We start from the raw sequence: 115,343 nt of genomic DNA, 5'->3' as shown, positions 1-115,343 counted from the left end.
AGGCGCCGGCGTTGGCTTTGAAAGATCGTCAATGTTCTTTTGAATGCTTTGCTTAACAGCCGGATCAGCGGAAGCATTCATCATTATCTTCAAATAATCTATTGCTTTTGCTTTATCTCCTTTTTCCAGGTGATAAGTCGCAAGGAAATAAGAAGAGCTTGAAATTTGTTTGGCATACTTCACCGAATCCTTCTGGGCAAATGCGAGCAATTTTTCAGCCGCTGGGACGCCAATGCTATCTTTCTTTACCGAATCAAGCACATTGGCATTGTTGAACATCCATTCCCAGCCAAACGGCTGATCAGGGAATTTTTCTGAAACTACCTTAAATATGTCGTATGATTTCGCATACTGCTGAGCACGATAATTAGCAAGACCAGCGGCAAAATAGTCGTTGATCGTAAGGTTAGGCTTTGTAGCTAATATTAATTGTTGAAGTTGTGACTCGCTTACATAGTCTTTTTTGCCAGCAAAAAAAACAGTACCTTTTTTCAACAGGTCAATTTTATTTTCCAAAACTGTATCTGCTTTTATGCCTTCTTTATAGCTTTCCAGCACCACAGCCTCCTGGCCAGGAATGGTTGAATAAACATCTGCCTTCATTTTGAAATCATTTGGGGAAACTTCATCAGGTTTTGCTTTGGCAAAGTACTGGTCAATATATTCCTTAGCTGAGGCAGTATCTTTCTTCTGCAAGTAACTGTCAACAATTAATTTGTAGTTGTTGGCTTTTGCCTTAGTCCCTGATTGAGCGATAATGTTTTTTGCGCCGGCTATAGCCCCATCAAAATCTTTTTTGGCCCAAAGTGTCTGAACTCTTAAGTAATCATTTTGAGGATCAGGGTCTGTGTTCTGAATATATTTTTTTGCATATTCCTCCGCGCCATTAAAATCTTGCCTCAATAATTTAAAATAATAAAGATCATAATAAGCAGGAGCAAACCGTGAATCCGCATTGATGGCATCATTCAGATATTTTTCATACAGATCCCAGTTACGCTGGCTGTTGAAAAGCTGTGCCATGCGATGATAAGCCGGCGCAAATTTTGGATTTGCTTCAGTAGCTTTCTGGTAATTCTGAAAAGCCGCTCCACCAGCTTCTCCTGGTTTTGCTTTACGAATAGCATTTCCCAGGTTTAAAAATATATCAGCATTTTTGGGATCTCTCTGTGCAGCAGCTTCCAGCTTTTCTACAGCATAGTTGATATCGCCCCCTTTTTTCTCCTTTACATTATACGTATTTGTGATGGCCCGGCCCACTGCATTCAAAATAACAGGGTCATCACCTTTCTTCCCACGTGTCATGGTAATAGCAGCTTCAAAACGCTGACGGGCTTCGCTGGTTTTATTCTCCATTAACTCCAACTGCCCCATACCCACTATTACCAAAGGAGCATTAGCACTACTTAACAGGGCCTTACTATAAAGATTTTTAGCACCGGCTATATCGTCCATTTCAACTAAAGTCTGGCCCAGCCAATAAGTAGCATCAATATTATTAGGATTAGAAGCTAATAATTTTTCGAATGTTGCTTTTGCACTTTTGTAACGTTCCGCGTAAAGGTCATTTACACCATCCTGCAGCGATTGTGCCTTAACAGCACTTACAAACAGTAGGCTCGTGACCAAAAATGTAATAGAGATTTTCTTCATTTTTCTTTCACTTTTTAAGAGTTGTAAATATAACCACTTTGTTTTATTCGCTTACGCGAACCGGCCTGAAGGTAAAATCTTTCTGCGCCGGCATCAGGTAAGCCCTTTTAAAAATTAATTGTCCTATCTCGCCGCTCATAAAATCTGCAAATCCTTTCCCCAATCCACGGTGCTTCTCTTTCAATATGTATACCAAATCACGTACCATGGGGTATCTGCGCAGGTAAATATTGGCCTGCACGGGCAATATATACTTGCCTTTCAGATCCATGCTTTCTAATTGCACCATCTTTACCTTTTCCAAAAAACTGATTTGTTTCTCGTCTTCTCTATTACCAATCCAGCTTACGCCAATAAACCCGATTGCCTGTGGGTTTTTCGCTACATAGTCAATAACAGCTTCGCTTGTTCTTGCAGCCACTGCTGCGGGAGTGAGAGAATCGCTTTTTAATACAGAATCGACGATAAAACGTACCGTACTGGTTGCCTGTACTCCGTCAAATACCGGGATTAATTTTTTCTTAAAGTTTCCGGTAAGTATTTCCTTGATCTCCGCCATGGTAAATAGTGAATCCTCAGCCTCAGGGCTTACAATAACAGCGACCGCATCGCGGGCAATCACCATTTTTTTGGGAGAAATCCTGAAAGAATCAACGATAAATTTTTTCTCCTGATCGCTAAACCCTCTTGTAGCAATGATCATCCGGATGCTGTCTACGGCCATATCTTTCAAACATTCTGCTTCCGGCTTGTAAGTAACATTTATTTGTGTGCCGGGGTGGTTGGCTTCGTACACTTTTACCTGTTCATCGATGATGGGTTTGAAAGATTCGTCCGCACTCACATGTATAAGGCCCCGGTCAGGCGTGTCCAATAACGTTTTTTCTTTTTCTTTAAATGACTGACAACCGTTCAGTAGAAAAAAAGCACAAGAAAGTATAAAAACCAGGTATTTCTTGCTAATAAATGCTTGCATCAGGGCCTTTTTTTTCATTTATCACCTTTCATCGCTTACTTAAAATAATTCTTTTTGTATCCCCGGTACATGCGCCATACACCATATAAAATGCAGATAAATCCAAAAATCTTATCAATATCATTAGGGGGAAAGTTTTCATTGAACTGCAAAGTGAGCCTGTCCCTGATCATAAAAAAAATGCCGACGCAGGTAATCAGACCACCGATTGCGTAATCCATTATTGCTTTTCGCAGCGCAATCTGTTTTCTTTTTTGTTTTTCATATTCCTCAATCATGAATAGTGACTTTCGTGGTGGGCAAATTATTACATTTTTATTGATTGCCCTGATAAAAAGTTGTTGACCATCAGACTCAATGCGCAAGTTGGGTGGTTTAACCAGCATTTCCATGCAGGTGTATTCTATTTAAATAAGCATAAGTGAGATGCATTCTGTTATCTAAATCCATAAACTCGTGGAAGGTTGGTAAAGAAATGGCGACCTGATAAGCTGTGGTTATATTTGCAGGATGAAAATCTTAATGGTCTGTTTAGGTAATATTTGCCGGAGTCCGTTGGCCGAAGGTATTTTACAGCAAAAGGCGTTTGAGGCCGGATTAAACTGGAGCGTTGAAAGTGCCGGAACAAATAGTTATCATATTGGCGAAGGTCCGCATCATTTATCGCAAAAGGTTGCAAAGCTGAATGGGCTTGACATTAGCAGGCAACGTGCCCGCCGGTTTGTGCCGGCTGATTTCGAGATGTATGATAAAATTTATGCCCTGGCAGGTGATGTACTGGATGATATTCAACGCATAGCCAAAAACAAGTACGACCCGAAAAAAGTGGATTTGCTGATGAATGAAATTTTCCCCGGCAAAAACCTGGATGTACCCGACCCCTGGTATGGGCCGGAACCTGGTTATCATGAAGTGTACAAAATGATCAATGAAGTATGCACCTGCATCATCGAAAAATATACCCCAACCCTGCCTACCGGACAGGCAGGCCCTAAAGGGGCTTTAGAAACACCTTTCAAATTGAAATAATCTTATTAATGGCAAAAGTTACAGTTGGTTTACCACAGGGCACCCGGGATTTTGGACCCGAGGTCGTACGTAAACGCAATTATATTCTCAATACGATAAAAAATGTTTTTGAACTCTACGGTTTCCAGCCACTGGAAACACCGGCGATGGAAAACCTGGAAACACTGATGGGAAAATATGGAGAAGAAGGCGATAAACTTATTTTTAGAATTCTTGATTCAGGTGATCCGTTTTCAAATGACTTTATAAAAGCTTTTTCCCTATGGATGGGAGATAGGGAAGAGAAACTATCTTCTGAGAGAGAACTTGAAGCTTCTAAAAGGGGATATGTAGCGACGTTTAAAAATCAAATCTCTAGCAAAGCTCTTAAGTATGATCTCACAATTCCATTTGCTCGATACGTAGCAATGAATCATGGGAAATTAAGCTTTCCTTTCAAACGCTACCAAATTCAGCCAGTTTGGAGAGCTGATCGTCCGCAAAAAGGAAGATACCGTGAGTTCTACCAATGTGATGCAGACATTGTCGGCAGCCACTCCTTGTTGAATGAAGTAGAGCTGACAAATATTTATGCCACCGTTTTTCAACAACTCGGTATACCGGTAGAAATAAAAATTAATAGTCGTAAAATATTGGCGGCACTGGCTGAGCAATGTGGTGGCACTGATAAATTGGTTGATATTACCATTGCTATTGACAAACTCGATAAGATCGGCTTGGAAAAAGTAAAAGAAGAATTGATCCAACGTGGATTAAACGACGAGCAAATTGATTTCATTGAGCACTACCTCCGTATTGAGGGAAACAATGAAGAAAAATCAGTGCAGATAAAAAATTTGATGGGTGACAGTCTGCTGGGAAAAAAAGGGATTGAAGAACTTGAATTTGTATTACAATATTCAACCAATAAAGACTTACCAATCGTATTAGATTTTACCCTTGCACGGGGACTGAATTATTATACCGGAATTATTTTCGAAATAAAAGCGAATAACGTGCAAATGGGAAGCATCGGCGGTGGCGGAAGATATGATGATCTTACCGGCTTGTTTGGCGTTCCCAATATTCCCGGCGTAGGTATCTCATTTGGCGTCGACCGTATTTATGATGTAATGGAAGAGTTGAATCTTTTTCCAACGGAAGTGCACACAGGCACACAGGTTTTATTTTTTAACCTGGGCGAAGCAGAAAGCAGGAAAGCATTTGAACTGATGCAACGGCTGAGAAATAATAACACCCGATGTGAGCTATTTCATGAAACGGCTAAATTTGACAAGCAGTTTAAATATGCGGAAAAGAAAAATATTCCATATATAATTATCATTGGCAGTAAAGAGCTTGTAGAAGGTAATTGCAATATAAAAGACCTTAGAAGTGGCGGGCAAACAACAGTGCCTGTTGCCGATCTTATTAATTTTTCCTTTATTTGACCTCCTATAAAATCAAAACAATCAAAAGCAAATGAGACAAAAACCATTATTCCTTGTATTATCTTTTTCCGCCTTATTATTTGCAGCATCCTGTAAAAAAGGCGGTAAAACCGGTTTGCTGGTTCCAAAAGACGCAGCTCTCGTGGTACATATCAACAGTGCTTCACTTTCTTCCAAACTTAGCTGGGATGAGATCAGCCAGACAGATTGGTTCAAAGAAATGTCAAAAGAAGCAACTGATAGTACTGCACAAAAATTATTGAAAGATCCCGGTCAGTCAGGCATTGATACAAAAGCTGACCTTGTTTTTTATATGAAACGACAGGGACGTGGAGGCTATATCGTTTTTGAAGGAGCCGTAAAAGATGCAGCAGCATTCGAGGCATTTAATAAAGAAATCAGCAAAGGAAAAGCTACACGCACCAAGGATGGCGACATTAATTATATGGTGTCGGATAAATCAGGTCTCCTGGCATGGAACAGCACCAAATTTGCTTACCTGGCAGATTCACCTTTGCCGGACATGCAACAGGGCTTTAACAGCCAAAGCAGGTTTGAAATGTATAAATTTCCTGAAGACAGTCTCAAACTTTTTGCAAAAACCGCATTGACGCTAAAGTCCGACGATAACCTCGACAATGATTCCCGTTTTGCGTCTATGATCGGGGATGGCAGCGATATGCATTTATGGATGAATGCGTCTGGACTATACGGCAACACATTAAGTGGTATGCTGTCCTTGATGAAATTCAACTCGCTGTTGGAAAATAATGTGTCGGCTATGTCACTGAATTTCGACAACGGCAAAATTGCGATGAAATCGAAGAGTTATTATGGTAAAGAGATCAGTAAACTGATGTCGGACTACCCCTCCAAGCCTCTTAGCGGGGATGTATTAAATCGCATCCCTTCACAAAATGTGGTGGGTGTTTTTGCGATGAACTATCAGCCTGCCGCTTTAAAAGAATTTTTAAGAATAACTGGTTTCGATGGTGTCGTTAATGGCTTTCTGGGCCGTGCCGGCTATAGCGTAGAAGAATTTATCAAAGCAAACAAAGGCGAGGTCCTGCTGGCTGTTTCCGACCTGGAAATGAAAACAAAAGAAGTTTCAATGGAAATGGGCGAAGGACAAGAGCCTTATAAATACACCAAAACCGAACCTGACATGAAAGTTTTGTTTGCTACTTCTGTCAATGATAAAGCCGCTTTTGATAAACTGATCGGTGTGGTAGTAGAGCAAACCAAGGGAATGAAATCAGCTAATTCCCCGGAAATTCACTACAAACTTGACAATAATTGGTTTGCTGCCAGCAACTCCCCTGAACACATGAACACATTCCTGGGTGGCACTACTAACAAAAATGTAGTAGCAGAGAAGATCGGTGGTCATCCATTTGGTTTTTATGTCGACATTCAAAAAATAATAAAAACAGGCGAAACTTCGGTATCAGATAGCAGCGCTAAATCGGCCATGACAACGTCTTACAATATGTGGCAGGATATCATTGCTACGGGAGGCGAATACAAAAGCGATGCTTTGGAATTTGAGATGACGGTAAATCTTGTTGATAAAAACGTTAACAGTCTGAAGCAGCTGAACCAGTATATCAATACCATGTATAAGATCAGCGAAGAAAAAAAGAACAGGTATAAAGACATTATGATGGATGCACCTGCTGTGGTGGACACAACCATCCAGGTCAATCCTTAGTCAATTTCTTTAAAATGCATTACAAGGTTACAGCAATGACATACTGTAACCTTTATTATTTGGAGCAATATCTTTTATGGAGTTACGAATCAGCAACCTGCTTCCGACATACTTTGATCAAAGCAGAACTCAATCATCTGACGTTTGGGGCAAAGAACTTTTGTTTGAAAAAGGCGAATGGATCAAGATCGTGGCGCCATCGGGAAGTGGGAAATCGTCACTCATGAATTTCCTCTATGGCATCCGAAATGATTATAACGGTACGATCAGCTACGATAATAAATCAATCCGTGACTTCTCAGCAGAAGATTCGGCTCATCACCGAAAAGATCATCTCAGTATTGTTTTCCAGGATTTACGTCTCTTTCCGGCACAAACTGTACTGGAAAATCTGGAAATAAAACGACAGCTAAATCCATTTCATCCACCTGAGAAGATAAAAGAAATGGCGAACAGGTTGGGCATAGGAGATAAGCTGAGCAGCACCTGTAACACCTGCTCTTATGGCGAACAGCAGCGGATTGCTATTATCCGTTCATTATTGCAGCCCTTTGAGTTTTTATTGCTGGATGAACCATTTAGTCACCTGGATGATAACAATGCGCAAAAAGCGATGGTGCTGATGCTGGAAGAAGCAAGAGCAAGAAATGCTGCCATTATTTTTGCAGATTTGGAAAGAATTGATTTTTATCCCTACACGAGGTTGCTTCATTTATAAGAGGTCGGCCCCCTCTAAATCTCTCCGCCGCGGCGGAAGACTTGCAATGCACAACCCTCGCTTTTCGACGACTCAAAATTTTATCAGACTCTTCGAAAATGCAGAGTAGAGATATGTTGGTGATGTGGTAGATATATAGTTGATTAAAGATATACAGCGCCGCTCCCTCTCCAAAGGAGAGGGAGATGGAGGGTGAGGTTAAAAACAAACAAATGAATTTATCGTTCAAACCTATACGGCCACTTTTACAAACTGGAACTAATGCCTTATCCCGTTGGTTCTCTTACATTGGATTGGGCATCGGTGTATTGCTTTTGCTGTGTTCCATTCAAATGTATATCAACATTCAGCAGATGCTGAAAGAAGGCTCGATCCGCAAAGATGGCTTCGATTTTATTTCCATTACCAAAACAGTCACCAATGAAACGATGGGACAGGCTGAAAAAAATCTTTTCCAGGCAGCCGATATTGCTGAATTAAAATCAAAACCATTTTTGGAAGATGTGGCTCCGCTTGAGGCCAACCAGTTCCAGGTAGAATTAAGCGCTGCCGGCGTATTACCGTTTAGAACCAATCTTTTTTTAGAAACCATCGAAAATAGTTTTCTTGACACTGTCCCACCCTCCTTTCAATGGCAGCCGGGTCAAACAAAAATTCCTATTATCATTTCCTCCGATTTCCTGGAAATATTTAATGTATTCGGTCCAAGCTATAACCTACCGCAGGTATCACAGGAAACCGCAACAGGTATTCCTGTTTATATCACCTGCCATGGCGATGGTAACCTTGAACAAACTTTCCAGGGACAGGTAGTGGCATTCAGCGATAGGATCAACTCGGTATTAGTTCCTAAAAGTTTTTTGGACTGGGCCAACCTAACTTTCAAAGGCAAAAAGTCAGATCATGCGTCGAGGCTTTATATAAAAACAAAAGATGCAAATAGTGCGGAGCTCTTAAATTTTTTGGATCAAAAAAATTATAAGATAAATAAGGATAAAACAAAATTCGGCCGCATGAAACAAGTTTTCCAGGGCATCTTCAGTGGTCTTGCTGTATTTGGCTTGCTGGTAGTTGTACTAGCCCTGATGCTCTTTTCATTCTATCTGCAATTGGTGATTGCCCGCAGCAAGGACAGTTTGCAACTATTGCTGACATTAGGATATTCACCGGGGTGGTTGAGTAAAAACGTGGCCCGCCAGTTTATACCAGTTTACATTCTGATCGTATTGATGGCCTTAGGTGTTACACAACTAATGCAATGGGCCTTTCACCAATTGGTGATGTATAACCGGCCGGAGCTTTCTACGCCATTGCATTGGACGGTATTGTTTACCGCCCTGGTATTGATCCTTCTCTCGCTGATAACCAATTACAGGCTGGTAAAACGACTTTTGTATAAACTTTATTGATGAAATCAACTATGCTTTTATCTGCGCTAAATGATGCTCCAGGTGAGCCACGTAGTCACAAATGATCCAACCTAATGTTTTGAGTTCTTTATTGTCATACTGCGGATCAACAGCGTAGTTTAATTTTTCGGCGGGAATATTTTGAACAACATATATGATCTGTTGATTCAATGCCTTCCACAGCTCAAGCAGATGCTGCAAAGGAAGCTGTTGATAAGCATTCACGGCTACCAATTCGTTTTGCCGGTAAGAAACAACCTGGTACGGCTGTGGCAAAAACTGGATCTCAGTAAATCGCTTCAGGTTGTTGATGGCAGAATCAACCAGGTGGCCTAGTATTTCCTGCTTCGACCACTTACCCGGTGCCGGTTTCTGTAACAATTGTTCAGGAGAAAATGTCGCATAGATACTCTCCATGCCTTCAATGTGATGACTAAGCCGGTTCATGGCTTCACCAATATTCGTTTCTTCCGCAAAAAATCCATCGGTCTGCCAATTCGTTTTAAAACTCATACGACAAAATTAACTTGCCGGATCAAGAAAAGCCAACCAAAAAAGGGTGAACGGTCCACCCTTTATCATTCGATATACAAAATGTTTCTGCCCTGTTACTTTCCCGGAGAAGGGGCTTCTTCCTCTGATTTTTTCCCATCAAGGATCAAGTTGCCGACTTCTACATAAAGACCGTTTATTTTTCCTTTTTCATCCCGTTTAAAAGTGGCCATTCCTGAATAGGCTACCACTTCAAAGACGTCTTTTTCTATCCGCTTCAATTCCGAACTACCCTGTGATGAACTCCCCATTAAAACACCGTTTTCCAAAGCGACTTTTATTTCCGGCACTTCGCTTCCCTCCGGAAAAACATATTTGCCGATATATTCTTTTAATGAATCTGTAGCAGGAATTGTTGGAGCTTGCTGTGCATTTGTGATAATTGAACCTGAGATTACAAGAAGTAAAAAAAGAAATTTCCGCATAGTTTTTAAGTTTAAGTGGTGCAACGAATATAGCTTACAAAAGTTACTAATCCTTAATCCACTCTTTCATAAATTATTGCTGCTCCCTGCCCTACTCCAATACACATCGTAGCCAATCCGTATTTGGAATTTCTTCTTTTCATTTCATGTAATAAGGTAGCAGAAATACGTACACCACTACATCCTAATGGATGACCGATAGCAATGGCGCCGCCATTTACATTTACTTTTTCATTATCCAATCCAAGCTCACGGATACAGGCGATGGATTGCGAGGCAAACGCCTCATTCAATTCAACAAGGTCAAGATCATCTATTCTTAAACCGGCCCGCTGCAATGCTTTTCTTGTTGCCGGTACCGGGCCAATGCCCATGATAGCGGGATCTACTCCTGCTGCCGCCATCGACACAATTTTGGCCATCGGCCGCAGCTCATATTTCTTCACAGCCTCTTCGCTGGCGAGCAACATCGCGGCCGCACCGTCATTAATACCGGACGAATTACCGGCGGTGACTGTCCCTTCTTTCATAAAAGCCGGCTTTAATGTCGCCAACTTCTCCAGCGATGTTTGCCGGGGTGCTTCATCGTCCACCATCCAGCTCACCAATCCATTATTATACAATTCTACTGCTGCCAGTTCATCATCCCACTTTTTTGCTTCCCGTGCGGCAAAATATTTTTCCTGTGATTGCAGAGCAAACATGTCCTGTTCCTGCCGTGAAATGTTCCACTGTTTTGCCACATTCTCCGCCGTTTCACCCATGCTGTAAGGATGATACATTCCCGCCAGCTTCTTATTGACAAAGCGCCACCCCAATGTGGTATCATACATTTCATGACTTCTTGAAAAAGGCGCTGCCGATTTTGCCATTACGAAAGGCGCTCTCGTCATGCTTTCCACGCCACCGGCAATGATCAGTTCGGCATCACCACACATCACCTGCCTTGATGCATCCATGATAGCCTGCAAACCTGAAGCACACAAACGATTTACCGTTGAACCAGCTACACTCACTGGCAGCCCTGCCAGCAGCGCCGCCATTCTCGCTACATTGCGATTGTCTTCACCAGCCTGGTTGGCCGCACCGGCAATCACTTCCTCTATTGCACTCACATCAAGCGACTCGTGTCGTTGCAGCAACGCAATGATAACATTAGCCAGCAGGTCATCGGGCCTGGAATTGGCTAATGCCCCACCATATTTTCCGATTGGTGTTCTTATAGCATCAATAACAAATGCCGTTTTCATAAACTGATCCAAATTGGCAATTAAAAAATGTAAACTAAGTGAAATGTAAAATTACTTCAGGAATTTTCGAACTAATGACCTCACCTTAACACGGCAAATATTAAACAAAAATGTTTTATACAAAATTGTTTAATACAGGAATGCTTCTTTTGATACGCAGACCGGTCTCTTTTGCTATTTCCTTGTGACTATCTTTGCAACATGTTAAAAGCAGCGCAACGCAACATCCGCCATTTAAGCCTGAAAGATATAGAAGAGTATTTCGCCTCATTTGGCGAAAAGAAATTCAGGGCCAGGCAGGTGTATGACTGGCTTTGGTTAAAACCGGTTCGCAGTTTTGATGAAATGACCAATCTTTCTAAAGATTTACGGCAAAAGCTGGCTACGGAGTTTAGCCTGCCCGCCTTACAAATTGATCACACGCAACATTCTGAAGACGGTACTTTCAAACTTCGCTTCAAAACGCATGATGGTCATTTTGTAGAAGGTGTGTTAATCCCAACCGTGTCTGGCCGATACACAGCCTGTGTATCATCCCAAATCGGTTGTAGCCTTAGTTGTAAGTTTTGCGCTACGGGTTATATGGATCGCAAACGCAACCTTGAATTTGACGAGATATATGATGAAGTAGCCTTACTAAATCAACTATGTGAGAAAGAATATGGCAAAAAGCTCAGCAATATTGTCTACATGGGCATGGGTGAGCCTTTATTAAATTATAAAAATGTATTAAGATCAATTGAACGCATCACCGCGGCAGACGGCTTGGCCATGAGTCCCAAACGAATCACTGTTTCAACAGCCGGTGTGGCAAAAATGATAAAGCAATTAGGTGATGATAAAGTAAAATTCAAACTTGCTTTATCCCTGCATGCTGCTACTGATGAAAAACGCCATGAAATCATGCCGATCAACGATACCAATAATATCAAATCGCTGATTGAGGCGCTCAACTATTTTTATAAGCAAACTAAAAACGAGATCACCTTCGAATACATTCTTTTCAAAGATTTAAATGACTCGCTGAAAGATGCCGATGAACTGATCAGGATCTATCGCCAGGTTCCCGCCGATCTTGTCAACCTGATTGAATACAATCCAATTGATGCGGCAAAATTTGAAAAGCCGGAAGAAGATAAGGTTGAGGCATTTATGTATTACCTTGGCAAACATGGAGTCAATGCCCGTCTCCGCCGCAGCCGCGGAAAAGATATTGACGCAGCTTGTGGTCAGTTGGCCAACAAAGAAGAAGCCCCAAACCCCTAAAGGGGCTTTACAAATTTCCACAATCCGAATTGGTTGGTATCACAGCCGTTTATCAGTGTTATCAACCATCTACGAATCATTTCCTACTTCGGTTAAACCCCGGTAGTCAACAATGGTCTGTTAATTGCAAAAAATCTTTAACAAACCCGGCCGGAAGTTTATGCACTCAACCGGCATCTAAAACAAAAAGAAAATCATGAAGAAGATACTATTAAGTGTAATGGCCGCCGCATTGGTTGTAGCAGTGTCGCAGGCGCAGGAGATCAAAGACCGTGAGCCGGCAAAACAACATATGATGAAAAGACATCATCACGGTGATGAGTTTAAAAACCTGAATCTTACGGAAGATCAAAAAGAAAAATTTAAAGCCCTGCGTGAAGAGAACCGCAAGCAAATGGAAGGGCTGAAGAAAAACGATAATATCACGGTAAAGGATTGGAAAGCCAAAATGGAGGCACAACGCAAAGACTACCGGGCAAAAATGCAAAACATTCTCACCGATGATCAAAAAGCACAATTGGAAAAATCAAGGCAAGAAAGAAAAGCAAAATTTCAAGAGCGGGCAAAAGAGAGAGGTGAGAAAATGAAAGCTGAACTTGGCCTGACTGATGAACAATCAGCCAAATTAAAAAGCAATCGTGAAACCATGACCTCTCAATTGAAAGCAATCCGTGAAAACAGTGCCTTATCTGATGATGCTAAAAAAGAACAGGCAAAAGAATTGATAAAAAAGCAACGGGAAGAAATGAAATCTATATTGACAGAGGAGCAGTTGAAAAAATGGGAAGAGCAAAAGAAACAAAGACCCCATCGCAGAAAGATCGTTTAAGGACGGTGTGATGAGTGAACTGGAAGCCCGCTGATTATCGGCGGGCTTTTTAGTTATCTTTGCGATTCATCTACTGTTGCAAAACAGCAAATTACTCTCAACATGAAAAAAAAATCAACCCCGTTTGACAAGTTTGCGAAAAAGAAAAGCAATGCTGCCATTAAAGAGCAGTTTAAACAAGAAAAAAGAAAAATAAAAAAAGAAAGAGAAGAGTATTTTGAACAGAAAAGAGCTGAGGCAAGGAAACAGAAGTTGGAAGCTGGAAGTCAGAGATCGGAAGTGACTGGTCAAAAGTCAAAAGTGAGAGGTCAAAAGGAAGAAGTGAGAAGTCAAAAAACGGAAGTCAGAAGTCAGAGATCGGAAGTAGCAAGCAGGAATCAATTGGCAACAGGCGACCAGCAACCTGTAACAAGCAACCGGCAACTGACAACACTTATGCCGCTCAACAAATTCCTTGCCCACAGTGGCGTGGCTGCACGAAGAGAGGCGGCGGAAATTGTGAAGCAGGGGAGAGTAAAAGTGAATAAAATCGTCATTACAGAACCTGGACACAAGGTGTCAGCGCAAGACGATATCAGGATAAATGGTAAAAGAGTATTTGTTTCAAAAAATCTCGTTTATATTTTATTGAATAAACCCAAAGATTATATCACTACCACTGATGACCCACAAGGGAGAAAAACAGTGCTCGATATTATTGGCAATGCCACAACTGAAAGAATTTATCCTGTAGGTCGGCTCGACAGAAATACCTCAGGCGTTCTGTTGCTGACCAATGATGGCGAATTGTCGCAAAAGCTTACCCATCCCAGCAACCAGATAAAAAAGGTTTATCACGTTACGCTTGACAAACCGCTTGAGAAAAAAGATTTCGAAAAGATCCTGAGCGGCGTTACACTGGAAGATGGTCCTGCCAGTGTGGATGTGCTGGCTTATGCCGATATAAAAGATAAAACACAAATCGGTGTTGAAATACATAGCGGCCGCAACCGCATTGTTCGACGCATCTTTGAATCATTAGGTTATGATGTAAAAAATCTTGACAGGGTAATATTTGCCGGTCTCACCAAGAAAAATGTGGAGCGGGGCAAATGGCGCTTCCTGACGGAAAAAGAAGTGAGGGACCTAAAACATTTTGGGAAAGGCAAATAATCACTACCTCTTCTATTTAGCTCACACTACAACAAACACCTGTATAACGAATCTATTTACATGAAACTGGCCGATCTACTGATATTTGAGGACGATGATGTTATTGCATTGAATAAACCTTCAGGATTGTTATCTATTCCCGACCGGGAAAGAAAAGAACCTTCTTTAAAAGATATCCTGCAGGAGAAATATGAAAAAGTGTTCACCGTTCACCGGCTTGATAAAGACACCAGCGGTCTGATTGTGTTTGCAAAAAATGAAGTTGCACACCGACACCTTTCAATGCAATTTGAAGAACGGCAAACAGAAAAAATATATGTTGGCTTAGTGATCGGACACCCTGCCAATGAAAAAGGAACAATCGATCTGCCCATTGCTGAAAATATGGTAACCCGCGGAGTCATGCTTATTAACCGCAGGGGAAAACCCTCTGTTACCGACTACGAAGTGTTGGAAAATTTTGGCAGTTACTCATGGATGCAGTTCCGGATACATACGGGCCGGACACACCAGATAAGAGTGCATATGAAAGACCTGGGTCACCCGATTGTTTGCGATGAGTTATATGGCGATGGCAAACCTTTGTTATTATCCTCCCTAAAAAGCAAATTCAAACTTTCAAAGAATGAACTGGAAGAAAGACCGCTTTTAAACCGCCTTGCGCTTCATGCCAGCCGCTTAAGCTTTTCTAAACCCAATGGTGCGCCAATAAAATTGGAAGCCGAACTGCATAAGGATATGCGGGCAACCTTACAACAGCTTGGTAAATGGAAAAAGGGCAAACAAAAATAGATTTCACATCTCCCTAATCTGACGATCTCCCTTTGCAATTCAGGTATTGCTATCTTTGAACAGCATATTTTATGTTTAAAGTAGTCTCTTACCAGGTTGCCGACAGCATTGACTTAAAAAGTCTGAAAACGGCTTTTAGTGAGGAACTGGGATACAGCGATGCGGATGAACTTTTTTATCGCATCAACCAGGAACAGTACGTCGCTATTTTTAAATACGGGGTAATTAGTTTTTTAAACTACGATGCTAATGCTACCAGTTCCTTTCTGGCGTTTATAGAACCTTTTTGTAAGAACCGGTTTACCGAATTCCTCAGTGATGAATTCATCGTGGAGACCGGTGTAAAAGAGAGAAAGATTGGCCACAATAAAATTGAAATAGTATCCACCGATCCTGAAACACTTCGCATGATCATGCTGACAGTGGCACAATCCGTAGCCCTTGACTACTACTCGCAACAAACGGACACATTATTGGAGGATACTAATTATCACACACAATTGCTCGAAAAAAGGGGACGGCTTGCTATTTCTGGACGCAACCTGAAAAAGTATATAGGCAAAACATTGTTGCTTAAAAACAGGATCTCTCAACATCTCTACATTTTCGATTCCCCGCCGGAAACCTGGGAAGATGAGCGGCTGGATAAATTACACATCGAATTGAAGCGCAACTTTGACCTTACTGAAAGGTTTCGTGGTGTGTCAGACAGCTTAGAAATAGTAAAAGATAACCTGGAATTATTTAAGGACATATTGCAATATCGTAATAGTGTTTTTCTTGAATGGATCATTATTGTACTCATCGCTATCGAAGTTGCCCATTTTTTCTTTGAAAAAATATTGCCATAAAAAAGCTCAACCGAAGTTGAGCCTGAATAAAAACAAAACGGCTTTGTTTATCTAACCACCAGGTTTCTTTTTGTCACGGTATTGATCTCAATATTTTTGGTGAGACGTTGCTTGCCGCTGATCAGCGCTATTTCGTAACGACCATCTGCAACCTGGTCAAAATTGTACCGGCATTTGTAATCTATAGTTTCAAAGACAGTATCTACCAGCAAGCCATATTCCTGGTGACTTATTTTTAACTGCACCTTCCTGCCATCCTCATTTTGAACAAACAGGTTAAATGCAGTGGTCACCTGGTCAGGAATAATTGACACATTAAGAGTTGCTTCTTTCCCGGGCAACTTTTCGTCATTGGTAGTAACTGAGTAATACGATTGCTGAGAAAAAGCCGATACTGAAAAAAATAAGGCGATAATAAAAATGAACTTTGTTCGCATAGTTGAGGTTTTTGATTAATGATGACGCAAAACTAAATGCGGCATATTATCTCAACATGATGCGAAGAATAAGTTTAGTTTACAAAAGAGAAAGGAAAAATTAACGCAATGAATTATGAATAATGAGTTGTGAATTAAGAACTATCAAATTCACTTTCACTACTCACCATTCACACTAACACTTCTCCAATGCCTGCAAAATATCGTTCAAGATATCATCAGGATGTTCTAATCCTACAGAAATACGAATGAGGCCGGGGGTAATGCCCACAGTATTTCTCTCTTCTTCAGTTAATTTTGAATGGGTAGTGGAAGCCGGATGCGACGCAATACTCCTGCTATCGCCGAGATTGTTGGTCATTGAAAGCATTTGCAAAGCGTTTAAAAATTTTCTTCCGCTTTCCACACCGCCTTTTATTTCAAAGGTGAGAATGCCACCACCATTGGCCATTTGCTTTTTGGCAATTTCATATTGTGGATGGTCGGGCAGAAAAGGATATTTGACCCAACTAAGCTTTACATGATTTTGCAAAGCCCTGGCAAGATACAGTGCGTTGGAAGCATGCTTTTCCATTCGTATAAATAATGTCTCCAGGCTTTTGGTCAATACCCAGGCATTGAAAGGACTCATAGATGGTCCTGTATTACGAATGAATAAATACAATTGCTTGATCAACTCTTTTGTACCCACTACAACACCGCCTAATACCCTTCCTTGTCCATCTATAAATTTGGTAGCGGAATGCAGCACAAGATCAGCGCCATATTGAATTGGCTGCTGTACAGCAGGAGTAGCAAAACAGTTATCTACCACGAACAAGATATTATGTTGTTTGCATAGGCCAGCCACTTTCGCAATATCGATAATATCAAGCCCGGGATTGGAAGGAGTTTCGACATACAACATTTTTGTTGTTGGCTTTATCAACTCTTCGATAGTGTCCGGTTTCGTCATATCAAAATAGGAATAGTCAATTCCCCATTTTGGCAAATATTTGGTAAGTATGGTATGCGTGGAGCCAAACACAGCCGATGCAGAAATGATATGATCACCTTTTGACAGGAAGGTCATGAAAGTGGAGAAGATCGCAGCCATACCTGTACCGGTAGCCACGCCATCTTCTGCGCCTTCCAATGCTGCTACCTTAGCAATGAATTCATCAACCGTAGGGTTTGAAAAACGGGAATAGATATTTACATCTAATGTATCATCTGCAAAAGCAGCACCCATTTCTTCCGCTGAATCATAAGTAAAACTGCTGGTCAGAAACAAAGGAGTAGCATGCTCCTTCTGGTTAGTTCGTTCGGTTTGAAGTCGGATGGCTCTTGTTTCCGGATGTTGTGACATAAGCTACTAATCATTTAAAATTGGAGTGCAAAGATAAGTGCCAAATCCAAAATGACCGCTGTAGTACTAGCTTATGACAATATAATTACCGGTTTACTCTGCAAATTCTACTTTATGTATTTCTTCCCTGGAAGTATTATAGAGATCGTACCAATCCTGCTGGTCCAGGTCGATATCAAAAGCATTGACGATATTCCGGATGCGTTGCTCATTGAGTGTGCCGATCAATGGCAAAGCGCCCAATTTTATTAACCACGCTACCGCAATTGATTCAACATTGGCATTGTATTTTTTGCCGATTTCTCCCAGCTTATAATGCACCCTAACGGCCAATGGATCCGTACCATTCTCAATTCTGCCGCCAGCCAACGGTGCGGCCGCCAGGGGACGCATGTATCGTTGTTTGATATAATCGATCTGGCCATTATCCAATGCGGTTGTGTTGAGCAGGTTTAATTCGATATGGTTTGTTACAATCGGTGCTCTTAAATAAGAAGCTAAAAGCTGGTGTTGGAAAACAGAAAAATTGGCTACCCCGATATTCCTGATTTTACCTGAAGTTCTTAATCTCTCCAAAGTCAGGGCAGTTTCTTCCAGGTTGGACAAGGGATCCAGTTGATCAAGCAGGAAAATATCGATATACTCCGTCTTTAATTTTTGCAGTGAGTTCTCCACGCTTTTAAGAATATGTGCCGCCGAAGTATCATAATACTTTACTCTTACTTCGGGCCGATTGGGATGCGGGATATTTACTCCGCACTTGGTAAACAACACGACATCTTCCCGTTTGAAAGATTTTTGCCTCATTACATTGCCAAACAATTCTTCACACTGGTAACCGCCATATGTATCTGCATGATCAAATGTATTGATACCAAGTTCCAGGCACAGGTTAACGATCTTTTCCATTGTATGGACCCCGGTAGCGCTGGTATCTTCCCAGCGCCAAAAGCCATAAACGGCCGGTGAAACTTTAGGACCTGAATCGCTGAGATAAATCTTTTCCATAATTGCTATTTGTAGCAATAAAATTATTGCAATTAAACCATATTGAAGTAACAAGACTGAAAGTCTCTTATCGCAAGTTGAGGCTATGAAAATAAAACAGCCTTCCCACATGATTACTGCGATAGCGATTACCGGCAGCCACTTGCTGAAAGATGTTCATATAACTCAACCGGAAGTTATCATCCCCGTTTACATGATAAGTAAGGCCTGCAAAAAACGATTTTGACCAAAACAATTATTGGCTATTTGTTTTCCGAAATTGAGCGCTTTCCTCTTATTATTGATGATAAAACCAGTGATGAATATAAAAAAGAGTCTATGCCTGGGTTCATTAATACAATTCATTGATGAAAAAATTTTCCGGCACAAGTTGTGGAGCGAACTGAACCCTGAACGTTGCGACGCATGAAACGATAAAGTAGCACTGCAGCCGGCATAGTCATTTACTTAAAGTGTTTGTAAACTCAAGAGCACAATCCCTTCACCAGGTTCAGTTTAATCGACGCCGGCGGTCGGATTCGTCCGCCAAAGGCGGATTGCAGACATATACCTAACCATTAGTCCGCCAGTTGGCGGATGATCTAAAATGGCATCCCGAAGAATCGGGACGCCTTCTCTAGTTAATGCTTGCTATAGAAAGAAGAAATACACAAGGAATATTGTTTTTCCGGCTCCGCCGTTTTTGCTACTGATTAGCTATCATTAAGAAAAATTAGTCTCCATTAAAATTATATCGCAGTGTGAGGCCATAAGTTCTTGGATCGCCTAGCACACCGGCGTAGTGACCGGCATTACCACCTGCTGGTAATAATTGCTCATAATAATCTTTATCAAATAAGTTGCGGCCCCATACAAAAAGGGAAAGACCATTTGTGCTCCTGAAGCCGAGCCTTCCATTTACAAGCGTATAGCCCTCGATATTCAGATATGCCGAAGGTGACGGGCTGGAAGAAAAAGAAGACCGATAGTAATTATCCAATGCTAAAAAGAATTTTCCGGCCTTACCCAAAAAGGCAGCTGGAGTGTTGAACTCACCGCCTAATGATCCTGCCCATTTAGAAATGCCGGGAAGCTTGCCACCTGAAATGTCTTTGAATGCTACCTGTACGCCATCCTTCGATGCCCCTGTTTCTTCAAGTGGTAATGGTGCATTGGGGAAAGAAACATATTTAGCGTCTGTATAAGCAGCAGCTCCGTAAAACGAAAAATGATCATTGGCTTTGATATTAGCATCCAGTTCAGCGCCCCGCACTCTTACCTTCTCCGCATTTGCAATGTAGCCGCGGTTGACACCTAACTCGGGTGACTGAACATTGGTCTGGTAATTCTTTATGTCCGTATTATGCAATGTCAGGTTTAGTGTGAAATTATCAGCCGGCGTAGTTTTAATACCCATTTCAAAATGCGTTACATCTTCAGGTTTTATAACTGCCAGCTCAATGGCCGGCTTACCGCTAATGGTAGGCAAACCGGCCACATTAACACCAACCGGTTTAAAGCTTGTTGAATAGGTTACGAAAGAATTAATCCGTTTATTAGATTTATAGGAGAGTGTAACCTGGTAAGTAAGGTTTCTTTCATGTGCATCCGCAACGTAGGACTGACTGGTGTAAACCAAACGCTTTAAAGCCAGTAATGTTGAATCAGTTGTTTCCAAACCGCCTGATGCAACGCGGTTATAAACTACATCCTTCTCATCGTAATTGAAACGAATACCAGGTAAAAGATGCAAGCCATTAGCAATTTCCCATTCAATATTTGCAAATGCTGCTGCACTTAATGATTTGATGGATGCGTTGGTTTTAATACCATATCCTTCAAAGAGGCCCGGCGTTGCCCATTTGTCACTTGATGTACTTTTTGAAAAACGCCATTGAGCCGAACCGGACTCTTCAGTACCAGTAATTTTTACTTCCTGGTCAATGAGGAATAAACCTATCACGCCACTCAGGCGGGAAGAAAAATCACCGGCATAGCGAACTTCCTGCGACCAGTTATGGTGTTTGGAAGGATTTTGTGATTTAGCCAATGCCTGCAAACCGGTGAAATCTCTGTCATTGGAAGGATCCCAATCCCAATAGCGCCATGCGGTGGTAGAGGTTAATGTGCCAGGTCCTATTTTCGTATCAGCATTGAGCGATACACCACCAAGATCATTACCTGATCGCCAGGGAGTATCATGATCAATTTTCCTGTCGAAAGCATTCAGGCCTGGCAATGCATAACCAAGATCTGAAATGATCGCATTGAATTGCCGGTATGCTGCACGTTTTGTTTCTACAACTCCAGCAACAACTTGTGCATAACCATCGGGACGCTGGCGTGAAGCATCAGCAGCCAGGGTAATGGAGGTGTTATCGGAAGGTTTGTACAACAACTGGGTACGAAGGCCAAGGTTATTGATATCATTTGTATATTTTTCGGTAATGATGTTTTCAATCACACCATCACGTTGTGTTCCGGAAAAAGAAAGACGTGCTGCAAATTTCTTGCTTAAAGGTCCTGTAATGGAAGCTTTGGCCTGCACATATCCATAATTTCCAAAACTCACTTCAAAATTGCCACCCGGTTTAAAGTTTGGCTTACGTGTAGTAATGTTGAACGCTCCTGAAGTTGTGTTTTTACCAAACAATGTCCCCTGCGGGCCACGCAATACTTCAATGCGCTCAACATCTATGAAATCAAAGGTGGCTGCCGCCGGACGGGCATAATAAACACCATCTACATAGAAACCTACACCAGAATCAAGCCCATCATTGGTGAGGCCAAATGGAGAACCAAGCCCCCGAATATTGATACCCGTGTTACGGGGATTAGATGTATAAAGCTGAACCGATGGAACAAACTCCTTGACCCGGTTGACATTGAAAGCGCCGGCATTTTCCACCTGTGATCCGCTTATTACAGAAATGGGAATGGGAACATCCTGCAGCACTTCTCTGCGACGACGGGAAGTGACAACAACAGTATCTCTTTGATACAATGCCTGCAACTTTACAACGATATTGTTCACATCACTGCTTCTGACAACCTTCTGCCGCGGTTCAAACCCTGCATAGGAAATGATCAGTGTGAAAGGAAATTTTTGAATCACAGCGAAAGTAAAAAGACCAGTAGAGTCAGTAGTGGTACCAGTGCTGGTATTTTTTATCAGTACACTGGCATAGGGAATCCCCTCATTATTATCATTGACGACACGACCGGTAAACTGCGCAAACGCCAGTACCGGCAGCAAAAATCCTGAAAGTAAAATAATACGTTTCATGTATTCAGTTGGATGGTTTACAAAAACAAAATATAATAACAGTCTACAATTTTTGTAGACTAAAAAGACAAAAAAAATATTTATTGCAATTACCCGTAGATCATGGCGGCACAACATCGGAAAATGGCCAATGGAAGCAATCGGTTAGAATATGATATAATTAGACTCATTCGAAATACTCTGCAAACATAAAAGTATTTTTATTAGTCCACCAAATTTATGGACTACTTTTTCCGAATCTTCTTTAGAAAATTTTAACCAATATTTTCAGGCTCCAGAAAATAACCAGTGCACCCAATAAAATAAAAGATGTTTTACGGGGCAGTCTGCCTGCCAGCTTTGCGGCGATTGGAGCAGCAATCAATCCGCCTACCACCAGTCCCAGTATGGTTTGCCAATGGCTAACGCCAAGCAATGTAAAAAATGTAAAGGCACTTGCGAGTGTTACAAAAAATTCTGTAAGACTCACTGATCCTATAACATATTTGGGGCTTCTTCCTTTTGTTATTAATGTGGTGGTAACGATAGGTCCCCATCCGCCGCCGCCAAATGAATCCAAAAATCCACCGGCGCCAGCTAATAAGCCGTATCGTTTAAACTTTTGTTGTTGTTGTTGTTTACGAAAAGCAGTTAGAAGAATGCGTACACCCAGGAACATTGTGTAGGCCGCCATAATAGGACGCAGGTATTCCATATGCGTTTGACCAAGCTGTGTCAGCAAGATCGCTCCTAAGATTGCCCCGATTACTCCCGGTATCAATAATGCTTTGAATAATTTTTTATTGACGTTGCCGAATTTATAGTGACTATAACCAGAAGCTCCGCTGGCAAACATTTCCGCTGTGTGGATGCTGCCACTAATAGCCGCAGGATTTACGCCTGCCGACAGCATGATCGTGGCACTGGTAACACCATAACCCATACCCAGCGCTCCATCCACCAATTGCGCCAGAAAGCCGGCTAATAACATTAACGGAAAGTTTTTATCCAATGTATTATACCAGGCTACTGTATCATCTGCTATAGTCTGAAAAGGTAAGTATGAAAAAATAAAGTGACCCACCAGCATTAACGCAAAACCCAGCAATGAATAAGTAGCAATTTTTCTCCACCTCCGCTCCTTATACGCATTGTCCTTTTCAACCAACACCCTCGTAAGTGAATTCAGCTTTTTTACTTTATACTCAAAATTGCCGTTTAGCTTGTTGCGAACCTTATGAATATTCTCAATAGCTTCATCGAGTTCAGCGGGTATTGCGTCATGCAAAACTTCTTTTACCCGTTTAGCAATAGTTGGCGACTTACCATTTGTCGATATAGCTATTTTCAGATTTCCTTTTTGTACGATACTGCTTAAATAAAAATCGCATTGCTCAGGGGTATCGGCAACATTAACGAGTAATTTTTTTTCCTTTGCGAGCTGCCGGATACGTAAACTTTCCTCTTTATCGTTGATGGCAATAATGACCAGGTCTTTTTCAACAAGGTCAACCGGGTGAAAACTTCTTTTTTCAATCACTACGTTGCTATGTGATGCAGCCAGTTTCTTTACGGCCTCTGAAACTTCTGTAGCCACGATATGTACCGAAGTTGAAGGAGAATTCGTTAATAAGCTTGTCAGTTTTTCTAATCCCACTTTGCCTGCGCCAACCAGCAACACCTTCAGATCTTCCAGCTTCAGAAAAACCGGGAACAAATGATTAGTGGTAGATTCTGATGAATCATGCTTTTCCATGGTTGTTGCTTTTATATTTTCCAACGACTCACTCATAAAACCCGATTAATTGTTTGTACAAAATTGATCCTGACAACGGGTTGCCAGGTATGGGTACTGAACTGCCGCCAACTCATCAATAATAATTGAACCTGGTTTTTTAGATTAAAGGCATACTCACCTCCCACCCAAATCCGATATTGATCCCAATCGTCTTTCGTCTTACTGCTTTGCCACATCAATTCATTTCCAAGTAACCCCTTCCATTTCTCCGTAAATATATGATCTGCTGCTAACCGGTATCGAAACCGAAAGGCCACTCCGTCCCGATTTGTCCAATGCCGTTGTTCAGTTCTGAACTGATTAGCCAATTGCCACTTATTAAGTTTAGCTTCATGGCGTATCTCTTCCCATAGTCTTAGTTCATCACTCACCGTTTCTTTGCCAATGGTTTCAATTTGCTTTTGATGAAACCAGGCAACACCTCCTCCAACTATCCATTGGTTATTCAGCCGGTAATGTACTCCTGTCCGAACAGCAACCAGGCTCACCAATGGTTGGTTTGCAAAATTTCTCGCCTGTACATCAGTGTTCAGCTGCCACCTTTTGCTGATGGAATATTTCAAATAATAAGCAGGCCACCAACTTATATGTTTATTAAACCCTGATTGAGCCTTCGCACCAGTCACTATCAGTAAAAACGAAACCGATATGGTCAATTTACTAATTGGCATGTATCCACTTGCGGTATGAAAAATCACCAAATGTTTCCCCATTCTTTCTTTCGGCCGCGTATACTCCTAATAACTCATCCAATGTCTCCAGTATTTGTCCTTCATTCAAATGATCTTTATATACCTTGTTCAATCTTTCACCCAACCTGTCACCACCAATGTGCAAATTATAATGCCCATACGCTGTTCCAACAAATCCTATCTCGGCGGCAGGAGAACGTCCGCAGCCATTTGGACATCCCGTCATTCGCAAAACAATTTCTTCGTTTTGCAAAGAATATTTTTCGAGTAGCGGCTCAATTTTGTCAATCAATGTTGGTAAATAACGTTGAGCCTCTGCCAATGCCAGTGGACAGGTATTAAAAGCCACACAGGCAATTGCATTTTTTCTTAACACACCGGCCTTATCAGTATGTTCAATGATTCCGAAATTGTTCAAAATATCTTCAATTGCCTGTTTATCTTTTTCGGCTACGTCACTGATGATCACATTTTGATTGCCGGTAAACCGGAAGTTTGCTTTTCCGATTTTTGCCACTTCAAGCAACGCAGTCTTCAGCGGCGCCTTTTCATCGTCTAATACTCTTCCATTTTCTACAAATACAGTATAGAACCAATTTCCTTCATGATTTTGACGCCAGCCATAATGATCTTTTCTAGAAGTAAACTCGTAAGGCTTTGTCGGCTCCAGCTTAAACCCACAGCGTTTTTCCAACTCTTCCCTGAATCCGTCCACTCCACATCTGTCAATAGTATACTTCAAGCGGGCCAGTTTTCGATCACTCCTGTTGCCATGATCTCTTTGTATAGTCATGACCTCATACACCGCCTTCAACACTTTTTCTGTATCAACAAAACCTAATACAGAAGCCAGCCTGGGATAAGTATGCGGATTGCCGTGTGTAGCACTAAGGCCACCGCCGGCAGCAATATTGAACCCAATGAGTTTATTATTTTCTATGATGGCGATCAGGCCAAGGTCATTGGTCAATACATCGACATCATTATTGGGCGGGATAGCGATCCCTATCTTAAATTTCCGCGGTAAATATCTTTCCTGGTATAGCGGATCCTCTTCGTTTTTGTCGGCTATTTTTTCTTCGCCCAGCCATACTTCATAATAAGCTCTTGTTTTCGGAAGAGCCAATGTGCTGATTTTATCTGCATATTTAAACACTTCCTCATGAATAGCTGATTCTTTCGGATGCGCACTGCAGGTTACATTGCGGTTGACATCGCCGCAGGCAGCAATAGAATCGAGATGCAGTGTATTAAACGATTGTATTGTAGGCCTGATATGGGATTTCAGGATGCCGTGTAATTGGACCGTTTGTCTTGTCGTAATTTTTATGGTACCGGTTGAATGTTCGCCGGCGATATGATGCAAGCCAATCCACTGCTCAGGAGTCAAAAATCCACCGGGCAAACGCAGCCTGATCATATACGAATAGAGCCATTCCAGCTTTTTCGCACTTCTCTCCTCCCTTCTGTCACGGTCGTCCTGCTGGTACATCCCGTGAAATTTAATCAGTGACTGATCATCTTCACGCAAGGCACCGGTTATAGCATCGGTAAGGCTTTCCTTCAATGTACCACGAAGGCCTTTACTTGCTGTCTTTATTCTTTCAACTGGTGATAAGTTAGTTTTATCGCTCATAAACCCCATACCCCTAAAGGGGCTTTTAGACTCTGAATTTTGCAACTACTTTTCCTAATCGGAAATCTAAAACCCAGAAATAATTAAAAAATATTTGACACCTTCAAATTATTAATACTCACATTTTATATCCCATCACCCTCTCAGAAGAGTAAGGGCTGCGTATTGGTGGCCCCGACATTTCATCGGGATCGGGAGGGTCTAATACACATCTTTTTCAAATCTTCCTTCCTTCTTCAATTGCTCTAAATACTTCTTGGCTTCGTCCCCACTTTTCTTGCCCTGCTCGCCTATTATCTGTAATAAAGTATGTTCAACATCTTTACTCATCGGGTCTTTTGTACCACTGATATAAACAGACGCTCCATTGTCAATCCATTGATAAAGCTCCTGAGCCTTTTCTAACATGCGATGTTGTACATAAATTTTTTCCTGCTGATCTCTCGAAAAAGCAAGGTCTAAATTGTGCAACACTCCGGTCTCCACATAATTCTGAATTTCGGTCTGGTATAAAAAGTCTGTGATAAAGTGCTGCTCCCCGAAGAAAAACCAGTTTCTTCCGGATGCGCCTGTTGCATCCCGCTCAGCTAAAAATGCTCTGAACGGAGCCGCACCCGTACCAGGCCCAATCATAATAATATCCTTATCAGGTGCCGGTAATTTGAAATTCTTATCCTTGTGTACATAAAAAGTCAGGGATGAATTAACAGGCTGGTCGCCGAGAAACTCGCTGCATAATCCGTACCGTTGCTCATCCAATGCCAGGAAACGATCTCTCGCTACCGTAATGTGCACTTCGGTATTGCCATGTCCATTTGGTGAGGAAGCAATCGAATACAATCTTGGCGCAATCGGCATTAATATCTTTATCACTTCCAGGAATTGCGTTGCATCTTTTACCGGGTAAATGCGCAACAGGTCAACAAGGTCCATTCTTGTATCTGGAATTTCTTGTTGTATAATGGCTGCATATTTTTTTATCGTAGATGTAAGCAGGTAACAGATATTGAGATGCTGAGAGAGCAATTCTTTTACCGTTGCTTTTACCTTGGTTGTTTCAACGACAAGGGTTTCATCTATGCCTGTCAATGAAATGATCCTGTTTACAACATCCTCCCTGTTGCGGGGAATGATACCGATGGTATCACCCGGCTCATATTCGATAGGTTCATCGGTTCCTATTTCGATATGATAAGTTTTCTTATTGGAACCCTGGTCGTTTAGGTTGATGTTTGCCAGGATGGTTCCGTTATAATATTTTTTTCCGGCTGGTTTTTTTGCAGCAGCGGGCGCAACCACTGGCGCAGGCGCAGCTGCCGGTTGTTCATCTAAAATTGCCAACACTTTATCGAACCATTGTTGAGCATCTTCTTCATAGTCCACATCACATTTCTGTAGCGGCACTACTCTTTTAGCTCCAAACTTGCTGAACTGCGCATCCACATCTTCACCGGTTTTGCAGAACATTGGGTAAGATGTATCACCTAAAGCCAATACGCTGAACTTAAGATGGGAGAGATCCAGCGCCGACTCATGAATATGATCATAGAATTTCTTTGCAGGGATTGGCGGTTCACCTTCGCCCTGTGTACTGATCACTACAAAAAAATAATCTTCTTTTGGCAAATCTGTAAGGCGGTATTGATCCAGTCCAATCAGTTTTGCATTTACTCCTTTTTTCTTGGCTACGGCTGCCAAATGTGTCGACAACCTTTTTGCATTGCCTGTTTCGGTACCAAAAGCAAGGGTGACTTTTTTTGTAGTGACAGGTTTCGCTTCATGCCCATTTACCTGAGGCGTAGCATGTGCCTTGCCATTGGCTACGATGCCAGACAAATATCCATTGATCCAGATAAGCTCTTCCTTTGAATAGCTATCAATCAGTTCGTGTAGTTGTTTTAGTTTTACTTCTCCCAGCATAGCAGCTTATCATTTTACGGTAACCAATTGATTAAAAACAGATCCTTCTTTACCTGCTGCAAACCACTTATAATCGTTGTGCAACATCACCACATCACCGACAATTACCAGTGAAGGTGAACTGAATTTTTTATTGGCAAAATCTATTACACAGTTTGTTAAAGTTGAAATATGAACACGTTGATGCTCGGTCGTCGCCTGCTCGATCACTGCTAATGGCGTAAATGGTTTTTTTGAATAACGCAACAATAGTTCGGATAAATTAGAAAGATTCCTGGCTCCCATGTAGAATACTAATGTATCCTGGGTGTTAGCCCATGTTTTCCATTTCTCAGGACTATAATGGCTGCAGGGATTGAAGGTGATGAACTGCACAGCCTTTGCATAACCTCTTGCGGTAAGCGGAATTCCCGCATAAGCAGAAACACCCGAAGCCGCAGTGATGCCAGGGATAATTTCGTAGGGCACATCATTCTCTTGCAAGGCCATCAGTTCATCCAGCACATTACTGAAAAAAGCTACATCGCCACCCTTCAACCGCAATACGGTTTTACCATTTTTGGCGTGATTGACCAACAACTTATTAATATCTTCCTGCGCCACTGACCCATCATGATAACCCTGTTTTCCTGTCATCAACGCCAATACATCTTTGCGGGCATATAAATCAATGATCTCAGGATTTACCAGCCTGTCAGCCAATATTACATCAGCTTCAGCCAGTTTTTTCTGAAGCTTAACGGTAATCAACTCCGCATCACCAGGACCGGCGCCTGCGATGATCACTTTTCCAGTTGATTGTTCCTTGTTCATAATCTCACTTTGTTTTTTATACTCACTTCAATAAAACCGCCGCCACAGTACTATTGCCTGTTTCGTCAATTAATATAGCACTGCCGTTTACATTGAGCTTATCATATGCATCATAAACAAGCGCAGATGCTGTTTTGATAGTCGCCTTCACTACTTCGTTCAGCTTCACGTTACCTTCAACAGGCTGCTGTTGTAGCGTATTTACGTCGAGCTTGTAATCAATTTTCTTCACCACCGCCTTTACAAGACGACTATTATGTTGTAAGTAATATTTATTTCCGCTTTGCAAAGGCTTATCATCCATCCAACACAATAACACCTCCAGTTCGTTGCTCACCTGTGGCAGGTTATCAACTTTTGCAATAGCATCGCCACGGCTGATATCAATGTCATCAGCCAGTTGAATAGTGACGCTTTGCGGAGCAAACACTTCACTTACTTCTTCTCCTCCCACTTCTAATTTGCTGATTGTTGTCTCGATGCCGGCAGGCAGTACTTTTACTTTATCACCTGTTCTGTAAACACCACTAGTCACTTTTCCGGCATAACCTCTGTAATCATGCAACTCTTCTGTTTGCGGCCTGATTACAAATTGCACCTGGAAACGGGCATCTTCCAAATTAATATCATGATTGATTTCGATATTTTCTAAAAATTCCAGTAACGGCTTGCCTTCATACCAGTCGATGCGTTCAGACCTGTCCACTATGTTATCACCATTCAACGCACTGATAGGTATATAAGTAATATCTGTTAAGCCAAGTTGTTTGGCTACATCGGCATAATCAATGACGATGTTGTTAAAAACATCCTGCGAATATTCTACCAGGTCCATCTTGTTGATAGCAATAACCACATGGGGAATTTTCAACAGAGACGCAATGATAGAATGGCGACGGGTTTGCTCTACCACACCTTGCCTTGCATCGATCAAAATAATGATCAGGTTAGCATTGGAAGCGCCGGTGATCATATTACGAGTGTACTGTACGTGACCCGGTGCATCGGCTATAATAAATTTTCTTTTAGGTGTAGTAAAATAGCGATAGGCAACATCGATCGTAATACCCTGCTCTCTTTCTGCACGAAGACCATCTGTCAATAAGGCCAAATCAACCGAACCGTCTGTTCTGTTCTTTGTTGATTTCTCCAAAGCTTCCAGTTGATCAACCAAAATATTTTTACTGTCGTACAGCAAACGACCAATCAATGTACTCTTGCCATCATCAACACTTCCTGCTGTTATAAATCTAAGTAAGTCCATTACCGTAGTTTTTGTTTAGAATTTTGCTTGTGAGCAACGTGATTAAAAATATCCGTTTTTCTTCCTGTCTTCCATGGCAGCTTCTGTCACTTTATCGTCGATCCTGGTTTCACCCCTTTCGCTGATACGTGTTGAGATAATCTCATTGATCACTTCATCCAGCGTTGTGGCTTTCGATTCCACGGCGGCCGTACAAGTCATGTCACCAACAGTACGATAACGAACCTGTTTTTTGAGGATCACATCCGATTCTTCAATTTCAATGAAGTCAGAAACAGCTACCAGCTGTCCTTCATGTTCTATCACTTCTCTTTCGTGAGCAAAATAAATAGATGGCAAAGCGATGTTTTCTTTGCGGATATAATTCCAGATATCTAATTCTGTCCAATTGCTGATTGGGAACACCCGTACATTCTCGCCTTTATGTATGCGACCATTATAAATGTTCCAGAGCTCAGGTCTTTGCAGTTTTGGATCCCATTGTCCAAATTCATCACGGACAGAAAAGATCCTTTCTTTAGCCCTTGCTTTTTCTTCATCACGACGGGCACCACCGATACAAGCATCGAATTTAAATTCCTCGATTGTATCCAGTAATGTATGTGTCTGTAACCAATTACGGCTGGCAAATTTTCCTTTAGGCTCAGTAAGATTTTTCTGTTTGATTGTGTCTTCCACTTTTCTTACCACGAGAGTGGCATTTACCTCTTTGGCCAGCTCATCCCGAAACTCCAGGGCTTCCGGAAAGTTGTGACCGGTATCGATATGCACCAAAGGAAAAGGAATTTTTCCGGGGGCAAAGGCTTTTTTAGCCAGGTGCACTAGCGTGATCGAATCTTTTCCACCACTAAAAAGCAGCGCAGGCCTTTCAAATTGCGCAACAACTTCACGGAAAATATGGATGCTCTCCGCTTCCAGCTGTTGCAGGTAATCCAATTGATAATTATTCATACTTCTTTCTTTAATGTCTACTCATTCAGTAGACTTCTATAGCAAAAAAAATTAACTAGCTTTCACTATGTTTGCATGCAAACCACATTCTTTCTGTGATGTTTCCCACCACCAGCGTCCTGCTCTTGCATCTTCACCCGGCTCGATTGCTCTTGTGCAAGGTGCGCAACCAATACTGATAAATCCTTTATCATGTAATGTATTATAAGGCACATAGTGCTCTTTGATATAAGCCATTACGTCATCATAAGTCCAATTGATCAACGGATTGAACTTATACAATTGTTTTTCTTCCGACCATTCTATCATTGGCATATCCTTCCTGTTATTGGACTGGTCGGCACGAAGTCCAGTGATCCAGACCTTAGCTCCTTTCAAAGCCCGGTTCAATGGGATCACTTTCCGGATATGACAACATTCTTTCCTGTTTTCCACCGACTCATAAAAGCTATTGATCCCTTTTGTAACAACAAATTCCTCTACATCACTTGCCTCCGGAAAATAAACTTTTATCGGCTTTTTGTACCGGGCGGTTGTTTTATCCAATAGCTCATACGTTTCATTGAAGAGACGACCAGTATCAATCGTAAATACTTCAACCGGTATATTATTTTTAAAAATAACATCCGTCAATACCTGGTCCTCCTGCCCGAGGGACGACGAAAAGACCACTTTGCCAGGAAACAAGTCAGCGACCAGGCCTATTGCTTCCGGCAAAGAGCTCTTCTCAATCTCCGATATTTGTTCGGGGGTTAGCATTCTTTCCAATTATAAATTTGGCTGCGGTGTATAACGCAGGTAGGGTTTTACAATCTTCACTCCTTTAGGGAATTTCTTTATAGCATCTTCTGTAGATACAGCCGGCACTACAATTACATCTTCACCACCGTTCCAATCAGCTGGAGTAGCTACACTATAACCAGCTGTCAACTGCAAGGAGTCAACCACACGAAGCACTTCATTGAAGTTTCTTCCTGTAGAAGCGGGATAAGTGATCATCAGCTTTACCAGCTTATCCGGGCCAATAACAAACAGGGAACGAACAGTGGCCGTTGCTGAAGCATTGGGATGAATCATATCATACAAAGTAGCAACAGTTCTGTCTTCGTCAGCAATGATTGGAAAACCAACAGAGCAATTCTGTGTTTCGTTAATATCATTTCTCCACTCGAAATGCTTATCCAATGGATCTACGCTTACTGCCAATACTTTTACATTACGCTTAGCAAACTCTTCCTGCAACAACGCTGTCTTTCCAAGTTCAGTCGTGCAAACGGGAGTGAAATCAGCCGGGTGTGAAAATAAAATACCCCATCCATTACCGAGATACTCATAGAAATCAATTTCTCCTTCTGTCGTTTGTGCTTTAAAGTTGGGAGCAACATCCCCTAAACGTAATGACATAAAATAAAAAATTTAGTGAAAACAAAAATAAGGACAAATACAAAGCCCACCAAGTTTGTAGACTAAAAATACGCAAACGATCCTGCTAACTATCGTTTGTCAAAAAAGAATTGATTATTTAGACCACGAGGTCACTCAAAGTGCGATTTTCCAGGATATTTAATGTTGCGTCCCGAACCTCTATCATCATGTCGTGAAGCCCACAACTTGTCTCATTGCAATTTTTACAACGCTCATAGAAATAAAGACTTACGCATGGTAACATAGCGATGGGACCATTGATAAGCCGGACCACAGTAGCTACCTTTACTTTGGAAGGATGTGTCTTTAGAAAATACCCCCCACCCTTTCCTTTTTTGCTGTCCAGTATATCAGCTTTCTTCAGTTCCAGCAGGATGTTTTCCAGGAATTTTAACGGAATCTTTTTCTTTTTAGCAATTTCGGAAATGAGCACAGGCCCTTTATCAAATCGCTCTGCTAAGTAGGTTAGGGCCTTAAAGGCATACTGTGATTTTTTGGATAACATAATTCTAGTTCAATAACTCCAATTTATAATGAATTGGCGAATTTTTCTTCAACATGGCTGACACACCACAATATTTTTCCAACGACAGGTCTATTGCTTTCTTCACTTTATCTTCATTTTTTTCTGCTGTTTTTATTTTATAAGTCACCCAAATATCTTTGAATACCCTCGGGTGCTCGGTGGTTTGTTCCGTTTCCACATCAATGGTAAGATCTGAAAATTCTACTCTCATTTTTTCCAAAATATCAACAACATCTATACCTGAACAGGCGGCTATTGCCGATAAAAGCAAGGCCTTGGGATTGGGCCCTTCCTTCCTGTTTCCATCAATACTAAATACGTTTTGTTCCAGCTTGCTTTCAAATGCATGGTCATGTTTCCAGGTTGTCGATGTTTTCATGTTTATACTCCTTTAACTGATGTTTTTTATTCTGAGATATATTTTCCAGTGTCCACTCAATGCTTTTTTCAAACCGATGTTGCCTCACCTGGCAATCAGTTTTATTACAAATATGGCATTGAAACGATAAACAATCATCCGCATGGACCATTAATTCAACAGATTCGCCAAATTTTTGTTTCACAAGTTCTGACAATTTATCAATTTCCAGATGTGCCTCGTGTACATTCAGATACCAGGGAACGGTAAGATGGCAATCAATATGCAGTACAGCTCCATATTTTATTACACGAAGATTATGAAGATCGATCCAGTTTTTCTGCCGGTTACTATTCAGCAATTCGACCATTTCCGATAAGAGTTTCTCATCCGCCTCATCCATGATGCCGGCAATGGACCGGCGGATGATACCGTAGCCGGTAACGATAATAAAAATCGCAATGCCGATGGCGACCACGCTATCTATCCATAGCAAGCCGGTAAAATGCATGATAATGAGTGCAGCAACAATCCCGGCTGTCGACCACGCGTCACTCTGTAAATGCTTTCCGCTCGCTATTAATGCCAGGGAGTTATTGGCCCTGCCGATGCGGAGACAGACAAAAGCAGTTATGAAATTAATAACAGCCGTAGCTGCTACCAGCCCGATGCCCAGGTCCAGTTTATGCAAGACAACCGGATAAATAAGCTGTTTGATTGCCTGGTAAATGATCACAACACCGGCTATCAATATCATGGTTCCCTCAATAGCGGCTGACAAAAACTCTGCTTTACCATGTCCGTAAGGATGATCCCTGTCCCTGGGCTTCGCTGCCACAAACAGACTATACAGCCCAATAAAACCTGCGGCTACATTTACAATACTCTCCATTGCATCGGTAAGAATAGAAACAGAATTTGTAAAGTACCAGGCAACAAATTTTGCCAGCAGCAGCAATACTGAAATAGCAGCTACCCATTTTTGAACCCGCAAATTTTGATTAGCTGTTTTCAAGAGGAGAAATTATTCAAAACGTTCTTTCACATGGCTCAACCAATGTCGCCTTGCAAAGATTAAAAACTCTTTCGGTGCAAACATAAAATCTTTTCTGCCAGGTAGTAAACGCATGTTCATGATGGACACCTTTCTACAAGCAAATAATACTTATGCTTCCCTCACCTTTTTTTTCGCAGCCGACTGAATACGTCCGATAAATCCACGAAACGATTTAGCCATCCGGTAATACCACTCTTTATTGAATAATTGGGAATCTCTCATGGCTTTGTAAGTAAGAAATACACCGATAGGCACTAAAATAAAAGCCGCCAGCCACATGCCCGCAAATGGTGTAAGTGAGTCTTCCTTAGCAAACTTTTCACCTACTGTGGTGGAGAAATAAAACACCATGAAAAAACTAATCGCTGCAATCAATGGCGTACCTAACCCACCCTTGCGAATAATGGATCCCAGCGGTGCGCCAATCAAAAAAAGTATTATGCAGGCCATCGATAAAACAATTTTACGATGCCATTCAATCTTATGCTTTCGTAAAACCTTTTCTTTATCGTTCATTATCAATTTTCGATTGGCGATACTTGAGTTTAGGGAAGTTACCTGGTTAATAGCTCCCTGGTGCACTGCATAATTGGCTGAGTCGGGAATCAGGTCATCAAATGTTTTTGCAACTCTAAAAAGACTGTCTGGCTCTTTTGACTTTTTAGTACTCGTGCTATCAAGGTATTTTGAAAACTTTAATGCAGACAGTACGATAGACTCGTCCAGTTGTTTTCTTATCTTTTTATTTTCCTTCGTTAGTGAGTCGATGGCAATATTCAATTGCCGCATGCTGTAAACCCTTTCGTTGTTTTTATTGACGCTGTCATTGGTTTGTACAAATTGAAATGAACTTAAATCAAATTGCTTTTTAAATTCTTTAAATCCCAGCCTGATATAATCGCTCTTTGCGTTGTAGTTATTACCTCTTTCCTCATAACGCCAGCCATCCTTAAGGTTGAATTCCAGGTAACGTTTATCTTCTGTTACCCGCATTACACCACTTTTGGCAATAATAAAATTATCCTGTACCGGATTTCCCTGTTCGTAAACGATTACATCACGGATGATGCTGTCATTGGCTTCCTTTTTCCCAATCTTTATAGCAAAGCCATTGATCCGGTCATAAAAGACACCCTCCTTTAAATCAAAAGCAGGTTTGGCATATACAATGTCAGTCAATAATGTTCGTGATTTGAGAAAGGCTACCGGGATCACATAGTTGGAAAATAGAAAAGCGATGCCACTTACAAACAGTGAAATAATAAATAAGGGGCGCATAAACCGCAACAGCGAAATACCGGCGGATTTGATCGCCACCAGTTCAAAACTTTCGCCAAGGCTGCCGAATGTCATTAAAGAAGAAAGTAATATGGCCAGAGGCAAAGCAAGTGGAATGAGTACGGCGCTTTGATACCAGATAAACTTTAAAACGATGTCAATGCCTAAGCCCTTTCCGACAAAGTCATCAATGTATAGCCAAAAGAACTGCATGACCAACACCAGCAGGGTAATAAAAAAGGTGGCGATAAATGGACCGATGAAGGCTTTGACAATAAGCTTATCTAACTTTTTGAACACTTAACTTTAAGTTATGGATACGGCAAAAATAAGGCTTTCAACAGAGGAGGAGGCATTGGTATGCAGGACTGATTGGATTTTAACAAAGAACCGCGTTATCGAAAAAATAAAGATCATGTTAGCATCCCTGCAAACCCAACAACAGCACACGTTTGATCAATTTCAACATCGCTTTCCTCAGGAAATAAATACTACTCCTAAAATATCAAAAGGCGAAAATTATAAGGGCCTGCCTTATCTCATTTTAGATTATCCAAGATTTTTTAACAGGGAAAACGTTTTTGCAATCCGCTCATTTTTTTGGTGGGGTAATTTTTTTAGCACTACCCTTCAATTGTCCGGAACTTATAAAACGGAGTTTGAAAAGCAAATCATCGAGTCATTTGAAGAACTTCAAGCCCGGAATTTTTTTACCTGTATAAACGCTGATCCCTGGGAGCATCATTTTGATCCGGACAATTACTTATCGCTTAATGATCTAAACAAAACGGGGTTCGAAGCCCTGATCCGGCAAAGCTCGTTCATTAAATTATCGAAGAAACTCCCGGTAGAGCAATCGAATGATGCAGAAAAAAACCTGGCGCAAACCTTCGACCAGTTAATTACTATGCTGGCGGCCGGTTAGTTACCAAGACGATGGAACAGGTCTTTCACCTGGTGATCCCATAAAAGGCTTTGGTCCTTGATATCTTTTTTCTCAGCAAAATCTTTAACCACCAAAATGGTTTGATTGGTTATTTCCGATTTTTCTATACTGAATTCAAAAAATTCATTTTTGGGAGCATCCAGCCAGCGAAAACGAATATGCTTTTCCTCCTCGCTTTCCAGCACTTCAGCCTTTTCAAAATTTCCATTCCAGCCAAAATAAAAAATATTGTCCCGCTCATCTACTTTGTCCGCGAACCACTCTCCAAGACCTGCAGGTGTTGAAAGAAATTCATAAAGTATAGTCGGTGAACACCTAACCGGGAACTCTAACGTATATAATTGCTTGCTCATTTTTTCAAAAAATAATATCTGTGGCTGCAATAATAAATAATAAATCGTCGCATTAAACTAATTTCTTTTTAATTTTTTTGGCGAATCAAAGGCCGGAGATTTTTATATGTAAAATAAAAGGAATGAAAAACCGTTAAAAGGAAGGTAATTTTTTTGGAGTATATTAAGTTAATTCTTAAATTGCTCTGACATCCAATGTTTTCTGAAGATCAGAAAGATCATTGAGATGGGTATTTTTAGAGGCTAAAAACCAAAACAAGATCAATAACCCTTAAAATAACCCACTAAAACCCAATACCTATGAGTATGCGCCAATTGAAGATCACGAAGTCTATCACGAATCGTGAGTCTCAAAGTCTGGAAAAGTACCTCCAGGAGATAGGCAAGGTCGAATTAATCTCCTCCGATGAAGAAGTAAGGCTTGCCGCTCTTATCCGCCAGGGATGCCAAAAATCACTCGATCGTCTTACAAAAGCTAATCTTCGTTTCGTGGTATCTGTTGCAAAACAGTATCAAAATCAGGGCTTGTCTTTGCCTGACCTGATCAACGAAGGAAATCTCGGGCTTATCAAGGCTGCACAAAGGTTTGATGAAACCCGCGGTTTTAAATTTATCTCGTATGCGGTTTGGTGGATCCGTCAAAGCATTTTACAGGCTTTGGCCGAGCAATCCCGGATCGTTCGCCTGCCGCTTAATAAAGTGGGCCTTACCAACAAGGTTCAGAAAGCTTTTTCCCAGTTGGAACAACAATTTGAAAGAGAGCCATCAGCAGAAGAGCTGGCCGAATTGCTTGAAATGGACCTCGACGAAGTATCAGCTTCACTCAGCATCTCATCCCGTCATGTGAGTATGGATACGCCAATTTCTGAAGGCGAAGATGGCACTTTGCTGGACGTACTGGAAAATCCCAATGCGGAAAAAACCGATAGCGACCTGGATCATACCCAATCGTTAAAAACCGAGATAGACCGCTCCCTTAAAACCCTTACGGAGAGACAAAAAGAAGTGATTTGCTATTTCTTTGGAATTGGAGTAGATCACCCGATGAGCCTGGAGGATATCGGTGAAAGATTTAACCTGACAAGGGAAAGGGTCCGCCAGATTAAAGACAAGGCAATCACCAAACTCAGAACCACCAATCGAATTAATCTTTTAAGAACTTATTTAGGCGTATGATATAACTTTTACACTACTTATCTTTGCAATTCTTTAAAAAGTGAACATGATGTTCACTTTTTGTTTTATTGGGCTGAGCTCACCGAAGCCTGATTAAATAAAATAATGCTCCCTTCGTCAAGCTCAGGGTGGCAGAGAAAATGAAATAGCGACAATGTTTAATAATCTGCAGGATAAATTAGAAAGCGCCTTTAAAAACCTGAAAGGCCAGGCCCGGATCACCGAGCTAAACGTGGCTACAACTGTAAAAGAAATCCGCCGTGCATTGGTGGATGCTGATGTCAACTACAAAATAGCCAAAGAATTTACAGATAAGATAAAGGACAAAGCCATTGGGGAAAAGGTTATAAATGCCATTAGCCCGGGCCAGTTGATGACGAAAATCGTGAAAGATGAATTGGCGGAACTGATGGGTGGACAGGAAGCCGTGTTTAACGCAAAAGGCAATCCTGCCGTAATCCTGATTGCAGGTCTCCAGGGTAGTGGTAAAACCACTTTCAGCGGTAAGCTGGCCAATTATCTTAAAACCAGGAAAGGCTTGTCACCACTTCTTGTTGCCGCCGATATCTATCGCCCCGCCGCGATGGAGCAATTGAGAGTGTTGGGTGAACAGATCAAAGTGGATGTGCATGTAGAGCTGGAAAACAAAGACGCGGTTGCCATTGCACAGAATGCAGTCAAAGAAGCAAAGAGTAAAAATAAAAACGTAGTTATCATAGATACGGCCGGTCGTTTAGCCATTGACGAAGTCATGATGACTGAAGTTGCCAATATCCGCAATGCTGTAAACCCACAGGAAATTTTATTTGTGGTGGATAGTATGACAGGGCAGGATGCTGTTAACACTGCTAAGGCTTTTAATGACCGACTTGACTTCACTGGTGTAGTATTGACAAAGCTGGACGGTGACACCCGTGGTGGTGCAGCCATCTCAATCAAATACACGGTTAATAAGCCCATCAAATTCACGAGTGCCGGTGAAAAAATGGATACCCTGGACGTGTTCTATCCCGAAAGGATGGCACAGCGTATCCTGGGCATGGGCGATATTACCAGCCTTGTCGAAAAAGCGCAGGAGCAGTTTGACGAAGAACAGGCTAAAAAGTTGGAAAGTAAGATCCGCAAAAACAAGTTTGACTTTGCCGACTTTAAAATGCAACTCGAACAGATCAAAAAAATGGGAAACATGAAAGATCTGTTGGGCATGGTGCCTGGCGTCGGCAGCAAAATAAAAGATATCGATATCAATAACGACTCTTTCAAAGGCATTGAGGCTATGATCAACTCGATGACTCCCGCCGAAAGAGCTGACCCGGACCTAATTGATGGAAGCCGCCGCAAACGCATTGCAAAAGGCGCCGGCAAGGATATCAGCGAAGTAAATGCCTTTATGAAGCAGTTTGAACAAATGCGGGATATGATGAAGGGAATGAATAAGATGGGGATGTTTGGAAAGATGATGCCGGGTATGAGGAGGTGATTCACGATCGATTGTTCGTTGTCAATAGTTGTAAACCAAGTTTCCCGAAGATTATAAATGCATGGCAGTATCCCACTTGAAAGGAAATCTTTACTATAGTTAACGAGCTAAGAGCCGCCCATGTAATAGTGTACTTTCTTTTGCCATTTTCCCTCTGCCTTCTTATCTTCGCTGCTCCGGTTAACTGAGCACTTGTCGAAGTGCCGGTTTTAACAATTATTATTTAACGCCTATAAATTTCTATTTAAAATGGCAGCCAAAATCCGTCTTCAAAGACACGGGTCAAAAAAGAGACCCTTCTATTTCATCGTTGTTGCTGACTCACGCAGCCCCCGTGATGGTAAATTCATCCAAAAATTAGGTACTTACAATCCCCTGACTGTTCCTGCTACTATCCAGCTGGATCGTCAAAAAGCATTGGAGTGGTTGAACAAAGGTGCTACACCTACTGATACTGTTCGCCGTATCCTTAGCTTTAAAGGCGTATTGTATTTGAAACACCTTCTTCGCGGAGTAAGCCTGGGATTGTTTGATGATGCTACAGCCATGCAAAAATTCACAACCTGGAGCACAGAGCATGATGCACAGGTAAAAAAACGCCAGGAAGAAGCTGCACGCAGCAGAAGAACCCGCCGTCCTATGCCAGGTCGCAGACCTGAAAGAAAGACACAGGGTGAGAGCGGCAGTGAAGGATAAATAATCCGTCAATCGACGGGACAAATCCGTCCTGAAAGTTCATGAATCCCGTCCGCCAGTTGGCGGACGGGATTTTTTTACCGCCCATGAATTGCACGAATCACACTAATTTGTTTTAATTAATTCATGCAGTTCGTGGCAAAATCTATTTGTATTAATTCGTGTAATTCGTGACAGAATACTTTAAAATAGGAAAACTGGTTGCCGCTTTTGGGGTAAATGGCCAGCTTATACTTCAGCATGAGCTGGGCAAAAAAACAGCATTGAAAGATCTGCAAGCAATCTTCATTGAGGAGAAAAAAAAATCATTTCTTCCCTGGTTCGTTACCGCTACCAAAATAAAAAGCGAAAATGAAATTTATCTCTCCCTTGAGGGAATAACGACCCGTGAAGCGGCGTTGAACCTTGTACAAAAAGAAGCATGGCTAACAGAAGCTGATTTTAAAAAATTCGCTGCCAAATCTGCTCCTGCCAGTTTACTGGGCTACACCGTTATTGATGACGGAAATGAACTCGGAACTATTCTTGAAGTGATAGAACAACCGCACCAGCTAATTTGCCGCATCGAAATAGAATCCAAAGAGGTATTGATACCCTTGAATGATGCTTTTCTTGAAAAAATAGACCATCGCAAAAAACAAGTGCTGGTCACATTACCGGAAGGATTGCTGGACATTTATTTGAGCTAACCTGCTTTAAAGCCTCCAGGTTATTTTCTATTTGGACAAAATGCCGTTGCTCATGGGCTATTAAAAACCGGAATGTATCCCCGAGTTTCAGCTTAATAAATTTTGAAATGGTTATTGAAATACGAATACTCCCGATATTTTTTGATTTGGCCTGCTCCAGCAACTCCAGCAGATAGTGCTGATGCTCTAAAAAAGAATTCAATACCGGGAATGCGTCGAGGAATTTTGGCGGCCGGTGATCTTTGGGCGATTTCATTTTATTCGCAACTGTTCCGTCTTCGTTTGGCTTCATCAACTTAGTAAAATAATCGCCCAGCCAACCGGGTTTAAACAGTTCAGTTGCGGGCTTATCCGCCAGCAACGATTTTTCAATCGCCAATAAGTAATAGCGGCTGTAGCTGTTAAGATGCTCCAGCACCTCGATGATGCTCCATTTACCCGGCAAAGGTTGTTGCAATAAAACGGCAGGATCAATTGTCTTGAAATAAGTTGCTGTTAATATCAGTTTGCGAACATCAGCCTGCAGCTGATCCAACAATTCTGTACTCTTGTACTTTTGCATGTCTGTAAATTTTACTCAAACCTACTACGAGCCTTCCCGAAAAATCTTGGTATTTCCAAAGATTTTTTATCCTTCGATTTACGCTCAGAATCACAGTTTCACAAACGTACAGAACTCATCAGCTTACTAAAGGTAGTGGCATCAATACCAAGATAGGATGCAAGGTACTTATGGGGTATGATCTGTAATACATGCGGACTTCTTTTTAACAAGCTTCTAAATTTTTCTTCGGCACTGAAACACTGCAGCTCGATCTGTCTTTCCAGCACTCCTTTCAAAACAAAGCCTGTCAGATACAATATCATTTTCTGGATGTTCGGGTATTGGTTCATCAACTCTTCCATTTGCTTATAGGTTATCCGCAGAAACTTACTGGCCGTCAACGTTTCCATAAAATATTTGGATGGCGTTTGAGTAAGAAAGGAGTCTGCCAACCCGGAGAAAGAAGGGGGATAAGTAAACACCACGGTTGCTTCCTGGTTGTCGTTGCCAATATAAAATCCCCGCTGGATGCCCTCTACTACAAAATAAAGATAACGTTCCGTTTCCCCCGCAGCCGTTAAAATCGTTTTACGTTTGCATTCAAAGGGCTGCCAGCCGGTTAAAAGTTTTTCCAACTCTTCTCCTTTTAGTGGATAAGCCGCTGTAATAAATTGCCTGAGCACACCGGTATCGATAATTTTATTTGACATCTGAACGGATAAAATCTGCCAGTAGCTTCATCCTGTAATAAAGATTGCTTAGCATCAGGGAAATATTGTTCTTCACATTCGCTACACTCCCGTTATTCATCTTCTTTATATTTTTCAGCTCCTCTATTTTCTCGTCAATTTTATCGACCAGTTTATCGGCTTCCCAACCAGTGTATTTTTTATTTCTTTCGTCAAAAACATGATATGGCTCGATGCGACCGGGTTTTAATTTTTTAAACTTGAAATTATCCTTAATAGCATCTTTGATCGAATCGTTGCTCAGCATATCGATCATTGTATCCTGTGACACATTATTCAAAAATCCATTATGGAAAATATTGAGATTGTTGCGAAGTTCGCGGATAACCTGCCGTTTTAATATATCAGTGGTCTTACCTTCTTTATTCAGAAAAGCAATTAGTTCTTTCAGCGGGCCAATACCTGTTTTAAGCCATTCAAGGGTCATAGAAAGATTTTGAAATTTTGGAATTGGGAAATTTCTTTTTATTGATCAAACTTCCCTGATCCGAAAACCAAAATAGTTTAAAAATTGTTAACTGCCTTCATCTTCAAAATTTTCCAATTTCCCCATTGACCTTTTTCCAATTAACTAACTTTGAAAAATGCCGGAACAGCTTCGTCATATTGCCCATTTTGATCTGGACTCGTTTTTTGTGGCGGTGGAGGTCATCAACAATCCTTCCTTAAAAGGAAAGCCAATCATTGTAGGTGGTACCAGTGATCGCGGCGTTGTATCGACCTGCAGTTACGAAGCAAGGAAATATGGTGTGCATTCAGCTATGCCTATGCGTACAGCCATGAAGCTCTGCCCGCATGCCATTTTGCTTCAAGGAACGAGAGGACAATACAGTAAATATTCCCGCTGGGTTACCGACATTATAGCGTCAAAAGTCCCTTTGTTTGAAAAAGCATCCATCGATGAGTTTTACTGTGATCTTACAGGGATGGATAAATTTTTTAATGTCAGTAAATACACCCGCGAATTGCGGGATCTGGTGATTAAAGAAACAGGGCTTCCCATTTCCTGCGGTTTATCCTCGGCAAAATTTATCAGCAAGATCGCTACCAATGAAGCCAAACCCAATGGGTTCCTGGAAGTACCGCATGGAAAAGAAAAAGAATTTCTGTGGCCTTTAAAAATTGAAAAAATCAATGGTGTCGGGAAACAGACAGAACAACAGCTTAAAAATTTCGGCATCTATACCATTGAAGATATTGCAAGGACACCTGTCGAATTACTGGAAAAATATGTTGGCAGCTGGGGGCATTCGCTTTGGCAAAAAGCCCATGGCATCGGCTCTGCTGAAATTGAAACAGATTGGGAGCAAAAAAGTATGAGCCGGGAAAATACCTTTCATGAAAATATAACGGATATACCGGCATTGCATAGTGAACTGGTGCGATTGACAGAGCAAAACGCCTATGATCTTCGGAGTGATGAAAAATTAACCGGTTGTGTCACGGTGAAGATCCGCTACCCTGATTTTGAAACGGTATCGAGACAAGAGACCATTGATTATACTTCCCTGGATGATCTATTAATTGCGAAAGTAAAAGACCTGTTTACCAAACTTTATCGCAAAGGTGAGCCTGTTCGTTTGCTGGGAGTTCGCTTCAGCCAGCTGATTCCGTTTACCATGCAAATGAATTTATTTAACAACAACGAGGAAAAGCTCAACCTGTATAAAGCTGTTGATAATATCAAAGACCGGTTTGGTAATAAGGCCGTGACAAAAGCAGCCACATCTTCTCTTAACGAAGGAAATAATAGAAATACTATCAAGAACAACAAAAAGAAGTCGGCGGACTAGTACACTCCCACCAGCAGCCCGACTTATTCCTTAGCAAGACAGCTATTATTTCCATCCTCCTTATCTTCGCCCCTATTGCCCGCCACCGGGTGGGTGGCCTTTTTCAAAATATTCAAATTTGTTTGTCATGCAAGCATGGAAAGATTACCAGGAAAAAAATAAAGACCGTTTTTTAAATGAAATGCTAGAACTGCTCCGAATACCCTCTGTAAGCGCCAAAAGCGAACACAAAGCTGATATGGAAAAATGTGCTGAAGCGGTAAAGCAAAATTTACTGGCCGCAGGCTGTGACAAGGCTGAGGTAATGGCGACCGACGGACATCCTGTTGTATTTGGTGAAAAAATCATTGATGCCGGCAAACCAACTGTTTTGGTATATGGACATTATGATGTGCAACCAGCCGAACCATTAGAGCTTTGGCATAGTGGGCCCTTTGATCCTGTAATCAAAGATGGAAAAGTATTTGCCCGTGGATCGGCGGATGATAAGGGCCAGTTTTTTATGCATGTAAAAGCATTGGAAACGATGGTGAAAACAAACACCATGTCCACCAATATTAAATTCCTGATTGAAGGTGAGGAAGAAGTGGGCTCGCCCAACCTGGGAAAGTTTGTTGCAGCGAATAAAGAATTACTTAAGGCCGATGTGATATTGATCAGCGACAGTGCTATGTTAAGTATGGAAAATCCTTCGCTGGATACGGGGGTACGTGGCTTAAGCTATATACAGGTAGAAGTAACCGGAGCTAACCGTGATCTGCATAGTGGCACGTACGGAGGTGCTGTTGCGAACCCGATCACTATTTTAGCGAAAATGATCGCCAGTTGCCATGATGAAAACAATCATGTAACCATACCCGGCTTTTATGATGATGTAGTTGTCGCAAGTGCTGAAGAAAGAGCTTTAATCAATAAAGCTCCCTTTGATGAAAAAGAATATAAACAGGAACTAGGGATAAAAGAATTGTGGGGCGAAAAAGGTTATACCACGTATGAAAGAACCGGCATTCGCCCGACACTGGAAATAAACGGCATCTGGGGTGGATACACTGGTGAAGGAGCTAAAACAGTGTTGCCTTCCAAAGCCTATGCAAAAATTTCTGCACGGTTGGTGCCTAACCAATCTTCAGATAAAATGACAGAAAAACTATTAAGTTATTTTAAATCCATTGCTCCCAAATCGGTGGAAGTAAAAGCTGAGTTGCATCACGGCGGAGAACCTTATATGACACCGATCGATAGTAAAGGTTATAAAGCAGCATCGAAAGCTGTAGAAACCACTTTTGGAAAAACTCCAATTCCTGTTCGCGGAGGAGGCAGTATTCCTATTTGCTCTATTCTCGAAAAAGAATTGGGTATAAAAATCGTTTTTATGGGCTTTGGCCTGGACAATGACAACCTGCATAGCCCGAATGAAAAATATAATATTGAAAACTACTATAAAGGGATAGAGACAATACCCTATTTCCATAAGTATTTTTCGGAAACCCTCTAAATCTCCCTAAGGAGAGACTTTAGAATCCGACAGTATCAACCTCACTTCTTTGAGTGAGGTTTTTTAATTTTGAGAAGATTCATCTTTTTTTATGCAAGTTTCAAAACCATATTTTAATTTTCCCGTCATTGATAACACCGATGAACTCTCCTTTGAGAAGTTGACCCCTGAGAACTTTCAGCAGCTATACCTTCTGTTTGAAAATGATGATTCTTTATTTACCGATGAAAAGTTCAAACATTATGAAACGGCAAAGCAATATGCGAATGATTTGGAAAAATATGGAAGGTTTTCTCCCAAACATGGATCGCAGGATTGGCTTTTTAAATGGCATGATGCGTATGCAGGAATACTTCATCTCTACGATTTAAGTTTGGAAACTTTTGCTGAAAACAATAAACGATGCTGGATTGGATTTGCAACAAAACCTTCCCTTCGGAAAAAGGGGATTACAAAAAAAGTAGTATCGCACTTCACAACTTATATTTTACAGAATTACCCTGAGATTAAGTATATCCATAGTATGTCCTTGAAAGGAAATGCATCGGCTGAAGCTTTGCTTTATTCTGTCGGTTTTAGAAAAGATGAAACGGAACGACTCTCAAAAAAGCATAATTTCTTTTTAAAAGAAAAAAATTAGCAGATGCCGGAAAAGGAAAAACTCCGCCTCGATAAATACCTCTGGGCCATCCGGCTTTTTAAAACAAGAACCATGGCTGCTGTGGCATGCGATACGGGCAAAGTAAAATTTGAAGGTATGGCTGTAAAAGCGGCCAGGCATGTAAAGATCGGCGACGAATATGAAGTAAAAACCGACGCTAAACGCTGGCGAATAAAAGTCACGGGCTTGTTGGAAAAAAGAGCTGCTCACAGTGAGGCCATAAAAAACTACATTGACGTTACACCACCGGAAGAATTGGAACGGATAAAATTCCAGGCGGCCAGTTTTCATACCGGCAAGCGTCAAAGTAAAATTGGAAGGCCTACCAAAAAAGAAAGAAGGGACCTTGATGAGTTTTTAGAAGATTAATTACGGCTTTGGAGTTTGCCCCTTTATTTCTATTTTTAGAGCTATAAATCTTATCGCCGTTAACTATGAAATATTCTCTGCTTATTTCCGTATTGAGTGTTTTGTTTTTGAGCTGTAGCAAAGACGAAGCGGAAGATACGGATGCACCCTCCATCACTATTAGCTCTCCAACCAATAATACGGTATTGCCTGCGGGTGAAGTTCATATTAAGGGAACTATTGCCGACAATGCCTATATCAACCAGGTTCATGTAGAAGTGTATGATGGCGGTGGCACAGAGGTAGTGCATGTACATATCCATCCCGCTACCAAGAATTACGCCTTTGATCAAACTTTTACGGCACAAGCCGGTAAGAGTTATAAAATAAAAGTAATTGCAGAAGATCCTTCTACAAATTCTTCTACCAGGCAAATTGATATAACATGCAACTAGTGGCCCCGGCTCCGCTTGATACATCATTCTTCATTTATCTTTGAAGCATCCCATACCCCCCTTTAGGGGTTGGGGGCTTCATGCGAATAGATATCATTACTGTTTTACCAGAATTATTGAAAAGCCCTTTTGAGCACAGCATCATGAAAAGAGCGCAGGCCAAGGGACTATTGGAAGTGCACACTCATAATCTTCGCAAATGGGCCATTAATAACCAGGGCCAGGTTGACGATTACCAATATGGCGGTGGCGCAGGCATGGTTATGATGTGCGAACCGCTAACCAATGCTATTGAAGAGTTGTCAAAAGACCGGAAATATGATGAGATCATTTTTTTGACTCCTGATGGCGAAACATTGACGCAAAAAACTGCTAACACGCTATCATTAAAAGAAAACATCATCATGATTTGCGGCCATTATAAAGGCATTGATGAAAGAATACGGGAACATTTTGTCACCAAAGAAATCTCTATTGGTGATTATGTATTAAGTGGTGGTGAGCTGGCGGCCGCAGTGCTGGTAGATGCAATCGGACGTTTATTGCCCGGTGTTTTAAATGATGAAACCTCTGCCCTTTTTGACTCCTTCCAGGATAATCTATTAGCGCCACCCGTGTATACCCGACCTGCTGATTTTCGCGGCTGGAAGGTTCCGGATGTATTATTAAGTGGTGATCCTAAAAAGGTGGATGACTGGCGTCATGATGAAGCATTGAAAAGAACAAAGGAAAGAAGGCCGGGATTGCTGGAAGAATGATTTTTCAGGTACGATAAAGCATCAAACACCCGTTCAACCGTTTGCGCCATCTTCCTTTTTGCCATTTTACCGTTGATTAATTCAGGAACTTGCGACAACAAAAAATTGCATCGTCATGTCTACAAATCGCAGAAAATTTTTACGCAGTATATCCATTGGAGGTGGCCTTCTCGCTACCGGGCTTCCTTCTTTTGCAGGCAGTTTAGCAACAACAGATGAAGAGCTGGAACGCTCTTCCCAATTTGAATCCGGTAAACAACGTTTTAATATGTGTGGCTATGCCGCACCAAAAATTCCAACCGTTCGCATTGGTATAGTTGGCTTAGGCCAAAGAGGTACCGGCGCCGTAGAACGTTTAGCTTATATTGATGGCGTGGAGATCGTGGCCCTCTGCGATAAATATGCCGACCGGGTAACAAAAATGCAAAAATACCTGGAGAAAAGAGGCCGCCCCAAAGCAAAAGAATACAGCGGCGAAGAAGGATGGAAAGCCTTGTGTGAAAGCAATGACATCAACCTTGTATACAACGTTACTCCCTGGCACCTGCATGCACCTATTTCCATCATGGCCATGAAAAATGGAAAACATGCCGCCACGGAAGTAAATGCCGGCTTATCCATCGATCAACTGTGGGAGTTGGTGGAAACATCAGAGAAAACAAAACAACACTGCATGATGCTGGAAAACTGTTGCTATGATTTCTTCGAATTATTGACATTGAATATGGCACGCCAGGGATTGTTTGGTGAATTGGTGCAAGGCGAAGGCGCTTATATTCACGATCTGAGTAAAGACTGGCTTTTCAATAAAAATGCTTATGCCGACATGTGGCGGCTGAAACAGAATTACCAGCACAATGGGAACCTCTATCCTACCCATGGCCTTGGTCCCATTGCCCAATGCATGAATATCAACCGCGGTGATAAAATGGATCACCTGGTAAGCATGAGCACCAATGATTTTACGCTCAATAATATGGCAAAGGATATGGCAGCGAAAGATCCATTCTTTAACGAGTTTGTCGATAAGCCTTATCGCGGCAATATGAATACGACCATTATCCGCACCAATAAAGGCAAAAACATTATGCTGCAGCATGATGTTTCTACACTCCGCCCTTACTCAAGACTTCACACGCTGAGTGGTACCAAGGGCGTTGCCCAAAAATACCCCGGACCAGAAAGAATAGCATTTGGTCACAGCTGGATCAAAAAAGAAGAGCTGGACGATCTTTATAAAAAATATACCCCACCGATTGTAAAACATATTGGTGAGATAGCTAAGGAAGTAGGTGGACACGGCGGTATGGATTTTATCATGGACTGGCGGCTGATCGATTGTCTGCGTAATGGCCTGCCGCTTGACCAGGACGTATATGATGCGGCTGCATGGAGTTCTATTATTCCTTTGAGTGGTATGTCTGTTGGCAAAAAATCAAGAACAGTTGATATTCCCGACTTTACCAGAAGTGCATGGAAAACCAACAAACCTGTGGACCTGACGTTGAATGGAGGCGGCACCACTGAGGTACGGAAGATTGAAAAAAATTAATCGGCACTGGAAGTAATTGCTAAGTCTCTATAAAAGATGAGCCGGGAAATAAATTCCCGGCTCATCTTTTTTGACAAATTCAACTGCTGTTAAAATAATCTTTTGTTATACCAGATTCCACTATTAACCGTTTTTACAATAGGGGTAGCTGCAAATAAAGCTGTCTAAATGATGGGAAAAGCTGTAGATTTACCGCATTCCGAAGTTTTTGACGAGATAAGAAATTGAAAAGTAATTTATTACCCATGTCAAAAAGTTTATAGCCAATCATTTTTAAAATATTCATGAAGAATCTGACCACCATCACAGACCCGGTTTATATACCAAAAGAAAAATACAACTGGTACGATAAATTCTGGCTTCGCTACATCAATGACCCCCGTGATCTTCCCTTTATTTACCTGCTCACTGCCATTCATATTTTAGTAATACCTGCTGCCATCATTCTCTATACACCATTATTAGAAGGTTGGTATTGGTGGCTGGTTTATATTCCCTATTTCTATGTTTCGCAGATGTATTTTAAAGGTCGCTTTGGCCTGATGCTTCACTGCATCAGTCACAGAAAGTTGTTTAAAAAAGGATACACCTGGATCTATAACTGGATCATCTGGGGAGTTTGTCCACTGTTTGGTCATACACCCGAAACATATTTTGTACATCACATGGCCATGCACCATGTAGAAAACAATATGGAAGATGATGCCAGCAGCACCCTGTCTTATAACAGGGACAGCCTTCGGGGTTTCATCCGATACGTTTTGCGATTTTTGTTTTTAGGATTCAGGGATACATTCATGTACTTGTTTACTAAAAAAAGAAAAAAGTTTTACCTCAGGCTTACCTATGGTGAAATGTCCTTTTTTGTTTTTTGCATTGCCATGTGTTTTGTCAATCTGAACGCAACCCTTTTTATTTTTATTATTCCTTTTTTGTTTGCCCGTGTGGTGATGATGCTCGGCAACTGGGCTCAGCACGCCTTCATTGATCCCAACAACCCCGAAGAAAATACCATCAACTGCATCAACACCAAATACAACAAGATTTGCTGGAATGATGGTTATCATGCTGTACATCATTTGCGTCCTGCTCTTCATTATACAGAAATACCGGTTGAGTTTATGAAAAACAAAGACAAATTTGCGCAACAGAAAGTCTTTGTTTTTGACGGCATTCATTATCTCCACATTTTTGTCTGGCTCATGACCAAACGGTATGATAAACTGGCTGACAACATCGTTAACATCAACAACGTGTTTAGCAGCAAAGAAGAAGTAATGGCATTGATGAAAGAACGGACAAGAAAGATCGCTTAAACCTCCATCCGCTGGAGGGGTGTTCCGAAGAACAGGTAAGAAATTCAGCGTCGTCTAATTACAAAATAGTCGAAAAGCGGGCTGTGTTCTTGCAAGTCCCTTTAGGGGATTTAGGGGTTTCATATCTTAGCTATTCAAACAACATAGCTATGTCGTCTTTTTCTATAACTGGTAATCTTGTTGACATTCACCAGCAAAAAATTTATCCGGCGGAAATTATCGTCGAAAACGGAAAGATTATTTCAATTCAAAATGCCGGCAACCAGCAACCTGCACCCGGCAACTTCATTCTCCCCGGTTTCATCGACAGCCATGTTCACATTGAAAGCTCTATGCTGGTTCCGTCAGAATTTGCAAGATTAGCTGTTGTACATGGTACTGTAGCCACCGTCAGCGATCCGCATGAAATAGCTAATGTTTGTGGTATGGAGGGCGTCGAGTTTATGATAGAAAACGGGAAGACGGTTCCTTTCAAATTCAATTTTGGAGCACCGAGCTGTGTACCGGCCACTATATTTGAAACAGCCGGGGCAGTTCTTGATGCCAATGATGTAGAAAAATTATTGCAACGAAAGGAAATAAAATATCTCAGTGAGATGATGAATTTTCCCGGTGTTCTGAATGAAGATGAAGAAGTGATGAAAAAAATTGCAGCGGCGCATCATTTACAAAAGCCGGTTGATGGTCATGCGCCGGGATTAAGAGGTGAGGATGCAAAAAACTATATCGCCGCAGGCATCACTACTGATCATGAATGCTTTACCAGGGAAGAAGCGCTGGATAAATTGCAGAACGGAATGAAAATTATCATCCGTGAAGGCAGCGCTGCAAAGAATTTTGATGCATTGATCGACCTGCTACATGATTATCCGAACCAAATGATGTTTTGCAGCGATGATAAACATCCCGATAGTCTTGTTTTGGGACATATCAACCAGCTATGTGCAAGAGCGGTAGCAAAAGGCATTGATATTTTTAAAATACTAAAAGCCGCCTGCATTAATCCTGTACAGCATTACAGGCTGGATGTAGGAACATTAAGAGAAGGTGATGCTGCTGATTTCATAGTAGTTAAGGACCTGGAAAACTTTGAAGTGGTTAAAACATTTATTGATGGTGAGTTGGTAGCGGAAGAAGGGAAGTCAAAAGTGAAAAGTCAAATGTCAAATGTGATCAATAATTTTTCCTGCGCTGAAAAATCACCGTCAGACTTTGAGATCCCTGCATCCTCGCTACCATCGCCTTTGGCAATAGAGGCACTCGATGGCCAGTTGATTACAAACAAGGTTTTCTTTACTCCTAAAATTGATAACGGCAACGTCATCAGTGACCCTGAAAATGACATTTTAAAAATGGTTGTTGTCAACCGTTATAATGAAGCACCGGTTGCCAAAGCCTTTATAAAAAACTTCGGCTTGAAGGAAGGGGCGTTAGCTTCATCTGTAGCACATGATAGCCATAATATTGTTGCTGTAGGTGTGGATGATGAAAGCATTTGCAAGGCCGTCAATATGATCATCGAACACCAGGGTGGCGTCAGTTGTGTTAAAGATAATTCAGAACTTATCGTTCCTTTACCTGTGGCCGGGCTTATGAGCAATGAAGATGGCTATCATGTAGCGCAACAATACTCAATGATCGATAAAGCTGCAAAAGACGCAGGTTCTACTTTAGCTTCTCCCTTTATGACGTTATCATTTATGGCATTGCTGGTAATACCGCATTTGAAATTGAGTGACAAAGGGCTGTTTGATGGAGACAGGTTTGAGTTTATTTAAAGTTGATACCTTTAAGATGCAAATTTGCCTGTATGTCGCAGTCTCATCAACTCGCAGCTATTATGTTTACCGACATTGCCGGTTACACTGCATTAATGGGTGAGGATGAGGAAAAGGCTTTTGACGTACTCAAAAAGAACAGGGAATTACAAAAACCAATCATTGAACAATTCAATGGTCATTGGATAAAAGAATTAGGTGATGGTGTACTGGCAAGTTACAATTCAGTTTCCGATGCGGTTACAGCAGCAATAAAAATCCAGGAAGCCTGCAATGCTGCAAAAGATTTTCAATTACGTATAGGGATCCATCTCGGGGAAGTAATATTTGAGAACGATGATGTATTTGGTGATGGTGTAAATATTGCCTCACGGATCCAGGCGGTTGCTGAACCGGGAAGTATTTATATTTCTGAATCTGTCTATAATAATGTCTCCAATAAACAGGACATATCTGCCCGGTTTGTAAAACAGGAAACCCTGAAGAATGTAAAAGAACCGGTAAGAGTTTATGAAATACTTATTAAAACCTCCCGGCCCCCACTCGTATATCCTTCAAACAGTGATCCTGAACAAAAAAAGATTTCCTGCAAAAGCATTGCCGTACTCCCCTTTGTCAATATGAGCAGCGACCCGGAACAAGAATATTTCAGCGATGGCATTACGGAAGATATTATTGCGCATATTTCAAAAATCCGTGATTTAAAAGTTATTTCCCGTACTTCCATAATGCAATACAAACAAACAAAGAAATCATTGATGGAGATTTCTTCGGATTTAAAAGTTGTTTACATACTCGAAGGAAGTGTTCGTCGCTCTGGCAGCCGGCTGCGCATTGTTGTGCAACTCATCGATGCGGGTAATGATGAACATATTTGGGCTGAAACATACGACCGTGATTTGACTGATGTATTCGCAATTCAAACAGAAATTGCTGAGAATGTCGCTACCGGATTAAAGACCCGTCTTACATCTAATGAACGCAAAAGGATTGCAACTAAACCAACTGAAAACCTGGAAGCATACAACTTTTACATGCTCGGCCGTTCGCACTATCATAAAGCAACCTCTTCGGATTTCAATCAGGCAATTAACTATTATAATAAAGCAATTTCACTTGATCCCGGCTTTGCTGTCGCATACGCAGCTCTTGCTGTTGCACGCCTTTATATAGGAGTTGGATATTGGGGCATCCGGCCACACGAAGCGTTGCCTGAAGCTTTCATGCTTGCAGAGAAAGCACATGACATCGATCCGAATCTTTCTGACGCCTATGCAGCAAAGGCTGAGGTTTACGACTGGTATTATTTCAATTGGAATGAGGCTGATGATAACTATAAACTCGCAATCGAACTGAATCCAAGCAATGCTACTGCGCACCTGTATCGGGCATATAACCTTGCTATACGCCGGCGATTTGCTGAGGCGTTTGCAGAGAGGGAACAGGCTATTGAACTCGATCCACACTCAATACTCATCCGTTTAAACGCCTTTATTATCCTGATGCTTGCTAATCAATCTGCGAAGGCATTGGAAGAAGCCCGCCTGCTTTCTAAGCTGGAACCAGCTTCTTCAGGCAATTGGTTTTGTATTGGCTGGATGGCTTCGCAACTCGGGCTTGCTGAAGAGTCTATATCGGCATACAGGGAGGCCTATCGTCTTACCAATGGAGAGACTTTTATGAAAATATCGCTGGCTTATGGCCTTTCCCGTGCGGGTCAGCAAGATGAGGCAAGAAACCTTCTTGCAGAAATACATCAACAGGAGCAAAAAGAATTCGTGTGGCCGATGGGAATTGCACTTTGCTATGCACACCTTTCTGAAACAGAAAAGGCGCTTGATTACCTTGAGAAGTCCTATGAAGAACGTGTTGGTTGGATGCTCTTTATTGGCTGCGACCCAACACTGGATATTTTACGGAAAGAACCGAGATTCAAAGAACTGGTAAGAAAAATCGGGCCACCGGAAGCTATTGCAGAAATTGATAAGTTTGGATAATTAATTTTATGTCTTCGACCCGTCAGCTCGCCGCTATTATGTTTACCGATATTGTCGGGTACACGGCCTTAATGGGTGATGATGAACAAAAAGCTTTTACAATTCTTAATAAAAATCGTGCATTACAAAAACCAATCATCGAACAATACAGAGGCCGTTGGATAAAAGAACTTGGAGATGGCATTTTAGCCAGTTTTAATACAGTTTCTGATGCCGTATATGCTGCTTTAAAGATCCAGGAAGAGTGTAATGCTACGGAAGATTTCCAATTACGAATAGGGATACATCAGGGCGAAGTGGTTTTTGAAAATGAAGATGTATTTGGAGATGGAGTGAATATCGCTTCACGAATACAAGCCATTGCAAATTCCGGAAGTGTTTTTGTATCTGAGGCAGTACGCCAGAATGTTTCTAATAAAAAAGATATTCAGACCAGGTTTGTAAAAGAAGAAACGCTGAAGAACGTAAAAGAACCGATAAAAATTTATGAAGTGATTATCACCCCCACTTCCGAATTAGCCATATCGCCAAGGAATGAGCCATCCAAACAATCATTGGAAAAAAGTATCGCTGTTCTTCCATTTGTAAACATGAGTAATGACCCTGAACAGGAATATTTCTGTGATGGGATCTCTGAAGAGATCATTAATTCTCTTGCACAATTAAACAATCTGCGGGTTATAGCACGGACATCGGTTTTTTCATTTAAGGGTAAAAATCTTGATGTCCGGGAAATCGGAAAGACCCTTGCTGTTAAAACACTTTTAGAGGGAAGTGTACGTAAGGCAGGCAACCGGTTGCGAATTACCACACAACTTGTGAGGGTTTCTGATGGTTCTCATATATGGTCGGATCGCTATGACCGTGTGCTTGAAGATGTATTTTCAATCCAGGAAAATATTGCAGAAAATGTAGCGACTGCTTTACAGGTGGTTTTAACCGATAAAGAAAAAGAAGCCATCCGCCGTCCGGAAACAGTTATTGAAGCCTATGAATATTTTCTTAAAGGCCGTCAGCTTTTTCATCAACTGGCTTTGAATGAAGCAAAAAAAATGTTTGAAAAAGCTATAGAATTGGATAGCGGATATGCTCCTGCATATGCCGGTCTTGCCGACACACATTCGTGGCTTTATGAATGGGAAGGTGCAAATAACTATGACCTGGAAGCAGCAGAAAGAAATAGCCGGAAAGCACTTTTGTTAGCTCCCAACCTGGCTGAAAGTCATTCATCACGTGGATATGTTCTCTCCCTTGGTAAAAGATATGATGAGGCTGAACAAGAATTTAAAGAAGCAATACGATTGAATCCAAATTCTTATGATGCATATTATTATTGCGGCAGGTCCTGCTTTGCCCGTGGTCAAATTCAGGAATCAGCCGAATTCTTTCGCAAAGCTTCTGAAACACGTCGGGAAGATTTTCAAAGTATGCTTCTCCTCGCTCAGTGTTTGCGTATGCTGGGAAATGATAAAGCACAGGAAGCAACCCTGGAAGGTATAAATAGGGCAAAAAAACAATTGGAACTCAATCCAACTGACAGAAGAGCACTTTCTCTTACAGCCGGAAATCTATTTGAGACCGGCGAGAGAGAGGAAGCCTTGCAGTGGATAAATAAGGCGCTGGATTTATATCCTGAAGATGTTGGTGTTTTAATTAATGCCGCTTGTCTTTTTGCTAAAGATGGTAATAATGAAAAAGCACTAAACCTTTTAGAAAAGGTTTTTGGAAAAGGGTTTGGAAAAAAAGACTGGATCGAACATGATCCGGATTATGATTCGCTTAGGAATGACCCCCGCTTTCAGGCCTTGCTTAGTAAATTGCAATGAAAAGTTCAAAATCATCTTACCTGTTTCAGAAAAAGGTTTACGATAAACTCAATGAGCCAATTCCGTCAGTTTACCGCCATTATATTCACTGACATTGTCGGGTGCACAGCGTTGAATGAACAAGGAGTTTTTTGTGTAGAAAATCTTTGCATAGCATTACCAGGAATTACCGGCTGCAAGCAGGATCAGTTATCAGAAGCTTCGTGAATAATCTTTTCATAAACCTCTCTTGCTTTATTATATGCAGCTTCAGCAGCAGCCTTTTCCGTTTGACGAATATTTTTCTCTTTCTGTTCCCAGCATTTATCCACTGCTTGCCGGCACCACTGCGCACTTTTTTTCAATCCAATAGGTTTTTTATTTACGATTACAAAAACAGGATTAGTGTGCACACTTGGAAAAATTCTTAATGCTATCCAACTGGATTTTTTTATCGTGTAATTGAAACTTATATCCTGCAAATGGCCATCAGCAGTGATTTCAATTGTATCAACCGGAACTCCGTTTACAATAAGTTCAACCGGAACCTTTCTTGATGTACCAAGCCTAGCCCGTTCCAGATGCCAGTAAGGTGGTTCGGTTAATTTCATTTTTGCAATGTCAGCCCCCCTCTCATCCTGTTCAGGCAAAAGATAAGCGGCAACCCTCGCTTTTATATCCGCATTTTGCGGCACTGCAAAATTTAATTCGCTGTTGCTCACACCCGGCTCCACTCCATTTACTGAAAAATCAATGATATGAGAAAAGCCATCTGATACATAACTTCTTCCTGTTTTAATGGCATTTACATAGCCATCAAAATCAAGTTTGCCATCCGGCTTAAAATAACTTCGGGCTACCCCTACTCTCTCATCAAAAATGCAGGGAAAATCTGTTTCGCCGCTCAGTCTTGTTCTGAAACCACAATTCAAGCTGTGATACCACATATTCAGTTCCCATGGAGCAGGTGTATCACCCAGGCTGTAAAAATCAACTGCCTGATGTGCTATCGTAACAATATATTCATTGGCTCCAATCCCATCCATCTTAGGCTGTATATAGTTGGGCAAATCACGGGTTGGCTCCACAGGCTCTAATCCCCAGCCGGAATGTGCATAGCCGGTAATGCCTCCTTGTCCTTTTGCCCAATTTAAAACAGGTAATGTCCAGCTTGGCCAGTCTTCGATATCCTTTGTCCCCGGATAATCATCTTCCCTGAGACGCAGTAACACCAGATGACCGGCATGATGAGAAGGAAAGCCGGATACTTCCACATCATACCGCATTAAATTTTTTTCTGTTGACAACCGGTTGACTTCACCGGTGAAAAATTCTTTCTGATGATACCAGCCCGGGCCCCATGCCAGCACTGCAGCCACTTTTAAATCTTCTCCCAAAACCTGTCGCCACATATCTGCTGGATTTACGCCTTCCGAAGGGCTTTCATAATGACTGCAACCCGCAGCATGCACATGATGATCGGCGCTGTACCATCCATGTTTTGCCATATTGATCCATCGCTTAAGCTGAAAGGAAACCTCGAAAGAATCTGCATCTTGCGGAACAACCAATTGCTTCGATTGCGGTATATATTCGGGGCCGCGGGTAAATGTTACCGTATATCGCCCCGGAGGAAGATGTATATATTCCCCATCTGATCTGTACACCTGCGGCTGAAAGAAAAAATCAGGATACTCATCATGAGCAGCAACACGGCGTGAAGGAAGCGGGTATATTCCTTTAAGCCTTCCCGGCACTTTTCGGTTTTTTTCCATGCTCCAGGGCATTGCATTTTCTACCATTGCCCAATAATAACGATATGTGGGTTTAAAGCCCCATGAAGTCGTATCAAAAAAATGCTCAAATTTTATGCTGTCTTCTAAAATATGTTCAATTCCGTCGCTGATAATAAAAGAAGCCATGACCGGGGAACCATCTTCATCTTTAACCCGAAAGTTTACTTTCACTGCTTTACTGATGCTGAACAAAATTGGAATGGTATTCCGAAAGCCAATGTCCTGCGAACCCTGACCAACATTGAAACCAATTTCTAACTCTCTTGACCCTGCATCTCTGCTGTAAATCTGCAACACAACATATTCTAAGTTTAAACCCGAAAGAGCAGGGAGTAACGGACGATTGCGATACAGCACCATTTCTGCAAAACGATTAGCTACCTGACCGGGAGTAAGTGCATTTTCTGATTTGGCACGGGGCCCAAAAGTAGATACATGAAAAAGTGGCGCTGCATTGGGGCTTTCCACTTCCAGTTTTGCTGTAACGCCGGCTTCGTTATGAACCTTCACCAAAAAACTTGTCCAGCCCCATTGAATTAATTTTGCCTGCGCAGGGCCTCTTATAACTTTTACTCTTGCTTCCGGGTTAATTTCCACCATAGCGAGGCAATAAGGATCAAGAATTTCCTGTACCAATTTTGTTATCTGCTTTCCGGGAGCTTTATTCCGCAAGGCTTTCAAACGCTTTGTGTCTTCTGCTGATATAGAACTTCCCAAAAATGATAAAGCTTCATCAAGCCTGAGAGCCTGTGCAAGCAGGGGTTGAGATTCTACATCAGATATTAGAGGTAAAGTATTGGATAGTTCCTGCGCATAGATTGTAACAGGGAGAAGAAAAAGTACTGGCAGGAAAAAAAAGAATAATTTTTTCATGCTGATGCCCTCCAATTATTTTAATGCATTCATGGGCACAAATAAAATTTATTTACAAAAGGCAGGGGGATATTTTCTGTATAAAGGTAATTTTTAAGAGCAACCTTTTCAAAGAAATGATCTTTTCCTTAGCTATTTTTCCAGAAAAAGACAAGAAATAATTTTAATATTTTGCCAGTTCTTTTAAAACTGGATTGACTGACTCTTTGAAAACTTACCCAGCCTTCCCTTTAGAGTCTGTAACTTTTATAGGCTTTGACTTTTGTATACCTTTAATCAACCGAATCGTTTTATGTCACAATTCCGCCCGCTTGCCGCTATTATGTTTACCGATATCGTCGGGTACACGGTGCTAATGGGCAGTGATGATCAAAAAACATTTCAGCTTCTCAAGAAAAACCGGCAGATTCAGCTGTTTGAACGCCTACCGTGAAGATTCCGATTTCAAACGAGTGTGCAATAAAGGAAAAAAAATCATGAAGCTAATTTTCTGAAATACGGAAAGATTGAGGTTCCTGAATGATTTTCTATCGTTCAGATGACTTCCGGAAGTTACTTTGCGAAAATAGCAAAGACGATAAATTTGGATTTACACAAAAAAATAAAAAGCAGGATGAGATATCCCCTGGTTTTATTAATGACAATTTTCTTAATTGGATGTAATCAGCAGGATTCAAAAAAACAGGAAGATAAATCTGTGGGCCAAATAAAAGACTCCCTGGTAACTAACCCGGAATTAAAAAAAGATAGTGCTGCCCTGGCATCAAACGATTCATTACTGCTTCAGCTATCAAAAAATATTCTTGCCACTATTAAAACAAAAGATCTTTCTAAAATGTCTTCTTATGTCCACCCGGGATTGGGAATTCGTTTTTCTCCCTATGCTTTTGTTGATACTATTCATCAGCAACACCTGTTACCCCAACAATTGACAACATTCAATCAGCAGAAAAAGGTATTGGTATGGGGATCACACGACGGATCTGGTGAACCGATTAAATTAAGCATCCATAAATACTTCGATGAGTTTGTGTATGACGCAGATTTTATAAACGCTCCCCACCAAGCCGTTAATAAAGTATTGGCAAGCGGCAATTCATTAAACAATCTGAAGGTGATATATCCCAACGCTGACTTTACAGAATTCTATTTTCCGGGTTTTGATCCTAAATATGACGGAATGGACTGGAAAACCTTGCGGCTCGTTTTTCAAACTGAAAATAATAAGGCGTGGCTGATCGCCATCATCCATGACGAATGGACTATCTAACTTTTTCCTCACTACTCAGTTCCAAAATATTGTAAGCTTCACAAAATGTTGGGAAATTTTCCCTATGGCTTGTTGTCATATAGCCGACAGCAGCTTCATATGAATATTGGCTTTGAATAGTTTAAAAGATTTTATCTGCCTGAAATTTTTCTGGCATTCCGTTTGGCTTAGTAACAGTGAGGAAATTCAACCGCAGGTAAAAAATTTAGAATTATGAAAAGGTTATCCGAAATAACAGCCGTTAAAAGTAAGGCCAGTTTTCATGAAAGAATGCTCGAAGACTTTGTTCAGCAAAATCTCCCTGCTAAAGCTCATTGCACCAACAAGCTTTCCGGAATGGGCGACTTCAATGCTACTTACAAAGAAATAGAAAGTTGCGCAGCAGAAACACCAGTGAATGGTCCGGTAGAAATTTTTTACATGGCTGATTCATTGGATGAGGCAAAATGTCTCAGGGTTCTGGTGAGCTCAAGATTTTTTGTTTTCTGTACCAGGAATGAGATGGCTAATTACCGGGTGGCATGGAGTTGTTCCTTATCATGATCAACCACCAGCCATTCTTTAAAATCCATCATTCCTCCGATAACGTATATTTTTAAAAATTTTCACATTCTTTTAGTACCCCAAACATCTTTAACTGCGTCTAATGAATAGGAAGAGATTTAAAGAAAAAAAATTTAGCCATGAACAACAATTTACTCATCAGTACGATTTTGGATCAGCCGCAGTTCCTGGAAAGTTTTGTAGAAAAATTGGCGTATCGTCGTTATGATATTGGTTACGGACAGGCGCTGGTACCAAAAAATTTTAGAGCTATTGAGACTTCATCAACTGAAACCTATATAAGCGGAACAGTTGCTATCGTGGACAATAATGAAGTAATTAATATGCCATTTATCACCCGGTTTTTGTTTACATGTTTTAAAGAAAAAGGCGGACCGTACAAATTAGGTGGAAGTTTTTCTCTTTCTTAAAAATACTCACTCAGCATATATCAAATAAAAGAGACTGCTTCGTAAGGCAGTCTCTTTTATTTATGTTTAGATGAAGATTAATCCAGATTTTGCAGTTGGCTGCAAAATCTGCCCTTAGGACGGACGATCCCGACTGTAAACGTCGGGATTAACCCTGACAAAAATTGGCTTCAAAGCAATTTTTCGTCTCTGCTTCGCAGAAATTTTGCCACGGCAAAATTGGGGTTAATGTTTTCCACAACCACATCCCTGCTGTTCCGTTTGATCGTGCCAGGGAAAACTATCCGCATTTTTGCTTAACTCCCAATAGAACTTCGATCTTGGCCTGTTGTAGTTACCAGTTTCATTGAGCGTTTCTGCATCAAAAAGTCTTCCGTTGACCATCGTATAGCGAATACTTTCGGTATTACGGATGTCGGCCAATGGATCCTTATCCAGTACCAGGAGGTCAGCTAATTTCCCGGGTTCTAGTGAGCCGATCCATTTATCAAAACCTAAACTGATGGCTGGATTTATCGTTGCAGTTTGTAATGCCTGGTGATTACTCATGCCGCCCTGCTGCATCATCCATATTTCCCAATGCACACCGATACCCTGTATTTGTCCGTGGGCTCCCATATTTACTTTCACTCCTTCATCTATTAGTTTTTTTACACTTTTTGAAACCAGGATATGGCCGTTATCATATTCCTCTTCAGGCAGCATGGTCCGATGACGGCTTCTTGTATCAATCACTGATCTTGGCGTAAAATGTAATAGTCTTTCTTTTTCCCAAACATTACTGTGCTGGTACCAGTAGTATTCACCACTGACAGCCGCATAACTTACGATCAAAGTCGGCGTGTAAGCTGTTTTCGAATTTTTCCAAAGCTCCACAACATCTTTAAATAACGGAGCCACCGGTATATTATGTTCAATAGTGGTATGTCCGTCGAGGATCATGGCCATATTGTGATAAAAAAATGAACCGCCTTCCGGCACTACTTCCATATTCAGTTCCCGGGCGGCCTGCAGTATCATTTGATTTTGCTCACGCCTTGGCTGGTTGTAGCTTTTTACAGAAAATGCACCAAACGCTTTGGTTCTTCGCAAAGCGCTCCTGGCATCGTCGATGGAATTAATCACTGCTTTAAAATTTCCATCGGCGCCGTATAAGATTGTTCCGGTTGAAAATACTCTTGGCCCGGTCTGCAATCCGGCTTTTATCAATTCACTTTGCGCAAATACCATTTCACTGTTTGCGGAAGGATCATGCATAGTAGTAACCCCATAAGCAAGATTGGCATAGTAAGCCCAATGTTTTTGGGGCGTTATGCCCGAACGAAAGTGGCCACCATGTGCATGTGCATCGATAAAGCCAGGTATGATTGTTTTACCATTGCAGTCAATTTGGTTGACATTGGCAGGCACCTGCACCTCGCTGCTTTTACCAATTGTCTTAATTGTATTGCCTTCTACCAACACAGTTCCATTTTCAATTACTTCGGAACCTTTCATCGTAATGATCTTTGCATTGGTAAAAGCAAGCATCCCTTTCGGTTTATCTGCTTCTACTTCCAAACCAATTTCAAGGCCCTGTTCCGGCGCCTTGAATAATGAGTCAGGCTTGTTGGCAATAAATTCAAAACGTTCATCCAAATTGATAGAATAGTACTGGCTGCCGAGTGTATAGTGCAGCTTCTTATTATCAGCGGACCAATGCAGATTGATACCTGCATCCTTTGAAACAATTTTCACAGGAAAGTCCTTGGTGCCACTGCCAAGATCAAGTGTTTTACCTGTTTTAGGAAAGGCAGCTATATATACTTCCCACAGATCGATAAAGGCGATCCATTTTTCGTCCGGCGAAAGGGTAAACTGGCTGCCGTAAGTACTTTTTACATGAATGCGTTCATCCTCTCCATCCAGTTTACAACTGTTCATGCCGCTACCTGCGAGATAGTAGATCCGGTCACCCGTTTTATTAAAATGTGGATCTGTCCCTTTCTCTGTTACCAACTTTTCGTCACTACCATCGGCATTCGTTATATAAATACCGGGCTGAGCGGTATAGGCCGGACCCAATACATCGCTTCCGCCTTCTTTGCGAAAGACAATCCATTTACTATCGGGTGAAAAAGCGGGTGTACGATAAATGGCTTTTGTTTTACTGATCTTGACAGGCTTTGCAGATCCTTGCATATTCACTTTGTAAATGGCGCCACCGGCCGAGTCATTCCAGGTTGTATACAAAATTGTTTTGCCGTCAGCAGAAAAGCCGGGCTCAAATTCAAAATCTACACCAGTGGTTATTCGTTGAGGCTTTCCGGAAGGCAATTGTTTTTTCCATAAATAACCCACGGCATTAAACACCAACCATTTTCCATCAGGTGATGTAACTGCCTGCCGGATAACACGGGCAGTAAATGTAAAAGGGTTGATATTTTGCTGATAACGAACCGCATCATAAATGCGCTGTTTTACCTGGCAGGTAAATGGAATTTCAGTTGCCTTGTTGACCGCATTGACATCCACTTTCCAAATCTTGCCATTGCTCCAGACCACTATCTGTTTATCATCGGGTGTCCATGCATAGCCCGTATATAGTCCGAATATGGACCAGGCCTCCTGTTGATCCTTGGTGAGTTGATCATAGATGGGCCATTCTTCTGCTGTTTCAAGATTACGCAGGTATAAAACGGTTTTTGTTCTTACCCTTTTTATAAATGACAAGAATTTTCCATCATGCGATAGTTGAGGCCGCATAGCACCACCCGGTCCACCGGTTACTGTTTCAATAGTTCCTTTATCCCTGTCAAATCTTCTGATCACAAAAATTTGATTGTTGGGATCTTTATTATACTGAAAAAAACCGCCCGGGTACATGTCTTCACTATAGTACACATAACGACCATCAGGAGAAAATACTGGCTCATTCACATCCTGCTGATCATTCTTCCTCGCTGTCAGTTGCAAACCTGAACCACCACTGGTATGATACAACCACATTTCACCGGCACCCAGCGAACGGCCAGACGTAAAGTGCTTACGGGCCACGATATATTCGCCATCCGGCGCCCAGCACGCATTGTTGAGCAGGCGAAAGTCCTCTTTCGTGATTTGTGTTGCATTACTGCCATCCCGGTTCATGATCCAGATATTATCACCACCACCAGCATCTGATGTAAATAATATTTTTTTACCGTCCGGGCTAAAGCGTGGCTGCACTTCAAATGCATGACCGGCTCTTAATACTTTGGCTTCACCGCCTGCTGCCGGCATGCTATAAATATCGCCGAGCAGGTCAAAAACAATTTCCTTTCCGTCAGGTGATAAATCTAAATTCATCCAGGTTCCTTCATTAACGGAAAATGAAACTTCTTTATAAGTTCCTTGCGGGTTAGATACATCCCATTTTTTTTCCTTTTCCTTTTTGTCTTGCCCAATAACAGTTATCACCGAAAAAAACAGGATGGCTGCGAACGTAGCCCTTTTCAGATACATGTAAACTATTTTAGTGCGGAAGATAAATAAAAGTCATGAACACGATTATCGGAGAAAGCTATCTGCCAGGAAGAAGGATTGCGAAGTTTAACCAAAGAAATTACATGCAGTATTTATACCAGAATAAACTATCATGTCGCAGTGCATAAATAATATAACTCATTTAATTGGATTCATGCATTATTTTTTTTGTTACCCCGTCTTCCTGCCAGTTGCTTAATTCTCCGTAAATTAGAATACCAAAAAACAACCGCATGAAAAAGTTCTTTCAAATCTCAACCAGGATTTTGTTCCTGGGACTAACCGTATTTTGTTGCAATTATCTTTCAGCACAAGTAACCACCGCCACGCTAAGTGGATTGGTGCAAGATTCAAAGGGTACTGGCTTGCCCTCAGCAACTGTCACTGTAGAATACCCCGACGCTGGTATTAAACATGTATTAATCACCCGGTCCGATGGTCGTTTTACCGTTCCCAATCTTAGAGTGGGTGGTCCTTATAAAGTGACCGTCGATCATGTCAGTCATAATTCAATCGTGACAGAAAATATTTTTTTGGAACTCGGTCTCAACAATACTGTTGAAGTCACCTTACAGGATAAAACTACTGAGTTGAGTGGTGTAACTGTTACAGCTACCGGCGCCAAAATATTTGACAACAAAAGAACCGGCGCCTCTACTAATATCAGCAGCCGGCTATTAAAAGAATTACCCACCATCAGCCGGTCTGCCGATGACTATCTGCGTTTGGCTCCATCTGCTTCGCCTACTTATAATGGTATGTCTTTTGGCGGCCGTAACGGGCAATACAATAATTTTTCATTAGACGGCGCCGTATTCAACAATCCCTTTGGTTTGGATGCACCTACCCCTGGCGGGCAAACTAATGCACAACCCATTTCACTTGACGCTATTGAACAGATACAGGTAAACCTTGCTCCATATGATGTAACACAAGCTGGCTTTACCGGTGCAGGTGTAAATACCGTTACTAAATCGGGTAGTAATAAATTTTCGGGAACAGCTTATGTTTTTTATCGCAACCAGGACCTGACCGGTAAAAAAGTAAATAAGACAAAGTTTGTAGTACCTGATTTGAGTCAACTACAAGCAGGCTTTGCTTTAGGTGGTGCAATTAAAAAAAATAAACTGTTTTATTTTTTAAGTTTTGAAACCGAACAGCGGGAAGATGAAGCCTCAAGCTACGTGGCGCAGAATAGTGGCAATGCAGGAAAGACCAATACATCCCGGGTGTTGGAATCCGATCTGCAGGCTGTTAGCAGTATTTTAAAATCCAAATTTGATTATGATACTGGCCCCTACCAGGGTTACACCCATGATCAAACCAACTATAAATGGCTGGCTAAGCTGGATTGGAATATCAGTTCGGTTCATAAATTATCATTTACCTATAATGGCCTGGATGCAAAAAAAGATAAACCAGCTCACCCAAGTGCCATTCGTCGCCGTGGTCCTGATTTTATCACGCAACAGTTTCGCAATTCCGGTTATGAAATTGTAAATAAGCTGCATTCATTTGGTACGGAGTTGAAATCAAACTTTGGAAGCAACGCAGCTAACAAATTAAGAGTTGTGTACACAACTTTTCGTGACAAAAGAAATCCTTTTTCCGCACCATTCCCGGTCCTCAATATTACCAAGAATGGAACGATGTATATTGTCGCAGGCCATGAACCATTTTCTATACATAATCGGTTAAATCAGGATGCATTCCAGGTAACCAATGATTTTAATCTCTACAGGAATAAACATAGTTTCACCTTCGGCGCTTCATTTGAATCATTCAAATTTGGCAACTCATTTAACCTGACTGGTTATGCTGCTACACTGTTTTCTGATGCAGATATTCAAGTTTTTAAGGATAGCGTTCCTGTTAGTGGCAAATATGTATTTGGAGCTTACCCCCTGGATGTAGACGTGGCCACAGCTAAAGCCGCAGCCGCAGCTAATCAATGGACCTGGTATTATTTAACGGTTGGACAGTTTTCTGCCTATGCCCAGGATGAGTTCCAGGCATCTGATAATTTCAGGCTTACTTATGGTGTGCGGATGGATATGCCTGTTTATTTTAAGGATAAATTCAAATTCGTGCCAGCTGGCGGAACAGCCAGTTCTCCTACTTTGCCGAACAATGAGCCATTGGTTTTATATGACAAAGACGGTCGACGCATTACTAACGGCGTGGGCAAAGATTTGGACAACACGAAACTTCCAACCAAAACTCCGTTGATCTCACCCAGAATTGGTTTCAATTGGGATGTAAAAGGAGATAGAACAGTACAGGTTCGTGGCGGATCAGGTCTTTTTACCGGTCGTTTCCCATTTGTATGGCTTGGGAACCACATTGGCAATCCATTCAGCTTTTTTTATAACGTAACTGACAAGGACTTTAAATGGCCGCAAGTATGGCGTTCCAATGTAGGTACTGATTTCAGAATACCTTCCGGAACAATTTTTACGGTTGATGTGGCATATACAAAAGATGTAAATGCGATGATGGTTCGCAATTATAAATTGGGAACGCCAACAGGAACACTGAATTCAGGAACGGGGGATAAAAGAAAAATTTATTTGCCAGCTGACCAGGGAGCTGCAAACACTTATGTTTTCACCAATACTAAGAAAGGCTATCAATTCAATGTATCGCTGCAGGCGCAACAAAATTTTGCAAAAGGACTTTTTGCTATGGCTGCTTATAATTTTGGTATTGCTAAGGATGCCAGTTCCATTTCTGCCGAAATTTCCAGCGATGCCTTTGACAGAAATCCTATTCTAAACAACGCTAATGCAGCTATTGAGTCCAATTCATTATATGGAAACAAACATCGTTTCTTAGTTGCCGCATCTAAAAAATGGCTTTATAGTAATGGCAAACTGGCAACTACTGTTTCCTTGTTCAGCTCGTGGACGTCGGGCAATCGCTTTGCGTATGTCTATGGTGGCGATATTAATAATGATGGTACTGCTTCCAATGATTTACTGTATGTACCCACCGATGCAGAAATTGATGCCATGAGTTTTGATCCTCTGCTCGACGTAAATGGCAATACCCAAACTGCGGCTGCACAACGGGTAGGTTTGAAAAAATTCATTTCACAAGACAAATACTTGCGGGATCTCCGCGGGAAGTATACAGAAAAATATGGCGGTGAAACACCGTGGTATAGCCAATTGGATCTCCGCATACTCCAGGATTTAAATTTCAGTACAACAAGTAAACAAACGCTGCAGCTCAGTCTCGATTTTATCAATTTCGGAAACCTGATCAGCAGCGAGTGGGGTGTAAAGCAATATGCCACTACCTCCGGCTATTATCAGCCGCTGACAGTATCATATAACGGCAATGCTCCCACTTATAAATTTGATCCGTCGCAAACAGAAACCTTTGTAGACAGTCCGGATCTTCAGTCCCGCTGGCAATTACAACTAGGTCTACGGTATATTTTTTAAACCTGCTTGTTGTTCTAATCAGGAAACCCTGCTTCATTGCAGGGTTTCTCATTTCACAGCAAGCCGGTAAAGCGATCAGGTCGCATTTCACCGACCCTACCTTCGCATTCACCGACTTCCCACTCCTTGTTGCCCATTGGCTGTTGCCTGTTCGTTTGCCAGCACTTAGTTTTACTTAAAATTTGAACGAACCATGAACGATTTCAGAAATTATAACGAGGAAAGAAGCAACCGTTGGGAAAGCAGGATGGAACGCCATGGCAGCCATGGACATATGTGGACGGGGATTTTTTTATTGGCGATTGGTGGACTTGCCCTGGTCAGAAGCTTTGGCGTACCTGTCCCCGATTGGCTTTTCAGCTGGCAGATGCTGTTGATTGCCATCGGTCTTTTTATAGGATTTCGCAAAGGGTTTCGTGATGGTGGCTGGTTTGTACCTATCATTATCGGTGGCGCCTTTTTAGCCAATGACTATATTTTAAATGGAGATCTGCGCCGTCATATCTGGCCATTGATTTTAATTACGGTGGGCGCCTTTTTCATCTTTCGTCCCCGGCACAAACACGGCGCCTGTTGGAAACAAAAAAAAATTTCAGACATGCAATCACAAGCCAACGCCTCAGTAGCAGGCGATGAGGAATATTCCCAGGATGATTTCATCGACAGTACCAGCATTTTTAGCGGTACAAAAAAAGTGATCCTGTCCAAGAATTTTAAAGGGGGTGATATTGTCAACATTTTTGGCGGTAGTGAAATTGACCTGACACAGGCGGACATGGCCACACCGGCAGTATTGGAAGTAACAGCCATTTTTGGGGGAGCTACACTCATCGTGCCTTCCAATTGGGCCATTAAGTCTGAAGCAGTCACCATTTTCGGAGGCATTGGTGATAAAAGAAAGATTGCACCCTTAACCGAATCTCCCACGAAGACCCTGGTGCTAAAAGGAACGATGATTTTCGGAGGTATGGAGATCAAGAGTTACTAAAAAGGTTGCCTGTTACCGGTTGCTGGTTACAGGTTGATATCCGAAACTTGAGAACTCTGGCTGAGAACTGGAAACACTTCGACTATCGCTCAGTGGTAACATAAATAAGTAAACTATCAAAACCTACAAACATGAACTGGTATCTCGCAAAAATTGTATTTCGCATTATTTGTGGCGAAGGTGAGCATACGCCACAGTTTGATGAACAACTCAGGCTTGTAGCTGCCAATAACAAAGAGGAAGCTTTTCAAAAGGCACAGGAAATGGGGCAGCAGGAAGAAGATACATTTTATAATCGCAAAGAGCAATTGGTTCAATGGCAGTTTATCAATATCAGTGAACTGTACCGGCTTAGTGAGCTGATCGATGGCGCTGAACTGTACTCCCGTATTGAAGAAAAAGACAATGCAGAAGCATATATCTATACAGTCAATCAAAAGGCAGAGAACATTGTGTGCAATGAAACCACTCATTTGTTACAACTTACCTGATCATTTAATGCCGGCATCCCCATTTTCGATAAGACGTTTTTTGATCACATTCAGTATAGCCTGGTTCGTATTGATGGCGGATCATGCCATGTTGTTGTACAAATTTGAGTTTCCCCTGAGCGCCGCTGTACTTGACAGTGTTATCAGTAATATTCCGTTGTTAGGTGTTTGCCTGTTAGTGATGAATACGATCCGTTATTACTTACCCGGCAGGGACCAATACATGAATATCCTCGTGATGTGTATTGTATTGACTGTGTTATGGCTCTTCTTCATCAAATGGGTATTGGGACTTACACTGGGTGATTTTGCCAACTATGATGCATTTCTGAAACGGTCGATCGTCATTCGGTTTAGCATTGGATTCCTGGTATTGGGAATTGTAACCATGATGGGCATTAACTGGTTTACCTGGCAGGAACAGCAGAGCAATGAAGAACGAAAAAAAGACGCCGAAAAATTGGCTAAGGAAGCTGAACTTTTTAAACTGCGGCAGCAACTGCAACCCCATTTTTTATTCAACAGTTTAAACTCGATCAACGCATTAATTGGGATACGACCCGAAGAAGCGAGAAAGATGGTGCAACAATTATCCGATTTTTTAAGAGGCACTATAAAAAAAGAAGAAACACAATGGGTAAACCTGACGGAGGAACTGCAATACCTTCAACTTTATCTTGACATAGAGAAAGTGAGATTTGGCAACCGGTTGGGCACAATGATTGAAATAGATGAAGCAACACAGAATATGAAATTGCCAGCCTTGCTTTTACAACCTATTGTAGAAAATGCAATAAAGTTTGGCTTGTATGATACAACCGGCGAAACAATTATCCGCCTGCAAACCATCAAACAGGATGATGAGCTGATCATTAAAGTAAGCAATCCTTTTGACCCTGAAACATCTTCGCCCAAACAGGGGACTGGCTTTGGATTAAAATCGGTTCAGCGCAGGCTTTACCTTTTATTTGCCAGGCATGACCTGCTGACAACCGAGGCGAAACAAAATATTTTTACAACTACGGTAAAAATTCCGCAGTTGCAATAATCAACAAGAACACATCCATGAGCAAAGTAATTATCATAGACGACGAAGTACTGGCAAGAAGCATCGTGAAAGAATATTTGCAAAAACATCCTAACCTTGAACTCGTGGCAGAATGCGGTGATGGTTTTGAAGGGGTAAAAGCAATACAACAGCATCAGCCCGATCTCGTATTTTTAGATATCCAGATGCCCAAGATCAATGGCTTCGAAATGCTGGAGCTGATCGAACAGCCACCTTCTGTGATCTTCACTACCGCTTTTGATGAATATGCCATCAAGGCCTTTGAAGCACACGCCATCGACTACCTCCTAAAACCCTTCAACCAGGAACGTTTTGATAAGGCCGTAAAAAAATGGCTGGAAAAAAAGAACAACACCCAGGAATCGGCCACACATGATTTATTAGAAACTGCTTCACATTCCCCTTCGCAAAGCAACCGCATCGTTGTAAAGAATGGCAGCAAGATCAAGATCATTCCTGTGCATGATGTTTTTTATCTTGAAGCTGCTGATGACTATGTAAAAATTCATACACAGGAAGGGTATTTTCTGAAAAATAAAACGATGAATCATTTTGAACAGGTGCTGGATGGTCAGCAGTTTGTCCGATCGCACCGTTCCTATATTGTGAATGTGCAACAGATCACCCGGATAGATCCTTACGAGAAGGACAATCATGTAGCAGTACTCCGGACAGGGGCTAAGGTGCCGGTCAGCCGGGGTGGTTATGGTAAGCTAAAAGCTGTATTAGGTTTATAGAATCCCGGGCTATTTATCCTGAAAAAAAATTGCAAAATCTATTGCTGAGGAGTTTGACTTAAAGCTCCTCTTTTCTTTTTAGGGATTGTATTATATTCATAAAGTGATCGGGTTCCAATCCTACTCCCCTTTTTCTTAGAAAGCAATTCCCTGTCCGATTGCCTGAAATTCCTGTTCGAACATATTGCGGGTGGATCAAACTTTTGAGTTCATGAAAAAATCCCTGTTCTTATGTGTACATATTTTATTCCTGGCAGCCGAGGTATGGTCGCAAAATTACCCGTTGCCTGTTTTTGAAATATCAAATGATACGGCCGATTTTCATGAAATCAACAATCGATTTTGGCAGATACTGGAGGATCCTGGTGGGAAACTCAGCATTGATGAAGTAAGCAATCCTTCTTTCAGCCATAACTTTCACCCTGACTCTTCCTCTTTAAAAGGAGTTGATAACTCTCAACATATTTATTGGTTTCGCATGAGCTTGCGGAATAAAATTTAAGGGTGAACAACATTAAAGTTTATGTCAGGTGAATTTCTTAGCTTTTACATAGAAATAGGATCTGCGCTTTTATAATAAAGACCTGCCCTTTGCGAACTGGTGACGCCTGATTGTTGCTTTGTGTTGTGATTATTTGTATCACCCTGTGAACAAACGCTGGCTTAGCATTATTCCACCCCTGGGTTGTCAATACAATTTTTATTTACAATAAAACCAATGATTATGCGTAAGTCTTATTTATCGTTTATTACGGGCCTTGTATTCACTGCCATCTTTTTTGCCAAATGCGCTGATAACAAACAAGCCGAACCGGCGGTCGAATCAACCGCAGCAGCGGAAAAAACCAATTTTGGAGGTTATGAAACACAGGTAAAATGGGGTGAACACCTCGTCACAATTGGCGGTTGCAATGACTGTCACACCCCCAAGAAAATGACAGCCATGGGACCGGTTGATGACAGCACCTTACTTTTATCCGGACACCCTGAAAAATTGCCGGCACCGGATGTCGATAGGAAACAAATGGAAAGCAAAGGATTGGTAGTCACATCAGATTTTACCGCCTGGATCGGTCCCTGGGGAATTTCCTATTCGGCTAACCTTACACCTGATGAGACGGGAACAGGCAAGTGGACCGAGAATCAGTTTCTTTATGCGGTCAGGAACAGTATCAGCAAAGGACTTCCCGGATCAAGACCGCTGATGCCACCCATGTCTATGATGCCGGTCAAACATATGACGGATGATGAATTGAAGGCCATATTTGCCTACCTGAGGACCGTTAAACCCATTAAGAATAATTCTGTTCAACCCACTCCCCCGGTGTTACCCATGAAATAATAATAAAGGGATTACAATGAATAGATATCAATCCTTGCCGGGGTGTCAATAACAGCAAGGATTGATTATTTATTATTAACAAAGACATAGAAGGACAATGAGATAAGAATAGTGGAAAAGAACAGTAAAAGATATTGCTTTCCTCTCGCCACCAAACCAACCGGACAGGGAACAGGATTGGGTTTATCATTGAGTTATGATATTGTAAAAGCACATGGAGGGGAGTTGAAGGTGGAAACGAAAGAAGGTAAAGGAAGTGAGTTTATTATTCAAATACCAATAATGGATGAATAGCGTACACAAATGCGACCACTCTGCTGCATCATTTTATTTATTTTTTTATCAAACGTAAGAATCCTTTCCCAGGACACGGTTGCAAAAGTGCTTCGTGTAGACAGTCTGCCTGAGGAAGGATTGTTATTGGATAAGGATTGGAAATTTCTTGCCGCTGATAATCCAGCCTATGCAAATTCAGAGTATGATGACGGCGCCTGGGAAACCATCAATCCCGCGTTAGATATTTATGACTTACCACAAATTCCAAAATCAGGAATTGTTTGGTTTCGGTTGCGTCTATTAATAACTCCTTCACTGGACAGACAGTTGGCGTTAATAATTCAGCAATCCGGCGCCTCAGAAATTTATTTGGATGGACAATTGATCCATCGCTTTGGAGTTCTAAGTTCTAATCCGGCAAATGTAAAAGCTTATGATCCATTGTGGAAACCCATATCATTTCCTATAAAGAAAAATACCATGCAGGTTTTAGCAGTTCGATTCGCACTTCAACCACATATCCGGTATACTACTATGTTTGAAACGAATAACCATGCGCTATGGATTCAAATAAAAGACGTGGAATCGGGGGTCAGTTTTTATGAGCAACAAGTTTCACGTTTCAAATTGTTTCATATTTTTATAATTGGCGTTTGTTTTTTGTTTTGCATACTCCACTTTGCCTTTTACCTCTTCTATCCCTCCCAAAAGGCCAACTTTTACTTTGCTATGTTTGCTCTCTTTTTGATTACGGCAATCGTGTTACAACATATATTTTATTTAGAAGCACACGGGATAAAATATAAATTTTTCTTAGGTAATTTTTCATTTGTCTTTTTCTTGGTCGGTAGCCTTTTTTTGCTCACCGCTATTCATTACCTGCTTAAACAAAAAAAAGATATATACTATTGGAGCCTGGTTTTCTACGTAATTATCAGCTTTTTTTTGAACGCGGGGCTCTATCGCTGGGGCTGGCTGGCAGGCGGTATTCTGGCGCAGAACCTGATGAACTTTAATATACTTCGCATCTCTTTTCTGGCTTTGCGAAGAAAAAAAAGAGGGGCTTTGATTATTGTTGCGGGCGCTATACTTTATTCTATAAGCTTTGTGATCTTTTTATCTCAAGGTAAACTTGTTAACGTCGACTTTTTTCTAACTATATCGACTTTACCTATCGTCCTTTTTAATATGACCCAGTTGAGCATTCCAATGGCAGCTTCAATTTATTTGGGTCTTGAATTTGCTTTTGTCAATGATTCCTTACAGCAAAAACTTAAAGAAGTAAATGATCTCTCAGAAAAAAATCTTACCCAGGAAAAAGAAAAGCAGGAAATTTTGACCTCTCAAAACGTGGTATTGGAAAGGCAGGTGAATGAGCGTACTGCCGCATTAAGCCAATCACTCAAAGAACTGAAAGAAACTCAAAACCTAATGATACAACAGGAAAAAATGGCCTCGTTGGGAGAACTCACTGCAGGCATTGCACACGAAATTCAAAACCCGTTGAATTTCGTGAATAATTTTTCTGAGGTGAATAAAGAACCGCTTGTAGAAATGAATGATGAACTGGATAAAGGAAATATCAAAGAAGCAAAATCAATTACAAAAGATGTTATAGACAATGAAGAAAAAATTATTCATCACGGAAAACGGGCTGATACCATTGTAAAAGGAATGTTGCAGCATAGCCGCATCAGCAGAAGGCAAAAAGAATTAACAGATATCAATGCATTGGCAGATGAGTATTTACGGTTGGCGTATCATGGCCTGCGGTCAAAAGACAAATCTTTTAATGCCAGTTTTGAAACCGACTTTGACCCTACTGTTGAAAAAATAAATGTGGTACCGCAGGACATTGGCCGGGTGATACTTAATTTGATCAACAACGCTTTTTATGCGGTGACTGAAAAAAAGAAACAGAATGAAACGGGTTACGAGCCGACAGTTACAGTCAGCACGAAGAAAGTGAATAGAACTATTGAAATAAAAGTAAAGGATAACGGGAATGGCATTCCTCAAAAAGTACTGGATAAAATCTTTCAACCTTTCTTTACTACCAAACCAACCGGGCAGGGAACCGGATTGGGATTATCATTAAGTTATGATATTGTAAAAGCACATGGTGGGGAGTTAAAAGTAGAAACAAAGGAAGGTGAAGGTGCGGAGTTTATCATTCAATTGCCCAATGAATAAAAATTGACTTAATTTAAAATAACCTTAAGATCAAAGACCTGCCTTAGCATGAAACGGGTTCGAATCTTTTTTCAGATCATACTTGTTCATTTAGTGCTGCTTTTTGCGGTTGGCCCGGTATTATCACAGGAGATCAGTTTCAATCGTGTTCCGCCACCCGAAGAAAAGCCCTGGCCATGGATACTTGGTATGACACAGGATAAGGAGGGGTTCATGTGGTTTGCAGGGACTGACGGGCTTTACAGGTATGATGGTTCCAGGATAAGTTTTTACAGGCACGAACCTTCAAATTCTAATTCAATTTCGTCAAATAGGCTTACCAGTATATATGCCGATAAATCCGGCATCATCTGGATCGGCAGTTTTCGCGGATTGGATCGCTTTGATCCCGCTACTGGCAACTATACACATTACCGTTACAAAGAAAAAGACCCCGCCAGTTTAAGCAATGATACTGTTATAACGATTCTTGAAGATCATGAGGGCTTTTTGTGGATAGGAACCGCAGAAGGGTTAAACCGCCTGGATAAACGAACAGAAAAGTTCACACGTTTTCAGTATCAACCGCATGATCCTGAAAGTTTGAGCAATAATTCAGTCAACGTTATTTATGAAGATAAACAAGGCGTTTTATGGATTGGTACAGGCGACAATTTTGCGAAAAATAATATCATCAGTAAAGAAGGAGGCCTGAACCGCATGGATAAAAAAACAGGTCGGTTCAAAAGATTTTTGTACGATCCGGAAGATTCTTCAAGTTTGATTGATAACAGGGTCGGCGCTATTTTCGAAGACAGTCATGGAACTTTCTGGGTAGGCACTGCCGGCGATGGATTACACACTATGGACCGTACAAGTGGAAACTTTGAACGGCATAGGTATGATCCTTCACGGCCTGATCAGTTGAGCCGCCCACCCGTGAATACTTCCTTCTCCCTGGCTGACGATATTATCATGTTTATTACGGAAGATGCCAATGGCGCCATCTGGATCGGGACACTTATGCAAGGCCTTACCCGCTATGATATAAAAACAAAAAAGATCTCGAATTACTATTCTGATTTAAAGCAACAAGGTGGCTTTAACGATCAAAGTGGCTGGTGTGCTTTTACTTCAAGGGAAGGTGTATTATGGATCAGCACCTGGCAGCGAAATATATTCCGGGTCGATCCGTTACACACTAATATCCCTCACTATGATGTACCTGGTCCTGTAGATGCCTTTCATGAAGGCAGCAATGGCGTTTTATGGATAGCCAGTGGTGCTTGGTTGGCAAACATAAGTGCGGATAAGCAAATCAGAAACATAAATATAATTGACTCATTTAGTAACATTATCGCTATCCGCAAGGGGCCTGAAAATAAGATCTGGCTTGCAGCAAGAGGAGGGCTGTTTCTTTTTGATACCCGTACCCGAAAGCTCAGCCGTTATCAACATGATTCAAAAGACACCGGAAGTTTGATCAGTGATGCTGTTTTAGTCCTTTGTGAAAACAAAGCAGGAAAATTATGGGTAGGTACTGAAGAAGGCCTGGACCAACTTGATCCCGAAACAGGCAAGTTCATTCATTTCCGGGGTGACCTGAATACTTTGGGTAACCTTAGGATCATCAATATATATCAATTATTAGAAGACCGCCAGGAACGCCTATGGATAGGTACATGGGGCTTTGGCGTAATCCGATTGGATCCAAAAACAGGGAAATTCAAACATTACCTGCGAGGAAGCCACATCTCCGGCATATTCCGGGATTCCGATGATGCATTATGGGTAGGCGCACAGGATGGTCTTTACAGGTTCGATCCTGGTTCAGAAACTTTCCTGGCCTTTACCGATCCGCAAACAGGGAAAATCATTACAAAAGTGTTGTCCATTGTGGAAGATGATCAGAAGTATCTCTGGATACTCACCCACTCTTTTTTGATCAGGCTTAGCCCCAGGCGTGATACGCTAAAGATCTATGGCAAAAGCTTTGGAATTAAACAGAGCAAGCGTTCTGAATTCATCAATGCGATTAAAACCAGGGAGGGAGAGATATTTTTTGGAGATGAACAGGGTGGATTTTATGCATTCTTTCCCGATAAGTTAAAGAGTAACGATTTTCCTCCACAAATAAGTTTTACAAATTTCTGGTTGGGAGAAGAGTCTATGCTTTCTACAAAAGACGGTTCATTGAATGCTTCATTAGGGATTGCAAAAGAACTTCGATTGAACCATAACCAGGATGTTTTTTCAGTTGACTATGCGGTGATGCATTATAGTAGTCCCGAAAATAACCAGCACTTTTTCAAGTTGGAAAACTACGATAAGAACTGGAGACAGGGAGGAACTGACCTTAGAGCATACTATTTTAATGTGCCGCCAGGTCGTTACGTCTTCCGGATAAAGGCCGCCAGTCATACTGGCGTATGGGCTGAAAAAAATATTACCATTATTATTGATCCACCCTGGTGGCGCACCTGGTGGGCATATTCGATTTACGGTCTTTTCCTGATCGGTATCCTGTATGCATTATACCTGTTTCAGAAAAACCGACTGATAAGGCGTGAGCAGGAAAAAGCAAAAGCAAAAGAGCTGGAGCATGCAAAGGAAATCGAAAAGGCTTATAAAGAACTTGAAAAAACACTAACTGATTTAAGAACAACCCAGCAGCAACTCATTCAATCTGAAAAGATGGCCTCATTGGGTGAGCTCACCGCCGGCATTGCCCACGAAATTCAGAATCCATTAAACTTCGTCAATAATTTTTCTGAGGTGAATAAAGAATTGCTGGTGGAAATGAAAGAAGAAATGGATAAAGGAAATGTTGATGAAGCAAAAACGATAGCAAACGATGTAATAGAAAATCAGGAAAGAATAAATCATCATGGCAAGAGAGCCGATGCCATTGTAAAAGGAATGCTTCAACACAGCCGCAGCAGTAGTGGCGTAAAAGAACCAACTGACATTAACGCTTTAGCTGATGAGTATTTGCGGTTAGCTTATCATGGACTGAGAGCAAAAGACAAGTCATTCAATGCAACTATGAAAACTGATTTTGATGAAAGCATCGGCAACATCAATATCATTCCGCAGGATATCGGCAGAGTAATTCTTAATTTAATAACCAACTCATTTTATGCAGTTACAGAAAAGAAAAAGCAAGCAAGTGATGGATACGACCCTGTTGTTTCAGTCAGCACAAAAAAGAGTAAGGATAAAGTGGAAATAAAAATAAAAGATAACGGCAACGGCATTCCTCAAAAAGTACTGGATAAAATATTTCAACCCTTCTTTACTACCAAACCAACGGGACAGGGAACAGGATTGGGTTTATCGTTAAGCTATGATATTGTAAAAGCACACGCCGGAGAAATAAAAGTGGAAACAAAGGAGGGTGAGGGATCAGAGTTCATTATCCGGTTACCAATGAAAGAGAATGTCTAATTTACAGTCATGAAAAACTTAGCTGCTACTCTGATAACTATTTTATCAATAACTGTTGCTGAAGCACAGCAATCAAATCAATTTTATATTGATAGCTTAAAAAATGAATTGACGATCGCAAAAGAGGATACTAATAAAGTACGCCTGCTTGCTGGGTTGAGTTATGAATATGTTGTTTCCTCCGCTGATACAGGAGTTGCCTATGCACAACAGGCTTTAGACCTGGCAAAAAAATTAAATTTTGAGGATGGAATTCTTGAAGCAGAAGGAGGTTTAGCTTGGTCTTTAACGATTTCAGGAAATTACCCGCTGGCCCTGGATCACAGTTTTAAAACACTTTCTCTTGCCAAAAAAATCAATCCTTTAAGAGTACCCTGGGCATATGCTCTTGTGTTCTGGTGTTATTATTATTTGGGGGAGTATAATACCTGTCTAAGTTATACTCGTGAATCTTTAAAATTAGCTGATACAACTTGGGAACTCCCTTACGCATGGAGAGATTTGGCCATGGTGTATCATCGCTTGAATCAACCTGATTCCGCCCTGCTATATGCAAAAAAAGCTTTCGAAAAATTGAACGGCTCATGGGCCGAAGGAAACATATCTCATGTTCTAGGAGATACTTATGCCGGCAAGTCCAATTATGATTCGGCGCTGTTTTTCTACCGGAATGGTATATCAGTTTCAATAAAAAATAATATAACAGATCTGATTGATAGCTATAATGGCATTGCCGGTGTATACAAGGCAACGAATAATTTTGATTCTGCTGCCTGGTATTCTAAAAAAGTATTGTCAGAAAAAATAGAAAAGAGGTATCCCATTGGCATGCTAAAAGCTGCAAATATGCTTGCCGATATTTATGGATCACAAAATAAACCTGATAGCACATTAAAATATTTAAGGATAGCGCTTAATGTGAAGGATAGCTTATTTAGCCGTGAAAAAACCATGGCTATTCAAAACCTTGCTTATAAAGAACAAGAGAAGCAGAAGGAGATTGAAGCCTCAGAATTAAAATATCGAAATCAGCTAAGAACGTATTCCCTGTTAGGAGGACTTATTGCCTTATTGGTAATAGCAGGAATATTATTCAGGAATAACAGGAATAAACAAAAAGCTAACGCTTTACTGCAGCAACAAAAAGAAAAAATAGAAAGTACTTTAACTGAATTGAAATCCACCCAGGCTCAACTTATCCAGGCAGAAAAAATGGCTTCGCTTGGTGAACTTACCGCTGGTATTGCTCATGAAATTCAAAACCCGTTAAACTTTGTCAATAATTTTTCGGACGTAAATAAAGAATTGATTGCAGAGCTAAAAACAGAAATTAAAAAAGGAAACATTGAGGATGTTAATTCAATTGCTGATGATATTGAAGCTAACGAAGAAAAAATAAGTCACCACGGTAAAAGAGCTGATGCCATAGTAAAAGGAATGCTCCAACACAGCCGCAGCAGCAGCGGGATAAAAGAACCAACCAACATCAATGCTTTAGCTGATGAATACCTGAGATTGGCCTACCATGGCCTGCGGGCAAAAGACAAATCCTTTAATGCCAGGTTTGAAACCGATTTTGACCCTGCTGTTGAAAAAATAAATGTGGTATCACAGGATATCGGGAGAGTTATTTTAAATTTAATCAACAATGCTTTTTACTCCGTTACTGAAAAAAGGAAACAACAGCCAGTTGATTATGAGCCAACCGTGTCCGTTCGCACAAGGAAACTACCCGATAAAATAGAGATTAGCATAAAAGACAATGGGAACGGCATTCCCCAACTCATCATGGAAAAGATGTTCCAGCCATTTTTCACTACCAAGCCAACGGGAAAAGGTACAGGTTTGGGCTTGTCCTTAAGTTACGACATCGTTACCAAAGGGCATAACGGCCTCATGAAAGCGGAAAGCAAGGAAGGAGAATTCGCAGAATTTATTATTCAGTTACCAATGTAAATTTTAAAAATGAAAATACTGGTAGTAGATGACGAAACAGATGTGAGGTCGCTGTTTGAACAACGCTTCCGAAAAGAGATCCGGAGCGGGGAAACGGAATTTGCTTTCGCTTATTCCGGCGAAGAAGCACTTAACTATCTTAACCATCATGTTCACGAAGCCGTTCTCATACTTTCAGACATCAATATGCCCGGCATGAGCGGACTTGAACTGTTGCGCCACATAAAGACCAGGTTTGAACAACCACCGCCCGTTGTGATGATGATAACAGCCTATGGCGATCCGGAGAATCATAACCAGGCCATGAAACTGGGCGCCGATGATTTTTTGACGAAGCCTATTGATTTTACTTTATTAAAAGAAAAACTAAAAATAGTTGCTCATGGCAAAAATATTGGTAGTAGATGACGAAACAGATCTGGAGGCGCTGATCAAGCAAAAGTTCCGGCAAAAAATACGGGAGCACAAGTATGAATTTGTTTTTGCTGTAAACGGCATCCACGCATTGGACCAGTTGCAGCAGCACACGGATGTGGATGTGGTGCTCAGCGATATCAACATGCCGGAAATGGATGGACTCACCCTGCTTACCAAATTAAACGAAACAAAACCGTTATTAAAATCAGTAATCGTATCTGCTTACGGCGATATGGAAAACATTCGTACCGCGATGAACCGCGGCGCTTTCGATTTTATTACCAAACCGGTAAACTTTGAGGACCTGGAACTGACCATGGAAAAAACGATTCGCCATGTTTCGCAAATGAAGGAAACACTGAGGGCGATCAAGGAAAACAATATACTGCGGATGTATGTGGATGAATCGGTTCTCAATTTTATGAACAGCCGGGAATATGAATCGTCACTCATGGCGAATGAAACGCTGGAAGCCACCGTTGCATTTATAGATATCTGCAGTTTTACCAAAATCAGTGAAAATGAAGACCCCGATACAGTGGTTAGCTTGTTGAACAACTATTTTGACGTAATGGTAAAAGAGATCATCGCACAGGATGGACATATTGATAAGTTTATCGGCGATGCCATCATGGCCGTGTTCAGGGGCGAGTATCACCTGGATCGTGCCATTGATGCCTGCCTCGCTGTCCGTTGTCAAATCGAAAAACTTCCCCAACAGACAAACAAAGTATCATTTTTTCCAAAAGTTTCCATTGGTATCAACAGCGGTGAAATGGTTTCGGGCAATATCGGGTCGGCCAATCTTCGGCGATTGGATTACACGGTTGTAGGTGACACGGTGAATGTTGCACAACGACTGCAGTCTGTGGCCGGGGATGGACAAATAGTTATTACCGAAGCGGCTTATGAAAAAGTAAAAGAGTCATTTAACTGCCGGCCAATAGGCGAAGTAAGTTTGAAAAACAAAGCCCATCCCATCCCGGCTTATGAAGTGCTGGGCTGACGAATTGATGAGCATCTACTCCTCCTGGCCCATCCACATCGCACCGCCTACTGAATCCCTTTTTGCTCCGGTAACTGTGGCCAATACATTCGTTTCTTCCCGCCAGCGCAGTACGGCGATCAGCGCCATGATCAGCGCTTCCTTATACTTCACCAATTTTTCATCCGGAATCATCACCTCTATATCCAGTTGCTTTAGGTGATCGTGTAATCGTTCCACCAGGAAGTTGTTAAAAGCTCCGCCACCAGTGCACAGAAGTTTAAGGCCCGAAGTTTGAAGTTTTAGGGTGTTGACTGATGCAATGGCATGGGTTACCTGCATTGCTATATGTTCGGAATAAGTTCGCAATGCATCAGCAGTGCTGCTTCCCGCATCCAGGATTAACGGATATACGATGTTAGTTCCAAAATCATTCGCCAGGGACTTTGGATATGCCTCTTTGTAGAAATCCAATCCATTCAATTTTGCCAGCAAAGCATTATCTACATTGCCGGATGCGGCCATTTTTCCGCCCTCATCATACTCCTTGCCCTCTCTGGCAGCCAACATGTTCAGCACCCGGTTAGCGGCACAAATATCAAATGCCAGGAAGCTTTCCTGGTTAAAAGAAATATTAGCAATCCCACCAATGTTTAAAAAATAATCATAATCACCCAGCAACAATTTTTCACCGATGGGAACGATTGGCGCCCCCTGCCCTCCCAATGCAACATCCATTGCCCGCAGGTCCGAGACAACAGGTAAACTGGTAGCAGCCGCGATAGCAGCACCATCTCCCAATTGAGCTGTCATTTTTTTAGCCGGCAGGTGAAATGTGGTATGGCCATGGGACCCAATCACTGCCACCTTATATTGCAATTGATGTTCTTCTACGAAACGGTTCACCTGTTGACCCAGGTAATGGCCGTAATCGGTATGTAGTAACTGGTAGTCCAGCGCATTTAATGTGACGGCATTTTTTAATTTATCGATCCAATTTGATGCATATGGATAGCAGTCGGCTGCTTTTATTTCATAACTCCATTTTCCGCCGTTTTCATGTATTTCTGCAAAAACGATGTCAAGCCCATCCAATGAACTGCCACTCATTAAGCCTATTGCCCTGTAGATCATTAAACTGATTTTAGATTAGATTTGCCAAAAGTAATGCGAAGAAAAGTTTAAAAGTTTAAGAAGTTCAAAACGTTCCAGAGGTTTTGGCAGCAGTTACAAACTTTTTATAGCGTATTAAATCTATTGAACCTTTTAAACCTTTTAAACCTGTGAAACTTCTGAAACCAAATACAGCAAGCAATGGTTATAAACTTAAGTGAGCAACACAGTCTTATCAGTAATTGGGTTGGCGAACTCCGGGATGTGGATATCCAGGCCGACAGGATGCGCTTTCGCCGCAACCTGGAAAGAATCGGTGAAGTAGCAGCCTACGAGATCAGCCAGGTATTGCCCTTCACTGAAAAAGAAGTGCAAACACCCATGGGAACAGCCAATTGCAAGGTTTTAGAACAACAGCCCGTATTGGCGACTATATTACGGGCAGGCTTACCGTTGCACCAGGGTCTTTTAAACTATTTTGACAAAGCCGACAACGCATTTATCTCCGCCTACCGCAAGCATAACCAGGATGGAAGTTTCGAAATTAGCCTTGATTATATTTCATGCCCGGAGCTGGAGGACAGGGTCGTCATCATATCGGACCCAATGCTCGCCACAGGTTCGTCGCTGGTCAAAACCATTCATTTTCTTAAAGAAGAGGGTCATCCAAAAGAAATTCATATCGTGGTTGCTATCGCCTGCACCGTCGGCATTGAGTATGTAAAAAGAGAAGATCCCCAGGTTACTATCTGGTGTGGTGATATTGACGATGAACTGACCGCCAAAGGTTATATCGTGCCGGGTTTGGGTGATGCAGGTGACCTGGCTTTTGGCGTAAAAGTGCAGATGTAGATTGCACATTTCGACTGGCAATAACAAGGTCAGTTTTAATGGTAGGGCAACTGGCCTGAATAATTTCCCGTTTTTTATAAAAAGCAGCAGCCGGGGTCTTTTGCGGGTCTTTTATTTATTGTATTTTGCCCACTCTATAGACAAATTGTGCAGGCAATCAATTTCGGGCAATTTTAAAAACGAGACAACGTTTATAGAATGCTTCCTGTCACAAATAACATGGTGCGTCTGCAGAGAAAAAACTTAATTGCTGAGATGAAAAAACTTCTTTTAACCCTGGCTATTTGTGCTTCATTGCTTACTGAGTCCCTTGGCCAGGATCCCAATTTTTCCCAATTCTTTGCTTCGCCACTTACTATGAACCCGGCTATGACGGGAAAATTTGATGGGGTATTTCGCTTTGCGTCCAATTACCGGAACCAATGGCCTACTATTAATAATGCTTACACTACGATGACGGCCTCACTGGATATGGGTATCCTGAAAAACAGGATCCCCGACTTCGATCAGTTTGGTGTTGGTATCATGGGTTACAGTGATAAAGCCGGTGATGGGGCATTGAATAGTAATTATCTCGGATTGTCCATCGCCTATCACAAAGCGTTGGATGAAAACGGCTATCACCAATTGGGTGCCGGTTTCCAGGGCACTTATATGAATAAACGGCTAAACACAGCCAAACTCTTATTCGAAGATCAGCTGACCTCGTCGGGGTTTACGGGTATCACCAATGAAAGCTTTTCGGCTCAGCAGGTAAACCTTAATTATTTTGACCTTAATGCTGGTTTTATTTATAACGGAACCACCAACGGTTATAATAATTTCTACCTCGGGGCTTCCATGTATCATATCAACAGGCCCAAAGAAAGTTTTCAAAAAGGCGATTTTGTACTGAATGCAAGAACCACCATACAGGGTGGTGCAAGAATACCAGTTGGCTCTTACAATTCGTTACACGTGGCCGCTAATCACAGCATGCAAGCCAAAGCTCACAACACGATGATCGGTGGTGCTTTTTCACTCAACGTCAATAATGATGAAGAAAATCCCACCAACTTTTATCTGGGCAGTTGGTACCGGTTTGAAGATGCCATTATCCCTTATGTCGGCCTGGAGTTTGGCGAATGGCATTTTGGAGCATCGTATGATGTAAATACTTCTTCATTAAAACCTGCCTCCAACTCCAGGGGCGGTGTTGAAATTTCACTGATCTATATTAAGAAACCGACCGACCCAAATGCGAAGAAGCTGAATTGCCCCAAATTTTAATTGACGTAATCAACTTCTCTTTTATCTTTCCCTTTAAAACCGAATTAAACTAATTGTCTGTATGCAAAAATGTTTTGTGTTGCTGTTGACAGCATTTGCTTCCATTTTATTTCAACAGGTAAATGCCCAGGATTCCACTCTCACGCAAAAAATGACAAATAATTTTTGTGTTGAATTTTCCAAAAAGGACTTTACCAAATTCAAAGGTGCTGAAATGGAAATTGGCCTCTTAATAATGCCCATAATAGAAAAGTATAGCAAAGAAATTGAAAAAGAATGGGGTCTTTCAACACAAAACGAGGAGGATTATGAAAAGATTAGTAGAAAGATCGGGCAGGAATCTGCAAGGGGGTGTCCAAAATTCGTGGAATTCATAAAAAATAACCTCAGTGAAATAAAAGATTCGGAGGAAGAAGAGGAGGAAATAAAATCGGTTTCCGGAGTTTTTCAGCGCATCGAAAACAATTTGTTTTCCATACTGGTTGTTAAAACAAAAACTGGCAAGGAAGAAAAGCTTTGGTGGTTTCAATTTTTTGACGGTTCCGATTTATTAATAGAAAACCCGGCAGCATTTAACCGGAAAAACATTACAGTGAAATATACAGAGATGGAGGTGTACGATCCGAAGTTAAAAGACTACCGGCCGATAAAAGTGATCCAATCACTGAAAACTAATTAAGCTACATTTCTAAATTTTCATCAGCAACGGTAAAAGAAACCAACAGAATAAGGTAATTAGTATTGCTGCTAAGATATTCATGACAAACCCCGCCCTTAGCATTTGCTTTAATTTAATATGACCACTGGCAAATACAATGGCATTAGGGGGTGTGCCCATCGGTAGCATACTTGCACAACTGGCGGCCAGTGTCATCGCAATTCCCAGGACCAGCGGATTCATGCCAATGGCGTCAGCCAATGATGAAACTACGGGAGCGAAAACGATCACCTGCGCCACATTACTCATTACTTCGCTAAGAAACATCGTCACCAACGTCACAATCAGCAATAAGATAAACTTATCTCCTGCAAACTGGGAAAGCCACTCTCCCAATTGCTTCATCAGGCCCGCATTTTCTAAACCACTAGCTAATGAAATGCCACCACCAAACAGCAGCAAAATCCCCCAGGCCATTTTATTAGTATCCGGCCACTCCAATATGGAATCTGAATTTTCGGATTTAGCCGGGCAAATAAATAAGGCAATGGCGCCTGTGATCGCTATTAATGTGTCGTTCAACTTTACATATGGTTGACTGATGTTGATCAGATCTTTGGTTATCCATAACAAGGCAGTTCCTAAAAATATAGCCAATACCCTTTTTTCATTGACGGAAACAGGACCTAGCTCAGCGAGTTCATCTCTTATCAATTGCCGTGTGGCCATATCCGACTTAATACGATTAGGGAAGAGCCATTTTACCATCACCCAGTATAAACAGAACAATAATAGAATAGCCAGCGGCGTGCACATCATCATCCAGCTAATAAAATCCACGGAATACGCATACTTTTTTTCGATATAGGCAACATAAGCAACATTAGGCGGCGTGCCGATGATAGTAGCAATGCCTCCTATATTAGAAGCATATGCAATAGCCAGCATAATGGTCAAAGAAAAATTAGCGATGTTGCCGCTGCCATTATTATTCTCTTTCATTACATGTATCACCGACAAGGCGATGGGGAACATCATCATAGTAGTAGCCGTATTACTCAGCCACATACTTAATAAACCTGTCGCCAAAATAAATCCCAGTACAATGCGGTCACCGCTGGTGCCGGTAAGCCGGATAATGTTTAACGCTATGCGGCGATGAAGGTTCCACTTTTCTATGGCAAGCCCCAGCATAAACCCACCCATAAATAAAAAAATAACCGGGTTGGCATAAGGTGAGGCCGCTTCTTCCATTGAGGATATTTTCAACAAGGGGAAGAGAACAAGCGGAACCAACGCAACCACGGGCATCGGTAACGCCTCCCCTACCCACCAGGTAATCATTAAGCCGGCAACAGCCAATACATTTACAGCTCCGGCATTTACACGGAAAGGATTGACGAAATAAAGAAATAAGGCAATGGTGACTCCGGCTAATAATGCAATGATCTTCGTTCTTTGCTTAGTGTTGGTTGTTGACAATCGGTATATTTTGGTTTTCAAGATACAATCTTCGAAGGAAAAAGTCATAGAGGACATACTAGTCAACAGGTCATTATCAATCCTGAACGATACTCATCTATTTGACGTTTATGATTACGTTGACTAATTGATTATCGGGGCTTACCACTCACAAAAGGATTTCCTTTTATATAATAACGGTAAGGCAACAAAGCATCTTCACCCGCATAGTCAACACCAATGCGTGGTGACGTTGCTATCTGATTTTTGGTATAGGCAAAGCCATCGTCCATCAAATAAATGGTACCGCTTAATAACGATGTGCCAGTATCATTTGTATGGATGCCTAATGCTTTGGAAACATTGCCCGGCCCTTTTGTCAATGTGTTATCTAAATCATTTTTACCGGTTCTGATCAGCATGTCCCTGATTCCCTTTACCGGCTCAAGTGAACGAATAAGAATCGCATGAGGTGTATCCGTTTCATGCGTCACCACATTAAATAAATGATGAATACCATAACAGAGATACACATAAGCAAGGCCACCATCGGCATACATGACTTCATTCCGTTTTGTTCTTCTCCCGCCAAATGCATGCGATGCTTTATCCGGGAAACCAGCGTATGCTTCACACTCTACAATACGACCGGAAGTAGTAATTCCATTTTTATGTGTTACCAATAGTTTTCCCATTAACTCTTCGGCTATTTGCAATACATCGTCTCTTCTATAAAAATCAAGTGGGAGCTTTTTCATGTTTTCATTCGTTACCGGTTATCAGTTTCATTGATCTTGTCTCTTGTGCCTTGTACCTCGTTCCTTGCACCTTGTCTCTTGTATCTTAATCCATTATATTTACCTCTCAAAAATAAGTCTTGCTAAAAGAAATTGTAATAACTATTCAATCCTGGACCGAGGCACATCGTTTCATTTCACAGCACAAGCTCTGGAAATGGGTAGTGATTCCCGGACTTATTTATACCGTTTTATTTATTGCGGCCATGTATTTTTTTGGCAAATCAGCTACAGCTGTCATTGAATACATTACGCATATTCTTCAATTGAGCAATTGGATTCAAAAATTTGAAAACAGTTTCCTGGGATTTCTTTTCACTTTCACCGGCGTCATACTTTGGCTGGTGTTATTACTTTTCTATTTTTCATTTTTCAAATATATCTGCCTGATCATCGGATCGCCGGTGTTTGCTTACCTGAGCCGAAAAACAGAGTTCATATTAGAAAATAATGATCATTCACCAACCTGGTCCGACATAAAATCCGAAGCAGCCAGGGGTGTTTACATAGCCATGCGAAATTGCTTCTGGCAAACCGTCTATCTTGTTGGATTGATTCTGTTATGCCTTGTTCCTATTATTGGCTGGATAACACCGCTCATTGTATTGGTAGTTGAATGTTATTATTTTGGTTTTTCTATGTTGGATTATGGTTTTGCCCGCACCAACTACACTACCAGCCAAAGCATCCAGTTTATCGGTAAGCATAAAGGACTGGCCATCACGAATGGTTTCTTATTTTACCTGATGCATTTGGTGATTCTTTTCGCCCCGGCATATGCCATCATCGCAGCTACATTAACTGTTCGCCAGGTAAAAACTACGTAGTATGCAAAACGCCAGTGTTTATTTGATCCCTTCTTTATTGGACGAAAATGGTCTTGAAACCATTCCTCTCTATGTGCTCGACGCCATAAAAAATTGCCAGGTATTTTTTGTTGAAAATGAAAGAACGGCCCGGCGATTCCTGAAACAGTTGTGGAAAGAAATGGTGATCGATGAATATGAATGGTTCCCCATTCATAAAGCTGAAGAAGAAGCTGTTCAAACGTTCAGGCAAAAATTGAAAGACGGAAAAACGATTGGTATTATCAGCGAAGCCGGCTGTCCTGGTGTTGCTGATCCTGGTCAACTGCTGGTAGCTGCAGCACAGGAAATGAATGTAGTGATAAGACCTTTGGTGGGTCCGAATTCTATATTGTTGGCTTTAATGGCTAGCGGCATGAATGGACAGCAGTTTCGGTTCGTAGGTTATCTTCCTATCGATAATCAACAAAGAATGCATTACGTCAGGGAGATGGAAGCTGATTCGGCAAAGAAAAACTGCACTCAACTTTTTATAGAAACGCCCTATCGAAATAACCAATTGCTGGAAACTTTGGTGAAAACCTGCAAACCTTCAACTAAGCTTTGCTTGGCGGTTAATATTACGGGTGAAAAAGAATGGATAAAAACGAAATCTGTTGCTGATTGGAAAAAAGAAAAGATCGACATTCATAAACAACCTGCTATATTTCTTTTGTTAGCTAACTAGTCTCATGTTAAGTTTATTATGTCGTAAACAGTTCCAACGAAGCCGCCAGGAACACTAAGAAAGTACTTTGTGGGATATACGTCGGCATATGATTACCATAACACTTGTGATAAGCCTGCATGTGAACGTCTCTGTGCCCCTGTGTCTCCGTGACGCTGTGTTCCATAATTTTCTAATGACAAGAATGGTTTGAACCACCGAGGCACAGAGGCACTGAGACACAGGGAGAAAAAATAATTCAATAGTTTTTTCTAATGATAAGGCGGTAATTGAAAATCTCCGGGCCTCCTGGTGGATACGTTAGCTTGTGATTAACATAACACTAATATCCTTTTTCAGGATCACGCATCGAAATGATGCTGTCTACGATATATCTTGTATTACCCCGCCATGGAATGACGCCGTTGTACTCTTTATAATGCAGATCAAAAATCTTTCCGCTATTCACCTTTAGTACATCGAAGATCTTTTTGTCTTTGATGGAAAACTCAAATTCATTTGACTGGATGGCTCCGGCTGTTTTGCTGCGAATACCTTCCTGTATCAGTTTTCCTTCATAGGTTTTAAATAATTGTCCTTTACGCACTGCAAAATTCAAATAGCCTGATTTAACACCATCGCTTGTATAAGGATAATAATATTTCCAGTAAATGTATCCTGTAAGGGCCAGAATCAAAATAATAACAAACGTTCGAAAAACCTTCTTAACACCTGATGTCCTTCGTTTGCTTTCAGCTTTTAGCTGTTCCATAAGCCGTAATTATTTATAACAAAAAATTTGTCGTCTTAAACAGATTATTATTATACATTTGTGTCTCAATTTACAATTTGTTTGTAAACGTGAACAATATTTTGACACATACGAAGCAAATGGCATTTCATGCACCCATTACTACTGGTGTGTATGCTGTAGGCTATGATCTGTTTACTTTTTGTCGCCCCCGACGCCGCCCTGAGTGCTGACAGGACGAACCACTTACCACGGCCCCTGTCAGTGAATGTTTCTCCGGAAAATGTATCAGGACTGGTCATCCGCACAATATTCAATTCTTTTCAACGTGGACAATCAAGAGATCATCATTCGGGTAGCTACCCAGGATGACAAAAAATATTCAACTATCATTACCGATGAAATGGAGTCTTCGGCAAAAGCCCGGGGCACAGGTATTGCCAAACGCAGTCCTGAGTACATCGAAATGAAGATTGATGAAGGTAAAGCTGTAATTGCCGTTACCAAATCCGGCGAGTGGGTGGGATTTTGCTATATCGAAACCTGGAGTCATGGAGAATATGTTGCCAATAGTGGCCTTATCGTTTCTCCTGCTTTCAGAAAGAGTGGTGTAGCTAAGTCGATCAAACAAAAAATATTTAACCTCTCCCGTCAAAAATATCCTGAAGCAAAAATATTTGGATTGACAACCGGCCTTGCCGTTATGAAGATCAATTCAGACCTGGGTTATGAACCTGTTACTTATTCGGAGCTTACACAGGATGAAGCTTTCTGGGCTGGCTGCAAAAGTTGTGTGAACTACGACATATTGATGAGCAAGGAAAGAAAAAACTGTATGTGCACCGCCATGCTTTTTGATCCGAAGGATCATTATGAACCCGAAGAAACAAAGGAGTATTTCAAAGAGAATGTAAAAGGCTTTGAACGCCTGCTTCGCTTTAAACAATGGAAGCTCCTGCGGCCTTTCCTGAAAAAAGAAAAACCGGGCAGCAACAACAGCAGCGGGGGCAGTAAGCTGAAAGCATTGTTTCATCATTTTTTCAATTTCTAAAAGCGAGTAATTACTAAGATGTCAAAAAAAGTTGTTCTTGGATTTAGCGGTGGTTTAGATACTTCTTATTGTGTAAAATATTTGAGTGAAGAAAAAGGTTATGAAGTTCACAGCATCATTGTCAATACAGGTGGTTTTACTGAAGAAGAGTTAAAGCAAATAGAAGCGCATGCCTATAAGTTGGGCGTTGCTTCGCACAAGACAGTGAATGCTGTAAAAAGTTATTACGACAGCATTATCAAATACCTTATTTATGGTAATGTTTTAAAAAATAACACCTACCCCTTAAGTGTTTCTGCCGAAAGACTGAGCCAGGCCTTACACATTGCTTCTTATGCCGGCGAATTACAGGCTGATGCTGTGGCACATGGAAGTACTGGCGCCGGCAACGACCAGGTAAGGTTTGACATGATCTTTCATATCATGATTCCCGGTGTTGAGATCATCACTCCTATCCGCGACCTGCAATTGAGCCGTGAAGCGGAGATCGAGTACCTGAAAGCAAAAGGCGTCGACATGAATTTTGAAAAAGCGGCTTACTCTATCAATAAAGGATTGTGGGGAACGAGTGTGGGTGGCAGAGAAACACTTTCAAGCAAAGGGATGTTGCCGGAAGAAGCCTGGCCGACACAAGTCACCAGCACGGGCAGCGAAGAAGTGGTGCTACATTTTGAAAAAGGCGAATTGAAAAAAGTAAATGGGCTTTCTTTCGATCATCCGTCAGAAGCCATTCAATATTTACAAAAAATGGCTGGCCCTTATGGCATTGGCCGGGATATACATGTTGGCGATACCATAATCGGCATAAAAGGTCGTGTGGGTTTTGAAGCAGCTGCTCCGATGGTTATTTTAAAAGCACATCATGCTCTCGAAAAACATGTGCTCACCAAATGGCAGCTAAACTGGAAGGATCAATTGGCACAATTTTACGGCAACTGGTTGCATGAAGGTCAAATTCTTGATCCGGTGATGAGAGATATAGAAGCATTTTTAGAAAACAGCCAGTGCAATGTTACCGGTGATGTATTTGTTCAACTACTTCCTTATCGTTTCCAGGTAATAGGTATTGAAAGCAAATACGACCTGATGAATAGCAAATTTGGCAAGTATGGTGAAATGAACACTGGCTTTACCGGCAATGATGTGAGAGGCTTTAGCCGCATATTTGGCAATCAAACTATGATGTATCATTTAGTAAAAGAAGCGGCCTCCCCAAACCCCTCCCAAGGAGGGGCTTAGCATAACACAGACCCTGATAAGCGGTGGTGCTAATTAATTTTGAATTTTTTTGATTTACAAAGAGGATATGGCAAAAAAAGAATCTATAAAAAGCGAGGTTAGTGCACAGGTGGTCCCGACTGTTCGTCGGGGTCGGGAGGGGGCCATAAAAGTTGGAATTATTGGTGGAGCAGGTTATACTGGTGGCGAACTCATACGTTTATTGATTCACCATCCGGATACCACTGTTTCTTTTATTCATAGTCGCAGTAATGTGGGTAAACCAGTTCACGCTGTTCACCAGGATTTGATTGGTGATACAGATCTGAAGTTTACCGGTGATTTAAGCAATGACATTGATGTGCTCTTTCTTTGCTTAGGACATGGAGAGTCAAGAAAGTTCTTGTCTGAAAATAAGATTGACGAAAAAATAAAGATCATTGATCTCGCCAATGACTTTCGGTTAGTCCAAAGTTCACAACTGGGCGATCGTTACTTTGTTTACGGTTTACCTGAATTAAACCGGGAAAAGATCCGCTCAGCTCACAATATTGCCAACCCCGGATGTTTTGCTACTACCATCCAGTTAGGATTGTTACCGCTTGCAAAGGCTGGTTTGCTGGATGAAATTTATACAACAGGCATTACCGGATCTACCGGTGCGGGACAATCATTATCGGCTACCTCACACTTTAGCTGGAGGGCCAACAATATACAGGCTTATAAAACGCTTACCCATCAACATTTGGGTGAAATTGGCGAATCACTATTGCAATTGCAACCCGATTCTGATCTTGAGCTTAGCTTTGTACCCTGGAGGGGCGATTTCACGAGAGGAATTTTTGTAAGCTCGACCATTCATTGCGAACAGAGCCTGGAAGAGATGACAGCATTATTCGCCGACTTTTATAGTAGCCATCCGTTTACCCATATTAGTCATGATCCTATTTTCTTAAAGCAGGTAGTAAATACCAACAAGGCCGTTATACAACTGGAGAAGGTGGGCAGTAAACTGGTAGTGCATTCTGCGAGTGATAATTTATTAAAAGGCGCCAGCGGACAAGCGGTACAAAATATGAACCTGGCTTTCGGTCTCGATGAAACTGCGGGCCTCAAATTAAAACCACAAGGTTTTTAGCAAATGAAATATCTGCTGCAACATAATATTATTACAAAAAGCAGCCGGATAGGATTAGTTTGCAATCAAACAGCCTGGCATCTTTCTTCTAAAAAATATTCTTTCCAATGGCTGATTGGAAAAGGACTGCTTAAAAAAGTCTTTATCCCTGAACATGGGCTTTTTGGGGAACTGCAGGACCAGGAAAAACTAGATAACACTTCAGCTTATCGCCAGTTTTCCGAAAAAGTTGAGTGGGTATCACTATACAGTAGCAATGAAACTTCATTAACTGCTTCGGCACAGCAACTCGCAGGAATTGATACATTAATTATCGATCTGCAGGACACCGGCAGCCGTTATTACACTTTTATTACTACCATCTGGTTATTGCTAAAATCGATTACACTGCATCATCTCGAAATAAAAATTATTGTTCTCGATAAACCGAATCCCGCCGGCCGGCATGTAGAAGGAACAAGAATGCCGAAATCACATGCATCTTTCATTGGATTGGAAGGCCTGCCTCACCGGCATGGTCTTACAATTGGGGAGTTGTGCCGTTATTTTAAAAATAAACTGGAAGCCGACTGGGAGCTGATCATCGATCCGATTCGTGAAAAGGATTATGTATTTATTTCTCCTTCACCTAATATTCCATCACAACAGGTTTGTTCACTTTATAGTGGCCAATGTTTGTGGGAAGCCACCAATATCAGTGAAGGCAGGGGAACCACGTTGCCTTTTGAATTGATCGGATCTCCTTTTTTGGATTGGATATTCCTGGAAGACTGGAACGATATCGGGCACCCGACCTTTAATAAGCATGTAGTAATAAGACCTACAAAATTTATCCCGGCATTTCACAAACATGCGAATAAGACCTGCAGCGGGCTTCACCTGATGCTGAATAATGAAAAAAAATATCATTCACTTTCTCACAGCCTGCGACTAATTAAGTATATCAAAGAAAAAACGCCCGAGTTTGGCTGGATAGAGGGGAAGTATGAAGCGTTTAATGATAAAACAGCGATTGAATTACTTACCGGCGATCAGCTGATACTGGACTATTTTGACAATAAGTCACAATGGAAAGAAGTAAAAACAAAAATACAGGACGAAGAAGCCACGTGGATCAAAGAAGCTTCACCCTTCCTGGTATATAAACCCTCTTTGCAACAATTGAAAATTAAATAAATGAATTTATTTGACGTTTATCCCATCAATGAAATTACTATTGTAAAGGCCAAAGGCTCTTATGTTTGGGATGATAAGGGCGAACAGTACCTTGACCTTTATGGCGGACATGCCGTGATCAGTATCGGACATACTCATCCGCATTGGGTAAGACGTATTGAAGAGCAATTAGAAAAGATTGCTTTTTATTCCAACTCCATACGCATCCCATTGCAACAGCAATTGGCTGAGAAATTGGGAAAAGTATCTGGCAAAACAGATTACCAGTTATTTCTTTGCAACAGCGGCGCAGAGGCTAATGAAAATGCATTGAAGCTTGCATCTTTTCACAATGGCAAAAAGAAGATCATTGCTTTCAATAAGGCGTTTCATGGCAGAACATCTTTAGCCGTATCAGCAACTGATAATAAAAATTATGTCGCCCCTGTTAATGAAACCGACAATGTGATCTTTCTTCCATTTAATGACGGGAATGCACTGGAAGAATGTTTTGCGAAAAACGGCAAGGAAATTTCATCAGTAATAATCGAAGGCATACAGGGCGTTGGTGGCATTAATGTAGCAGAAGAAAGTTTTCTGAAAAAAATCCGTAGCCTTTGCGATAAATATGGCGCTGTCTATATTGCCGATAGTGTACAATGTGGTTATGGAAGATCGGGCAAATTTTTCAGTCACGACTTCGCCGGCGTAAATGCTGATATCTACAGTATGGCTAAAGGCATGGGTAATGGGTTTCCCGTTGCAGGAATTATTGTTGCACCACATATCAAGCCAAAGCATTTTCAACTGGGTACTACGTTTGGCGGCAATCATTTGGCCTGCGCTGCAGCACTGGCTGTGCTGGAAATAATTGAAGAAGAAAAGCTGATGGGCAATGCGGTGATGGTTGGTAAATACCTGAGAGATGAGTTGAATGCAATACCCGAAATAAAAAATGTTCGTGGCCGGGGATTGATGATCGGTTTTGACGTTCCGGAAGATTTGAAGGACCTGAAGAAAAATTTATTGTGGGAACAAAAGATATTTACCGGTGAGGCCAAGCCCAATGTAATTCGTTTATTGCCTTCGCTGGGTTTGAAAAGAAGAGATGCTGAACAATTTATTGAATCATTAAAAGAAGAAATACAAAAACTGGTTCCCACTCCAACCCCCGTTCATTAAAGATGAGAAATTTTATTTCCGTTCATGATGTAAAGGACATCAGCACTTTAGTAAAACAGGCCTTAACTTATAAATCAGATCCGTTCAAGGATAAAACACTTGGTACCAATAAAAGAATTGGTTGCCTGTTTTTAAATCCCAGCATGCGCACCAGGCTGAGCACACAGATTGCAGCACAAAACCTGGGAATGGAAGCTATAGTTTTCAACGTGGGAAGCGAAGGCTGGCAACTCGAGTTTGAAGAAGAAGCGATCATGAGTGGAAATACAGTGGAACATGTGAAAGATGCTGCTCCTATCTTCGGAAAATATTTTGACATACTGGCCATCCGCACATTTCCATCTTTGAAAAACCGGGAAGATGATTACAGCGAGTTGTACATGAAGCAATTTATTAAATATGCAGGCATACCGGTGGTGAGCCTTGAAAGTGCAACATTGCACCCACTTCAAAGTTTAACAGACATCATCACTATCCAGGAGCATCTTCTGAACTCCCCTTTAGGGGTTGGGGGTAAACCCAAGGTCGTATTGACATGGGCACCTCACGTTAAACCTTTACCACAATGTGTTGCCAATAGCTTTTCGCAATGGGTGAATGCATGGGGCAAGGCTGATTTTGTAATCACTCACCCGGAAGATTATGAGCTCAGCGAAGAATTCACCAAAGGCGCTACTATTACTCATAACCAGGATGAGGCATTGAAAGATGCGGACTTTGTGTATGTAAAGAACTGGAGCACCTTTAATGACTATGGAAAAATTTATGAAAGCGATCCCCGCTGGATGCTAAGCAATAAAAAGTTGGAACTAACCAACAATGCTAAGGTGATGCATTGCCTGCCGGTAAGACGAAATGTGGAATTAAGTGATGAAGTGCTGGACGGGAAAAACAGTATTGTTACACAGGAAGCATCTAACCGGGTATGGGCGGCACAAGCTGTACTTTCAGAGATATTACGATCAAATGGATAAACTATTTATTATAAAGATTGGTGGCAATATCATTGATGATGAAAAAGTGCTTTCATCATTTCTTAAAAATTTTGCCTCTATTGAAGGAAAGAAAATATTGGTGCATGGTGGCGGAAAATTAGCTACCAGGCTGGCGGAAAAATTAGGTGTCGAACAACAATTGGTCGATGGCAGAAGAATAACCGATGCGGAAACATTAAAGATCGTAACGATGGTGTATGCCGGCTACATCAATAAAAATATCGTGGCACAGCTGCAGGCCAATCAATGCAATGCGATGGGTCTTTGCGGCGCTGATGGCGATGCTATTCTGGCCCATAAAAGAAAGCACCCGATTCTTGACTATGGCTTCGTTGGTGATGTAGATGCTATTAATGCAGGTTTGCTCACCAGCCTGCTTGATCAGAATATTGCTATTGTCTTTGCACCTATCACCCACGATCAGCAGGGACTTTTATTAAATACCAATGCTGATACCATTGCACAGGAATTAGCAAAAGGGCTGAGTGATCATTTTGATGTCAGCCTGATCTATTCTTTTGACAAAAGTGGGGTGTTATTGAATGCTGATGACGACAGCACCGTCATTTCAGAAATCACACCAACCTACTACAAACAACTAAAGGCAAAGCAAAAAATTTTCGCAGGCATGATTCCTAAACTGGATAATGCTTTCACGGCACTGAACAGCGGCGTAAAAAAAGTGATCATTGGTAAAGCTGAAAATCTAAGTGAGTTAATAAGCGGTTCATCCGGAACAACTATTGTAAATGAGTAACAATCTGCAACTATTACAGGACGATGCTATCAACCTGTTGAAAGAATTAATAGCCACTCCTTCTTTTAGCAAAGAAGAAGATGAAACAGCCGGGATCCTTTGCCGGTTTATCGGTTCAAAAGAAATTGAGCATGCAAGGGTTGGGAACAATGTTTATGCATTAAATAAATACTACGATGCCAACAAACCCAGCATTTTGCTCAACTCCCACCACGATACCGTGAAGCCCAATAAAGGCTACACGTTTGATCCGTTTAGCCCCTTTGAAAAAGATGGAAAATTATTCGGCCTGGGTAGCAACGATGCTGGCGGATGCCTGGTGTCGCTGCTGGCAACATTCCGCCATTTTTATGACAGGAAGGATACAAAATATAATGTTGTATTTGCAGCAAGTGCTGAAGAGGAAATAAGTGGTGTCAATGGTATTGAATTGGTATTACCTTATCTCGGCAAAATTGATTGTGGCATTGTCGGCGAACCAACCAAATTGGAAATGGCCGTTGCTGAAAGAGGATTGATGGTAATAGATTGTACGGCTGAAGGACGTTCCGGACATGCTGCACGCAACGAAGGTGAAAATGCTTTGTACAAAGCGGTGGATGATATTGAATGGATACGCAATTATAAGTTTGAAAAAGTGAGTCCGTTGCTGGGCGAGTCAAGGCTTACTGTCACAGTCATTTCTACGGAAAATGTGCAACACAACGTGGTACCTTCTCAATGCAAATTTGTGATCGATGTACGGGTAAATGAGTTGTATACTTTTGACGAAATACTGGATGCGTTGCAAAAAAACCTGAAAAGCAAGTTCAAGCCGCGTACAACGAGGATGAAATCTACTTCCATCTCCTTAGATCATCCACTGGTAAAAGCAGGTATTAAATTAGGCAGAGGTTATTACGGTTCACCTACTACTTCCGACAAAGCATTGATGCCCTTTTCCACCTTGAAGATGGGACCTGGTGATTCAGCAAGAAGTCACACTGCTGATGAATATATTTACATCGACGAGATAAAGGAAGGAATAGAAACGTATATAAAATTGGTGGAAGAACTGGTGTAGTTAACTGCTACTAGTTTCCTGTCTGCCCGTACAAGGAACTATAACCAGTGTGAAATACAGAGTACGAAAATAAACAAATTCATCCTCCGGGTTGAAAATACCTGGAATGACTTTTCGGATAAAGAAACCGGGAACCAGTAACCGGAAACTGGAAACTATCTACGTATGAAACTTTGGCAAAAAGATAAAGCATCCCTGAAGGAAGTAGAAACGTTCACTGTTGGTAAAGACAGGGAAATGGATATGTATTTGGCAGCTTTTGACGTGCAGGGTTCATTGGCGCATATAGCCATGCTGGAATCGGTTGGCTTGCTGACTAAGGATGAACTCAGTCAATTACAGGCTGAACTAAAAAACATTTACAGGCAGATACAAAACGGCGATTTCCGGTTGCAGGATGATGTGGAGGATATTCATTCCCAGGTTGAATTATTATTGACGCAAAAGCTGGGTGATGTCGGGAAAAAAATTCATTCTGCCCGCAGCCGCAACGACCAGGTCCTGGTTGACGTAAAACTTTTTCTTCGCAATGAATTGGAAGAACTGGTAAAAATTATTCAGCCTTTTTTCGATTTGTTGCAAACCCAAAGTGAAAAATATAAAGCATATCTTTTCCCGGGCTATACGCATTTACAATTGGCCATGCCTTCGTCTTTTGGCCTATGGTTTGGTGCTTATGCCGAAAGCCTGGTGGATGATACGGTCACGATCAGGGCTGCATATGATGTGGTGAATAAAAATCCGCTGGGATCAGCTGCAGGTTATGGTTCTTCTTTTCCTATCAACCGGTCGATGACAACAAGATTGCTGGGCTTTGCGGACTTGAACTACAATGTAGTCTATGCGCAAATGGGAAGAGGTAAAGCCGAAAGAATTGTTGCCCAGGCTTTGGCCAACGTAGCTGATACTTTGGCTAAACTTAGCATGGATGCATGTCTTTACCTGAACCAAAATTTTGGTTTCATCAGTTTCCCTGCAGAGCTGACTACGGGCAGCAGCATCATGCCGCATAAAAAAAACCCGGATGTATTTGAATTGATACGCAGCCATTGCAATCGCATCAAATCATTGCCCAATGAAATAACAATGATGACCACCAATCTGCCTTCCGGTTATCACCGCGACCTGCAACTATTAAAAGAACATTTATTCCCTGCATTCAAACAACTGAAGGATTGTATTGAAATGGCAGGGCTGATGTTATCAAATATTGATATAAACACTGACATTCTAACCGACGAAAAATATAAATATCTTTTCAGTGTCGAAGAAGTGAATAAACTGGTGCTGTCAGGCATCCCCTTCCGTGATGCATACAAACAGGTTGGGATGAATATTGAATCAGGCAACTTTACCTATACCACCGCGATCAATCATACCCATGAAGGGAGTATCGGCAATCTTTGTACGGAAGAAATAAAAAAACAGATGGAAACCATCATCACTAGTTTTCCTTTTGAAAACATAGAAAAATCTATGAAGAACCTACTCCAATAATTCTGTTGCTACCACTAGCAATCGAAAAGTTTTAAAAGTAATCGGCACCTATTATTCCGGCCTGGTAAATTCTAAAACCGTTCTTGTAATACCAAATAAATTTTTACTTATTTGAATTTTCTTATAGGGAATATCTGATCTGAGTGAATTAATTGGTTGATCGTTTAAATTCATAAAACAAACACCAAAATAATTTTCATCACTGCACCATGTCCACGTTCCAACTGAATCTACGATAAATTCTGGACAGTTTTCTACCCTAAATTTTTCATCCCTTGATAAAATCATTTTACATGAATCAGAAACTTTAAGATTCATGGTATGAAAAATTGCTGTCGTATCAACATAGCTTAACTTGTAAACTCCTGAAATCTCTTTGTTATGCTTCTTGGTTTCCTTCTCATAAGTTATAGGTGAAAAAATTAAATCAGCCCCGATAAAAATTGATAACACTAAGAAGAAAAGAGAAACTTTCTTAACCCTTAAAAAATAGAGAATAATCGCAATCAACAATAATATAAAAAATAGATACGTCCCAAGCTCCCTAAATGCAGTACTGTTCATTTGAAATAAGAATTTAAGTCAATAGTTCTTAACTTACAACGCCTACTCTGAAAGCTTGTAGCAACAAAACTTCGCTCAGTCTTTAAAGTCCATACTTATCCACCAAATAAATCAATGCTGCCATATTTACCGCACCTAACTCCAATTCTCGTTTATTTACATTCTCGAACACATCATTACGGGCATGGTGGATATCAAAATATCGTTGTGTATCCGGATTCAACCCTGCCACCGGTGTTCCAAATGTGCGGCTTAACGGGCCAATGTCAGCGCCACCACCTCCTTTTACAAAATCACCTGCACCATAAGGCGCAATCAATGGTTTCCACTGCATTACTTTAGCAAACTGCTCATCTGATAAAGTAAACCCAAATCCCCTCGGTGTAAAACCACCGGCATCACTTTCCAACGCAAAAACGTGCTTCTCATTTTTTGCCTTCGCCTCTTCAGCATATTTGACACCCCCACGCAGCCCGTTTTCTTCATTGGCGAACAACACAAAGCGTATCGTTCTCTTTGGTTTGTAGCCGATCGCTTTAAATGCCCTCAACACTTCCACCGTTTGTACGCAACCTGCGCCATCGTCATGAGCCCCTTCACAATTATCCCAACTATCAATGTGGCCACCGATCGTTATAATTTCATCAGGAAATTCAGACCCTGTCAATTCACCAATCACATTATGCCCAATGGTGTCCGGCAACATTTTCCCATTTGTCTTCAAATACACTGTCACCTGTCTTTTCTCCAGTTCGGCAGCGAGCCAATCTGCATCTCTTAAACCAATTGCAACGGCCGGCATTTTTGCATAGCCGGAGTCATAATTGGTCGCACCTGTATGCGGGTTGTTGTCAACACTATTGCTCATGCTGCGAATGATTACTGCTGCAGCACCATACTTTGCAGCCAGACTTGGACCCTGGCTACGGTATTTGGCTGCATCCCGGTAGGCCCAAAATGTATTAACATAAGCATCATTGAATTTGTAATTGTAAAAAACAATTTTTCCATTTACCAGGTCTTTCTTTTTCTCCAGGTCTTCAAATGAATTTACCAGCACCACATTATCAACAACTCCTTTCGGACCTGTACCTACTGAATTGCCTAAAGCAACTACGTCCAGTTTGCGGGTCATTTTATTAGAGCCAACGCCACTTGCCGATGATTGAAAATTTAATACCCCGGCTTCATCTTTTCCGCCTCTCATCCAATGCGGAACCATGCATTCCTGCAACCAGGTTTTTTCCGCACCACTTTCCTGCATTATTTTGAATCCCCACTGTTCAGCTTTCACCATGCCGGGCGATCCGGCCAACCTGGCGCCAATTTGTTTAGTGAGATAATGTAGATTGTTATACGCTTTACCATTTAATAAGATCTCATCAGCAATACGACGGATCATCAATGAGTCTTCTTTTTGAGCGGAAACAACAAAATTTGTCGCTAAAAGGATACAGAAAAATAATATGCCTCTCATGTATTTGAAATTTTTCTAACTGAAATTGATTTAGGCGGTTAATTAAAAACCTGCCTGACGGCAGACAAGCATTAAAAATAAATATTTAAGTTGAACGGTAAACCTTCCTGCTACAAAAACTGTTACCTTAGGGTTGTTATAAGCAATTTATAATTTATGCGAATTGGAATTGTTTGCTATCCTACGTTCGGTGGCAGCGGTGTTTTAGCTACAGAATTGGGAAAAGCCCTTGCCCAGAAAGGCCACCTGGTTCATTTCATTACTTACCAGCAGCCTGTCCGGTTGAATGGATTTATTCCAAACATTTTTTATCATGAGGTGCAGGTGCCTACTTACCCTTTGTTTGATTATCCTCCCTACGAGACAGCATTGGCGAGTACCATGGTTGATGTCATAAAAAATAATGACCTCGACCTCTTACATGTTCATTACGCCATCCCGCATGCATCGGCTGCTTATATGGCCAAACGCATTTTAGAGAAAGAGGGTAAGCAAATACCGGTTATTACCACATTACATGGGACCGATATTACTCTTGTTGGTCGTGATAAAATGTATGCCCCCGTCGTCGCTTTTTCTATTAATCAAAGTGACGCTATCACAGCAGTATCAGCGAACCTGAGAGACGAAACGAATAAAACGTTTACAATTGAAAAAGAAATCGAAGTAATCTACAACTTCGTAGATGTGCAACGTTTCACCCGCAAACCGATCGATGCCTTTAGAAAAGTAATAGCTCCCAATGGTGAGCGGATCTTATTACATGCTTCCAACTTCAGAAAAATAAAACGAGTGCAGGACGTGGTGAAGATTTTTCACGAAGTGCATAAGCAACTCCCATCAAAATTATTGTTTGTAGGTGATGGTCCTGAAAGACAGATGGCGGAAGAGCTAAGTCGCACGTTGGGTGTATGCGATGATGTTCGCTTTGTAGGTAAGCAGGAACAAATGGAAGACATCTTAGCCATTGCTGATCTGTTTTTGCTGACTTCGGATTATGAAAGCTTTGGTTTAGCCGCACTGGAAGCTATGGCCGCTGGCGTTCCGGTAGTATCAACCAACGCCGGAGGTTTAAAAGAAATAATGATACAGGGTGAAACAGGCTATATGGCCAACATCGGTGATGTAGCAACGATGAGTAAGTATGCTTTGGATATTTTGACCGATGATAATGTACTGAAGAGATTTAAAATTAATGCCGCTGAACATGCTAAAAAATATGATATCAGCAATATCATTCCGGTTTACGAAAAATTATACGAACGATTTCTTTAAATAAAAAACTCCCTGCCAAACAGGGAGTTTTTACTTTTCAATTTATTCTTTAACGACGCAACCATCCGGCCGGGTTTACATTTTTATTTTCGATCATCAACATGAAATTGATCTGGCCGCCCGATCCGTCATCAGCATCTCCTGCACGGCCGATTGTCTGACCTGTCTTAACGGTAGCCCCTTTACCTACATTTACAGCTGACAGGTTACCATAGGAAGTAAAATATTTTCCATGGCGAACAACGACGGCCGCAGCTTCGCCATAGTTATGGACGGCTATTACTTCGCCATCAAATACAGCTTTTACCGGTGAGCCGGCGGGTGTTCCAATTGTGATACCGGGATTATCATCATATATCTTCTCAAAACCAGGTACCTCATAACGCCCAAATGGTATCAGTACAACTTTTTTATCAACCGGCCATGGCAGTTTGCCACGATTGTTAGAAAAATCAGCCCCAAGAGCAATATCTTTTGCATCCACTTCCAGATAGCTAATCACTTTCTTTTCTGCCACCTCAGGCTTTGCAGGAGTTGCGGCTGGTGTAGTGGTAGGGCTAGTGGGACTTGCTGCTGCCAGTTCCTTCTTTTTCTCGGCCGCGATCCTGTCTCTTTCTTTCTTCTCAGCTGCCATCTTTTCCTTGGCTTTCTTTGCTTCCGCTTCGATTTCTCTTCTTACAATTGCGGCAATGGCATTCCTGAGATCACGGTCACGTTTCTTTTTTGCTGCAATTTGTTTCTGCAGATCTTTCCCTTGTGATTTTAAATCCGTCACAACTTTGTCTTTTTCTTTCTTTTGTTCCGCCAATTCATTGCGTTGCGTGGTCTGGGATTGCAGGGCTGTACTCTTCTGTTGCTTTCTTCCCAATTGTTGCTCCTGGCGTTTGGCGATCAACTGTTGCGTTTCGTTAATAGTAGTTACCTGCTGCTCCCTGTAAGCCCGGTAGCTTTTAAGATAAGCCACCCGGCGAATAGCGTCATTAAAACTATTGGCGGAAAAAATAAAATTTACATAATCAAAACTGCTTCGGTTCTTATATGCATACACGATTGTTTTGGCATATTCTGACTTCAACGTATCCAACTGTTTTTGCAACCGATAAATTTCCAGGTTGCTCCGATAGATGTCATCATCGATGAAACGAATCTCTTTATTGATACTGGCGATATAGCGTTCCTGCAATGTGATCTTCCTCGCCAGCATATTCAACTGTCCAAGGGATTGCTTTGTTTGCCCTTTCACCTTATTATACATTCCCTGGATTTCTTTCAACTCATTTTGTATTTCTCTTCTTTCTCTTTCCAATTCAGCCTTATCAGAACTTTGTGCTGCAACAAAGCCGGTAATTCCCAAAAATGCCAGGACTGTAAACAATAATTTGTGCATGTTCAGAAGTTTGGATTAGCAAACAGGGTTTAAGAACAGAAAAACTATAACGACCGTATTTTCGATAAATTTTATCAACTAATCTTTCTTATAATTTTTGGGTATCGAAAAAGGAAAACTTAACGTTTCATTAAATTCATAGGATTTAAAATCAAGCTTTATATCCAGTTTGGATTTTTCGGCTACCGTAATTCTTCTTTTAGTAGAAAAATTAACACCTTTCTTATTTTCATAGTCTGTATAACTAAGATTGCAGGTCCGGCTCCTGTTTTTATCAATATCATCCAGCTTACTGTTTTCAATCCTGCGTTCGGCATTCAGCGTAAGCAGGTTTTTAAACCATTCACCTATGGTTAATAGCGAAATATCATCGCCATTCTTTGAATAAGAAATAATAGTGCTGTCTACAAATACCGGGTTACCGATCAAAATACCCTGCAGTGAATGCAGGTCCAGCGGCAATGCGACCACGTCCTGCAAATAAGCTACGCTTCTCGCACTGTAGGCTTTATCCATTTTATTTAAAATCTTAACAGAATCGGGAGTAATATAAGCCCGTATACCTTCAATACCCAAAGCGCCGGTGATTGATATCCAGATCACACTGTCCTTATACATCCGGAGATTGGCAGTGACATCGTACTTTTTTCCATCGCTGCCTTCATAGTCTACTTTTACTTTGGAGGAAAATGTAGTAAAGTCAATCAGCCCGGCATTCATTTTTGCAGTGGTTTCTTTTATGATTGCTGCCGAGTCCTCTCCTGATTTGTTGGTCACGGGGACTATAGTAACTGAATCTTTTTTAGCAATTGCCGTTTGTATTTTTCTTGTTGAGCGACATGACGCCATCAAACAACCAACTACTATTACTATTAATGTTGTTCTAATCATTATTATTTTTCTTGTCATAAGTTGTTTCCGGTTGCCGAATTGCTTATCCCCCGGCATGTCCGACAACTTTTCATTTATAACTTATTTAACTGGCAGCCGATAACCGAATCAATGCTTGCCCGTATGACCAAAGCCCCCGGCATTTCTTTCTGTTACTTCCAGTTCTTCTACCGGTTTCAAGATTGCTATTTCAATTTTTTGCACAACCATCTGGGCTATGCGGTCACCATGGTGTATGACCTGGTCCTCGTTGGAAAGGTTGATTAAAATAACCTTAATTTCTCCACGATAATCTGCATCAATGGTTCCGGGAGTATTTAAGCAGGTGATGCCGTGTTTGATCGCCATACCGCTGCGGGGGCGAATTTGTACTTCGTAGCCTACTGGTATCTCCATAAAAAGACCTGTGGGTATCAATGCTCTTTCCAGCGGCTTTAATATTTTTTCTGTGTCGAGGTTGGCTCTTATATCCATGCCTGACGAACCGCTGGTGGCATAAGCAGGTAAGTCGTTGGAAGAGGTATTGATGATTTTTATTTCGATTGTATTCATTATTTGCAAATATAAAGGTTCAACAAGTTTAAGGAGTTTAAAACGTTTAAAAGGTTACCCTGCAATCTCTGGAACTTCTTCAACCTTTTAAACCTATGAAACCTTTTGAATTTTTTCCAGCATCACAACAGCATGAGCCATTAAACCTTCCTCCCTGCCTACAAAGCCCATTTTCTCCGTTGTAGTCGCCTTTATTGAAATATCTTTTTCAGTTATGCCAACGATGGCGGCGATAGCCTGTCGCATTTGAGTTGTATAAGGTTTGATCTTCGGTTGTTCCAGGCAAAGAGTACTATCAATATTTACGACAGAATAACCTTCCTTCCTTATCAACTCAACAGTTTTTTGCAGTAATATTTTACTATCAATGTTCTTATACGACATATCGGTATCGGGAAAGTGAACACCAATATCGCCCAGGCTCAATGCTCCCAACATGGCATCACAAATAGCATGTAGCAAAACATCTGCGTCGCTGTGGCCCACAGCCCCTTTCGTATGTTCAATCTTTACTCCACCTATCCACAGGTCCCTTCCTTCTTTCAATTGATGAAAATCGACACCCATACCAATTCGGTAAGCCATGATTTATTTTTTGGATGCAAATATAGAAACTGCTGCTGGTAACCTGTGCCATTTACAGGCTACCGGTTCACTTCCGGAAAATCATCCAGTTATCTTCAGGCTAATTTTCAAAAAACAGCCGTTCCAAAGGCTAAGTTTTTTATGAGATTAAATGCGCAGCCGCTTTTTGCAAAGGCGTGGGTATTTTATGGTGTCGTAATAATGATTGGCCCTGGCGGCAAGGGTTTTCATTTAAATATTTATGTACTTTATATGTCAGCTTGGTTAGCTCAGCGTAAGTATTATTATGTGCGGAAAGAACAAAAATTGTAGTTGTATATTTCTGAAAATTCTGCTGATGCTGCAGGTTCTTGTCAAAGGTAAGAAGAGCATGAAAATCAGCTTCCAACATCAGTTGCAGTAGTTGCCCATTTTTTATACCAGTCCAACCCTTGTCTCTTACTGTAAAAATTTCATGATCAGGAAAATCAGCCTTCAGTCTTTTTGGTAAATTCTCATCAAGCAGCAATCTCATAAAGTTTTGCGACATTTTTTGAAGTCAGAAACTTATTAGCGATTTCAAGTGTCGCAATTGCTTGCTCTTTAGTAACAGTTGGAAAATCCTCCAAAAAAACTTCAAGAGAAACCCCTGCTTCTAAATGATCAAAAAGCGTTTCAATAGGAACCCGGGTCCCTTTAAAAACTGGTTGCCCCCCTAAAACATCCGGGTCAATAGCTATAAGGTCTTTTAATTCCATGTCATAAAGTTACAAAACAGCCCGGCCAATTCGGTAAGACATGATTTATTTTTAGGATGCAAATATAGAGATGTTGCCGGTTGAGGACTTTGTTTCCGGTTGCCAGTTTCCAGTTGCGGTTTCCTTACGATCGATTCATAAAAAAAAATGCCCCGTCTTAAAACAGGACATTTTAAATTCATTTTTTACCGGTTTACTGGAAACTGGAAACAGGCAACTTCTTTATTCCTCTCCCCCTTCTCCGGCCGCAGGATCTAAGTCAAAAAGGATAGAGAAGCGCAGCGTATTTGACAATGGATTTTGTGTAACACCACTACCGGAAGGCAAAAGATAAGAGAAGTTAAGCCCGAAAATATTATACTTTACTCCAATGCCTGTAGTAAAATAACGGCGATTACCTTTTGTTTTATCTTCAAAGAAATAACCGGCCCGCAATGCAAATTGGTTTTTATACCAAAACTCGGCACCAGCAGAAACCTGGAACTCTTTCAACTCTTCTTTAAATCCATCAGGCGCATCGCCAAAAGAACTGAACCAACTGGAAACAACACCTTTTTTTCTATACTCAGCTACTGCATTAGGATCGCTGAGATCAGCAGGTGGAGTTGGTACCAATAATTTATTAATGTCTAAACCAAAGGTGAGCTTATTGTCTTCGTTGAAGTTTTTTGTCCACGTACTTCCTAATCCCAGGTTTGCAGGTATAAAATCTTTTGAATCGGCATTACCAGTATAGGAAATTTTAGAACCCAGGTTGGTCAGGGTAGCACCAAATGCGAAGCCATCACCTGCCTCATCGTGACCGTTGTAATAGAAACCGATATCGCCGGCTACTGAATTACCAGCTTTATAAGTGGTGCTTCCGGATGGCACACCATTGGTCAAATCTGAATTGATATAGCGTAAAGCAATACCCAATCCCAATTTGTCAGAAAGCTTACGGGAATAACCGAGGTCAATACTAAACTCTCTTGGTTTACCATTTCCCCATGAATTACCTACGCCATCCGTAAACTGGATATTACCCAAACTGAAATAACGAAGGCCGAGATTAACGGCCTGCATTTCATCTAATTTATAATAACCCGACAAAGAAGCCAGGTAAACATCATTCACCAAATTTTTTAACCAGGGAGTATAGGTGGCCAACACCCCAGCCTGGGATTCATTGAAAGCCACTTTACCCATGTTCCAAAAACCACTTGCGGCATCAGCTGAGGTAGCAACTCCAATATCCCCCATACCACCAGCACGTGCATCCGGAGAAATCCGCAAAAATGGAACAGCAGTCGTCACAACATTAATTGGCCGGGCAGTCGATTGAGATTTAGCAACGGGGACAAGTCCACAAAACAAGAGAAATCCGGCAGTTAGTTTCAACACGGTTGGTCTCATCAGAATGATAATTTTTTTTAATTGGGTTTTTAAACAGTTCTCAATAAAACGGGGGCCGAAAGTATTGAATTTTACGGGTATCTAAAAAATGACCAGCTTTTCAATTTTTTCTTTTTTCAACCTGCCGGGAGCAATAACAGTTAATTTGTAAAAATATACGCCTTTACCAACCCTGTCACCGTATTCATCCCTCCCATCCCATTCCAGTTCACTTGAACGGTTGCCCGCTGTATTTATTGCCTTTTGCATGGTTTTAATTACTCTCCCGGATAGGGTAAATATTTGTAAACGAACCTTTAAGTCTTGCCCGGGCTTATTGTGCTCAAACCAAAACTGGGTTTTAGTGGTAAACGGATTAGGATAATTCAACACATGCTGCAGGCTGAGTTCTTCATCTTTAGCTACAACAAACTCCAGCAGCACTTCAGTAGAGTTATTCATTGTATCCCAAGCCTTGATTTTCAAGGTATGAGGACCAGGTTCTAATTCCGGCATTTGAAACCGAATGCTACCTTTTTGGTAACTGTTAAGCTCGCCTTCATAAAAATCATTTAGAATAAAGAAACGGTTGTTGTCATTGTCGAGCGTGGCGATGATGTCGTGCCCGATCCCCGTTCCGACGGTATTGATGCCGGAGGAGTCAGACAACTTTAAAATCAGGACCGGCAATTCGTTGGTAACACTGCCGTTGACAAATTTTTCATCATTTAGAAAGGGTTTTATTTCAGGCCCTTCCTTGTCATTGCCTAATTCATTGGCAGTACCACCGATCAAAAAATTGGAAAAATAGCCGCTCCCATCCAGGCTGCCATTTTCTGCATAAAGGCTTAGCTTCCCCTTTCCATACTGGTAGTTGATATCCTTTGGCACCCTGAATGAAATAACAAATTTACCGGCAGTGACGGTCGCTTTGCCTTTAAATAAAATATTGGATTGAATAGCAAAAGAGGTTTTCGTACTACCCGGATCGTTCGCCAATGTGGTTACCTGTTTGGGTTTGTCGAAAACAGTCGCATAAATATTTCCATTAAACTGCGATAAAAGGTTATCAGAAAGATCGGCAACCACTCCTTCAAGGATAATTTTTTCAGTAGCACTAAGCGTATCTGTTTGGGCGATAGCTTTTCCATTTAGCGTGGTTGGCCTTGCCTTAATAGTTGGAAAGGCAAGTGTCAAAGCTGGATCGCCCAGCAAAGTAAACTTGCGATTGTTGGTAATATCGGCCGATGTTTGATAGGTGTAATTTTTTGCTTCTTTCACAGCATCACCCAGGCTGCGATATTTTCCGTTGGCATCTGGTTCGAGTGCAAACTTCAGGTAATTGTCATTCATGACCCGGTTGCTGAATGCGAATACGGTACGGGTGGTTGCCATCAGGGCAATACCACCCGTTTTTGGTCGCACCAAAATATTTTCACCGATAGAATTAATCAGCGGATTATCATAAGGTGCAAAATCACAGGTGGCCGTGATGAAAAGCGGAAGGCGGTTAGGATTATTCCAGCCGTTAATTATATCCTGGTCGAGAATGGTTTCCTCGGCAAGGCGCTGCGGGCTGCCGTGACCATTGAAATTCCAGATCAACGTGCCGGCAAAAACCTGGTTGTTGATTGCCTGGTTCGCTGTTGGATAACGACCGCCTCCTGACCCGCTTTCTTGTTGGTAAGCATCTAAATATATTTTTTGCAGATCGAATAAAGGTGCGGTATTAGCTGCGGTACCGGAAACCTGTTCGGCATCCTGCAAGTGGAGGTTTTGATCTTCGTCATCAGCAATAAAAGTCAGGTTGGTTCGCCAGGGGCCATAACTTTTGGCGTCAAAATAGGCTTCTACTTTGTCCACAAAATTCTTTGCCTCGTCGATGTTTTTAGCTGGCACTCTTCCAATGCCGATATCGAGATAATTGGAAGCAACTCCGGAATTGATATCTTCCGTATCATCCAAAAATCCAAAAAAGTCATCGGATGTATAAGTCGATAATACGTCGAGTGAAATGGCGCTTTGCCAGGCAGGGACAAAATTGGTATTATTGATCAGCCTGTTTCTATAATCATAGCAAGCATCGCCAAAAAGTAATAAATAACGTAGCCTGGTTGCGGGATCGGCATTGTATTTATCGTAATACATTTTTACAAAATCCCGAATGGCCACAGGGTCCGGGCTGCCGCTTGCAAATTCATGATACACCTGGTCCGTAGTCACAACGAGGCTCCGGAGCCCGTTGCGCTGTTCATGAAATCTTGCAAGCCGCTGTGCCTGCGATAAAAACGGTGGATGAGTAATGATGATATAATCTACCGGTGCCGTGGCATGAAGATCCTGGTTGGCTATTTTTCCTCCTGAAACCGGAGTTAGCAAATTGGTTTCCTTAAAAACAATATATTCTTTAAGACGTGAACAGTTATTTGAAAACTTCAAAGTATTGCCAGTAATAGAGGAGGGCATTGAAACCGGTGTCAATGGATCAGTAATGTCCCAAACTTGTGATGCGCTACTAACCTCTGCTATTACAAATTCGCCAGTATGATTGCCAACACTGGCCCAGTCCCTGAACAGCAATTGGTCCAGGTTTTTTAACGAGAGTTGTTGCCTGTAAAATAACTCAAACCAATTGAGCCAACCCTGGGCGTTGAAACTTCCGGGAGCATAGGTATAGCTGATAACATTATTTTCCTGCAGCAAGACGGCAGCACTCAGATGAACAGCTTGCTGAGCAAACTGGTCGTAAGGGCCAGTGCCTACCGGCTGAATATTCAATTTCCCCAGTGCAGCATTATTTAGTTGTATGTCAAAAAAACTTCCTGCACCAGCCGATCGGGCCACGCAATTAGCCTGCACCGTCAGCTGGCTGCCGCTGACAATATTTGAAATGGTGACAGGAAAACTCCGGGTTAAGCCGCGTCCTGGCATGTTTGAAAACTCTTCACCATACCATTCTTTACCACTGTTTAAGAAATTGACTGTATCCAGTTCATGAAAATACCTGCCGGAAAAACTGCTAATAAAGATCGTTGGGGAGCCGGCGTGAGGAGCTTCCTTTACTCTCTTTCCATTCGCACCTATCCTTAAATAATAAAATGTCTTGTCAGAGTAAATGTTTTTCTTATGAATAAACCGCTGGTTGGCAGAATCCTTTAGCCATTGATCTGGCCCTGGCGCATAAAATAAAATATGGTCATTGCCATTTAAAACTCCATCTCCTCCATCCACTACCATGATGGCATTTTCCTGCAGGTCGTCGAGCCATAGGCCGGCATTTGCCTCGGCCAGCATTTGGCCGCCGTTTCCAAATAATTGTACCGTTTGGGAAGAAAGACTGGTCGTATTTACCCCCAGTCTATTTAAAAAGGCCAGATCTATTTTGTAGATACCGGCCGTGGTAACGCTAAGCTGATACCAGTTGCCCGAGGCAAGAACAGAGTGAGATGCATAACTGCGCTGCGCCATCGCCTGAACCATTATTCCAAAAAGGCACAACGTTAAAAACAATCTCTTTCTCAACAGCATAGAAGCAAAACTCGGGAAATAACGATGCAAAAAAAGTAATTACACGAAAAAGCCTGGGTCGAAAGTAATTATATTCGCAATTCGGTAGAAAATCCACTACCCAAACAATATTTTTATCCTGCTAACCGTTAAAATTATTCCAATTCGTAGGTATATGCAAAAAACAATGAAAGTGAAAAACTTAACAATCCTATTATCCTGTGTGGTGCTGTTGGCATCCTGCAAAGGCAAGGGCCTTTTTGCAAAAAAGAAAGACAAATCTGAGGTTACCGGCTGGAACTACAATGATAAAAACATGGGTGGTTACCAGGTGGCTAAAGCCAAAGATCAGCAAACCGGTCCGGGTCTCGTGTTTGTTCAGGGTGGTACCTTCACCATGGGTCAAACAGACGAGGACGTAATGGGCGACTGGAACAATGTCCCCCGCCGTGTATCTGTTCCTTCATTTTATATCGACCGCACAGAGGTAGCCAATGTTCACTATCGTGAATATTTGTTCTGGTTGAATAAGGTTTTTGATCCTTCTGATCCGGTGAACCTGCCAATTGTCGAAGCTGCATTACCTGACACGCTTGTTTGGAGAAGCGAATTGAGTTATAACGAACCATTGGTTGAATATTATTTCCGTCACCCCGGCTTTAATAACTACCCGGTGGTAGGTGTGACCTGGAGACAAGCAAAAGATTTCTGCTTGTGGAGAAGTGACCGTGTGAATGAAGGTATTCTTTTGCAGAAAGGATATATCAACAAACAAGGCTTACAGGGACAACAAGGAAGCAACAATTTCACTACCAAATCATACTTACTGGATCTTTATCAAACTGCTCCGGGCAAAACAGCAACTTCCAAAAAGAATCCTTTACAGACTCCGCAAGGACAACCCCGTACAAAGGTTACTATGGAAGATGGTTTGTTGATGCCTGATTACCGCCTGCCATTTGAAGCAGAGTGGGAATATGCAGCTTATGGCTTGATCGATCAAAACCCACGCCCCAGCAAGAAAGAAGGAAGACGTGGTGAAGAGTTGCAAACGAACAAACAAATATATCCCTGGTCTCAAAATGTAAACGGTCTTCGTGATACACGTCGCGGAAGCTGGCAAGGTCAGTTCCTTGCTAACTTCAAACGTGGATCAGGTGATAACGCTGGTGTGGCAGGTGGTTTGAATGACCGTGCATTCTACACCGCAGAAGTAAAATCATTTTATCCAAACGGTTTCGGTCTTTACAACATGGCTGGTAACGTAAGTGAGTGGGTACAGGATGTGTACAGGCCATTATCTACTATGGACTTTGATGATATGCCAGCTCCTTTTCGCGGTAATAAATATGAGAAATTGTATAAAAACCAAAACGGTGAACCCGAGATCAATGACACAACGGGTCGTGTGAAAATGATGGACGTTACCGATGCAGAAAGCAAAAACCGTCGTAACTATCAGCGTGGTAATGTGATCAACTTCCTCGATGGTGATACAGCTTCACAGGCTGCTTATGGTTATGGCGCTACCACATTGATCAGTGATAAATCAAGAGTATATAAAGGTGGTAGCTGGAACGACCGTGCTTATTGGATGAGCCCCAGCACACGTCGCTTCCTCGAAGAAGACCAGGCTTTAAGTACTTTAGGTTTCCGTTGCGCAATGGACCGCATGGGTAGTCCTGAAGGAAATGGCCGCAAAGTTGGTCAGCATTTCCCAACCAAGAGACAAAAGAAATAATTTTTTGAAGTATTCAGTTGAATTTTACCCTTCGCCAAAAGCGAAGGGTTTTTTATTGTTTTATCACATAATCATTTGCAACTTATTTTTGCCATATGTCAATTGAACAACTCTACGAGATTTATAAACAATACCCTTCTGTACAAACAGATACCCGGAAGTTAAAAAAGGGAGACTTGTTCTTTGCTTTAAAAGGCGGCAATTTCAATGGGAACCATTTTGCCAAACAAGCCATCAATGATGGAGCTGCTTACGCAATTATTGATGAAAAAGTCCCGATAACTATCGGGGTTGAAAACCCTGACCAATTCATATTAGTAGATGATGTATTGAAAACCTTACAACAATTGGCCAAACATCACCGGCAGCAATTTACTATCCCTTTTATCGCTATTACCGGCAGCAATGGAAAAACAACAACTAAGGAACTGATCCATGCTGTGCTCTCCACTACTTATAAAACATATACTACTGAAGGCAACCTGAATAATCATATTGGCGTACCGCTGACTATTCTAAAAATTAAACCTGATGCAGAAATGGCAGTGATTGAAATGGGCGCCAATCACCCGGGAGAGATCGCTTCTTACTGCGAATATGCGTTGCCTACTCACGGCATTATCACCAACATAGGCAAAGCCCACCTGGA

The 115,343-nt window shown here is 41.5% G+C and carries 102 protein-coding genes (2 of these 102 cut by a window edge); 59 read left to right on the top strand and 43 right to left on the bottom strand.

The window, feature by feature from the left end; all coding sequences use genetic code 11:
- The 3 genes in view from P2W73_RS05260 to P2W73_RS05250 are tightly spaced (at most 43 nt apart) and all read right to left on the bottom strand, a layout consistent with a single transcriptional unit that may run on beyond the window.
- On the bottom strand, window positions 1–1,653 hold the 5' portion of the coding sequence (locus P2W73_RS05260) for a tetratricopeptide repeat protein (protein ID WP_276500948.1). Its footprint begins 72 nt before the window's first position; only the first 1,653 of its 1,725 coding nucleotides appear in the window; its start codon is at window positions 1,651–1,653; the stop codon falls past the left edge of the window.
- Window positions 1,654–1,696: 43 nt separating this feature from the next.
- Complete coding sequence (locus P2W73_RS05255; RefSeq protein ID WP_276500947.1) at window positions 1,697–2,629, bottom strand: PstS family phosphate ABC transporter substrate-binding protein; 933 nt, start codon at window positions 2,627–2,629, stop codon at window positions 1,697–1,699.
- A 35-nt stretch (window positions 2,630–2,664) separates the two neighbouring features.
- On the bottom strand, window positions 2,665–3,021 hold the full coding sequence (locus tag P2W73_RS05250; RefSeq protein ID WP_276500946.1) for a hypothetical protein: 357 nt from the start codon (window positions 3,019–3,021) through the stop codon (window positions 2,665–2,667).
- Between the two features lie 118 nt (window positions 3,022–3,139).
- Between P2W73_RS05250 and P2W73_RS05245 the strand changes: the two genes are divergently transcribed.
- The 5 genes from P2W73_RS05245 to P2W73_RS05225 all read left to right on the top strand — a co-directional run bounded on the left by P2W73_RS05245 (window position 3,140) and on the right by P2W73_RS05225 (window position 8,926).
- Window positions 3,140–3,658: a low molecular weight protein-tyrosine-phosphatase gene (locus P2W73_RS05245; RefSeq protein ID WP_276500945.1), complete on the top strand. Its 519-nt coding sequence runs from the start codon at window positions 3,140–3,142 to the stop codon at window positions 3,656–3,658.
- 8 nt (window positions 3,659–3,666) lie between these two features.
- Window positions 3,667–5,088 carry a histidine--tRNA ligase gene (gene hisS, locus P2W73_RS05240; RefSeq protein WP_276500944.1) on the top strand — a complete coding sequence of 474 codons (1,422 nt, stop codon included), beginning with the start codon at window positions 3,667–3,669 and terminating at the stop codon, window positions 5,086–5,088.
- 31 nt (window positions 5,089–5,119) lie between these two features.
- Window positions 5,120–6,799, top strand: coding sequence for a DUF4836 family protein (locus P2W73_RS05235; RefSeq protein WP_276500943.1), 1,680 nt, complete (start codon window positions 5,120–5,122; stop codon window positions 6,797–6,799).
- A gap of 76 nt (window positions 6,800–6,875) precedes the next feature.
- Window positions 6,876–7,517 (top strand): ATP-binding cassette domain-containing protein, encoded by a 642-nt coding sequence (locus P2W73_RS05230; RefSeq protein WP_276500942.1) that lies wholly within the window; start codon window positions 6,876–6,878, stop codon window positions 7,515–7,517.
- A gap of 212 nt (window positions 7,518–7,729) precedes the next feature.
- Complete coding sequence (locus P2W73_RS05225) at window positions 7,730–8,926, top strand: transporter (protein WP_276500941.1); 1,197 nt, start codon at window positions 7,730–7,732, stop codon at window positions 8,924–8,926.
- Between the two features lie 9 nt (window positions 8,927–8,935).
- Here the strand turns inward: P2W73_RS05225 and P2W73_RS05220 are convergent, their stop codons facing one another.
- From P2W73_RS05220 to P2W73_RS05210, 3 genes are all read right to left on the bottom strand, one after another.
- A complete protein-coding gene (locus P2W73_RS05220; protein ID WP_276500940.1) occupies window positions 8,936–9,439 on the bottom strand; it encodes a DinB family protein in 504 nt (167 codons plus the stop codon).
- Between the two features lie 95 nt (window positions 9,440–9,534).
- Complete coding sequence (locus tag P2W73_RS05215) at window positions 9,535–9,903, bottom strand: DUF3471 domain-containing protein (protein WP_276500939.1); 369 nt, start codon at window positions 9,901–9,903, stop codon at window positions 9,535–9,537.
- 53 nt (window positions 9,904–9,956) lie between these two features.
- Entirely contained in the window at window positions 9,957–11,153 is a 1,197-nt protein-coding gene (locus P2W73_RS05210; RefSeq protein ID WP_276500938.1) for an acetyl-CoA C-acyltransferase, read from the bottom strand.
- Between the two features lie 201 nt (window positions 11,154–11,354).
- On the opposite strand from P2W73_RS05210, the gene rlmN reads away from it, so the two are divergent.
- The 5 genes from rlmN to P2W73_RS05185 all read left to right on the top strand — a co-directional run bounded on the left by rlmN (window position 11,355) and on the right by P2W73_RS05185 (window position 16,043).
- Window positions 11,355–12,419, top strand: a complete 1,065-nt coding sequence (rlmN, locus tag P2W73_RS05205; protein ID WP_276500937.1) for a dual-specificity RNA methyltransferase RlmN — start codon at window positions 11,355–11,357, stop codon at window positions 12,417–12,419.
- Between the two features lie 196 nt (window positions 12,420–12,615).
- Window positions 12,616–13,248: a DUF4890 domain-containing protein gene (locus tag P2W73_RS05200; RefSeq protein WP_276500936.1), complete on the top strand. Its 633-nt coding sequence runs from the start codon at window positions 12,616–12,618 to the stop codon at window positions 13,246–13,248.
- A gap of 102 nt (window positions 13,249–13,350) precedes the next feature.
- On the top strand, window positions 13,351–14,400 hold the full coding sequence (locus tag P2W73_RS05195) for a pseudouridine synthase (RefSeq protein WP_276500935.1): 1,050 nt from the start codon (window positions 13,351–13,353) through the stop codon (window positions 14,398–14,400).
- Window positions 14,401–14,460: 60 nt separating this feature from the next.
- Window positions 14,461–15,192 carry an RluA family pseudouridine synthase gene (locus tag P2W73_RS05190; RefSeq protein WP_276500934.1) on the top strand — a complete coding sequence of 244 codons (732 nt, stop codon included), beginning with the start codon at window positions 14,461–14,463 and terminating at the stop codon, window positions 15,190–15,192.
- Window positions 15,193–15,263: 71 nt separating this feature from the next.
- Complete coding sequence (locus P2W73_RS05185) at window positions 15,264–16,043, top strand: RMD1 family protein (RefSeq protein ID WP_276500933.1); 780 nt, start codon at window positions 15,264–15,266, stop codon at window positions 16,041–16,043.
- Window positions 16,044–16,090: 47 nt separating this feature from the next.
- On the opposite strand, the gene P2W73_RS05180 is transcribed toward P2W73_RS05185, so the two are convergent.
- The 17 genes from P2W73_RS05180 to P2W73_RS05100 form a co-directional block, all read right to left on the bottom strand.
- Window positions 16,091–16,480: a hypothetical protein gene (locus tag P2W73_RS05180; RefSeq protein WP_276500932.1), complete on the bottom strand. Its 390-nt coding sequence runs from the start codon at window positions 16,478–16,480 to the stop codon at window positions 16,091–16,093.
- A 175-nt stretch (window positions 16,481–16,655) separates the two neighbouring features.
- Window positions 16,656–17,828 (bottom strand): trans-sulfuration enzyme family protein, encoded by a 1,173-nt coding sequence (locus tag P2W73_RS05175; RefSeq protein ID WP_276500931.1) that lies wholly within the window; start codon window positions 17,826–17,828, stop codon window positions 16,656–16,658.
- Between the two features lie 93 nt (window positions 17,829–17,921).
- On the bottom strand, window positions 17,922–18,836 hold the full coding sequence (locus P2W73_RS05170; protein WP_276500930.1) for an aldo/keto reductase: 915 nt from the start codon (window positions 18,834–18,836) through the stop codon (window positions 17,922–17,924).
- A gap of 712 nt (window positions 18,837–19,548) precedes the next feature.
- Window positions 19,549–22,101, bottom strand: coding sequence for a TonB-dependent receptor (locus P2W73_RS05165; RefSeq protein WP_276500929.1), 2,553 nt, complete (start codon window positions 22,099–22,101; stop codon window positions 19,549–19,551).
- A gap of 244 nt (window positions 22,102–22,345) precedes the next feature.
- Entirely contained in the window at window positions 22,346–23,872 is a 1,527-nt protein-coding gene (locus tag P2W73_RS05160; RefSeq protein ID WP_276500928.1) for a TSUP family transporter, read from the bottom strand.
- On the bottom strand, window positions 23,869–24,549 hold the full coding sequence (locus P2W73_RS05155) for a DUF2490 domain-containing protein (protein ID WP_276500927.1): 681 nt from the start codon (window positions 24,547–24,549) through the stop codon (window positions 23,869–23,871). Before P2W73_RS05155 ends, P2W73_RS05160 begins: the two co-directional genes overlap by 4 nt.
- Window positions 24,539–26,215, bottom strand: coding sequence for an assimilatory sulfite reductase (NADPH) hemoprotein subunit (gene cysI, locus P2W73_RS05150; RefSeq protein WP_276500926.1), 1,677 nt, complete (start codon window positions 26,213–26,215; stop codon window positions 24,539–24,541). Before cysI ends, P2W73_RS05155 begins: the two co-directional genes overlap by 11 nt.
- Window positions 26,216–26,407: 192 nt before the next feature.
- Window positions 26,408–28,126 carry a diflavin oxidoreductase gene (locus P2W73_RS05145; RefSeq protein WP_276500925.1) on the bottom strand — a complete coding sequence of 573 codons (1,719 nt, stop codon included), beginning with the start codon at window positions 28,124–28,126 and terminating at the stop codon, window positions 26,408–26,410.
- 9 nt (window positions 28,127–28,135) lie between these two features.
- The gene (gene cobA, locus P2W73_RS05140; RefSeq protein ID WP_276500924.1) at window positions 28,136–28,939 is read right to left on the bottom strand and encodes a uroporphyrinogen-III C-methyltransferase; all 804 of its coding nucleotides are present in this window, start codon (window positions 28,937–28,939) and stop codon (window positions 28,136–28,138) included.
- A gap of 22 nt (window positions 28,940–28,961) precedes the next feature.
- A complete protein-coding gene (locus P2W73_RS05135) occupies window positions 28,962–30,203 on the bottom strand; it encodes a sulfate adenylyltransferase subunit 1 (RefSeq protein WP_276500923.1) in 1,242 nt (413 codons plus the stop codon).
- 42 nt (window positions 30,204–30,245) lie between these two features.
- Entirely contained in the window at window positions 30,246–31,154 is a 909-nt protein-coding gene (cysD, locus tag P2W73_RS05130; protein ID WP_276500922.1) for a sulfate adenylyltransferase subunit CysD, read from the bottom strand.
- 51 nt (window positions 31,155–31,205) lie between these two features.
- A complete protein-coding gene (locus tag P2W73_RS05125) occupies window positions 31,206–31,913 on the bottom strand; it encodes a phosphoadenylyl-sulfate reductase (RefSeq protein WP_276500921.1) in 708 nt (235 codons plus the stop codon).
- A 9-nt stretch (window positions 31,914–31,922) separates the two neighbouring features.
- Window positions 31,923–32,558, bottom strand: coding sequence for a peroxiredoxin (locus P2W73_RS05120; protein WP_276500920.1), 636 nt, complete (start codon window positions 32,556–32,558; stop codon window positions 31,923–31,925).
- Window positions 32,559–32,676: 118 nt separating this feature from the next.
- Window positions 32,677–33,084, bottom strand: a complete 408-nt coding sequence (locus tag P2W73_RS05115; RefSeq protein ID WP_276500919.1) for an RrF2 family transcriptional regulator — start codon at window positions 33,082–33,084, stop codon at window positions 32,677–32,679.
- A gap of 4 nt (window positions 33,085–33,088) precedes the next feature.
- Window positions 33,089–33,484 (bottom strand): OsmC family protein, encoded by a 396-nt coding sequence (locus P2W73_RS05110; protein ID WP_276500918.1) that lies wholly within the window; start codon window positions 33,482–33,484, stop codon window positions 33,089–33,091.
- On the bottom strand, window positions 33,456–34,478 hold the full coding sequence (locus P2W73_RS05105) for a cation diffusion facilitator family transporter (protein ID WP_276500917.1): 1,023 nt from the start codon (window positions 34,476–34,478) through the stop codon (window positions 33,456–33,458). The genes P2W73_RS05110 and P2W73_RS05105 overlap by 29 nt, the downstream gene beginning before the upstream one ends.
- A 150-nt stretch (window positions 34,479–34,628) precedes the next feature.
- A complete protein-coding gene (locus P2W73_RS05100) occupies window positions 34,629–36,098 on the bottom strand; it encodes an LptF/LptG family permease (protein ID WP_276500916.1) in 1,470 nt (489 codons plus the stop codon).
- Between the two features lie 13 nt (window positions 36,099–36,111).
- Here P2W73_RS05100 and P2W73_RS05095 point away from each other — a divergent pair, with 13 nt between their 5' ends.
- Window positions 36,112–36,723 (top strand): hypothetical protein, encoded by a 612-nt coding sequence (locus P2W73_RS05095; RefSeq protein ID WP_276500915.1) that lies wholly within the window; start codon window positions 36,112–36,114, stop codon window positions 36,721–36,723.
- On the opposite strand, the gene P2W73_RS05090 is transcribed toward P2W73_RS05095, so the two are convergent.
- Window positions 36,720–37,097: an START-like domain-containing protein gene (locus tag P2W73_RS05090; protein WP_276500914.1), complete on the bottom strand. Its 378-nt coding sequence runs from the start codon at window positions 37,095–37,097 to the stop codon at window positions 36,720–36,722. The genes P2W73_RS05095 and P2W73_RS05090 overlap by 4 nt on opposite strands.
- A 300-nt stretch (window positions 37,098–37,397) precedes the next feature.
- Between P2W73_RS05090 and P2W73_RS05085 the strand changes: the two genes are divergently transcribed.
- The 4 genes from P2W73_RS05085 to rimM all read left to right on the top strand — a co-directional run bounded on the left by P2W73_RS05085 (window position 37,398) and on the right by rimM (window position 41,138).
- On the top strand, window positions 37,398–38,273 hold the full coding sequence (locus P2W73_RS05085) for a sigma-70 family RNA polymerase sigma factor (protein WP_338116860.1): 876 nt from the start codon (window positions 37,398–37,400) through the stop codon (window positions 38,271–38,273).
- Window positions 38,274–38,427: 154 nt separating this feature from the next.
- A complete protein-coding gene (gene ffh, locus P2W73_RS05080; RefSeq protein WP_276500913.1) occupies window positions 38,428–39,753 on the top strand; it encodes a signal recognition particle protein in 1,326 nt (441 codons plus the stop codon).
- A 249-nt stretch (window positions 39,754–40,002) separates the two neighbouring features.
- Window positions 40,003–40,449 carry a 30S ribosomal protein S16 gene (gene rpsP, locus P2W73_RS26430; RefSeq protein WP_338116859.1) on the top strand — a complete coding sequence of 149 codons (447 nt, stop codon included), beginning with the start codon at window positions 40,003–40,005 and terminating at the stop codon, window positions 40,447–40,449.
- Between the two features lie 170 nt (window positions 40,450–40,619).
- Window positions 40,620–41,138, top strand: a complete 519-nt coding sequence (gene rimM / locus P2W73_RS05070) for a ribosome maturation factor RimM (protein ID WP_276500912.1) — start codon at window positions 40,620–40,622, stop codon at window positions 41,136–41,138.
- On the opposite strand, the gene P2W73_RS05065 is transcribed toward rimM, so the two are convergent.
- The 3 genes from P2W73_RS05065 to P2W73_RS05055 form a co-directional block, all read right to left on the bottom strand.
- On the bottom strand, window positions 41,098–41,700 hold the full coding sequence (locus tag P2W73_RS05065; RefSeq protein ID WP_276500911.1) for a DinB family protein: 603 nt from the start codon (window positions 41,698–41,700) through the stop codon (window positions 41,098–41,100). The genes rimM and P2W73_RS05065 overlap by 41 nt on opposite strands.
- 98 nt (window positions 41,701–41,798) lie before the next feature.
- Window positions 41,799–42,392 carry a Crp/Fnr family transcriptional regulator gene (locus tag P2W73_RS05060; protein WP_276500910.1) on the bottom strand — a complete coding sequence of 198 codons (594 nt, stop codon included), beginning with the start codon at window positions 42,390–42,392 and terminating at the stop codon, window positions 41,799–41,801.
- Window positions 42,382–42,858 carry a hypothetical protein gene (locus P2W73_RS05055; RefSeq protein ID WP_276500909.1) on the bottom strand — a complete coding sequence of 159 codons (477 nt, stop codon included), beginning with the start codon at window positions 42,856–42,858 and terminating at the stop codon, window positions 42,382–42,384. The genes P2W73_RS05060 and P2W73_RS05055 overlap by 11 nt, the downstream gene beginning before the upstream one ends.
- A 157-nt stretch (window positions 42,859–43,015) precedes the next feature.
- Between P2W73_RS05055 and dinB the strand changes: the two genes are divergently transcribed.
- The 11 genes from dinB to P2W73_RS05000 all read left to right on the top strand — a co-directional run bounded on the left by dinB (window position 43,016) and on the right by P2W73_RS05000 (window position 56,410).
- The gene (gene dinB, locus P2W73_RS05050; protein ID WP_276500908.1) at window positions 43,016–44,224 is read left to right on the top strand and encodes a DNA polymerase IV; all 1,209 of its coding nucleotides are present in this window, start codon (window positions 43,016–43,018) and stop codon (window positions 44,222–44,224) included.
- Window positions 44,225–44,351: 127 nt separating this feature from the next.
- Window positions 44,352–45,719, top strand: coding sequence for a dipeptidase (locus tag P2W73_RS05045; RefSeq protein WP_276500907.1), 1,368 nt, complete (start codon window positions 44,352–44,354; stop codon window positions 45,717–45,719).
- A gap of 91 nt (window positions 45,720–45,810) precedes the next feature.
- Entirely contained in the window at window positions 45,811–46,359 is a 549-nt protein-coding gene (locus P2W73_RS05040) for a GNAT family N-acetyltransferase (protein WP_276500906.1), read from the top strand.
- Between the two features lie 3 nt (window positions 46,360–46,362).
- Entirely contained in the window at window positions 46,363–46,749 is a 387-nt protein-coding gene (locus tag P2W73_RS05035) for an RNA-binding S4 domain-containing protein (protein ID WP_276500905.1), read from the top strand.
- Between the two features lie 65 nt (window positions 46,750–46,814).
- Window positions 46,815–47,183, top strand: coding sequence for a DUF4625 domain-containing protein (locus tag P2W73_RS05030; RefSeq protein WP_276500904.1), 369 nt, complete (start codon window positions 46,815–46,817; stop codon window positions 47,181–47,183).
- Window positions 47,184–47,263: 80 nt separating this feature from the next.
- Window positions 47,264–47,941 (top strand): tRNA (guanosine(37)-N1)-methyltransferase TrmD, encoded by a 678-nt coding sequence (gene trmD / locus P2W73_RS05025; RefSeq protein WP_276500903.1) that lies wholly within the window; start codon window positions 47,264–47,266, stop codon window positions 47,939–47,941.
- A gap of 115 nt (window positions 47,942–48,056) precedes the next feature.
- The gene (locus tag P2W73_RS05020; protein WP_276500902.1) at window positions 48,057–49,493 is read left to right on the top strand and encodes a Gfo/Idh/MocA family protein; all 1,437 of its coding nucleotides are present in this window, start codon (window positions 48,057–48,059) and stop codon (window positions 49,491–49,493) included.
- A gap of 284 nt (window positions 49,494–49,777) precedes the next feature.
- Window positions 49,778–50,809: a fatty acid desaturase family protein gene (locus tag P2W73_RS05015; protein WP_276500901.1), complete on the top strand. Its 1,032-nt coding sequence runs from the start codon at window positions 49,778–49,780 to the stop codon at window positions 50,807–50,809.
- Window positions 50,810–50,958: 149 nt separating this feature from the next.
- Complete coding sequence (ade, locus tag P2W73_RS05010) at window positions 50,959–52,587, top strand: adenine deaminase (protein ID WP_276500900.1); 1,629 nt, start codon at window positions 50,959–50,961, stop codon at window positions 52,585–52,587.
- A 32-nt stretch (window positions 52,588–52,619) separates the two neighbouring features.
- Window positions 52,620–54,584: an adenylate/guanylate cyclase domain-containing protein gene (locus P2W73_RS05005; protein WP_276500899.1), complete on the top strand. Its 1,965-nt coding sequence runs from the start codon at window positions 52,620–52,622 to the stop codon at window positions 54,582–54,584.
- An 8-nt stretch (window positions 54,585–54,592) separates the two neighbouring features.
- Window positions 54,593–56,410: an adenylate/guanylate cyclase domain-containing protein gene (locus tag P2W73_RS05000; protein WP_276500898.1), complete on the top strand. Its 1,818-nt coding sequence runs from the start codon at window positions 54,593–54,595 to the stop codon at window positions 56,408–56,410.
- 185 nt (window positions 56,411–56,595) lie between these two features.
- On the opposite strand, the gene P2W73_RS04995 is transcribed toward P2W73_RS05000, so the two are convergent.
- Entirely contained in the window at window positions 56,596–59,058 is a 2,463-nt protein-coding gene (locus tag P2W73_RS04995; protein ID WP_276500897.1) for a CehA/McbA family metallohydrolase, read from the bottom strand.
- 613 nt (window positions 59,059–59,671) lie between these two features.
- Between P2W73_RS04995 and P2W73_RS04990 the strand changes: the two genes are divergently transcribed.
- From P2W73_RS04990 to P2W73_RS04980, 3 genes are all read left to right on the top strand, one after another.
- Complete coding sequence (locus P2W73_RS04990; RefSeq protein WP_276500896.1) at window positions 59,672–60,328, top strand: hypothetical protein; 657 nt, start codon at window positions 59,672–59,674, stop codon at window positions 60,326–60,328.
- A gap of 213 nt (window positions 60,329–60,541) precedes the next feature.
- Complete coding sequence (locus P2W73_RS04985) at window positions 60,542–60,871, top strand: hypothetical protein (RefSeq protein ID WP_276500895.1); 330 nt, start codon at window positions 60,542–60,544, stop codon at window positions 60,869–60,871.
- Window positions 60,872–61,011: 140 nt separating this feature from the next.
- Entirely contained in the window at window positions 61,012–61,302 is a 291-nt protein-coding gene (locus P2W73_RS04980; RefSeq protein ID WP_276500894.1) for a hypothetical protein, read from the top strand.
- A 225-nt stretch (window positions 61,303–61,527) separates the two neighbouring features.
- On the opposite strand, the gene P2W73_RS04975 is transcribed toward P2W73_RS04980, so the two are convergent.
- The gene (locus P2W73_RS04975) at window positions 61,528–64,785 is read right to left on the bottom strand and encodes an amidohydrolase family protein (protein ID WP_276500893.1); all 3,258 of its coding nucleotides are present in this window, start codon (window positions 64,783–64,785) and stop codon (window positions 61,528–61,530) included.
- A 254-nt stretch (window positions 64,786–65,039) separates the two neighbouring features.
- Here P2W73_RS04975 and P2W73_RS04970 point away from each other — a divergent pair, with 254 nt between their 5' ends.
- From P2W73_RS04970 to P2W73_RS04910, 13 genes are all read left to right on the top strand, one after another.
- Entirely contained in the window at window positions 65,040–68,255 is a 3,216-nt protein-coding gene (locus P2W73_RS04970; protein WP_276500892.1) for a TonB-dependent receptor, read from the top strand.
- Between the two features lie 193 nt (window positions 68,256–68,448).
- Window positions 68,449–69,243: a LiaF transmembrane domain-containing protein gene (locus P2W73_RS04965; protein ID WP_276500891.1), complete on the top strand. Its 795-nt coding sequence runs from the start codon at window positions 68,449–68,451 to the stop codon at window positions 69,241–69,243.
- Window positions 69,244–69,374: 131 nt separating this feature from the next.
- Entirely contained in the window at window positions 69,375–69,734 is a 360-nt protein-coding gene (locus tag P2W73_RS04960) for a DUF4288 domain-containing protein (protein WP_276500890.1), read from the top strand.
- Entirely contained in the window at window positions 69,703–70,782 is a 1,080-nt protein-coding gene (locus P2W73_RS04955; RefSeq protein ID WP_276500889.1) for a sensor histidine kinase, read from the top strand. The genes P2W73_RS04960 and P2W73_RS04955 overlap by 32 nt, the downstream gene beginning before the upstream one ends.
- Window positions 70,783–70,799: 17 nt before the next feature.
- Window positions 70,800–71,540, top strand: a complete 741-nt coding sequence (locus tag P2W73_RS04950; RefSeq protein ID WP_276500888.1) for a LytR/AlgR family response regulator transcription factor — start codon at window positions 70,800–70,802, stop codon at window positions 71,538–71,540.
- Between the two features lie 211 nt (window positions 71,541–71,751).
- Window positions 71,752–72,042: a 7TM-DISM domain-containing protein gene (locus tag P2W73_RS04945; protein ID WP_276500887.1), complete on the top strand. Its 291-nt coding sequence runs from the start codon at window positions 71,752–71,754 to the stop codon at window positions 72,040–72,042.
- Between the two features lie 222 nt (window positions 72,043–72,264).
- The gene (locus tag P2W73_RS04940) at window positions 72,265–72,882 is read left to right on the top strand and encodes a c-type cytochrome (RefSeq protein ID WP_276500886.1); all 618 of its coding nucleotides are present in this window, start codon (window positions 72,265–72,267) and stop codon (window positions 72,880–72,882) included.
- A 111-nt stretch (window positions 72,883–72,993) separates the two neighbouring features.
- A complete protein-coding gene (locus P2W73_RS04935; RefSeq protein WP_276500885.1) occupies window positions 72,994–73,176 on the top strand; it encodes an ATP-binding protein in 183 nt (60 codons plus the stop codon).
- A gap of 9 nt (window positions 73,177–73,185) precedes the next feature.
- Window positions 73,186–75,351, top strand: coding sequence for a sensor histidine kinase (locus P2W73_RS04930; protein WP_276500884.1), 2,166 nt, complete (start codon window positions 73,186–73,188; stop codon window positions 75,349–75,351).
- 48 nt (window positions 75,352–75,399) lie between these two features.
- Entirely contained in the window at window positions 75,400–78,777 is a 3,378-nt protein-coding gene (locus tag P2W73_RS04925) for a sensor histidine kinase (protein ID WP_276500883.1), read from the top strand.
- A 9-nt stretch (window positions 78,778–78,786) separates the two neighbouring features.
- Window positions 78,787–80,733, top strand: a complete 1,947-nt coding sequence (locus P2W73_RS04920) for a tetratricopeptide repeat-containing sensor histidine kinase (protein WP_276500882.1) — start codon at window positions 78,787–78,789, stop codon at window positions 80,731–80,733.
- A gap of 9 nt (window positions 80,734–80,742) precedes the next feature.
- A complete protein-coding gene (locus tag P2W73_RS04915) occupies window positions 80,743–81,141 on the top strand; it encodes a response regulator (RefSeq protein WP_276500881.1) in 399 nt (132 codons plus the stop codon).
- Window positions 81,116–82,156: an adenylate/guanylate cyclase domain-containing protein gene (locus P2W73_RS04910; RefSeq protein ID WP_276500880.1), complete on the top strand. Its 1,041-nt coding sequence runs from the start codon at window positions 81,116–81,118 to the stop codon at window positions 82,154–82,156. The genes P2W73_RS04915 and P2W73_RS04910 overlap by 26 nt, the downstream gene beginning before the upstream one ends.
- A 15-nt stretch (window positions 82,157–82,171) precedes the next feature.
- Here the strand turns inward: P2W73_RS04910 and P2W73_RS04905 are convergent, their stop codons facing one another.
- The gene (locus P2W73_RS04905; protein ID WP_276500879.1) at window positions 82,172–83,269 is read right to left on the bottom strand and encodes an anhydro-N-acetylmuramic acid kinase; all 1,098 of its coding nucleotides are present in this window, start codon (window positions 83,267–83,269) and stop codon (window positions 82,172–82,174) included.
- A gap of 180 nt (window positions 83,270–83,449) precedes the next feature.
- Here P2W73_RS04905 and upp point away from each other — a divergent pair, with 180 nt between their 5' ends.
- The 3 genes from upp (at window position 83,450) to P2W73_RS04890 (ending at window position 86,048) form a co-directional block, all read left to right on the top strand.
- Entirely contained in the window at window positions 83,450–84,100 is a 651-nt protein-coding gene (gene upp / locus P2W73_RS04900) for a uracil phosphoribosyltransferase (protein WP_276500878.1), read from the top strand.
- A 255-nt stretch (window positions 84,101–84,355) separates the two neighbouring features.
- Window positions 84,356–85,369, top strand: a complete 1,014-nt coding sequence (locus P2W73_RS04895) for a PorP/SprF family type IX secretion system membrane protein (RefSeq protein WP_276500877.1) — start codon at window positions 84,356–84,358, stop codon at window positions 85,367–85,369.
- 61 nt (window positions 85,370–85,430) lie between these two features.
- Window positions 85,431–86,048, top strand: coding sequence for a hypothetical protein (locus P2W73_RS04890; protein ID WP_276500876.1), 618 nt, complete (start codon window positions 85,431–85,433; stop codon window positions 86,046–86,048).
- Between the two features lie 9 nt (window positions 86,049–86,057).
- Here the strand turns inward: P2W73_RS04890 and P2W73_RS04885 are convergent, their stop codons facing one another.
- Both P2W73_RS04885 and P2W73_RS04880 read right to left on the bottom strand, forming a co-directional pair.
- Complete coding sequence (locus P2W73_RS04885; RefSeq protein ID WP_276500875.1) at window positions 86,058–87,509, bottom strand: SLC13 family permease; 1,452 nt, start codon at window positions 87,507–87,509, stop codon at window positions 86,058–86,060.
- 131 nt (window positions 87,510–87,640) lie between these two features.
- Complete coding sequence (locus tag P2W73_RS04880) at window positions 87,641–88,246, bottom strand: DNA-3-methyladenine glycosylase (RefSeq protein ID WP_276500874.1); 606 nt, start codon at window positions 88,244–88,246, stop codon at window positions 87,641–87,643.
- A gap of 119 nt (window positions 88,247–88,365) precedes the next feature.
- Between P2W73_RS04880 and P2W73_RS04875 the strand changes: the two genes are divergently transcribed.
- Both P2W73_RS04875 and P2W73_RS04870 read left to right on the top strand, forming a co-directional pair.
- Window positions 88,366–89,112 (top strand): EI24 domain-containing protein, encoded by a 747-nt coding sequence (locus P2W73_RS04875; protein ID WP_276500873.1) that lies wholly within the window; start codon window positions 88,366–88,368, stop codon window positions 89,110–89,112.
- A 1-nt stretch (window position 89,113) separates the two neighbouring features.
- On the top strand, window positions 89,114–89,818 hold the full coding sequence (locus P2W73_RS04870; protein WP_276500872.1) for an SAM-dependent methyltransferase: 705 nt from the start codon (window positions 89,114–89,116) through the stop codon (window positions 89,816–89,818).
- A gap of 322 nt (window positions 89,819–90,140) precedes the next feature.
- Here the strand turns inward: P2W73_RS04870 and P2W73_RS04865 are convergent, their stop codons facing one another.
- Complete coding sequence (locus tag P2W73_RS04865; RefSeq protein WP_276500871.1) at window positions 90,141–90,569, bottom strand: hypothetical protein; 429 nt, start codon at window positions 90,567–90,569, stop codon at window positions 90,141–90,143.
- A 307-nt stretch (window positions 90,570–90,876) separates the two neighbouring features.
- On the opposite strand from P2W73_RS04865, the gene P2W73_RS04860 reads away from it, so the two are divergent.
- The 9 genes from P2W73_RS04860 (at window position 90,877) to argH (ending at window position 100,604) form a co-directional block, all read left to right on the top strand.
- Window positions 90,877–91,599 carry a GNAT family N-acetyltransferase gene (locus P2W73_RS04860; protein WP_276500870.1) on the top strand — a complete coding sequence of 241 codons (723 nt, stop codon included), beginning with the start codon at window positions 90,877–90,879 and terminating at the stop codon, window positions 91,597–91,599.
- 18 nt (window positions 91,600–91,617) lie between these two features.
- Entirely contained in the window at window positions 91,618–92,838 is a 1,221-nt protein-coding gene (locus tag P2W73_RS04855; RefSeq protein ID WP_276500869.1) for an argininosuccinate synthase, read from the top strand.
- Window positions 92,839–92,905: 67 nt separating this feature from the next.
- Complete coding sequence (argC, locus tag P2W73_RS04850) at window positions 92,906–93,955, top strand: N-acetyl-gamma-glutamyl-phosphate reductase (protein ID WP_276500868.1); 1,050 nt, start codon at window positions 92,906–92,908, stop codon at window positions 93,953–93,955.
- A 3-nt stretch (window positions 93,956–93,958) separates the two neighbouring features.
- Window positions 93,959–95,131, top strand: coding sequence for a DUF1343 domain-containing protein (locus tag P2W73_RS04845; protein ID WP_276500867.1), 1,173 nt, complete (start codon window positions 93,959–93,961; stop codon window positions 95,129–95,131).
- A complete protein-coding gene (locus tag P2W73_RS04840) occupies window positions 95,132–96,292 on the top strand; it encodes an aspartate aminotransferase family protein (protein WP_276500866.1) in 1,161 nt (386 codons plus the stop codon).
- A 2-nt stretch (window positions 96,293–96,294) separates the two neighbouring features.
- A complete protein-coding gene (locus P2W73_RS04835) occupies window positions 96,295–97,266 on the top strand; it encodes a Rossmann-fold NAD(P)-binding domain-containing protein (RefSeq protein WP_276500865.1) in 972 nt (323 codons plus the stop codon).
- Window positions 97,259–98,044, top strand: a complete 786-nt coding sequence (gene argB / locus P2W73_RS04830) for an acetylglutamate kinase (RefSeq protein ID WP_276500864.1) — start codon at window positions 97,259–97,261, stop codon at window positions 98,042–98,044. Before P2W73_RS04835 ends, argB begins: the two co-directional genes overlap by 8 nt.
- A complete protein-coding gene (locus P2W73_RS04825) occupies window positions 98,037–99,107 on the top strand; it encodes a M20 family metallo-hydrolase (protein WP_276500863.1) in 1,071 nt (356 codons plus the stop codon). The genes argB and P2W73_RS04825 overlap by 8 nt, the downstream gene beginning before the upstream one ends.
- A gap of 165 nt (window positions 99,108–99,272) precedes the next feature.
- A complete protein-coding gene (argH, locus tag P2W73_RS04820) occupies window positions 99,273–100,604 on the top strand; it encodes an argininosuccinate lyase (RefSeq protein WP_276500862.1) in 1,332 nt (443 codons plus the stop codon).
- 51 nt (window positions 100,605–100,655) lie between these two features.
- Here argH and P2W73_RS04815 read toward each other — a convergent pair whose 3' ends face one another.
- On the bottom strand, window positions 100,656–101,168 hold the full coding sequence (locus P2W73_RS04815; RefSeq protein WP_276500861.1) for a hypothetical protein: 513 nt from the start codon (window positions 101,166–101,168) through the stop codon (window positions 100,656–100,658).
- An 82-nt stretch (window positions 101,169–101,250) separates the two neighbouring features.
- Window positions 101,251–102,645, bottom strand: coding sequence for a M20/M25/M40 family metallo-hydrolase (locus P2W73_RS04810; protein ID WP_276500860.1), 1,395 nt, complete (start codon window positions 102,643–102,645; stop codon window positions 101,251–101,253).
- A gap of 156 nt (window positions 102,646–102,801) precedes the next feature.
- On the opposite strand from P2W73_RS04810, the gene bshA reads away from it, so the two are divergent.
- Window positions 102,802–103,920 (top strand): N-acetyl-alpha-D-glucosaminyl L-malate synthase BshA, encoded by a 1,119-nt coding sequence (bshA, locus tag P2W73_RS04805; RefSeq protein ID WP_276500859.1) that lies wholly within the window; start codon window positions 102,802–102,804, stop codon window positions 103,918–103,920.
- Window positions 103,921–103,969: 49 nt separating this feature from the next.
- Here bshA and P2W73_RS04800 read toward each other — a convergent pair whose 3' ends face one another.
- From P2W73_RS04800 to porU, 8 genes are all read right to left on the bottom strand, one after another.
- The gene (locus tag P2W73_RS04800) at window positions 103,970–105,307 is read right to left on the bottom strand and encodes a murein hydrolase activator EnvC family protein (protein ID WP_276500858.1); all 1,338 of its coding nucleotides are present in this window, start codon (window positions 105,305–105,307) and stop codon (window positions 103,970–103,972) included.
- A 78-nt stretch (window positions 105,308–105,385) separates the two neighbouring features.
- The gene (gene lolB1, locus P2W73_RS04795) at window positions 105,386–106,198 is read right to left on the bottom strand and encodes a lipoprotein insertase outer membrane protein LolB1 (protein ID WP_276500857.1); all 813 of its coding nucleotides are present in this window, start codon (window positions 106,196–106,198) and stop codon (window positions 105,386–105,388) included.
- Between the two features lie 108 nt (window positions 106,199–106,306).
- Window positions 106,307–106,750: a dUTP diphosphatase gene (gene dut / locus P2W73_RS04790; RefSeq protein WP_276500856.1), complete on the bottom strand. Its 444-nt coding sequence runs from the start codon at window positions 106,748–106,750 to the stop codon at window positions 106,307–106,309.
- Window positions 106,751–106,843: 93 nt separating this feature from the next.
- The gene (gene ispF / locus P2W73_RS04785) at window positions 106,844–107,335 is read right to left on the bottom strand and encodes a 2-C-methyl-D-erythritol 2,4-cyclodiphosphate synthase (RefSeq protein WP_276500855.1); all 492 of its coding nucleotides are present in this window, start codon (window positions 107,333–107,335) and stop codon (window positions 106,844–106,846) included.
- Between the two features lie 139 nt (window positions 107,336–107,474).
- Window positions 107,475–107,849 carry a DUF5615 family PIN-like protein gene (locus P2W73_RS04780; protein WP_276500854.1) on the bottom strand — a complete coding sequence of 125 codons (375 nt, stop codon included), beginning with the start codon at window positions 107,847–107,849 and terminating at the stop codon, window positions 107,475–107,477.
- On the bottom strand, window positions 107,833–108,072 hold the full coding sequence (locus P2W73_RS04775) for a DUF433 domain-containing protein (RefSeq protein ID WP_276500853.1): 240 nt from the start codon (window positions 108,070–108,072) through the stop codon (window positions 107,833–107,835). The genes P2W73_RS04780 and P2W73_RS04775 overlap by 17 nt, the downstream gene beginning before the upstream one ends.
- A gap of 222 nt (window positions 108,073–108,294) precedes the next feature.
- Complete coding sequence (porV, locus tag P2W73_RS04770) at window positions 108,295–109,467, bottom strand: type IX secretion system outer membrane channel protein PorV (RefSeq protein WP_276500852.1); 1,173 nt, start codon at window positions 109,465–109,467, stop codon at window positions 108,295–108,297.
- A gap of 81 nt (window positions 109,468–109,548) precedes the next feature.
- Window positions 109,549–112,914 (bottom strand): type IX secretion system sortase PorU, encoded by a 3,366-nt coding sequence (porU, locus tag P2W73_RS04765; protein ID WP_276500851.1) that lies wholly within the window; start codon window positions 112,912–112,914, stop codon window positions 109,549–109,551.
- A gap of 226 nt (window positions 112,915–113,140) precedes the next feature.
- Between porU and P2W73_RS04760 the strand changes: the two genes are divergently transcribed.
- Together P2W73_RS04760 and P2W73_RS04755 are read left to right on the top strand one after the other, a co-directional pair.
- Window positions 113,141–114,694, top strand: coding sequence for an SUMF1/EgtB/PvdO family nonheme iron enzyme (locus P2W73_RS04760; protein WP_276500850.1), 1,554 nt, complete (start codon window positions 113,141–113,143; stop codon window positions 114,692–114,694).
- 95 nt (window positions 114,695–114,789) lie between these two features.
- Window positions 114,790–115,343, top strand: the start of a protein-coding gene (locus tag P2W73_RS04755) for a UDP-N-acetylmuramoyl-tripeptide--D-alanyl-D-alanine ligase (protein WP_276500849.1). The gene runs 742 nt beyond the window's last position; the window shows 554 of its 1,296 coding nt (coding positions 1–554); its start codon is at window positions 114,790–114,792; the stop codon falls past the right edge of the window.

The organism is Terrimonas pollutisoli (genome assembly GCF_029360765.1).
GTDB classification, from domain to species: Bacteria; Bacteroidota; Bacteroidia; order Chitinophagales; family Chitinophagaceae; genus Terrimonas_B; species Terrimonas_B pollutisoli.
This window is presented reverse-complemented; position numbering and strand designations above follow the sequence as displayed.

Coding starts and splice junctions, on each gene's coding strand:
- cobA (WP_276500924.1), bottom strand. CDS start 28,939: ATGAACAAGGAACAATCAACTGGAAAAGTGATCATCGCAGGCGCCGGT.
- P2W73_RS04775 (WP_276500853.1), bottom strand. CDS start 108,072: ATGGAATTAAAAGACCTTATAGCTATTGACCCGGATGTTTTAGGGGGG.
- cysD (WP_276500922.1), bottom strand. CDS start 31,154: ATGAATAATTATCAATTGGATTACCTGCAACAGCTGGAAGCGGAGAGC.
- P2W73_RS04965 (WP_276500891.1), top strand. CDS start 68,449: ATGAACGATTTCAGAAATTATAACGAGGAAAGAAGCAACCGTTGGGAA.
- ffh (WP_276500913.1), top strand. CDS start 38,428: ATGTTTAATAATCTGCAGGATAAATTAGAAAGCGCCTTTAAAAACCTG.
- P2W73_RS04840 (WP_276500866.1), top strand. CDS start 95,132: ATGAATTTATTTGACGTTTATCCCATCAATGAAATTACTATTGTAAAG.
- P2W73_RS04920 (WP_276500882.1), top strand. CDS start 78,787: ATGAAAAACTTAGCTGCTACTCTGATAACTATTTTATCAATAACTGTT.
- P2W73_RS05160 (WP_276500928.1), bottom strand. CDS start 23,872: ATGAGTGAGTCGTTGGAAAATATAAAAGCAACAACCATGGAAAAGCAT.
- P2W73_RS05155 (WP_276500927.1), bottom strand. CDS start 24,549: ATGCCAATTAGTAAATTGACCATATCGGTTTCGTTTTTACTGATAGTG.
- upp (WP_276500878.1), top strand. CDS start 83,450: ATGGTTATAAACTTAAGTGAGCAACACAGTCTTATCAGTAATTGGGTT.
- dinB (WP_276500908.1), top strand. CDS start 43,016: ATGCCGGAACAGCTTCGTCATATTGCCCATTTTGATCTGGACTCGTTT.
- lolB1 (WP_276500857.1), bottom strand. CDS start 106,198: ATGATTAGAACAACATTAATAGTAATAGTAGTTGGTTGTTTGATGGCG.
- P2W73_RS04760 (WP_276500850.1), top strand. CDS start 113,141: ATGAAAGTGAAAAACTTAACAATCCTATTATCCTGTGTGGTGCTGTTG.
- argH (WP_276500862.1), top strand. CDS start 99,273: ATGAAACTTTGGCAAAAAGATAAAGCATCCCTGAAGGAAGTAGAAACG.
- P2W73_RS05015 (WP_276500901.1), top strand. CDS start 49,778: ATGAAGAATCTGACCACCATCACAGACCCGGTTTATATACCAAAAGAA.
- P2W73_RS04825 (WP_276500863.1), top strand. CDS start 98,037: ATGAGTAACAATCTGCAACTATTACAGGACGATGCTATCAACCTGTTG.
- P2W73_RS05005 (WP_276500899.1), top strand. CDS start 52,620: ATGTCGCAGTCTCATCAACTCGCAGCTATTATGTTTACCGACATTGCC.
- P2W73_RS05030 (WP_276500904.1), top strand. CDS start 46,815: ATGAAATATTCTCTGCTTATTTCCGTATTGAGTGTTTTGTTTTTGAGC.
- P2W73_RS04800 (WP_276500858.1), bottom strand. CDS start 105,307: ATGCACAAATTATTGTTTACAGTCCTGGCATTTTTGGGAATTACCGGC.
- P2W73_RS04985 (WP_276500895.1), top strand. CDS start 60,542: ATGAAAAGGTTATCCGAAATAACAGCCGTTAAAAGTAAGGCCAGTTTT.
- P2W73_RS05145 (WP_276500925.1), bottom strand. CDS start 28,126: ATGCTGGGAGAAGTAAAACTAAAACAACTACACGAACTGATTGATAGC.
- ade (WP_276500900.1), top strand. CDS start 50,959: ATGTCGTCTTTTTCTATAACTGGTAATCTTGTTGACATTCACCAGCAA.
- P2W73_RS05165 (WP_276500929.1), bottom strand. CDS start 22,101: ATGAAACGTATTATTTTACTTTCAGGATTTTTGCTGCCGGTACTGGCG.
- P2W73_RS05170 (WP_276500930.1), bottom strand. CDS start 18,836: ATGGAAAAGATTTATCTCAGCGATTCAGGTCCTAAAGTTTCACCGGCC.
- P2W73_RS04905 (WP_276500879.1), bottom strand. CDS start 83,269: ATGATCTACAGGGCAATAGGCTTAATGAGTGGCAGTTCATTGGATGGG.
- P2W73_RS04930 (WP_276500884.1), top strand. CDS start 73,186: ATGCGACCACTCTGCTGCATCATTTTATTTATTTTTTTATCAAACGTA.
- P2W73_RS04970 (WP_276500892.1), top strand. CDS start 65,040: ATGAAAAAGTTCTTTCAAATCTCAACCAGGATTTTGTTCCTGGGACTA.
- P2W73_RS04975 (WP_276500893.1), bottom strand. CDS start 64,785: ATGTATCTGAAAAGGGCTACGTTCGCAGCCATCCTGTTTTTTTCGGTG.
- P2W73_RS05115 (WP_276500919.1), bottom strand. CDS start 33,084: ATGTTATCCAAAAAATCACAGTATGCCTTTAAGGCCCTAACCTACTTA.
- P2W73_RS04940 (WP_276500886.1), top strand. CDS start 72,265: ATGCGTAAGTCTTATTTATCGTTTATTACGGGCCTTGTATTCACTGCC.
- P2W73_RS04960 (WP_276500890.1), top strand. CDS start 69,375: ATGAACTGGTATCTCGCAAAAATTGTATTTCGCATTATTTGTGGCGAA.
- P2W73_RS05060 (WP_276500910.1), bottom strand. CDS start 42,392: ATGTCAAATAAAATTATCGATACCGGTGTGCTCAGGCAATTTATTACA.
- P2W73_RS05135 (WP_276500923.1), bottom strand. CDS start 30,203: ATGGACTTACTTAGATTTATAACAGCAGGAAGTGTTGATGATGGCAAG.
- porU (WP_276500851.1), bottom strand. CDS start 112,914: ATGGCGCAGCGCAGTTATGCATCTCACTCTGTTCTTGCCTCGGGCAAC.
- P2W73_RS05195 (WP_276500935.1), top strand. CDS start 13,351: ATGAAAAAAAAATCAACCCCGTTTGACAAGTTTGCGAAAAAGAAAAGC.
- P2W73_RS05215 (WP_276500939.1), bottom strand. CDS start 9,903: ATGCGGAAATTTCTTTTTTTACTTCTTGTAATCTCAGGTTCAATTATC.
- argC (WP_276500868.1), top strand. CDS start 92,906: ATGGCAAAAAAAGAATCTATAAAAAGCGAGGTTAGTGCACAGGTGGTC.
- P2W73_RS05095 (WP_276500915.1), top strand. CDS start 36,112: ATGGATACGGCAAAAATAAGGCTTTCAACAGAGGAGGAGGCATTGGTA.
- P2W73_RS05020 (WP_276500902.1), top strand. CDS start 48,057: ATGTCTACAAATCGCAGAAAATTTTTACGCAGTATATCCATTGGAGGT.
- P2W73_RS05090 (WP_276500914.1), bottom strand. CDS start 37,097: ATGAGCAAGCAATTATATACGTTAGAGTTCCCGGTTAGGTGTTCACCG.
- P2W73_RS05085 (WP_338116860.1), top strand. CDS start 37,398: ATGAGTATGCGCCAATTGAAGATCACGAAGTCTATCACGAATCGTGAG.
- trmD (WP_276500903.1), top strand. CDS start 47,264: ATGCGAATAGATATCATTACTGTTTTACCAGAATTATTGAAAAGCCCT.
- P2W73_RS05045 (WP_276500907.1), top strand. CDS start 44,352: ATGCAAGCATGGAAAGATTACCAGGAAAAAAATAAAGACCGTTTTTTA.
- P2W73_RS04950 (WP_276500888.1), top strand. CDS start 70,800: ATGAGCAAAGTAATTATCATAGACGACGAAGTACTGGCAAGAAGCATC.
- P2W73_RS05185 (WP_276500933.1), top strand. CDS start 15,264: ATGTTTAAAGTAGTCTCTTACCAGGTTGCCGACAGCATTGACTTAAAA.
- P2W73_RS05040 (WP_276500906.1), top strand. CDS start 45,811: ATGCAAGTTTCAAAACCATATTTTAATTTTCCCGTCATTGATAACACC.
- P2W73_RS04810 (WP_276500860.1), bottom strand. CDS start 102,645: ATGAGAGGCATATTATTTTTCTGTATCCTTTTAGCGACAAATTTTGTT.
- P2W73_RS04955 (WP_276500889.1), top strand. CDS start 69,703: ATGAAACCACTCATTTGTTACAACTTACCTGATCATTTAATGCCGGCA.
- bshA (WP_276500859.1), top strand. CDS start 102,802: ATGCGAATTGGAATTGTTTGCTATCCTACGTTCGGTGGCAGCGGTGTT.
- P2W73_RS04780 (WP_276500854.1), bottom strand. CDS start 107,849: ATGAGATTGCTGCTTGATGAGAATTTACCAAAAAGACTGAAGGCTGAT.
- dut (WP_276500856.1), bottom strand. CDS start 106,750: ATGAATACAATCGAAATAAAAATCATCAATACCTCTTCCAACGACTTA.
- P2W73_RS05000 (WP_276500898.1), top strand. CDS start 54,593: ATGTCTTCGACCCGTCAGCTCGCCGCTATTATGTTTACCGATATTGTC.
- P2W73_RS04845 (WP_276500867.1), top strand. CDS start 93,959: ATGAAATATCTGCTGCAACATAATATTATTACAAAAAGCAGCCGGATA.
- P2W73_RS05200 (WP_276500936.1), top strand. CDS start 12,616: ATGAAGAAGATACTATTAAGTGTAATGGCCGCCGCATTGGTTGTAGCA.
- P2W73_RS05110 (WP_276500918.1), bottom strand. CDS start 33,484: ATGAAAACATCGACAACCTGGAAACATGACCATGCATTTGAAAGCAAG.
- rlmN (WP_276500937.1), top strand. CDS start 11,355: ATGTTAAAAGCAGCGCAACGCAACATCCGCCATTTAAGCCTGAAAGAT.
- rpsP (WP_338116859.1), top strand. CDS start 40,003: ATGGCAGCCAAAATCCGTCTTCAAAGACACGGGTCAAAAAAGAGACCC.
- hisS (WP_276500944.1), top strand. CDS start 3,667: ATGGCAAAAGTTACAGTTGGTTTACCACAGGGCACCCGGGATTTTGGA.
- P2W73_RS04995 (WP_276500897.1), bottom strand. CDS start 59,058: ATGAAAAAATTATTCTTTTTTTTCCTGCCAGTACTTTTTCTTCTCCCT.
- P2W73_RS05210 (WP_276500938.1), bottom strand. CDS start 11,153: ATGAAAACGGCATTTGTTATTGATGCTATAAGAACACCAATCGGAAAA.
- P2W73_RS04855 (WP_276500869.1), top strand. CDS start 91,618: ATGTCAAAAAAAGTTGTTCTTGGATTTAGCGGTGGTTTAGATACTTCT.
- P2W73_RS04865 (WP_276500871.1), bottom strand. CDS start 90,569: ATGGAACAGCTAAAAGCTGAAAGCAAACGAAGGACATCAGGTGTTAAG.
- ispF (WP_276500855.1), bottom strand. CDS start 107,335: ATGGCTTACCGAATTGGTATGGGTGTCGATTTTCATCAATTGAAAGAA.
- P2W73_RS04945 (WP_276500887.1), top strand. CDS start 71,752: ATGAAAAAATCCCTGTTCTTATGTGTACATATTTTATTCCTGGCAGCC.
- P2W73_RS05120 (WP_276500920.1), bottom strand. CDS start 32,558: ATGTCATTACGTTTAGGGGATGTTGCTCCCAACTTTAAAGCACAAACG.
- P2W73_RS05180 (WP_276500932.1), bottom strand. CDS start 16,480: ATGCGAACAAAGTTCATTTTTATTATCGCCTTATTTTTTTCAGTATCG.
- P2W73_RS05190 (WP_276500934.1), top strand. CDS start 14,461: ATGAAACTGGCCGATCTACTGATATTTGAGGACGATGATGTTATTGCA.
- P2W73_RS05250 (WP_276500946.1), bottom strand. CDS start 3,021: ATGGAAATGCTGGTTAAACCACCCAACTTGCGCATTGAGTCTGATGGT.
- P2W73_RS05055 (WP_276500909.1), bottom strand. CDS start 42,858: ATGACCCTTGAATGGCTTAAAACAGGTATTGGCCCGCTGAAAGAACTA.
- P2W73_RS05175 (WP_276500931.1), bottom strand. CDS start 17,828: ATGTCACAACATCCGGAAACAAGAGCCATCCGACTTCAAACCGAACGA.
- P2W73_RS04910 (WP_276500880.1), top strand. CDS start 81,116: ATGGCAAAAATATTGGTAGTAGATGACGAAACAGATCTGGAGGCGCTG.
- P2W73_RS05235 (WP_276500943.1), top strand. CDS start 5,120: ATGAGACAAAAACCATTATTCCTTGTATTATCTTTTTCCGCCTTATTA.
- P2W73_RS04880 (WP_276500874.1), bottom strand. CDS start 88,246: ATGAAAAAGCTCCCACTTGATTTTTATAGAAGAGACGATGTATTGCAA.
- P2W73_RS05125 (WP_276500921.1), bottom strand. CDS start 31,913: ATGCTAACCCCCGAACAAATATCGGAGATTGAGAAGAGCTCTTTGCCG.
- P2W73_RS04990 (WP_276500896.1), top strand. CDS start 59,672: ATGAGATATCCCCTGGTTTTATTAATGACAATTTTCTTAATTGGATGT.
- P2W73_RS04870 (WP_276500872.1), top strand. CDS start 89,114: ATGCAAAACGCCAGTGTTTATTTGATCCCTTCTTTATTGGACGAAAAT.
- P2W73_RS05225 (WP_276500941.1), top strand. CDS start 7,730: ATGAATTTATCGTTCAAACCTATACGGCCACTTTTACAAACTGGAACT.
- P2W73_RS05065 (WP_276500911.1), bottom strand. CDS start 41,700: ATGCAAAAGTACAAGAGTACAGAATTGTTGGATCAGCTGCAGGCTGAT.
- cysI (WP_276500926.1), bottom strand. CDS start 26,215: ATGGGGTTTATGAGCGATAAAACTAACTTATCACCAGTTGAAAGAATA.
- P2W73_RS04890 (WP_276500876.1), top strand. CDS start 85,431: ATGCAAAAATGTTTTGTGTTGCTGTTGACAGCATTTGCTTCCATTTTA.
- P2W73_RS05230 (WP_276500942.1), top strand. CDS start 6,876: ATGGAGTTACGAATCAGCAACCTGCTTCCGACATACTTTGATCAAAGC.
- argB (WP_276500864.1), top strand. CDS start 97,259: ATGGATAAACTATTTATTATAAAGATTGGTGGCAATATCATTGATGAT.
- P2W73_RS05220 (WP_276500940.1), bottom strand. CDS start 9,439: ATGAGTTTTAAAACGAATTGGCAGACCGATGGATTTTTTGCGGAAGAA.
- P2W73_RS04815 (WP_276500861.1), bottom strand. CDS start 101,168: ATGAACAGTACTGCATTTAGGGAGCTTGGGACGTATCTATTTTTTATA.
- P2W73_RS05245 (WP_276500945.1), top strand. CDS start 3,140: ATGAAAATCTTAATGGTCTGTTTAGGTAATATTTGCCGGAGTCCGTTG.
- P2W73_RS04915 (WP_276500881.1), top strand. CDS start 80,743: ATGAAAATACTGGTAGTAGATGACGAAACAGATGTGAGGTCGCTGTTT.
- P2W73_RS04835 (WP_276500865.1), top strand. CDS start 96,295: ATGAGAAATTTTATTTCCGTTCATGATGTAAAGGACATCAGCACTTTA.
- porV (WP_276500852.1), bottom strand. CDS start 109,467: ATGAGACCAACCGTGTTGAAACTAACTGCCGGATTTCTCTTGTTTTGT.
- P2W73_RS04895 (WP_276500877.1), top strand. CDS start 84,356: ATGAAAAAACTTCTTTTAACCCTGGCTATTTGTGCTTCATTGCTTACT.
- P2W73_RS04980 (WP_276500894.1), top strand. CDS start 61,012: ATGAACAACAATTTACTCATCAGTACGATTTTGGATCAGCCGCAGTTC.
- P2W73_RS04925 (WP_276500883.1), top strand. CDS start 75,400: ATGAAACGGGTTCGAATCTTTTTTCAGATCATACTTGTTCATTTAGTG.
- P2W73_RS05255 (WP_276500947.1), bottom strand. CDS start 2,629: ATGCAAGCATTTATTAGCAAGAAATACCTGGTTTTTATACTTTCTTGT.
- P2W73_RS05035 (WP_276500905.1), top strand. CDS start 46,363: ATGCCGGAAAAGGAAAAACTCCGCCTCGATAAATACCTCTGGGCCATC.